Origin of the sequence: Rhodococcus daqingensis, from assembly GCF_042665615.1 — a bacterium.
Classification (GTDB): domain Bacteria; phylum Actinomycetota; class Actinomycetes; order Mycobacteriales; family Mycobacteriaceae; genus Rhodococcus_G; species Rhodococcus_G daqingensis.
In genome coordinates, this window is the sequence record NZ_JBHTCS010000022.1 from 57,672 (window position 1) to 173,014 (window position 115,343).

Consider the following 115,343-nt stretch of genomic DNA (forward strand, 5'->3'; position numbering starts at 1 on the left):
GCGCGCGGTTCGGGGGCAAGCTCACCTATGCCTCCGGACTATGGGAGGACATCGATTGGACCCCCTTCGACATCGTGAGTGTCGACGCCTACGTCGATCCGGCAGATCCGGCCTTCCGCCCGGGTGTGCAGTCATACTTCCGGCACGGGAAACCGGTGGTGGCAACCGAATTCGGCTGTTGCACCTACCGGGGTGCCGCAGCCCGTAGCGGAATGGGCTGGGCCATCCTCGATGACGACACCGATCCGCCCCGCCTCAACGGGCACTACACCCGCGACGAGGACGAGCAGGCCCGCTACCTGCGCGAGCTGTTCGAAGTCTTCGACTCCGAATCCGTCGACACCGCATTCTGGTTCACCTTCGCCGGCTACACCTACCCACACCACACCGATCCACGCCTCGACCTCGACATGGCCTCCTACGGCGTGTGCAAGGTGATGCCCGACGGCACTCTCGCACCGAAACGGTCCTTCCACGCGCTGGCACAGGTTCGCTGACGAAACGGCATGGACCTCCATATAGCCCAGGCCAACTTAACCGAGGGCCGCCACGACCTGGCCCGGCGGACCTTCCGCGATCACTCCGGATCTGGCCGAGCTCCGAGGCGAAACACGCACTCGGTGCGGGCGAACTGGCCGGGACCGGCAGCGCCACGCGGCGGGCGCCGGTCCCGGAATGTCCTGGCTAGGTGAACAAGCGAGCGTGCTCGGTGGCCCATTGTGCGAATGTGCGGGTCGATCGGCCGGTCACTGTCGCTACGGTGTTGAGGACCTTGTCCGCGGCGTCGGGCGGGTGGGCCGCCAAGCGGAGACCGAATTCGACGTAGTCGTCGCCGAACCCGTGGCCGGCCAGACGGTCACGTTCCTGGGCTTCGGTGAGTTGCCGGTGGGTGAGCGGAACTCCGATCGCGTCGGCGAGTATCCGGGTGCGTTGTGCAGGGGTCAGTGCCTCGGGGCCGGTGAGACGGTAGGTTTTGCCGCCGTGGCCCTCTCGGGTCAGCGCGCAGCGGGCGACCGACGCGATATCCGCTTCGTGGACCATGGCACTGGGCCATCGGGCGAAAGCCGAGACGGTGCGGTGTTCGCGGATTTCGTCGAGCCAGTCGAGGGTATTGAGCATGATCTCGATGGGTTCGAGGCGGGTCCAGGCGATGTCGCTGCCCGACAGCGCGTCTTCGACGCTTGTCCGGGACCAGCCGCCCAGGACGGTGGCGCGGCCGATTCCGCATCGCCGGGCGAGGTCGACGATATCGGGGCCGGTGGTGAGATCCGCGCCGTCGTCTCCGCCGAAGGTGATGAGGTGGACGGCGTCGACACCGGCGAACGCGTCGTGCAGGGTCGAGGCGTCGGTCAGGTCGCCCTGCAGACGCCGCGCGGCCGGTGGCAGGTCAGCGGAATGCGGGGTGCGAGTCAGTGCCCGGACCTGGTGGCCGTCGGTGAGGAGCTGGTCGACGAGGTGGCGACCGATATGTCCGGTGGCGCCGCACACGAGGATTTCCATGGTGGTCCTTTCCTGGTCAGCTGGTGCTCTTGGTCAGTGCGCGCAGGCCCACGGCGATACCGATGGCCGCGGTGAGGATCGCGGCCAGCCAGCCCCAGCCGACGTCGGCCGAGGTGAGGTGGCCGGCGAACAGATCGCGTTCGGCGTTCACGACGTGGGTCAGTGGGTTCACCACCGAGAGCGCGCGCATCCAGCCCGGAGCTTGTTCGAGGGGCAGCAGCATGCCGGACAGGATCATCGAGGGAAACAACAACGTCTGGTGCACGGTCCAGAAGACCCAGTCCTGTTCCCGGACGACGGTGGCCAGTGCGTAACTGAACGAGCCGATGCCCTGCGGTCCGAGTGCGGGCCGCAGGGCATCCCCGGCGGGTCAGCGGGTGCGCGGATCCTTCAGCGACGCCATCGCTTCCATGAGCGAGGAGTGAACGGCGGTCAACTCCGGTGTCGCGAACGACTCCCAGGACTGCTCACCCGCGCCGTCCTCGGTGGAATCCGCCTGCCCCCAACTGTCTTCGCCGGAGCCGTCCGTCGAGGTTTCGTCCCAGGACGCGTTACCCGGATTGTGCTTGTACACCCACCACAGGTGGCCGAACGGGTCGGCGAAGCGGGCGAGTACGTCGCCCCAGAAATCAGTCGGCTCGGTCACGATCCGCGCACCACGCGCGGCGGCTCGTTCCAGTGTGGCGGCCGGATCGTCGACGTAGACGCGGACGAAGGACGGCATATACGGCCAGTCCGGTTTGCGGTCGGCGATCGTGAGCGTCGAATCGCCTATCCGCAGTTCGGAATGCAGAATCAGGCCGTCGGTATCGGCGGTCCGAGCCTCGGGGACCTCGATCGCCCCGAACACCTCGACCAGGAAGCCGATCAGACCTGCCGCGTCATCGGTCCAGATGAAGGGGTCGACCGTCGCGGATCCGGCGGGCGCCGGAGGAACTGCGGGAGTGGTGGACATACTGTCTCCTTTCGGTTGGTGCCCTCAGATTCGCAGCAGTTGCGGACAGGATATGGCCACAAGTGCGCCTAGCCTCAGGGTGTGTCCACCAGCACTCGCACCCTCGCGCTTCTCGGTCTGCTGCAGAGCCGTCGCCACTGGTCCGGTGCCGACCTCGCCCGCCGACTCGATGTCAGTGAGCGGACCGTCCGGCGTGATGTGCTCGGTCTCCAGGAGATCGGCTATCCGATCGTCACGACGCGCGGAACCGGCGGCGGCTACCAGCTCAGTGCGGGTGCCTGCCTGCCGCCACTGGTCCTGGGTGAGGAGGAGGCCGCTGCGACGGTGCTGGGGCTGAAGGAGATCGCCACCGGCGTCCATCCCGCCTCGGCGGAAGCCGCGATGAGCGCTATGGCCAAGATCGTCCAGGTCCTTCCCATTCGTATCCGTCGCCGGATCGACAGTCTGCGGACCGTCGCGACCCCCGCCGGTGATGGATACCACCGAGCCGGGATCGACGATGTCACCGCGTTGACCACACTCGCGCTCGCCTGCCGGGACACCGATACCGTCTCCTTCTCCTACCGCGGTAGCGACGCGGCCACTTCGCATCGCACCGTCCAACCGCATCAGATCGTCAATGTCGAAAGCCGCCTCTACCTGGTGGCCTGGGATCTGGATCGCACCGACTGGCGCACTTTCCGAATCGACCGGATCGCGCAACCACGCCGCACCGGCGCACGATTCGCACCGCGCCGCCTGCCCGGCGGCGATCCGGTGGAATATGTCCGCGACCGGATCGGGTCGATGCCGTCGAGGTACCGGGTGCACGCCACCATCCAGGCTTCCGCCGAACGCGTCAGAGCCGAAATCGTCCACTACGGCACCGTCGCCGACATCGACCCCGGATCGTGCGAGGTCCATATCGCCGCCGAATCCCTGGACTGGGCGGCCTTCTGCCTCGTCTCGATCGGCGCACCGTTCATCGTGCACGGACCACCCGAAGCGACCGAACTCATGAAGGACTGGGGATCCAGGCTCCTAGCCGCCACGCGAGCGACCGGAAACGGACTCGTCTGCGACCGGACGCGGGACTCCGGATGATCTTCGGTACCGGCGGCTACCCGCCGTGCTCCTCGCCCGGGAGAGCGGGCGGGGGTGCGCACGCGGCGGTGATCGCCGGGGTGTCCCAGTAGAAGGGCCGCACCTCGGTGATGCGGCCGTCGGTCACGGTGATCGTCTGCAAGATGGGGGCTGCGACCGCCTATTCGACGACGAGCCACCCTTCTGGCCCGGCCGCTCATTGGGACCGATCAGCGACCGGAGCGCCGCCGGATCGCTGTCGGCCTGATATCGCCGCAGCCCGTCGACGGATCGACATCAGCGGACGCCACCGACGGGCGCGCGCCTTGCGGTCGGTGAGGAACAAGAAGCTCTACAACCGCGAGCCTGTCGGTAGCCCACTTTTCTGAGTCCGCTTCACCGACGGTTCGGCGCACGTTTCCGACCCGACCCGCCCCGCGGTCCGTAACTCACGATAAGTGGGGATTATGACGATCAAGAATCATCGTTACGTTACAGGACATGTTACGTAACAGGTAATGTAACGTAACTATAAGAGCGGATTCGCAACGAGCGGGGGAGTGCACGTGAACACCGAGGACGCGAAAGCCGCGGATGCCGCCGAGGAACCAAAGGTGCGTCCAGGCCGGCCCCGCCAATACGCCAGCGACGCAGACCGTGTCCGGGCCTTCCGCTCGCGCCGGAAGGCCCGAGAGCAGCAGGGCGAACTGGACGCGCTCGCAACCGCGACGCCGACCGAGGTGGTCGGGGTCCTCGAACGGACACTCGAGGACCTCCGAACCGTCACCGCCACGTCGATCGAGCAGTTCAACGTGTTCGCCCGGCAGATCACCGCCGCCGTGGACAAGCTCAGCGACCCGGACGCGCTCGACGCGGCACTGCACCGCGCCACCGTCGAACTCGCGCAGACGAAGGCGAAGTACGAGACGGACCTGGCCGAGCTGCGGACACGGTACGAGGCCGCGGTGGAGGATCGGGCGAACGCAGAGGCCACCGTCGACGCGGTCGACGCCGAGCTCTCCGCCGCGGTCTCGGATCACCGGCTCGAACTCGAACGACTGTCCGCGGACCATCAGGCCGAGTTCCGGAATCTGGAGCAGACGCATGCGGGGGCGCTGCGAGCCGCGACCGAGCGGGTGGCGGCCGCCCAGGCGGATCGCGACACCCGCCTGTCCGCCGCAGAATCCGACCTCGACGATCTGCGCAGTAGGTTGCGCGAGGCGCAGGCCCTGGCGGAGGCGGCCGAGCGAAGGGCTGCGGCCGCCGAGCAGTCCGCGGCCGCATCCGAGCAGCGTGCCGAGCAGGCCGGTGTGGCGGCCGAACAACGCCTCGCGCAGGTCGTCGCCTCGGCCGAGCAACGCATCGCCGACATGCGCGCCGCGGCCGAGCTCGCTGCGACCACCGCGGCGGCGACCGTCGCGCGGCTCGAGAAGTCCGTCGACCACGAGCGGGCGACGGCCACCGCCGCCCGTGAACGCGCCGACACCCTCAGGGACGACCTCGAGCGGGCCCGCCTCGAGACCGGTGAGGCGCGCACCGCAGAGGCCGCACTGCGCGAGAAGCTGGACGAGCTACGCCCGCGCAGTCGCGAGGGTGAGCGGGCGGAGTCCGCAACCACGTGATGCGAAGTCACAGGTGAAGTCCGGCAAGCGAATCGCCATGGCGACGAGGAACCGCAGACCTGCCACCGCCGATTCGTGGCGTTGATCGAGGAACTGCCCGACCCTGCGATTCCTTGACAGGTCCTCGCCGCGTGGAACCATGGTGAGAGGGTATTCGCGACACGCACCGTGACCACAGGAGCGCCGTCATGACTGTTTCCTCACCTACCAGGCAGGGTTTCGGATCGATCCGCGCCGGCGGACTGAACTGGGATTCGTTCCCCCTTCGACTGTTCGCGAAGGGGAACTCACTGTTCTGGGATCCGGCGAACATCGACTTCCGGCGCGACGCCCAGGACTGGCGCGAGCTCAACAGCGAACAGCAGCGCAGCGCGACCTATCTGTGCACCCAGTTCATCGCGGGCGAGGAGGCCGTCACCGAGGACATCCAGCCGTTCATGAAGGCGATGTCCGCAGAGGGGCGCCTCGGTGACGAGATGTACCTGACGCAGTTCTGCTTCGAGGAGGCCAAGCACACGCAGGTGTTCCGGCTGTGGATGGACGCGGTCGGCCTGACCGGCGATCTGCATCCCTTCGTCGCGGAGAACCCCTACTACCGCACCCTGTTCTACGAGGAGCTCCCCGGCGCGCTCGGCGTGCTCGAGACCGATCCGAGCCCGGCGAACCAGGTGCGGGCCAGCGTCACCTACAACCACGTGATCGAGGGCAGCCTCGCCCTGACGGGCTATTTCGCGTGGCAGAAGGTGTGCACCAAGGAGGGGATCCTGCCCGGGATGCAGGAGCTGATCCGCCGGATCGGCGTCGACGAGCGCAGGCACATGGCGTGGGGCACCTTCACCTGCCGGCGCCACGTCGCCGCCGACGACTCGAACTGGGGCGTGGTTCAGCAACGGATGGGCGAGCTGATGCCGCTCGCGCTCGGCATGATCGATTGGGTCAACAAGCAGTTCGAGGTCCAGCCGTTCGGGCTCGACGAACAGGAATTCGTCGACTATGCGGCCGACCGGGCGCAGCGCAGGCTCGTCGCCATCGAGTCGGCGCGCGGCCGCCCGCTCGAGGAGATCGATCTCGACTACTCGCCGGAGACTCTCGAGGACCAGTTCGGCAAGGAGGACGCCGCGGTGTTCGTCGAGGCGGCCGAGTGACCCCGTGGATCCGGTGCGCTACACGATGAACGTCCCGACCGTGGGATTGTTCTGACAGATCACCGCGGGGCCCAGGGTGATCGAGGCGAACGCGGTGGCGATCACCTCGCCGTGCCCGGTGAACACGGTCTTGGACTGGTACGGGTACGCGCCCTCGAGGTTCACGATGCCGTTCCGGCCGGTGGTGGTGTTCAGCCACGCGACGGTCACCTGCCCCGCCGCGGGAATCGGCGGCGCCGCGGGGAAGGACTGGAACCTGATCTCCCCGGGCCCGATTCCGGGTTCCGGCCCCGTCTGGCCGGTCGCGGCCGTCAGCGACAACGGGCTGGCCTGGTTGGGACACCCGATGGTCAGGGCGGGCAGCCCGAACGGGTGCGGCGGCAGCGCGGCGGCCGGACCCGCGATCAGGACTGCGGCGGCCGCGGGGGCGGCCAGGGTGAGGATCATCTGAGTCGTGCGTAGAGCGCGCATCGCTGCTCCCTGGGTCCGAAAGTCATTGCCGGACCGGTCGCGGCGGGGCACGGCCGAGTCCCCCGACGGGCAATGTATGACCTAGATCACACTAGCCGCCCCCAGGCAGGCGCGTCGAGCGGCCGATCAGCGGCCCAGCAGAGTACCCAGGCCCATCACGCGCTGCACCGCGATCTCGACGACCACCCGGGTCGGGTTCTCCCGCGGCTGGCGGTACCGGGCGGCGTAGCGGGCGACGGCGTCGGCGACCGCATCGGGGTCGGACCGGACCGTCGCCGGACCCTCCAGCGTCAGCCACCGGGGCCCCTCGATCTGGGTGAGCGCCGCGTAGCCGCGGCGCTCGGCGTTGATCGCCTTCTGCGATCCGCCATTCGTGATGACCCGGGCCAGCCGGCGCTCCTGGTCCCAGGTGAAGCCGACCGCCACCACGTGCGGGGTGCCGTCGCGGCGCAGCGTCGACAGGGTGGCCAGGTGCCGATCGGCGAGGAAGGCGAGCGCTTCGGCGGAGAGATCTGCTGGGTTGAAGGGGGTGCGGGCCATGCGCCGACCGTAGTCCAGCACACTTGACGGCATGAGTGTCGGATCAGTCGTCATCCTCGGCGGCCGCAGCGAGATCGGTCTCGAACTGGCCACCCGGCTGGCCCCGGGCCGGACCGTCATCCTGGCCGCGAGGCGCAGCGGGGACCTCGAAGACGAGCGACGGGCGGTGCTGTCCGCGGGGGCCACCGCGGTCGAGACCGTCGAGTTCGACGCCGACCACCTCGCCGACCACGGCCGCGTGCTGTCGGAGATCGTCGAACTGGGTCCCATCGATGTGGTGGTACTCGGCTTCGGGGTCCTCGGCGACCAGGCCCGCGCGGAGACGGACGCCCAGCACGCGGTGAACGTCATCCACACCGACTACGTCGCACAGGTCGGCGTGCTCACACACCTCGCACAGCTGCTGCGCGCACAGGGATCGGGCCGGATCGTGGTGTTCTCCTCGGTCGCGGGCGCCCGGGTGCGGCGCGCGAACTACGTGTACGGCTCGGCCAAAGCCGGGCTCGACGGCTTCGCCAGCGGCCTCGGTGACGCACTCGCGGGCAGCGGCGTGAGCCTGCTGCTGGTCCGCCCCGGCTTCGTCATCGGCCGGATGACCGAGGGGATGAGCCCGGCACCGATGTCGAGCACCCCCGGCCAGGTCGCGGACGCGGTCGTCAAGGCGCTGCGCCGGGGCCGCGAGCGGGTGTGGATCCCCGGCATGCTGCGGCCGGCCATCTTCGTGATGCGGCTGCTGCCGCAACGCATCTGGCGACGGCTACCACGATGACCGAGTTGCTGACCGTCGTCGGCATCGGCGCGGACGGCTGGTCCGGGCTGTCCCCGAACGCACAACGGGCGATCACCGGCGCCGAGGTGCTGATGGGTTCGCCGCGTCAGTTGGACCTGGTCCCGGACGGCGCGGACACCGTGCGGGTGCCCTGGCCGTCGCCGCTCGTGCCCGCGCTGCCCGGCCTGCTCGCCGAGCACGAGAGCAGGCGGGTGTGCGTGCTCGCCAGCGGCGACCCGATGTTCCACGGCATCGGGGTGACCCTGGTGAACCTCGTCGGTCCCGAGCGGGTGCGGGTGATCGCGCACCCCTCCTCGGCCTCGCTGGCGTGCGCCCGCCTCGGCTGGGCGCTGCACGAGACCCCCGTCGTGAGCGTGGTGAACAGGCCCGTCGAGGTGGTGGGCCCGGAGCTGGCCGACGACCGACGGATCCTGGTGCTCAGCCGCGACCGCGAGACCCCGGCGGCGCTGGCGGCTCTGCTGCGCGAGAACGGCTACGGCGCCAGCGAACTCACCGTCCTCGAACAACTCGGCGGCGAGCGCGAGCGCGTCGTGCGGGGTACGGCCGATGGCTGGGATCATCCACCCGCGGACCCGCTCAACATCGTCGCGATCCGGTGTGTGCAGGACCCGGCGGCACCGCGGCGGACCCGGGTTCCCGGACTTCCCGACGAGGCGTACGAGTCCGACGGCCAGCTGACCAAGCAGGAGGTCCGGGCGCTGACCCTCGCCGCGCTCGCGCCCGCGCCGGGGGAGCTGCTGTGGGATGTCGGTGGGGGTGCGGGCAGCATCGGAATCGAGTGGATGCGCGCCGACGCGACCTGCCGCGCAGTCAGCTTCGAGCGCGATCCCGATCGCGCGGCCCGCATCGCGACGAACGCCCGTCGGCTCGGCGTGCCGGGACTGGAGATCCGCGGCGCCGCACCGGACGCGCTCGCGGACGCACCGACCCCGGACGCGATCTTCCTCGGCGGCGGCGTGACCGCACCCGGGGTGTTCGAAACCTGTTGGGACCGACTGCCCCACGGCGGCCGGATCGTGGTGAATGCGGTGACCGCGGAATCCGAGGTCCTGCTGCTGCGGTGGCACGGCCTGCGCGGCGGCGCGCTGCGCAAGTTCCAGGTCTACCGGGGTGCGCCGCTCGGCGGCTTCACCGCATGGCGGCCCCAACTGCCCGTGGCCCAGTGGATCGCAACGAAGAAGGAATCATCCCTGTGACCGTCCATTTCATCGGAGCCGGACCCGGCGCCGCCGACCTCATCACCGTGCGCGGCCAGCGGATCATCGGGCAGAGCCCCGTGTGCCTCTACGCGGGCAGCCTGGTCCCCGCCGAGCTCCTCGCGATGTGCCCCGAGGGCGCGGAGATCGTCGACACCGCGCGCCTCAGCCTCGACGAGATCACCGACCGACTCATCGCGGCCGACCGGGCCGGGCTCGACGTGGCGCGGTTGCATTCGGGTGACCCGTCGATCTACAGCGCGGTCGCCGAACAGGCCCGCCGCCTCGACGCGGCCGGCGTTCGCTACGAGATCGTGCCCGGGGTACCGGCGTTCACCGCGGCCGCGGCGGCACTGGGGCGCGAACTGACGGTCCCCGGAGTGTCCCAGTCGATCGTCCTCACCCGGGTGTCCACGCTGTCCACCGCGATGCCCCCTGGCGAGGACCTGGCGACCCTCGGGGCGAGCGGGGCCACACTGGTGATCCACCTGGCCGCGCACCGCATCGATCAGGTCGCCGAGGAGCTGCGCGGCCCCTACGGCGACGACTGCCCGGTCGCGGTGGTCGCGTTCGCCAGCAGGCCGGACGAGATCATCCTGCGCGGCACGGTCGGATCGATCGCCGCCCAGGTCCACACCGCCGGCGTGACCAAGACCGCGGTCATCATCGTCGGCCGGGTGCTGAGCGCCGAGGGATTCCCGGACAGCTACCTCTACTCGGCATCCCGGCGTCGAACCGACCACTGATGACATCGGGCATGAGGGTGTTGATCCTCGGCGGGACCTCCGAGGCGCGGTCGCTGGCGACCCGGTTGTCCCGGCTCCCGAGCATCGAGGTCGTCTCCTCGCTGGCCGGCCGGGTCCGTGACCCTCGGCTCCCCGACGGCGCGGTGCGCGTCGGCGGGTTCGGGGGAGTGACGGGCCTTCGGGACTGGCTGCGCGACAACACCATCCGTGCCGTGGTCGACGCCACCCACCCTTTCGCTGCCCGTATCACCAGCAACGCCGCCGCGGCCACCGCCCAGGCGGGGCTCCCGTTCGCCGTCGTGCAACGGCCGCCGTGGTCGCCGGTGCCGGACGACCGGTGGGTGATAGTGGACACGCTCGAGGACGCCGCGGCCGCGCTATCCGGCCTCGGCCGCCGGGTCTTCCTCACCATCGGTAGGCAGGGAGTGGAGCACTTCGCCTCCGTCGACTCCGAGTTCCTGGTCAGGGCCATCGACCCGCCGGAGGGAGCGACGCCGCCGCTGATGACGCTCCTGCTGGACCGGGGTCCATTCGAGGTCGAGCGTGAGGCCGCACTGATGCGCGAACACCACATCGACGTGCTGGTCACCAAGAACAGCGGGGGCGAGCTGACCGTCGCGAAGCTCACCGCGGCGCGCGAGCTCGGCATCCCGGTCGTGATGATCCGCAGGCCGCCGAATCCGCTCGGGGTCACGGTGTTCGACACCGTCGACAAGGCCGAGCGCTGGCTACTCGCGGTACCGGTGTAATCGCCGAGAATCCAACGAAGTTCGGGATGCGCCCTGCTAGAGGATGATTCGGGTGTTCCGGAGGCGGGATTCGTAGCAACGCGGATGCTCGCGGACGAGGAGTTGGCGCTTCTTCGGGAGTTCGTGGGTCGGGGCGGTTGTGCATCTGCTGGGCTACCGCTCATCGAGGAGGAGCCGGGACCTGTCCTCGATGAGCGGCGTCCCTAGCTGACAGCTCCTATCGTGTGCTGCCAGCCTGACGGTCCGGCCCGCCTCACTTCAGGTGCCGGGCGAAGAACCGGTTCCCCTCGTCCCCCGCGAACTGCGGGACGCCGGTGTGCCCGCCCATATTGGCGTGCAGCGTCTTCTCCTTGGAGCCGAAGGCGTCGAACAGGTCCAGCGCCATTTGCCGGTCGTTTCCTTCGTCGTCCCATTGCAGCAGGACATGCAGCGGAATGGTGACGTGGCGGGCCTCCTCGAACATGATCCGGGGCACGAAACTGCCCGCGAACAGAACGGCGGCCGAAATGCGCGGCTCGACCACCGCCAGCCGGACGCCGATGGAGATCACCCCTCCCGAATACCCGACCGGGCCGCCGATCTCGGGCAGCGCAAGAAGGGCGTCCAGGGCGGCCCGCGTTTCCGGGACCGCCTGGTCGACCAGCGGGAGGACGAGCCGGTCGACGATCTCGTCGTTGACCGGCCCGCCGGCCTCCAGCGCCTGGCGGAGGTCGGCGAGGGCCTGATCGGCGGCGGCCGAACGGGGCCGGTCACCGCTCCAGGGGAGCTCGATGGTGGCTGCGGCGTACCCCTCCGCCACGGCGTGCCGGGCCCGGGCCAGCAGGCGAGGGTACATCTGCCGCAGGCCAAGCGGAGGATGGCCGAGCAGGATCAGCGGCACCGGCGCAGATGCGGATGCGGGCGTCCACACGATGCCGGGGATCTCGCCGAGAGCGAATTCGCGCTCGAGGACGTCGTCGAGGCGTTGTTCAGAAGTGAATTGCATGGTCGTGTCCTTCGGGAGTGCTGTTGAACGGCGCTCCCGGACGACCTATCGCCCGACCGTGACCCCGGAGAGGAGCACCCATGTCGATACTGCGTTCACGGGTACCACCTCCTCGTTCTCTCGCACGGCCTCCGGAAATGTAGCAGTGGCCGCCGAGGTCCGGCAACGGGTTTTGCGGAGGCTCCGTGGCCGAATGCCCGGATCTACTCCTCGCCCCCCCAGTTCTCGGAGATCAGCCGCGAGGAGCTGTTTCGGGCACTTCTCTCGCAGCCAAGCGGATCTGCCGGGGATCAGGCCGGAGCGTAGGCGCGCAGGAAAGTATCGGTCGCGGCTTCGGCGATGGTGCGCAGTTCGGCAGGAGAAATCTTGCGTGCACCCAAGCGTGATCGGGTTTCCAGGGGGGCGGTGAGCAGCGCCAGGTACTGCTCGGCCGCCAATTCCGGATCGGACGGCCGCAACTGTCCGGCCAGCGTCAGTCGTGCCAGCCGATCGGCGAGCGCCTCGCGCAGGCGAATCGAGGTGCGCTGCTGGACTTCCACTGCCAGGTCGGCGAAGTCGTTGGCCTGCGCGTAGGCGAGCCGGTGCAGGGACCGGCCGCGTGCACTCGAACACGCCTGGAGCAGTCGGTACGCCGAGTCGACAAACGCCGGCCGCGGATCGTCGCCGATGTCCCGCAGAGTGTGCACGGCGGCAAGGGTTTCGGAGCCCACCGCATCGGCGGCCGCTAGCAGCGCCTCCCGGAACAGCGTGCCCTTGTCGTTGAGGTGGTTGTACACCGTCGGTTTCGCGACGCCCGCCGCATCGGCGATCTCCTGCACGCAGGTCTGGGCATACCCGCGCCGCGCGAAGACCTCGAACGCGGCCGCCAGAATCTGCTGCCGCTTGTCGATGCGACCCCGTGCCGGTGCTGCCACCTAGGCAGCTTAGCCCGCCGACTGCGGTTTGTGGACTGCTGCGTTCAACCTTGTGGACGGTCTGGTCAGTTCGATAGATTGAACCAGTCAGTTCAATTTAGGAGGATTTATGCTGGTTCACGTGTTGCGTTTCCGATTTCGGGACGAGACCACCGAGGAGCAACGCGCCGAGGTGCTGGCCACCATGCGCCGCACCGCCGCCGTCGAGTCGGTGCGATTCGCGACGATCGGCCAGAACCTGGGCGACCCATCCGAAGGCTTCACACACGCCTACTGTGTCGGAATTGAGGACCTCGATGCGCTCGAGCGCTACATGCACGATCCGGTGCACCTCGCGGGCGATCCGCTCATCGCCCCGCACTTCGCGAAGCTCGCCATCGGCCCGGACCTCTCCGACGATATGGATCCCGACCTGGGCACCAAGATCATGGCGATGCACCAGCGCAAGTCCGACATGTACCCGGAGTGGGCCGAACTGATGGCCACCATCCCCGAGGTGCGCATCGCCTGAACCCGCACTGCCGGGACCCCTACTCGCCGCCGCCGGCTGAACCGACCGCGACGGGCCCGTCGACCGCCTTGTCCGCGACAAACCGCGCCAGCACATCCAGATGCTGTCTCATCGCGTCCGTGTCACGATCGACCAGCCATCGGAGCACCAAGCCGTCCAGGGTCGCGAGTCCGAGGCGCGCGATCATGGAAACGGGCTCGGTCCACGTGGTTTCGGTTCGCAGCGCACATTCGTCGAGGAAGGCCACGACCTCGTCGGTCATCTTCTCTCGTTGCGCCACGGCGATCGCACCCGCCTGAGGGAAGCCCGCCTCGCGGTGACGCAGCGCGTGCGTGGTGATCTCGTACGTCAACAGGCGGCGTTCAGGATTGGCCTCGATGACCGGCCATCCCCATTCCAGTCCGGTTCGGATCAGGGCGTAAACCCCCTGCCTGCCACGCAGTTCGGGTTCGTCGGTGAGGGTGCCGAACGTGTGCCGGGCCGAGCCGCTGAGCTCCTGGACGAGCTGGTTGGCCATGGCGACCACGAGTTCTTCCTTGTTCTCGAAGCAGTACTGCACCATGCCAATCGAGACGCCGGCCTGCGCGGCGACGGCGCGGATCGTCACTGCGTCCATGCCACCGCGTTTGGCCAGATCGAGCGCGCCCATCACCAGGGTCGCGCGCCGCTCATCCCCAGTGAGCCTGATTCCCATATCCATGATCCTAGATGGTCGCCGGACCCGAAGCTGGACAATCGTCCAGATCGTGAGAGCGGCGAGGCGAAAGGCCGTGCGCGCCATCGCCTACACCGGATCCGACGCCCGGCCGGATCGCCTAGGCCGGGTAGCGGCGCGGGGTGAACACCAGCGTGCCGTCGGCGCCGTCGACCACGGTGGTCAGCGAGGACCCGATGATCAGCAGGCAACGCATGTCGATCTCGGACGGATCCAGGTCGCCGAGCGTGACCACCCGCACGCTCTCCTGCGGACCGGCGACATCACGGCCGATGATCACCGGTGTCGCGGGATCCCGGTGCTCGAGCAACAGATCTCGCATCGCGCCGACCTGCCAGGTACGCGAGCGCGACGCCGGGTTGTAGACGGCGATCGCCATGTCCGCGGCAGCCACCGCGGAGATCCGCTTGGCGACGATGTCCCACGGCTTGAGCCGATCCGACAGCGAGATCACCGCGTAGTCGTGTCCGAGCGGGGCGCCGACCCGACTCGCGACGGCGTTGGCCGCGGTCATGCCGGGCAGCACCCGCACCGGCACGCCGGACCACTGGTCGTCGGCCGCCATCTCGATCACTGCGGCGGCCATCGCGAACACGCCGGGATCGCCCGAGGACACCACGACCACCCGGGCGCCGCGCTTGGCCAGGTCCAATGCCATTGCCGCACGCTCGGATTCGACCTTGTTGTCGCTCGCGTGCCGGTCCTGGCCCTCGATCACGGGCACCCGGTCGACGTAGGTGGTGTACCCGACGACGTCGGTGGCCCGCGCGAGCTCCTGACGCACCTCCGGGGTGGTCCAGTCGTCGTCGCCGGGGCCGAGCCCGACGACCGTCACATACCCGGCCGTCCCCGTGACCGGCTCCCGCACGGCAGCAGGACCGGTCGAGGCGCCGGTGTTCGACGGGCTGGGCACCAGCGCGATCGAGAAGTACGGCACCTGCGACTCGTCCACATCGGCGGCCGCGATCACCCGCTGGTTCGGGGTACTGGCCCGCTCGACGTAGCTTGCCTCGGCGAGCCGGCCGGAATCGGAGAGCGCCTGCCGCACAGCGGGAAAGGTGCGGCCGAGCTTGAGGATGGCGGCCGAATCGGTCTCCCGCAGTCGCCTGGTCAGTTCCTCGACGGGGAGGGTGCCCGGCAGCACGGTGAGGATCTCGTCGCGCTCGACGAGGGGAGTGCCGAGCGCCGCCGAGGCCGCGCTGATCGAGGTGACGCCCGGGATCACCTCCGCCTCGAAGCGATCCTGCAACCGCTTGTGCATGTGCATGTAGGAGCTGTAGAAGAGCGGGTCGCCCGCGGCCAGCAGCGCCACCGACCGGCCCGCCTCGAGATGCCGCGCCAGCCGCTCGGCGGCGGCGGTGTAGAACTCGTCGATCGCGCCCTGGTAGCCACCCGGGTGATCCACCGTCTCGGTGGTCACCGGGTACACCAGATGCTCCTCGATCTGACCCTCGCGCATGTAGGGCTGCGCAACGGCGCGCGAGATACTGCGGCCGTGCCTGGCGCTGTGGAATGCGATGACGTCGGCCTCGGCGATGATCCGGGCCGCCTTGACCGTCACCAGCTCCGGATCGCCCGGTCCGAGCCCGATGCCCCAGAGCGTGCCGTGGGTCACGTGATCCACCATCACTCCACCTCGCTGGCGATGGCGTTGAGCGCGGCGGCGGTGATCGCGCTGCCGCCGCGGCGGCCGCGGACGACCAGGTACTCGGACCCGCCACGGGCGATCAGCTCGTCCTTGGACTCGGCCGCGCCGATGAAGCCCACCGGGCCGCCCACGATCGCGGCCGGTCGCGGCGCACCCTGGTCGATCATGTCGAGGAGGTGGAACAGCGCCGTCGGCGCGTTGCCGATCGCGACCACCGCGCCGTCCAGCTTCTCGCCCCACAGTTCGAGGGCGGCGGCCGAGCGGGTGTTGCCGAGCTGCTCCGCGATCACCGGGACCCGGGGGTCAGCCAACGCGCACAGCACCTCGTTGTTCGCGGGCAGCCGCTTGCGGGTCACACCGGCCGCGACCATCGTCGCGTCACACAGGATGGGGGCTCCCGCCCGCAGCGCGGCGCGGGCCGACTCGACGACACCCGGGGTGAACGCGATGTCCTCGACCAGATCCACCTGACCCGACGCGTGGATCATCCGCACCACCACCTGCGACACGTCCGCCGGGAACCTGGCCAGGTCCGCCTCGGCCCTGATGGTGGCGAAGGACTGACGGTAGATCTCGGCGCCGTCGCGGATGTAGTCGGTCATGCGCCACACGATATGGGGTCAGCGCGGCGGTCGGTCCACCCGGTAGCCGTCGCCGGTGGCCACCACGTCGGCGACCTCGCCGCGGGGCCTGCCGCACTTGCGATCACAGCCCACCCAGTGCTGCCTGCCCTCCACCCGAAGGTCCCCGGACTCCAGCGCCGCAGCGAGGTCGCCACGGACGTCGGCCAGCGACTTGGCGCAACCCGGGCTTCCCGTGCAGGCACTGACCTGCAGCCACGGCGAGCCTGCGTCGAAGATCAGGCCCATCGGCGCGAGCACCCGCACGACCTGCTCCGCGGTCCATTCGTCGAGGTCGCACAGCAGCACCGACCGCCACGGCGTCACGACGAGCGGCTTGTCGACGGCGGCCAGGAACTCGGCGGTGCGCGCGGGGATCGTCCCCAGCGCGAGACCGGCGGCCAGGGTGATGCCGCCGTCGCCGTGGTCGAGCCAGCCGATCGGTCCAGCACCACCGTCGGCGAGGTCGAGGGGAGACGCCGTCGCCCCCAGCCCCAGACCGGCGAGGATCTGCTCGGCGCCGCCGTCGATCTCGTGCAGCCGCCACCGGTCGCCCCGGATCGAGAGCAGGTGCCGGGCGGCCTCGAGGAGCACCGGCACCCCGTCCGAGGCGGCGACCCGGGCGCCCGAATCCCGGCCCGCCAGGACGAGGGCCACCTCGTCGGCGCCGACGGCATGCAGGCCGAGGTCCGCGGACAACCCGGAGACATCGCCGCGGCCGTCGTCGAGCGAGAACATCACCCGGCCCGGCAACTGCGCCAGGCTCGGGTCGGCGCAGAGGCCGTGGTCGAGTTCGCGCACCCAGCCGCGGACGTCGACGAGTCCGCCGATCCGCCCGGACAGGGGACTGGCGAGGATGTTGCGGACCCGTTCGTGGGTGGTCGAGGGGAGCAGGCCCACGTCGGTCAGCCGTTCGGCGAATAGGTCCGGATCGCGGACCGCGCGCAGTTGCACGTTGCCGCGCGAGGTGAGCTCCAGCTCGCCGGCCGCGAGCTCCCGGGCCGCCTCGGCCAGCGCCTGCAGCTGGGCGGGTTCGAGAAACCCGCCGGGCAGGCGCACGCGGGCGAGCGCGCCGTCCGCCGCCTGGTGCACCTGAAGGGCTCCGGGGCAGGCGTCGGGGCGGGAACGGTCGGGTGTGGTCGGTTCGGCGGACATCGTCTCCAGGCTACGTCCCGGCACCGGTAGCATCAGCGGCGCTTGCGGCAGCTCGAGAGGAAACCGGTGGGAATCCGGTGCGGTCGCGCCACTGTCACCCGAGCGCCCGCTGCCCGCGGGCCCCGGGGAGCCAGACCCTCCGCCGCTGCCGTTCCGTACCGATGGGGCGCGAAACCCCGAGGAGGCCTCACCGTGATCCTGCTGCTGTCGACGTCCGATACCGACCTGCTCAGCGCCCGTGCCAGCGGCGCGGAGTACCGCTGGGCGAACCCGTCCCGGCTGCTGGTGGACGACCTGCCCGGCCTGCTCGAGGGCGTCGAGCTGGTGGTGGTCCGCATCCTTGGCGGTCGTCGCGCCTGGGAGGACGGGCTCGACGCCGTCCTCGCCGCCGGCCTGCCGACGGTGGTGCTCGGCGGAGAGCTCGCGCCTGACGCCGAGCTGATGGAGCACTCGACCGTCCCCGGCGGCGTGTCCGCCGAGGCGCATTCGTACCTGGCCGAGGGCGGGCCGCAGAACCTGCTCCAGCTGCACCACTTCCTCACCGACACCGTCCTGCTCACCGGGTTCGGATTCGAGCCGCCGGTGCACACCCCCACCTGGGGTCACCTCGAACGAACGAGTGCGGTCGTCGACGGTCCCACGGTCGCGGTGCTCTACTACCGCGCCCAGCACCTGGCAGGCAACACCGAGTACGTCGAGACGCTGTGCCGGGCGATCGAGGCCGCGGGGGCCAACGCCCTACCCCTCTTCTGCGCCTCGCTGCGCACGGCCGAGCCCGAGCTGCTGGCCACCCTCGGCACGGTCGACGCGATGGTCGTCACCGTGCTCGCGGCGGGCGGCACCAAGCCCGCCGGGGCATCGGCGGGCGAGGACGACGAGGCCTGGGACGTCACCGAACTGGCCGCGCTCGACGTGCCGATCCTGCAGGGTCTGTGCCTGACCAGCAGCCGCGAGGCCTGGGAGTCCAACGACGACGGACTCTCGCCGATGGACGTCGCGACGCAGGTCGCGGTGCCGGAGTTCGACGGCCGACTGATCACGGTTCCGTTCTCGTTCAAGGAGATCGACGCCGACGGCCTCACCGCGTACGTGCCCGACCCCGAGCGGGCGGCCCGGGTCGCCGGCATCGCGGTACGGCACGCACGCCTGCGGCACATCCCGCTCGCGGAGAAGCGGATCGCGCTGTTGCTCTCCGCCTATCCCACCAAGCACGCCCGCATCGGAAACGCCGTCGGCCTGGACACCCCCGCCAGCGCGATCGCGCTGCTCACCGAGATGCGCGCGGCCGGATACGACCTCGGGCCGCTCGACGGGGACGACGCGCTGCCCGGTCTGGCCGCCGGGGACGGCGACGCCCTGATCCACGCGCTCATCGCGGCGGGCGGACAGGACCCGGACTGGCTGACGGCGGAGCAGCTCGAGGGCAACCCGATCCGGATCTCCGCCGCGCGGTACCGGCAGTGGTTCGCCACACTGCCGCAGGACCTACGCGAGGGCGTCGAGGAGCACTGGGGCGCCGCGCCCGGCGAGCTGTACGTGGACCGGTGCTCGGATCCCGACGGTGAGATCGTCATCGCCGCGATGCAGGTCGGCAACGTGGTCCTGATGGTGCAGCCGCCCCGCGGGTTCGGCGAGAACCCCGTGGCCATCTACCACGATCCGGACCTGCCGCCGAGCCACCACTACCTGGCCGCCTACCGCTGGCTGGCCGCCCGTCAGGACGAGGGCGGCTTCGGCGCGGACGCGGTGGTGCACCTCGGCAAGCACGGGAACCTGGAGTGGCTGCCCGGCAAGACGCTCGGCATGTCCGCGTCCTGCGGCACCGACGCCGCGCTGGGTGAGCTGCCGCTGATCTACCCGTTCCTGGTGAACGATCCGGGCGAGGGCACCCAGGCGAAGCGCCGCGCGCACGCCACCCTGGTGGATCACCTGATCCCGCCGATGGCCCGCGCCGAGAGCTACGGCGACATCTCGCGACTCGAACAGCTGCTCGACGAGCACTCCAACATCTCGGCGCTCGACCCGGCGAAACTGCCCGCGATCCGCCAGCAGATCTGGACCCTGATGCGCGCGGCGAAGATGGACCACGACCTGGGCCTGGCGGAACGTCCCGACGAGGACGTCTTCGACGACATGCTCCTGCACGTCGACGGCTGGCTGTGCGAGATCAAGGACGTCCAGATCCGCGACGGCCTGCACATCCTGGGCCAGGCCCCCGAGGGTGACGCGGAAGTCGAGCTGGTGCTCGCGATCCTGCGGGCCCGGCAGATGTGGGGCGGCGAGCGCACCGTGCCCGGCCTGCGCGAGGCGCTCGGGCTCAGCGAGGACGGCGACGAGGCCAGGACCCGCGTGGACGCGATCGAGGAGATCGCCCACGGGCTGGTCGCGGCCCTGCAGGCCGCGGACTGGGATCCCGCCGCCGCGGCACGGATCGGCGCGGCCCACGGCGAGCAGGTCGTCGCAGTGCTGGAGTTCGCCGCCGCCGAGGTGGTCCCGCGACTGCGTCAGACTGCCGGCGAGATCACCCAGGTGCTGCGCGCCCTCGACGGCCGGTTCATCGCCGCCGGGCCGAGCGGGTCGCCGCTGCGCGGCCTGGTCAACGTGCTGCCCACCGGCCGCAACTTCTACTCGGTGGACCCGAAGGCGGTGCCGTCCCGGCTCGCCTGGGAGACCGGCCAGGCGATGGCGGAATCGCTGCTCGCCCGATACCTGGCCGATCACGGCGAGTACCCGCGGTCGGTCGGGCTGTCGGTGTGGGGCACCTCGGCGATGCGCACCTCCGGCGACGACATCGCGGAGGTCTTCGCCCTGCTGGGTGTCCGGCCGGTGTGGGACGAGGCGTCGCGCCGGGTCACCAGCCTGGAGGTCATCTCGCTCGAGGAGCTGGGACGGCCCCGCGTGGATGTGACCGTCCGGATCAGCGGCTTCTTCCGCGATGCCTTCCCGCACGTGCTGGCGCTGCTCGACGATGCGGTCCGAATGGTCGCGGCGCTGGACGAGCCCGCTGCGAGCAACTACATCCGGGCGCACGCGCAGGCCGACCTGGCCGAGCACGGCGACGACCGCCGGGCCACCACCCGCATCTTCGGGTCCAAGCCCGGCACCTACGGTGCGGGCCTGCTGCAGCTGATCGACTCGAAGAGCTGGCGCAACGACGCCGACCTCGCCGAGGTGTACACCACCTGGGGCGGCTACGCGTACGGCCGCGGGCTCGACGGGGCGCCCGCCTCCGATGACATGCGCACCGCATACCGTCGAATCGCGGTGGCGGCCAAGAACACCGACACCCGCGAGCACGACATCGCCGACTCCGACGACTACTTCCAGTACCACGGAGGCATGGTCGCGACCGTCCGCGCGCTGACCGGGAAGTCCCCGGAGGCCTACATCGGCGACAGCACCCGGCCCGACGCCGTCCGCACCCGCACGCTGTCGGAGGAGACCGCTCGGGTGTTCCGCGCGCGGGTCGTCAACCCGCGCTGGCTCGAGGCGATGCGCAGGCACGGCTACAAGGGCGCCTTCGAGATGGCCGCCACCGTCGACTATCTGTTCGGCTACGACGCCACGACCAACGTCGTCGCGGACTGGATGTACGAGAAGCTCGCCGAGACGTACGTGCTGGACGAGCAGAACCGCAAGTTCATGACCGAGTCCAATCCCTGGGCCCTGCACGGGATCGCGGAGCGGCTGCTCGAGGCCGCCGAGCGCGACATGTGGGAAAAGCCCGAGCAGCAGACGCTCGACGGGCTGCGACAGGTCTACCTCGAGACCGAGGGTGAGCTCGAGGGAGAGTAGGTCTCTAGGCTGGTGCGCATGAGCCCCACGCTGCGCGAGATCGGTGCCGCCAAATACGTCCTGCTGACCACCTTCCGCAAGGACGGCACCGGGGTCCCGACCCCGCTGTGGGCGGCGCTCGACGGTGACCGTCTGCTGATGTGGACGGTCACCGACTCGTACAAGGTCAAGCGGGTCCGGCGCAATTCTCGGGTGACGATCGCGGCCTGTGATGTGCGCGGAAACCAGAAGGGTGAGGCGATCGAGGCCAGCGCGGCGATCCTCGACGACGCCGGTACGGACCACGCCCGCGCCGTCATCGCCCGCAAGTACGGAGTCCTCGGCTGGATCACCATGAAGGGCAGCCTGATCCGTCGTGGCAAGACCGGCACCATCGGACTGGCCGTCGTCGCCTGAACGGACCGTCGAGCCCCTCCCGTCGGGACGGTCCGTTCACGCCTGTCCTCGGTCCGCTACGAGCCCGTGCTGCCCGATCCGCCGGCGCTGCCCGAGCTGCCGTTGGAGCTGCCGTCGGAGCTGCCCGCGCTGCCCGAGTTGCTGCCGTTCCCGTCGGCGCTACCGATACCCGGGATCTCGCGCGTCTGGAACGTGATGATCACCGTCGGCAGCGCTCCGGCCTCCGCAAGTTCCTGGGTGCCGCCCGCGGGGACGAGGAACGATCCGCCACCGCCACCGGTGGTGCCACCGCCGCCACCGTAGAGGCCGCCGCCACCGCCGTCGCCGACCGCTCCACCGAATCCGCCGGACCCCAGGGTGCCCGGGCTCCCCCCGAGGCCCGCCGCGCCACCGGCGAATTGCGTGCCCGCCTGGCCACCTGCGGCGCCCGGCGCCGATACCGCCGCGTCGCCGCCGGCTCCGGCGACACCGCCCGCGCCACCACCGGGCGCCACGACCAGTCGTGACGCCAGCGCCGCCTCCCTGCCGCTGCCCACCGACTTCGTCGCCACGGAGGAGAAGCCGCCACCCCGGTTGAGGCCGGCCCCGCCGTCGACGCCCGACCGGATGTACAGGGTCTGACCGGGTGTCACGGCAAGATCGGTCACGACCATGCCGCCGCGGCCGCCCTGCGCGCCACCGCCCCTGCCGCCGATCGCCGTCACCTGCACCGACCGCACGTCGCCAGGGACCGGAAGCACGTACTCGTCGGCGAGTCCGCTGTCGTACGTGCACGTGGTGAGCGCCGGCGTGGTCGAGCACCCGACGGTGATCGCCGATGCGGTGCCCATACCGAACGCGAGGGCTGCCCCCGACGCCGTCAGCCCCGCGACGGCGGTGAGCCCCAGCGCCCGGCGAGCCCAACCCGAACCCCGACGTATACCCCGATCGATCATCAAAAATACCTCGCTGAATCGCGTTGATCCGGAGGCGGACGCCACCGGCGGGGGAAGCATGGCACGCCGACAGCGATCAGACATGGGGAATGAGTGAGCTGATTCCCCTCGATTGCGGAGCTAGTCTTCGTTGAACCCGCGAAGCCGATTCAGTTCGCGCCGTTCACGTTTGGTAGGTCGCCCGGATCCACGGTCACGCTCGGGCAGCGCGAGAAGCACCTCGCGCGGCGGCGGTGGCGGTGTGCGATCGATCAGGCAGAGCGCGGCCTCGGCGGCCCCCACCCGCTTCCTGATCACCCGCGCCACCACGACGATCCGCTCGACGCCGCCCGCACGCATCCGGATCTCGTCGTCGACGCGAACCGGCTGCGCGGGCTTGGCGGAGATCCCGTTGACCCGGACATGGCCCGATCGGCACGCGGCCGCCGCGGCCGAGCGGGTCTTGAACAGGCGGACCGACCAGGTCCAACTGTCCAACCGGGCGCTGGTGGATTCTTCGGCCGACACGGGAACCAGGGTACGTCGAGACTCCCGTGCACTCATCAACGCCGACTGACCCAGGCGAGCCGGACGGGTGGCAGGAACTCGCCGACCTCCGCGCGAACCCACCAGGCGCCCGTCGCCCGGTGCTCCCGGCGGGTGGTGAAGCGGTATCGGTAGAGGGTCGCCCGGACGAACGCCGGCGGTGCCGCGCGGAAGGGGTTGTGCCGAAGCAGTTTCAGTGTCGCGGGGTCGTTCTCCAGCAGTTTTGCGGCGAACGCGGCGAACCACGCGCGCGCATAGCTCGGCGAGATGGCGGCGAACCACATGAGCCAGTCGAGCCGCAGGTGATACGGCGCGAACTGGCGGGGGCGGCGGTTGACGTCACCGGGCTTGCCCTTGAACTCGTACTCCTCCCAGACGCTGCTCGCGGTGACCTCCTCGGCGGCGGTGCCCTCGATGACCACCTCGTGCCGGAGCCTGGTCATGTGCCCGAAGGCGCCATAGGTGTTCACCAGGTGCCACGGGTTGAACGAGGCGTTCATGAGCTGGCGGCGCGAGAACAGGTTCCGCAGCGGCCAGTAGCTCAGCACGAGGACGAGCGCGGTCACCGCGATCACCGCCCCCACGTAGGCGGGCGGTGCCGAACCGGACTCGGCCGGAACGGGCAGCACACCCGCGAAGAACCGGTCCGGGAGCACCGAGACGGCCAGCACGATCGCCATCCAGTTCAACCACGAGAAGTTGCCGCTCGCGACCAGCCACAGCTGCGTGACGATCATGATCGCTGCCGCGATGCCCGCGATGGGCTGCGGCGCGAACAGGCCGAACGGCACCACCAGTTGGGTGACGTGGTTCCCCGCGGCCTCCACCCTGTGCAGCACGCGGGGGAGCCGGTGGAAGTACCAGCTCAGCGGGCCGGGCATCGGCTGCGTCTCGTGGTGGTAGTAGAGGCAGGTCAGATCACGCCAGCAGCTGTCGCCACGCATCTTGATCAGACCGGCACCGAACTCCAGCCGGAACAGGAGCCACCGGAGCAGGAGCAGGATCGCCAACGGCGACGCGGTGTCGGCGTTGCCCAGGAAGACGGCCAGGAAGCCGGCTTCGAGGAGCAGCGATTCCCAGCCGAATCCGTACCAGGTCTGCCCCACGTTGACGATGGACAGGTAGAGCACCCACAACGTGAACCACACCAGCATGCATGCGGGCAGTGGTAGGCGGTCGGTCAGGCCCACCACGGTGAGCGCGGCGAGCGCGACACCGGTCCAGGCGAGCACGGCGAAGAACCGGTCCGAATAGTGCAGATGGAACAGGCTCGGATACCGGCGGAAGGACGCGGTCCGGAGGAACTGGGGGATCGGGAGGAGTCCGTCGCTTCCCATCAGCGGCCGGAACTGGTTCACCGCGGACAGGAAGGCAACGAGGTAGATGACGGCGAGCCCCTCCTTGAAGAGCAGCCGTCCCAGCGAATAGCCCTCCGCAACGAACCATTCCATGTCCGTCACCCCACGATGACGAGACGTTCACCGGTTGCCTGTTGAACCCGCCTGATGGAACCCGCCTACTGAAACGGACGTTACTCCTAGATCCGGCCGTCGGAGATGGTGAAACGTCACGACCGGGCGTGTGAACGCCGGTCGCGGACCCGGTGCACCCAGGACCTCGACCGGCGTTCACCTGTCAGATCGTCCGCGCTGTCAGGATCCGCTGCTGCCGAAGGAGTCGCAAAACGAGCCGCAGCCGTCACCGAGTCCGGGAATCAGACCGGAGCCGAGGGTGAAGGTGAAACCGACGAGCGGCGAGGCGCCTGCCTTCGCGAGACCCTTCTGGCCGCCCGCGGGCACCAGGAACGATCCGCCACCGCCGCTGCCGCCCGCGGCACCGCCACCGCCGCCGTAGTGGCCGCCACCGCCGCCACCGCCGGAGCCGTATGCGGCGCCGCCGATGCCGAGCGCACCCGCCTGGCCTGGGTTCGAATCGACGCCGCCCGCGCCGCCCGCACTGTCGGTACCCGCCTTGCCACCCTTCGCGCCGGTCGCCGATTCGCCCGCGTTGGCGCCTGCGCCTGCGGAGCTCGCCGCTCCGCCGCCGGGCGCGACCAGGATCCGCGAGTTCATCGCGCCGATCGGGTCGGACTTCACGGACTTGGTCGACACGCTGGAGAAGCCGCCACCCTTGGTGGTGCCGTTGCCTCCGTCGACACCGATCCGGATGTAGAGGGTCTGGCCGGGGGTCACCGGCACGTCGGCGGTGACCAGGCCACCCAGGCCGCCGGCCCCGCTGAACTGGGAGCTGCCGCCTGCGCCGCCGATCGCGGTGACACGCATCGTGCTCACCCCGGCGGGGACGACCAGGGACTGCTCATCGGGAGTGACGGTGTAGCCACAAGTCACGAAGGGTCCCGACTGGGCGCAGCCCGCGGCAGCGTTCTCGGCGGAGGCCGCCCCCGCGCCGGCGGCAGCAGCGGCGGCCACGGTCAGCCCGAGCGTGGCGGTGATCCCCACGGCACGCCGAGCCCGCGCCGAACCTGTGCGCCCAACCCGCATCGACTGCCTCGCACGTATTCCCATCAACCAACCTCACAGTGTTGCCTCGATCCGGGGACGGATGCCACCGGCGGATGGAAGCATGACACGCTCGCCGGGATCACAGGACGGTATCGACTCGATTTCAGCCGATCAGTCGATCGCGTCGAGATACAGCCAGCGGCCGTCCTCCCGCACGAACCGGCTGTGCTCGCGAAGCGAGTCGCGCTGCCCCGCGTGCACGTAGTGCGCGACGAACTCGACGGTTCCCTCCGCCTCGAAGAGCCCGCCGCCCATACACCCGAGAATGTCCAGCCCCGTCCAACGCTGATCGGGGTCGAGGTCCAAGCGGTCCGGCCGGGTGCTCGGATGCCAGGTACGCCTCAGGTAGTCCGTGGCACCGACCGCGAACGCGCTGTACCGCGAGCGCATCAGTCGCTCGGCGGTCGGGGCCTCGGTCTCGCCGGAGTGGAACCGGCCGCAGCAGGAGCCGTAGGTGTCACCGCTCAGGCAGGGGCAGGGGGAGGTCGATGCGATCACGGGTCCAGTATGGATGCGCGGCTATCGCCGCCCGCCGTTCCAGTACTCGAAGTGCAGGTGAGGACCCGACGTTTGACCGTTGCTCCCTGCTCCCGTGGGCCCGCCTGCCTTGACCACGGACCCCTGACGGGCGCTTGGCGGCATGTGCCCGTAGACCGTGGACGGTGGTTGCTGCGGTGTCGAGTCGACGACGACCCACTGTCCGGGCTGCGGGGCCGGGGCTGCCGTCGCGGCCGCGGCACCCCCGCAGAGGAGCAGGGCCCCAGCGCAGAGCGACAACATCAGACGGGGGAACGTGCACCGCATGGCGAATCCTCGATCGGTGGGACAGGTGCCGGATGCCCGGCGCGCCATCAACTCTCGCGGAGGTGGCGGCCGGATTCCATCACCACTCGGGATGAACCGACCCACCCACCCGTGCTACTGCGCCTGGCTCACCGACGACATGTGGAAGTCCGGGATCCGCAGCGGCGGCATCGCGGTGCGGGTGAACCAGTCCTTCCACTCGCGAGGCAGAGTCGGCTCGGTGGCCCCCACCTCCGAGACCCGTCGCAGCAGGTCGAGCGGGCTCTCGTTGAATCGAAAGTTGTTGACGGCGCCGGTGACCTCCCCGTCCTCGACCAGATACACCCCGTCCCTGGTCAACCCGGTCAGCAGCAGGGTCGCCGGATCGACCTCGCGGATGTACCAGAGCGTGGTCAGCAACAGGCCGCGCTCGGTCCGCGCGACCATGTCGTCGATGGTCGCCGCGCCGGCGCCGGTCAGCAGCAGGTTGTCGCCGGGCACCGCGACCGCGGCGCCGAACTCCTGCGCCGCGTGACGGGGGTAGGCGAGCGCGGTGATGGTGCCGTCGCGGACCCAGTCGACCGGATCGACGTCCATGCCGTTGTCGAAGAGGGAGAGCGAGTCACTCGAGGCCACCGTCGCGACGAAGGGCGAGTACTCGAGGCCGCGGGCCGCGGGATCCGAGCGCAGCGTCAGCGGGAAGTCGGTGAGCCGTTCGCCGATTCGGGTGCCTCCGGCCTTCGACAGCGCGGTGTGCCCCTCCTCGGCGCCACGGCCCTCCATCGTCCACATCAGATAGATCATCAGGTCGGCGACCGCGGACGGTGGCAGCAACGTCTCGTACCGGCCCGCGGGGAGGTCGACGGTGCGCTTCGCCCAATCCAGCCGGGTGGTCAACTGGGCCAGCAGGTTCGGTACCGACACGTCGGAGAAGTCCACGGTGCCCGCGCCGACCCACGCGCTGGCGTCACCGCGCTTGCCGTTGATCTCCACCGAGCCGGTGGGCTGGGTGAAACGCCTGCGGATGCCGGTGGAGGTGCCCAGCCAGGTGCTGTGGAGTTGATGGTGCGCGAACCCGTACAGCCGATCGGCCCCGTCGAATCCATCGGCCAGGTCACCCGCCAGGCCGCCGAACACATCGATGCCCGTCGAGGCCGCCGCGGCGGACCAATCGGGGTCGGCATCGCCCGAACCCGCGATCAGGTCCATCGCGTCCTCCGCCGGCCGAGCGGTCCGCGCCGCCTCCTCGCTCGCTCGCACCACCGCCGGGATCTGCTGCGGATCAACGGTGCTCGAACTCACCGTGCCCACCTTCGCGCCCTCGCCGTCGCGGACGATGGAGACGACGGTCCAGGTCCGGGAGGTGGACACCCCATTGGTGGTCATCGAGTTGCCCGCCCACCGGAGCGAGGCCTCGCTGGCGTCGGTGACCACCACCATCGACTCGTCCACAGTCCGCAGTGCGAGAACCCGCTCGATCAGCTCCTGCGCCGAGATCATCGCCCGCCCCCCATCAGGGTTCACTGTCCACCCTCCACCCGCGTGTTGAGCACGTTCACCGCGCGGAACAGCGCGGAGGGACACCCGTGACTGACCGCCGCCACCTGACCCGGCTGGGCCTTGCCGCAGTTGAACGCGCCGCCCAACTGCCAGGTGGAGGCGCCCCCGACCGCCTCCATCGAACCCCAGAAGTCGGTCGTGGTGGCCTGGTACGCCACATCCCGGAGCTGCCCGTCGAGGGCGCCGTTCCGGATCCGGAAGAACCGCTGGCCGGTGAACTGGAAGTTGTACCGCTGCATGTCGATCGACCAACTCTTGTCGCCGACCACATAGATCCCGTCCTCGACGCGCGCGATCAGCTCCGCCGTGGACGTGTCCCGCTCGGGATCCGGCTGCAACGACACGTTCGCCATCCGCTGGATCGGAACGTGGTGGGGGGAGTCCGCGTAGGAACAGCCGTTGGAACGCCCCAGGCCGAGCCGCGGGGCGAACACCCGGTCGAGCTGATAGCCCACGAGGGTTCCGCCGCGCACCAGGTCCCAGCGTTGCGAACCGACACCGTCGTCGTCGTATCCGACGCTGGCCAGTCCGTGCTCCTCGGTCCGGTCGGCGGTCACATGCATGATCTCGGTGCCGTATCGCAGCGAGCCGAGCTTGTCCGGGGTCGCGAACGAGGTGCCCGCGTAGGCCGCCTCGTAGCCGATTGCCCGGTCGTATTCGGTTGCATGACCGATGGATTCGTGAATGGTCAGCCACAGGTTGGTCGGATCGATGACCAGGTCCGTCGGACCCGCCGTCACCGACGGCGCCTTGGACTTCTCCGCCAGCCATTCCGGGATCCGCGCCAACTCCGTCGCCCAGTCCCAGGAACCCGGGCCGGCACCCTCGGCCAGGTATTCCCACCCGCGCCCGACCGGGGGAGCGAGGGTGCGCATGGTCTCGAAGCTGCCCGCCGACTGGTCGACGGCGGTCGCCTCCAGCTGTGGGTGCAGGCGAACCCGCTGTTGGGTGATGCTCGATCCGGCCAGGTCCGCGTAGAAGGTCTGCTCCTTGACCTGCATCACGCCGGCCGTGACGTGGTCGACCCCGTCGGCGGCCGACAGCCGGCCCGAATAGTCGGTGAGCAGTTCGATCTTCTCGGCCGTCCGGACCTCGAACGGATCGACCTCGTAGCCGGACACCCAGACCGCGTCGCGGTGAACGGGTTCCGGTGCCAACTCCACCCGATCCCTGTTGAGCGCGCGCAACGCCCGGGCCACCTCGACCGCCTGTGCCGCGGTGCGGGCGGCGGCATCGGGGGCCAACTCCGCATGCGAGGCGAACCCCCACGTCCCGTCCACCACCACCCGCACGGCCATGCCGAGTTCGGAACCGTCGACCGCCGACTGCACGGCCCCGTCCCGGAGCCGAATCGACTGGGTGAGCAGCCGATGCACCCGCAGATCGGCGTGGGTGGCGCCCGCGGACGTGGCCGCGGAGAGCGCAGCGTCCGCGAGGGCGCGTAGCGGCAGGGCGAGAAAGTCGGGGTCGACATCGCGGGTGGCGGTCACGGGTCACACGCTACCGCTCAGGCGAACTGCTGCCAGCCCAGCCGGATGACCATCACCACGACCACCACCAGGAGCACGATCCGGATGAAGCCCGCGCCCTTCGCGAGTGCCATCCGCGCGCCGACGACGGCACCGAGCACGTTGCACGCCGCCATCGCCAGGCCGAGGGTCCACCACACGTTTCCGGTCGCGGCGAAGTAGACGAGCGCACCGAAATTGGAGCCGAGGTTGATCACCTTGGCCATCGCGGCGCTGCGGACGAACTCCGTGCCCAGCATCACGGCGAAGGTGATGATCAGGAAGGTGCCCGTCCCCGGGCCGAACAGTCCGTCGTAGAACCCGATGGCACCGCCCGCGACCAGCACCGTCGTCCACACCCGCAGCTGACTCGGCCGGTGATGGATCAGGGTGGTACCCAATGTCGGTCGCATCGTGACGAACACCGCGACCGCGATGAGCAGCACCATGATGATCGGGATGAACAGGGCCCTGTCGATCAGCGACACGGCGGCCGCCCCGAGCCCGGCGAACACCGCGGCCAGCACGCCTGCGGGGACCATCAGCCGCCACTGCAGGGCGACCTTCCGGCTGAAGGTGAACACGGCTGCGGCGGTGCCGTTGATGGCCGTGAGCTTGTTCGTCGCCAACGCCATCTGCGGGCTCAGCTGGGGCATGGTGATCAGGATCGCCGGGAGCAGAATCAGCCCACCCCCGCCGACCACGGCATCCACCCATCCGGCCGCGGTCGCCGCGGCCATCAGTACTCCCCAGTCGAGCCATGCCATGGGTCAGACTCAATCACAGAACCGGTCCCGGGCCGTTACTCCTAGGCTGTGGTCATGCGGAGGTTCAGCCTGTGGCTACGGGGGAAGCCGTTCGTCGCCGACTCCATGCTGGCGGCGATCCTCTTCGTGCTCGAATGCCTGTCGGCACCGAACAGCCGGGCCCCGTGGTTGTTCGTGCTGCTCGGCCTCGCGCTGTGTGTACCGATCGCGTTCCGGCGCCGGCATCCCGTCCTGGCCGCGGGCGCCATCCTCGGACTCTCGATCCTGACCACGCTGATCAGTAGTTGGCTCGGCGACGAGACCGTCACCCATCCGGGCCAGCTCGGCCTGGCCGTGATGCTGTACACCCTCGTCGCCTACGTCGGCAGGAAGCCTGCCGCGCTCTACCTGGTCGGGCTCGCGGCCGACTCGGCCCTGGCGATCTGGCTACTGCACCAGGAGCTCGGGACCACCGCGGCGTTCATCTCGTTGTTCTATGCGCTGTCCTGGATCACGGCCGAGTTCCTCGGCGCCCGACGGCTGTACGACGAGGAGGTCGCGGCGCGGCTCGCGGTCGCCGAGTACGACCGGGACCGTCGCGCGGAGGAGGCAGTTGCAGCGGAGCGAACCCGCATCGCCCGCGAGCTGCACGATGTCGTCGCACACGCGGTGAGCGTCATGGTGGTGCAGGCGGACGGCGCGTCCTATGCGGTGCGACGCAATCCCGACGCCGCGGAGCGCGCGGTCGGCAACATCGCGAGCACCGGCAGGCAGGCGCTCACCGAGCTGCGGCGCACGGTCGCGCTGCTGCGCACCGAACAGACGCCCGCGGAGCTGCCACAGCACGGGACGGCGGGCGTGGCAAAGGTCGTCGACATGATGCGCGACGCGGGCTTGCACGTGGAGCTCGAGATGACGGGCGAGCTCGACGACATCAGGCCCGCGCTGAGTCTCGGTATCCACCGCGTCGTGCAGGAGTCGCTGACGAACGTTCTCCGGCATGCCGGCGCCTCGCCCCGTGCTCAGGTCCGGGTGCGCAGGCGTGACGACGACGTGCTCGTGGAGATCACCGACAACGGGCGCGGATCGAGTCAGTTCACCCAGGGCTCGGGGAACGGGCTGGTCGGGATGCGGGAGCGGGTGGCGGTGCTGCAGGGCAACCTCGAGACCGGGCGGGAACCGGACGGGAGTTGGCGCGTCCGAGCAGAGTTGCCGCTGCATCCCGACGACTAGGTGGCGCCCGTCCCGACCGACGGATTCGGGAGATCGGGGGATTGTCATGAACTGAACATGCGTCTATGTTTCCCCATGGCAGAAAGAGACCCGGATCACGTCGGACGTCTCTTTGGGGGTGGGTAACCGAGGGAGAATCCGCGTGGCCGTGACAATCGGGGGTAGGCGTTTGATTCTGGCGGCGAGCGCGCTCGCGGCCGCGCTGGGATTGGTCTCGCCCGCGGCAGCGGCGCCGGCGCAGCCCGTCGAGTACGTGAACCTTGGTGACAGCTTCAGCGCGGGTTCCGGCGTGTATCCCGTTGTGCCCATGGCGGTCTCGCAGTGCATGCAGTCTGAGCGGAACTTCTCCCACATCGTTGCGCAGGAGCTCGGCTATCACCTGACCGATGTGAGTTGCGGCGGCGCGAAGACAGAGGACTTCTATGCGCCGCAGCACCCGGGCACGCGTGCGCAGCTCGATGCGTTGACGCCGACGACCGAGTTGGTCACCCTGATGATCGGGGGCAACAACAACAACACCTTTGGCGGCGCGATGGCGTCCTGCATCGGCGCGATGATCACCCGTCCGGGTGCGCTGGACCCCTGCAGGGCGCAGTACGGTGCCAGCCTCTCCGAGCCGATCGAGACCCAGACGTATCCGGCGCTGGTCAAGGCGCTCGGCGACATTCGCGCCAAGTCTCCGCGGGCCCAGATCGTCATCGCGGGCTACCCGTGGCTGCTGCCCGCGAGCGGCAGCTGTGCGCCGCAGATGCCCATCGCCCCCGGCGATGTCCCGTACCTCCGCGACCTCCAGGCCACTCTCAACGACACCGTTCGGCGAGCGGCACAGGAGACGGGCGCGACGTTTGTGGACATGTCGCAGGTGTCGGAGGGTCGCGACGGCTGCAAGCCCGTCGGCGAGCGCTGGATCGAGCCGATGCTCTTCGCGACCCAGCCTGTCCCGGTTCACCCGAACGCGGACGGTGAGCGGGCGCTGGCAGTCGAGGTGCTGAAGGCGATCGGCGCAGGGAACGCGCAGACCGGCTAGAGGCGACCGGCAACGAACTGTGCGGCCCCGATGGTCGTCCCGTTCACGGGATACAACGCATGAAGGACGTTGGGGCGACCGAGCGGGGAACCATCGCAGATGTTGTCGCCGGGAGCGCAGATGTCGATGGTCCTGGGACCGAGAAGCGGCCCGATGACGATCGGCGGATTCCCCGCGTCGCGCATGAACCGATCCGAAGGCTTTCCGAAAAGAACGACCGCGGCAACGTGGCCGGCCACATCCGGCGACAATGGCCCGGGTAGGGCCAGCTCAGGAGGTAATCCGGCGGGACTTCCGGCCTCGGTGACAAAACCGGCAACGGCCGCACCCTGGGAGTAGCCTCCGACCACAATCCTCGTGCTGGGGCAGCTTGCCGCAATGAACTGAACCCGAGAATTCATGTCCCGCATCCCCTCGACGAAGGTGTGGGCGAACCCTCGTCGGTCGTCAAAATTGCTGCCGGCACGGTAATTGACGGCGTGCACCCCGATCGACCGCGCGCCCGCGAACAAGCGCAGCGATTCGATGAATGAGAGTCCTGTGGCGCCAACACCCATCTCTTCGCCGGTACCCCGGGCGAACACCACCTCGACGTCGGGGCATGGCTGGGCGGATGCGGGCGGGGGCTCGAAGGATACGCAGGTCAGCGCACCAAACATCACCGTCGCGGCGCCGATGAATCGAGCGGACGTGCGTGTCCCCATGGGCCAACATTACCTTCAGGGACGTCGCGTCCACATGCTTCCTTGCCGCACTCGGCCAGCGGGACACCGAGACCAGGTGTCGGACCCCGGCGGTAGACTTCGAACATGAGTTCGATTGACGGTGGTGGTGTGGCCGGTCAGGTGGAAGCTCGCCTGACCGCGATCGCCGACGCCGTCGCCGGGCTCTGTGACGCCGATCTGACCGGGCTCGCTGATGCGGAGTTGACCGACACCATGGCGCGGTTGGAGAAGTCGCTGCGTCAGGCTGCGGCGGTCGGGCACAAACTGATCGTCGAGGCGGTCGAACGATCCTTGCCGGGCAAGCTGGGCCACAGGTCCGTCAACAAGCTGCTGGTCGGGGTGTTGCGGATCTCGGCGGCCGACGCCTCCGCGCGGGTCACCGCCGCGAAGTCGTTGGGGACCTGGCATGCCATATCGGGCGAAAGTTTGCCCGCTGATCTGCCCGAAACTGCCGCGGCGCAGCGCGACGGCGACATCGGCGCCGATCATTGCCGGGCGGTGCGCGAGGTCATCCGCAAGATCCCGTATGCGGTGCCCGCCTCCGACGTCGAGGCAGCGGAACAGATCCTGGCGGAGCTGGCGCGGGCCGGGACCCCGGAGGATGTCGAGAACGCCGGACACGAGCTGCTCGCCCATCTGAACCCGGACGGCAACTTGGCCGACGACAGGGATCGCAAACGACTGCGCGGGATCCGATTCGGCCGCCAAGACAAGGACCTCATGACGCCGATCTCCGGTCACCTCGACCCCGAGACCAGGGCACTGCTCGAACCGATCCTTGCGAAGTGGGCGCGGCCCGGGATGAACAACCCCGACGACCCCGAATCTCCGACCGGCGATGCCGAGCACCCGAACGTCGACCGCGACAGGCTCGCCGCCGCGGCGGGCCGGGACACCCGCACCGCTGCGCAACGCAATCACGATGCCGTGAAGGAAGCACTGCGAACACTCCTCGGTTCCGGAGTCGTGGGTTCACATCGCGGGCTGCCGGCCACCGCGATCATCACCATGACCCTCGACCAACTCGAACGCGCCACGGGCGTCGCCACGACCGCATCCGGTGGAATCCTTCCGATACGGGATGCCTTGAAGCTCGCCGAACAAGCGCACCCGGTGCTGGTCCTCTTCGACCACAACGGCAGGCCCCTGCACCTCGGACGCACGAAACGGCTCGCCACCGCCGACCAGCGGCTCGCCCTCATCGCCGCCGAGGGCGGCTGCACCGGACCCGGCTGCGCGGCGCCCGCCACCCTGACCGCGACCCATCACAAACGGGACTACGCCAAGGGCGGCAGGACCGACATCGGGGACCTGACGTTGGCCTGCGACTGCTGTCACGCGCTGGTTCACGACGGCCCGGGCGGCTGGAAAACCCGCACCGCCCCCGAGGGCACCGAGTACGCGGGACGCACTGAGTGGATCCCGCCGCCGCACATCGACCCCGAGCAGAAACCCCGCATCAACCACCGCCACCACCCGAAAGAGCTACTCGACCGAGCCCGACGAAAAGCGCAGGCGCGCAGGGAAGCCGACGCACGCAGGCGACACAAACAGCCCAAGCCACCCGGCGGGGGACCGACGGGAAGCGACGGAAGCGACGCCGTGCCGTAAGCGCCGATCCCGCATGGATGATCTGCGGACCGAGTGGCACCGGGCAGGTGCCGCCGTGGCCGCACCGGGAGTTCCTGCGCAACCTGTAGCGGGCAGCACGGCGATAGGGTGGCCCCATGCCCATCACCGTGCTGCTCGTCGACGACCAAGAGCTGATGCGCATGGGGCTCAAGATGGTCCTCGAGGCACACGAGGACATCGTGGTGCTGGGGGAGGCCGGGGACGGCGCCGCCGCGGTGAACGCGGTGAAGGCCCTCGAGCCCGATGTGGTGCTCATGGACGTGCGGATGCCGATCGTCGACGGGGTTACTGCCACCACGCAGATTGTCGAATCCGGCTGTTCCAGCAAGGTTTTGGTGATGACGACCTTCGACCTCGACGAGCATGCACTGGGTGCGCTGCGGGCGGGGGCCAGCGGATTCCTGCTCAAGGACACCCCGCCCGAGGATCTGGTCTCGGCGATCAGGAGCGTCGCTGCCGGGGACGCGGTGGTCTCACCCAAGGTGACGCGACGGCTGCTGTCCCGGTTCATCAGCGAGGACCCGGTTCCGGCGCAGGCCCCCGAGATCCTCGACGATCTGACGGAACGCGAGCTCGAGGTACTCCAGCACCTGGCCACCGGGCTGTCCAACGCAGAGATCGCGCAACAGCTCTACCTCTCGGAGGCCACGATCAAGACTCATGTCGGCAAGATCCTGACCAAGCTCGGCCTGCGAGACCGGGTGCAGGCCGTGGTGCTGGCCTACGAGACCGGGCTGGTCACGCCCGGCTCGTAGGCCTGTCGGATCACGCCGTGAAGGTCCCCACCGTCGGCAACGCGAAGCAGGTCTTCCCCGACTGGTAGGTGACATCCCCGTAGAGTGCCGCGAGCACCGTCCCAGCGCCGGTCGCCACGGTCTTCGACATCGTCGGCATCCCGAGCAGGGCGTCGTTCAACGGCTCCATTCCACCCTTGAAGGTGGTCGTGTTGAACCAGATCACGTTGAGGCCGGACTGCTTCGGAAGGTCCACATGGGCCGGAATCGCCTGGAATCGCAGCTGACCGCGCTCGATGAACGGCGGAATGGGGAAGTTGGGCCCGGACTGTGCGGAGGCAACGGTGACGGTGACCGGACTCTCGCCGATCCCACAGCCGAGAGTCGGCGCCGGATACATGAAGTCCTGCGGTGTCGTCACCCCCAACTCCGGGAGGCCCAGGGGCCCGAAGGCCGCCGCCCCGAGAATGCCCTGGAGCACCGCGAGCGCCTCTGGCGACTGCATGCCCGGCTCCGCCAGCAGGGCGGCGGGGGCCGAGCCGGGCGGGTCTGCCGCGGCAGGGGAGGCACCGGCCTGGCCGGCAAGCGGAAGGGCAAGTGCCGCGAGCGACACCACGGCGACGGACAACCTGCGGACGATCTGGGGGAGTCTCATGTTGCTCCTCGGCTGATGCGCGAAATCGACGATCATGAACCCGACCGATGTGAACTGCATCATGCCAAATGTCTAAATGTCAACTAGAGGGTTGGGGTCTACCTCCACCAGAGGTTGGCGTGTACATCAACTGGAGGGTTCGGCTTTACACCGGAAACCCGGGAGAAAAACCGCGGCCCCGCACGTTGTTCCGGCAGAGGGACGACCCCGAGGGACAAGACCCCGGAGGAACCCAAGCGAAAGGCAGGCCGATGATTCCGGCGTTGTTCGTGCTCTACGTCGTCGTCGAGATCGCCGCGGTGATCTGGGTGGGCAGCACCATCGGTGTGCTGTGGACGATCGCGCTGTTCCTGTTCGGCTGGGCCGTCGGCCTCGTCCTGGTGCGCTCGCAGGGCCGCAAGGTGATCGAGGGATTCCGGCGCGCAGGTCGCGGCGCAGGTTCCGCAGGCGGCGCCGTCGCGGACGGGGCGGTGGTCGCGGCCGGAACGGTGCTGCTGGTGATCCCGGGTCTGGTCACGTCCGCCCTCGGCCTGCTGCTGTTGCTCCCGCCGACCCGCCGGATTCTCCGTCCGCTCGTCCTGATCCTGGGTGGTCGGCGACTCGGGATGGTGACCGCGGCCGGCGGGGTCGGTGCCGAGGTGTACTCCCGGACCCGCCGACGCACGGTCGTCGACGGCGTCATCGTCGAGGACACCGTCGTAGAGGACATCACCTATGGGCCCGAGGCCCCGGGGTCGCCCACGGGCGCCGACCCGCTCGCCATCGAGGGCGAGATCATCCTTCCCGATCCCGGTGGCACGGCGCCCGGTCCCAGGCGGGCAGACTGAACCCCCGTGGGTACCCAATTGTTGGTCGGCGGTCGCATCTACAGCCCCGCCGCACCGGATGCGACGTCGATGGCCGTGACCGATGGCACCGTGGTGTGGGTCGGCGAGGACCGACCCGGCCGCGCGCTGCATCCCGACGCCGAGATCATCGAACTGGACGGCGCCTTCGTGACACCGGCCTTCGTGGACACCCATGTCCACGTCACCGCGCTCGGACTGATGCTCACCGGCCTCGACCTGACCGGCGCCCGATCGCGCCGCGAATGCCTCGACCTGGTTCGGCGCTACGCCGAGGAACACGACGACGCCGTCATCTGGGGGCACGGCTGGGACGAGACCCTCTGGACCGACGAGCCGGGCGCCCCGACCACCACGGAACTCGATGCCGTGGCACCCGGGCGAATGGTGTACCTGGCGCGAATCGACGTCCACTCCGCCGCCGCTTCGTCGTTGCTGCGCCGCGCGGGCGGTGTCGACGAGGCCGAGGCCCCGGTCACCGCGGACGAGCACCATCGGGTCCGCGCGGCGGCCAGGGAACTGCTCACCGCGACGCAGCGGGCGCGGGCCCGGACCGCCGCCCTCGACAGCGCGGCCGCCAACGGGATCGTCGCGGTCCACGAGTGCGCGGGCCCCGACATCTCCGGCCGCGAAGACCTGAGCGAACTGCTCGCACACCCGCACGGGGTCGAGGTTCGGGCCTACTGGGGAGAGCCGGTCCGGACCGCGGCCGAGGCGACCGCACTGCTCGCCGAGACGGGGGCGGCCGGTCTCGGTGGCGACCTCTTCGTCGACGGCGCGATCGGGTCCCGCACGGCCTGGCTGCACGAGCCGTACGCCGATCGCCCGCACACCGGCAACGCCTACCTCGACGTCGACGCGATCACCGCGCACCTGCGGGCCTGCACCGAGGCCGGTGTCCAAGCCGGCTTCCACGTGATCGGTGACGCCTCCGTCGCCACGGTGATCGAGGCGTTCGAGCGGGTGGCCTCCGAACTCGGTGGGCCCGCGGTCGCCGCGTGCGGACACCGGCTCGAGCACGTCGAGATGATCACCGCCGAACAGGCGACCGCGCTCGGTTCGCTCGGGGTGGTCGCCAGCGTCCAGCCGGTGTTCGACGCGCTCTGGGGCGGCGACCACGGGCTCTACGCCCAGGCCCTCGGGCAGACCCGGGCCGCGGGTCTCAACCCGTTCGCCGCGATGGCTGCGGCCGGGGTGTCGCTGGCATTCGGATCCGACGCCCCGGTGACTCCCGTCGACCCGTGGGCGATGCTCAGGGCCGCGGTCAACCACCGGACCGAAGGCAGCGGTGTCTCGCCGCGTGCGGCCTTCTCCGCCGCGACCCGCGGGGCGTGGCGGGCAGGCGGCGTCCGCGACGGCCTCGCGGGCACGCTGGTCCCCGGCGCACCCGCCTCGTACGCCATCTGGGAGGCGGGCGAGCTGGTGGTCACCGCCGCCAAGGACTCCGTCCAGCGGTGGTCGACCGATCCACGGTCCCGGGTGCCCGCGCTGCCCCACCTCGAGCCCGAGTCCCCGAACCCGGTGTGCCTGAAAACCGTTCACCGCGGGGAGACCATCTATGAGCGTTGAGGTGGCCGCCTCGACCCAGACCCGATCCCGCAAGCCCCGATGGTCGACGCTGCGCGATTGTGTCCTGGCGTTCGGATCGGGCGGGCTGCTGTTCGCCAGCTTCCCGCCGCGACCGCTGTGGTTCCTCGCTCCCTTCGGCATCGCCCTGCTCGTCCTGGTCCTGACGCGGTTCGGCGCGCGTGATCGCGCGCCGGAGGCGGGAAGTCGGCCACCGTTGCGCCTGCGGGGTGCCTTCGGATACGCGTTCCTCGCCGGTCTCGGGTTCCTGCTGCCGCTGCTGCCCTGGGTGGGGGAGTACGTCGGGCCGGGACCCTGGCTCGCACTGTCCACCGCGGAGGCCGTGTTCTTCGGGCTGTTCGGCGTCCTCGCCGTCATCCTCGCCCGGCTGCCGCTGGCGCCGCTGTGGATCGCGTGCGCGTGGACGCTGACCGAATGGCTGCGGTCGAGCGTGCCCTTCGGCGGGTTTCCGTGGGGCAGGCTCGCGTTCGGGCAGGCCGACGGCCTGCTGCTGTCGCTCGCCGGGGTCGGCGGTGCCCCGCTGCTGGGATTCGCGGTCGCGCTGACCGGTACCGGAATCGCGGCGCTGACGGTGGCGCTCATCCGCCGGCTCCCCGCCAGGGACTGGCTCGCCGCAGGCGCGTGCACCCTCGCCATGCCCGTTCTCGCCGCGGCGCTGTGGCCCACTGTTCCCGGCATGGAGTCGGTGGACGACGCGGCGGGCGACCGCACGATCGTCGTGGCCGCGATCCAGGGCAGCGTCCCGCGCCTTGGACTCGAGTTCAACGCCCAGCGTCGAGCGGTGCTCGACAATCACGTCCGGGAGACCTTCGCCCTCGCCGAGGACGTCCGGGCGGGCACCTCGCCGCAACCCGACCTGGTGATCTGGCCGGAGAACGCCTCGGACATCGATCCGCTACGCAACGCCGACGCGGCCGACGCCATCGACGCGGCGTCGCGGGCGGTCGGCGCGCCGATCCTCGTCGGCGCCGTGCTGGTGAACGGCGACCGGACCACCACGAACTCGGTGATCGTCTGGGACGGCGCCGATGGGCCCCAGGACCGCCACGACAAGAAGATCATCCAACCGTTCGGCGAGTACCTGCCCTACCGTGGGTTCTTCCGCCACTTCTCCTCGTATGCGGACCAGGCGGGCAACTTCGTGCCGGGCGACGGCGACGGGGTGGTGACCGCCGGCGGGATCCCGGTCGGCGTGGCGACCTGCTACGAGGTGGCGTTCGACCGGGCGCTCACCGAGGCGGTCCGGGCCGGCGCCCAGTTGATCGCCGTCCCCACCAACAACGCGACCTTCGGGGACACCGAGATGACATACCAGCAGCTGGCGATGTCGCGGGTGCGGGCGGTCGAACACGGGCGCGTCGTTGTGGTGGCGGCCACTTCCGGCGTCAGCGCGATCGTCGCCCCCGACGGGTCGATACAGGAATCTTCGTCACTTTTCGTGCCAACGGCGCTTGTCGCGGAGGTCCCACTTCGCGCCTCCACTACGCTGGCTACTCGACTCGGCCCGATTCCGGAGATCGTTCTCTGTGTCGGTGCCGCATTGGCCCTCGCCGTCGCGCTCGTGCGACGGCGGCGGTCGGCCGCGCCGATCAATTGACGGCGGCGGACGCATCACGAAGGAACCAGCCTCGGCTGGCAGGGAGGATCAAGATGGCAGCGGGTACGCCCAACGGGGACACGCCGAGCGCGCACACCTTGGTGATCATTCCGACGTACAACGAGCGGGAGAACATCGGCCTGATCATCGGCCGCCTGCACGCCGCGCTGCCGAACACGCATGTGCTCGTCGCCGACGACGGCAGCCCGGACGGTACCGGGGAGCTGGCGGACAAGCTGGCCGACGCCGACGCCGACGCCGAGGGCCGGATCCACGTCATGCACAGGACCGAGAAGAACGGCCTCGGCGCAGCCTACATCGCCGGCTTCAAGTGGGGCCTGGAGCGTGACTACCGCGTCATCGTCGAGATGGACGCGGACGGCAGCCATGCCCCCGAGCAGCTACACCGGCTGCTCGACAAGATCGACGCGGGCGCCGATGTGGTCGCAGGCTCGCGGTACGTGCCCGGCGGCTCCGTGGTCAACTGGCCCAAGCGACGCGAGTTCCTCTCCCGCGGCGGCAACATCTACTCCCGGCTGGCGCTGGGCGTGAAGATCAAGGACATCACCGGCGGCTTCCGCGCCTACCGGCGCGAGGTGCTCGAGGCGCTCGACCTCGACGCCGTCGAGTCGCACGGCTACTGCTTCCAGGTCGACCTCGCGTGGCGCGCGATCCAGCACGGGTTCACCATGGTGGAGGTGCCGATCACGTTCACCGAACGCGAATTCGGCGAGTCCAAGATGGACGGCAACATCGTGCAGGAGGCGTTGCTCAAGGTCACCGTCTGGGGCATGCGCAACCGCTGGAACAAGGTGAAGGCGCTGATCGGGAAGTAAGCACGGCATCGGATACGACAACGCCGCCCCCGGGGAAATCCCCGGGGGCGGCGTTGATGCATTCTGGCGCGGCGTCTCAGGCGCCGGCTCCGCTACGCTCCGCGTCGCTTGGTCTTCAGCAGGTCCAGACGCTCCTTGAGCAGCTCCTCGAGCTCCTCGACGGAACGGCGCTCGAGCAGCATGTCCCAGTGGGTACGCGGGGGCTTGACCTTCTTGGCCTCCGGCGCGGTCCCCTCGAGCAGCGTGCCCTCCAGCCCGTTCTTGCAGAGCCAGGTGCCGGGGATCTCGGCATCATCGGAGAAGGGGACGTCGAACTCTTCGCCGTTGTCGCAGCGGTACCGGGCCATGCGGCGAGGCGCCAGGTCGTGGTCGCGATCGGTCTCGTAGCTCACCGCTCCGAGTCGACTACCTCGAAGTACGCGATCTGCCATGGTGGTGTCCTCTCCCTAGGTCGGCACGCGAGCGCGCTGGATCGGCAGGAACTCACCGATCAGCAGGCATTCACTCATCTTCAACGCCACGGACGCTGGAATGGTTCCCGGGCGTCGCACAGACGCAACCGCCCCATCTTACCGGCTGGCGAACGACGAACGGCACAGCAGCGCCCGTCCGGCACGGCGCCACCCGGGGGAGCAGTAAGGTAACCGACCGTGGCAGGCCCCTCTCGCAGACCCGATTCGTGCGTGTGGTGCGGACGCGAGGTCGCCGACGTCGGCATCGGACGCCGCCGCCGCTATTGCCGCCAGTCCTGCCGGCAGCGGGCGTACGAACAGCGCAGCGCGGTCAAGGGCACCTCTATTCCCGCCGACGCCGTGGTCCTGACCGCCGATGAGGCTGCCGCGCTCGTGGACCGCATGTTCGAGGTCCGTTGTGCCGCGGAGGACGTCGAGACCGCGGCAGCAGAGGGCGCCGAGCGGTCGGAACTGTTGTCGCTGTGCGAGCGGCTCGTACAGCTCGCGCGCGAGGCCGAGCGCTTCCGCTGACACGGGGCGGCGCCGATGCGCAGCCACACACGGGTGCGCGTAACCGAAGCCTGAAACGGACGACAATAGCAGTCCGCGGCCGATAGTCTGTGTAACGCGGCCGACACAAATACGGACATACAAAATAGTGCGCAACAGCGCCGAATACATCCTTCGAGTTTTGTCTACTCGCTTGGGGAGTGCGATGACGACTACACATTCGCAAGGGCCAGCCCAAGACCCTGACAGGCAGAGAACAGCCTTTCCGCTGTCGGCAGTCCAGCGGAGCATGTGGTTCGCACAACAGCTCAGTCCGTCCGTCCCCGAGTTCATCGCGCATTACATAGAACTGCACGGCGACCTGGATCTCGACCTGCTCCGCCGATCGGTCGATGCCGCCGCCGTCGAGTTCGAGTCGCCGATGTTGAGGATGGTGGATGTCGATGGCGAACCGCACCAGGTGTTCGACGAGGACTACGACACCTCCACGGGTTTCATCGATTTCCGGGGGGAACCCGACCCGACCGCGGCGGCACACGAGTGGATCGAGGGGGAGTACACGACACCGGTCGATCTGAACCGTGACCGCCTCATCGACACATCCGTCCTGCAGGTCGGCGACCGAGATTACCTGTGGTACGCGCGGATTCACCACGTCGTTCTCGACGGCTACGGCGGTGCCACCCTGATCAACAGGATCGCCGCGCACTACACGGCGTCCGTCAACGGCACCGAGCCGGAACCGAATCGCGCGCTGCCTGCGCGCGATCTCTACGACCTGGACCAGAAATACCGGAACTCCGAGCGATTCACCGCGGACCGACAGTATTGGGCCGAACACATCGTCGGCATCGAGTCCGGTTCCTCCCTCGCAACGCGGGAGGCGCCCGCCACCGCGCGCAGTTCCCTTGTGAGTGCACGCCTGTCGGATGAGGGACTCGCCGCGCTGGAGGACTCCGACCACCGTGTCGGCGCGACCTCGGCCGCGGTGATCATCGCCGCCTTCGGTTGCTATCTCGCGCGGATGACGGGCGAGCGCGACCTGCTGGTGAACCTGCCGGTGTCCGGACGGACGACAGCGCAGTTGCAGCGGTCCGGCGGCATGCTCGCCACCGTCGCACCCCTGCACATCACGATGGACGAAGCCGACACCGTGGCCGAACTCGTCGGGCAGGTCCAACTCGAACTCATGGGGGCGCTGCGGCATCAGAGGTGCAGCGTCGAGGACATCCGCCGCGACGCAGGGCTCACCGGCGCCACGCGCGGGCTCGCGGGCCCGATGGTCAACGTCATGCTGTTCAACCAGGTGGTCACACTCGGATCGATCGTCGGCGGCTATCACATCGTGACCTCGGGACCGGTCGACGACCTGCTCGTCAACATCTACAAGAGCGGTACCGACGAGCAGACCCTGGTCGATTTCCGTGGCAACCCGAATCGATACGACGACGACGAACTGCGCGCACACCACGATCGATTCGTCGAGTTGCTCGAGGAGTTCCTGGTCTCCGCCCCGAGCACCAGGATCGGCGACATCCACTCGGCCAGCGCCGAGATCGGCGTTCGGCAGCGCCGGACGAGGGAAGATCACGAGTTCTGGACCCGATCGCTCGCCCACCTCCCCGCGGCCGCCTCGGTTCCCCTCGACAGACCTCGGCCCGCGCAATCCTCCGGCCGCGCCGGGCACGTCGACATCGAGATCGATCGACGCGTGCACCGGCGGATGACCGACCTGGCGTGGCAGGCGGACTCGAGTGTCTTCACGGTGATGCACACCGCGCTCGCAGTGTTGCTCGGTCGGCTCGCGGACACCGACGATGTCGCCATCGGCACCGTGGCGAACCGCAGGCGAACGGCCGAGCCCGGCGACATCGCGGACCCGGGCAACCCGGTGGTCCTGCGGAGCACGGTGTCGGGAGCCTCCGGGTTCTCCGATCAGCTCGTCCGCATCCGCGATTCGGACCGGGCCGCGCTGCGCCACGCCGACTTCCCGTATGAGCGGGTCGTCGCCGCACTGCATTCGGAGGCGGGAGACCATGGGGCTCCGCCGTGCAGGGTCGTGTTCGAGTTCGGGGCCACCAGCGATACCGAGTCCGGACCGAACAGCCTCCGGCTCGGCACGGCGAGCGACTCCGGAGCCGCGCTGGAGGTCGACCTGCGCCTGGTCTTCACCGAACTGACCACGCACAACGGAGAACCCGCTGGAATCGCCGGCCGGATACATTTCCGGTCCGACCTGTACGACCGTGCCACCGTCGCCGAGTTCGCCGATCGGATCGACCGGATCCTGCAGAGCGCGACGGCCGACCCCCAGCTGCCGGTCGGCGACATCAGGCTCCTCGGTCCCGCGGAATTCGACTCGCTCACACCGGTCCTCGGGGCACCCGGACTGTCGCCGCGGCCACTGCCCGATCTCCTGTCGGCCGCCGCGGCGATCGCGCCGGACAACGATGCCCTGACCTTCGAGGGCACGAGTCTGACCTATCGAGAACTCGACGATCGGTCCACCCAGTTCGCCCGTCTCCTGATCGGTCGGGGGATCGGCCCGGAATCGGTTGTCGCACTGTCGATCAGCCGGTCGATCGACTCGGTCCTCGCCCTGTGGTCGGTCGCCAAGACCGGCGCGGCCTTCGTACCCGTCGACCCGAACTATCCGCCGGATCGCGTCGCTCACATGCTCTCCGATTCGGGAGCCGTGCTCGGACTGGCCGCAGGCGCAGGCGATCGCCCGGACAGCACGCCATGGCTGGACCTGCAGGACCCGGATCTCAACCGGCTCCGGTCCGCACAGTCGACCGCTCCGATCACCGACGCCGATCGCACCTGTCCGCTTCGGGTCGAGCACGCGGCATACCTGATCTACACCTCCGGGTCGACCGGGGTGCCGAAGGGCGTCGTCGTCACGCACCGTGCGCTGGCCGACCTGGTGTCCGACGTCCGCGAGCGGTTCGGCCTCACTCCCGATGCGAGGACCCTGCACTTCAGCTCGCCCAGCTTCGATGCGTCGATCATGGAACTGCTGATGGCCGTCGGTGCAGGCGCGACGATGGTGATCGCCCCGTCCACCCTGTACGGCGGAGCCGAGCTGGCCGAACTGCTCGGCCGCGAACGCGTGACGCACGCGTTCGTCATCCCGGCCGTTCTCGCCTCGGTCGACCCGGCCGGACTCGACCACATCGAGTGCATCCTCACCGGCGGCGACGTCTGTCCGCCTGCACTCGTCGAACAGTGGGGGCCGGGCCGCGCCCTGCTGAACGGGTACGGCCCGACCGAGACCACCGTCATCGCCAGCGCCAGCGCGCCGATGTCGCCCGGGGAGAGGGTCGGCATCGGCCGCCCCTTCGTCGGCTACGGGCTGATGGTGCTCGACTCCCGCTTGACCCCGGTCCCCGTCGGCGTTCCCGGCGAGCTGTACATCGCCGGCCCCGGGGTCGCCCGTGGATACCATCGGCGCCCCGCGACGACCGCCGAACGCTTCGTCGCGAACCCGCATTCACGTTCCGGGGCGCCGATGTACCGCACGGGCGACCTGGTCCGGTGGGCCCGGAACGACGGGGAGATCTCCCTCGAGTACCTGGGCCGCACCGACTTCCAGATCAAGATCCGTGGCTTCCGGATCGAGCTGGGCGAGATCGATGAGGTCCTGCGCTCACATCCGAGCGTCGGCCACGCGGTGACAACCGGCCACCCGGGTCCCTCGGGCGACACCGTGCTGGTGAGCTACCTCGTGCCCGAACAGGGCTGTGAGGTGGACGAATCCGAGGTCCTCACGCAGGCCGAGGCCGCGCTGCCCGCCCACATGGTGCCCTCGGCCGTCCTCGTCCTCGACGAGGTGCCGCTGACACCGGCGGGCAAGGTGGACCGAAAGGCGCTGCCGGCGCCCAGCTTCGACGGGAGCGGTCTCGGATACCGGGAGCCGCGTGGCGAGACCGAGGAGGCGATCGCGGGCGTCCTCACCGAGGTGCTGCAACTCGAGCGGGTCGGCGTCGACGACAGCTTCTTCGACCTCGGCGGCAACTCGCTCGTCGCGACCAGGGTGGTGGCGCGCGTCAACGCGGCCCTGGGTACGTCGATCGGGGTGCTCGACCTGTTCGAGGCCCCGACCGTCGCGACCCTCGCGGCGCGGATGGCGACCAGCGGTGCGCGTACCGCGCCCGGACCGGTCCTGCGCGCGCAACCGCGGCTGGGTCCGGTGCCGGTTTCGCAGGCACAGCAACGGATGTGGATCGTCAACCAACTCGACACCTCCTCGGCCGCCTACAACATCCCGATCGCGGTGTCCCTGTCGGGTGAACTCGACGTCGATGCGCTGCGGACGGGCCTCACCGATGTCCTCACCCGCCACGAATCCCTGCGCACCGTCTTCCCGAACAGCGCCGACGGTCCGGTCCAGGTGGTGCTACCCGCCGCGGAGGCCATCGCCGATCTCGAGGTGATCGACACCACCGAGACCGGGCTCGACCAGCACCTGAAGCGGATCGCGACCGAGGGTTTCGACGTCGCAGACGAACTGCCGGTCCGGATCAGGCTGCTCCGGACAGCACCCACCGAGCACGTCCTGGTGATCGTCGCGCACCACATCGCGGCGGACGGGCTCTCCATGCCGCCGCTCGCGCGTGACGTCATGACCGCCTATGGCGCCCGCCTCGCCGGCCGGGCACCCGAGTGGACCCCGCTCCGGGTCCAGTACTCGGACTTCGCCGTGTGGCAGCGCGAAGTCCTCGGCTCCGAACACGATCCGGACAGCCGCCTCTCGGAGCAACTCGACTTCTGGACGCGCACGCTGGACGGGGCACCCGAATTGCTCGAGCTGCCGACCGATCGGCCGCGACCGGCCCGGCCGTCCGTTCGCGGTGCCGTCGTCGACTTCACCATTCCGGCGCGCCTGCACCGTGGACTGCTCGAGATCGCGGGCGCCCGGAACGCCAGTCTCTTCATGGTCTTGCATACGGCGCTCGCGGTGCTGCTGGCGAGATCGAGCGATTCGAGCGACATCTCGATCGGGACGCCCGTCAGCGGTCGCGGCGAGGAGGCGCTCGACGATGTGGTCGGCATGTTCGTCAACACCCTGGTGCTGCGCACCCAGGTCGACGTCGGCGGCACCTTCTCGGAACTGCTGACCCGGACCCGCGTCACCGATCTCGAGGCCTTCGGGCACTCGGACCTCCCGTATGAGCTGCTCGTGGAGGCACTCAACCCGTCGCGCTCCGCTGCCCATTCGCCGCTGTTCCAGGTGATGCTCGTGCTGCAGGGCCTCGAGGGCACCGAGCTCGAACTGCCCGGCCTGGACGTTCGGGTCGGCGACGTGGACACCCAGACAGCCAAGTTCGACCTCCAGGTGATCCTCACCGAGAGCTGGGAGGAGACGGACCCGGATTCCGGCGACGGGCAGCGCGAACCCGGACCGATCACCGCCCAGTTCTCCTATGCCCGTGACCTGTTCGACCCGGCCTCGATGTCGGGACTCGCGGATCGTTTCGTCCGGATCCTGGACGCGGTGACCGCCGACGCCGACGCGACGATCGGCGACATCGGCCTGCTCGGAGCGGACGAGCAGGAGCGGGTGCTCGAAGGATGGAACAACACCGCCACTCAGGTCCCCGACACCACGCTCGTCGGGCTCTTCGACGAGCAGGTGCGCCGCACTCCGGACGCGGTCGCGCTGGTGGTCGACACCGAACGACTCACCTATGCCGAGTTCGACGGTCGGGTCAATCAATTGGCCCGGGAGCTGATCTCGAGGGGGGTCGGTCCCGAATCACGCGTGGCGGTGGCCATCCGGCGCTCCGCCGACCTCCTCGTCGGCATCTACGCGATCGTGAAGGCGGGCGGCGCGTACGTGCCGCTGGACCCCGATCACCCCGCGGCCAGGACCGAGTACGTGCTGGACAGTTCCGCGCCCGTGTGCGTGCTCAGCACGGCGGCCGATCACGCGGTGGTGCACGGCGCCGCCCCGGTGCTGCAGATCGATTCGATGGACCTGTCCCGGCACCCGCGGTCACCGATCACCGACGCCGACCGGACCGCCCCGGTGCGTCCCGGCAACACCGCCTACGTGATCTACACCTCCGGATCCACCGGCCGGCCCAAGGGTGTCGCGGTCACCCACCGGGCCATCGTCAACCGCCTGCTCTGGATGCAGGACACCTACCGGCTCGATCCGTCCGACGTGGTGCTGCAGAAGACCCCCGCCACGTTCGACGTGTCGGTGTGGGAGTTCTTCTGGCCGGTGCAGACCGGAGCCACCCTGGTCGTCGCGGCACCGGACGGGCACCGGGACCCGGGATATCTCTCTCGCATCATCGACGCGGAGCGGGTCACCACCCTGCATTTCGTGCCGTCCATGCTGGCCGCGTTCACCTCGGAGGCCGACCCCGAGCGGTGCACCTCGCTGCGCCGGGTGTTCTGCAGCGGCGAGGCACTCCCACCCGCGACTGCCGAGGCCTTCCGCCGATTCAACGGCGCGGCCCTGCACAACCTCTACGGACCGACCGAGGCAGCGGTCGATGTGACCTCCTGGGAATGCAGCGAGTTCGACCGTGTCACCGTGCCGATCGGCGCGCCCGTGTGGAACACCGGTGTGTACGTTCTGGATTCGCGCCTGCACCCCGTGCCGCTGGGAATCCCAGGCGAGCTCTACCTCGTCGGTACCCAACTGGCACGCGGATACGTGGGCCGCAGCGGCCTGACCGCGGACCGGTTCGTGGCCAGCCCGTTCGGCGCTCCCGGAGAGCGGATGTACCGGACCGGCGACATCGTCCGCTGGCGGCGCAACTGGGAGGCCGTCGGTTCGCTCGAGTACATCGGCCGGTCGGACTTCCAGGTCAAGCTCCGAGGCCTGCGGATCGAACTCGGCGAAGTCGAGTCGGCCATGTTCGTCGACCCCGCGGTGGCCCAGGCAGTCGTGGTCGTACACGACAGCGCGATCACCGGGGAGAGCCTGATCGGCTATGTGATCGAAGAATCCGGCGCCGAGGTGGACACCGCCGAACTGCGCGAGTCCCTGGCGAAGATACTGCCCGGCTACATGGTGCCCGCGCAGATCATCGTCCTCGACGCGTTCCCGCTCGGCGCCACCGGCAAGCTCGATCGCAAGGCCCTGCCCGCACCCGACTTCCTGGTCTCCGGTGCCGAATACCTGGCGCCGCGCAACCCGATCGAGGAGATCCTCGCGACGATCACCGCCGATCTCCTCGGGAGCCCGCGCATCGGCGTGCTGGACAACTTCTTCGATCTGGGCGGGAACTCGCTCATCGCCACCCGGCTCGTCGCGCGCGCCAATGCGGCACTGGGATCTCAGCTCGGTGTGCGGGAGATATTCGACGCCCCGACCGTCGCCGGGATGGCGGCGATGATCGAAACCGAGGCCTCCCACGAGAGCGGCAGGCCCGCGCTGATCGCGGGGGAGCGCCCCACCCCGCTGCCGGTCTCGCTGGCGCAGAAGCGAATGTGGTTCATCAACCAGTTCGACGTCGACTCGCCCGCGTACAACGTGGCCATGGCGGTGCGCCTCACCGGAGTACTCGACGAGGTCGCGTTGCGGACAGCCGTCACGGACGTCCTCGATCGGCACGAGTCGCTACGAACCGTCTTCCCGTCGGTGGACGGCGAGCCGACCCAGTTCATCGTGCCCGCCGCCGAGGCATTGCCGGATCTGCAGGCCGAACAGGTCACCGAGGCCGACCTCGACGGACGGATCGCCGAGCTGGCGGGCTCCGGTTTCGACGTGACGGCCGCGGTCCCCTTGCGGGCGGGTCTGTTCCGCACCGGCCCCGACGAGCACGTGCTCGCCCTCGTCGTGCACCACATCTGCGCCGACGGATTCTCGATGCCCCCGCTCGCGCGGGATCTGATGGTCGCCTATACCGCCCGCTCCGACGGGCACGGGCCGCAGTGGGCGCCGCTCCCGGTCCAGTACGCCGATTTCACGCTGTGGCAGCACCGGGTGCTCGGTGAGACGACGGACCACTCCAGCGTGCTCGCCCGTCAACTCGACCACTGGCGGCGGGAACTCGACGGCATGCCGGAGCTGCTGCCGCTGCCCACCGACCGTCCGCGGCCGCAGGAACGTTCGATGCGCGGCAAGGTGCACGAATTCTCCGTCGACCGGCAGATCCACCAGCAATTGGTACGCCTGGCCCGCGAACACAACTCGAGCGTGTTCATGGCCGTGCATGCCGCGTTCGCGGTGTTGCTCTCGCGCTCGTGTGACACCGACGACGTCCCCATCGGCAGCCCCATCGCGGGCCGGGGCGAGGCAGCCCTCGACGACATGGTCGGCATGTTCGTCAACACGCTGGTGCTGCGCAGCCGGGTCGTGGGCGGCATCGGCTTCGCCGACCTGCTGGCCGGGATACGCGAAACAGACCTGCGCGCGTTCCATCACGCGGACCTGCCGTTCGAGCGGTTGGTCGACGCCCTCGCGCTGGAGCGTTCGACCTCCTATACGCCGCTGTTCCAGGTGGTGTTCGAGTTCCGCAACAACGATCGGGCGCGCCTGGAGCTGCCGGGGCTGACCGTCGCAGGCATCGACCTCGCGACCGAGATCTCCAACTTCGATCTCCAGCTCACCTGCACCGAGGAGTTCGACGAGGAAGGGACACCCTCGGGTATCTCCGCCGGCTTCACCTACGCCACCGACCTGTTCGACTCCGACACCATCGCCGGGTTCGGTCGCCGACTGGTGGCCATTCTCACCGCTGTCACGGCCGATCCCGCCGTCCCTGTCGGGGACATCGATCTCCTCGACGCCGCCGAACTCACCGCCCTCGCACCGGCGCGGGGTGGGGCGTCCGTGCCCGCGGGTACCCTTCCTGAGCTCCTCGCCGACGCGGTGGCCCCGAGACCCGATTCGCTCGCACTGGTCTACGAGGACCGGAGCCTGACCTACCGAGAGCTCGACGAACGGTCGAACCGACTGGCGCGCCTCCTGATCGATGAGGGAGTCGGTCCGAATTCGGTGGTGGCGATCGCCATGGCCCGGTCGGTCGAGTCGGTGCTGTCGGTATGGGCCGTGGCGAAGACGGGCGCCGCGTTCGTCCCCGTCGACCCGGCCTACCCGGCGGAACGAATCGAGCACATGCTCACCGATTCCGGCGCCACCGTGGGTCTCACGGTCACCGAATTCGCCGGAACACTGCCCCCGGTCACGCGATTTCTGGTGCTCGACGCACCGGGATTCGACGCGGCGCCGACCGCCGAGTCGGCCACGACGGTGACCGATGCCGACCGGATCGTCCCGCTGACCCTCGATCACCCGGCGTACGTGATCTACACGTCGGGGTCCACGGGGACACCGAAGGGCGTCGTCGTCCCGCACCGCGGGCTGGCGAACCTCGCCGCCTCGGTTCGTGACCGGTTCACGATCACCCCGTCATCCCGGTTGCTGCATTTCTCGTCGCCGAGCTTCGACGCCTCGGTCCTCGAACTCCTGATGACGTTCGGCGCGGGCGCGACCATGGTCGTGGCGCGGCCGGGAATCTACGGCGGTGACGACCTGGCCGACCTGCTCCGTCGCGACCGCGTCACACACGCCTTCATCACCCCCGCCGCGCTGGAATCGGTCGACCCCCACCAACTGGACGACCTGACCTGCGTCGTCACCGGCGCCGACAGCTGCCCACCCGAACTCGTCGGCCGGTGGGTCACCGCCTCGCCCGAGCCTGCGACGGGTTTCGCTCCCGGCACCACGCGGCGGATGTTCAACGGCTACGGCCCGACCGAGGCAACGGTCGCGGTCGCACTGAGCGCGCCGATGCACCCCGGCGAACCCGTCGTCATCGGGCGTCCGACCCGCGGCTGCGGCCTGATGGTCCTGGACTCGAGGCTGCGAGCGGTGCCGCCCGGGATCCCGGGCGAGCTGTACATCAGCGGACCGGGCCTCGCGCACGGCTACCGAAATCGGTCCGGCACCACCGCTGACCGATTCGTCGCCGACCCGTACGGCGGGCCGGGGGAGCGGATGTACCGGACCGGTGACCTGGTCCGGTGGAACCGCGCAGGCGACCTGGAGTACCTCGGCCGCACCGACTTCCAGGTCAAGATCCGCGGCTTCCGGATCGAACTCGGCGAGATCGAGTCGGCGCTGGCCCGCTACGAAGGGGTCTCCAGCGCGGTCGCCACCGCCCACTCGAACGGTTCCGGCCCCAGCCGGCTGGTCGGCTACGTGGTCCCCGAGCCCGGCGTGGTCCTGGACGAGAACTCGATCCTCGCCTTCGTCAGCGGCGTCCTGGCCCCCCACATGGTCCCCGCCGCGCTGGTCGTGCTCGACGGGCTACCGCTCACCGCGGCGGGCAAGCTCGACCGGAAGGCGTTGCCGAAGCCCGACTTCGGCACGCGGACCACTGCGGGCCGGGCACCGAACTCCGAGCTCGAGACCGTGCTGGCGACGCTGTTCGCCGAGGTTCTGGGCCTGGACTCGGTGGGTGTGGACGATTCGTTCTTCGCGCTGGGCGGCGACAGCATCATGTCGATCCAGCTCGTGTCGCGGGCCAAGGCCGCCGGCGTGATGCTGACGCCACGAGAGGTCTTCGAGCACAAGACCGTCTCGAGGCTGGCCACCGTCGCCGTGCTCGGCGACGCCTCGGAGGTCGTCACTCTCGAGGAACTGGCCGGTGGCGGCGTCGGCCCGATGCCGCTGACCCCGGTCGTGGCCTGGCTGGTCGAACGCGGCGGCAATCTCGATCGGCTCACCCAGTCCGCCCTGCTCGTCGCGCCCGAGGACCTCACCGGCACAGAGGAACTCGAACGGGTGATCCAGACCGTGATCGACCGGCACGACATGCTGCGGGCCAGGTTGCACGCGAACCCGGCGGCCGAAGTAACCATGGAGGTGACCGCACCGGGGTCGGTCGACGCGGCCGACATCGTCCGCCGGATCGAGGTGTCCGCTCCGCCCGAGGATCCGGAGTTCGATGCCGAGGTGATCACCCAGTTCGAGGCGGCCGAGCGGCGACTGGACCCTGCCACGGGCGTCACGATGCAGGTGGTGTGGCTCGATTCCGGTGCCGGCATCGGCCGGGTCCTGATCGTGGTGCATCACGCCGTGATCGATGGCGTCTCGTGGCGGATCCTGGTGCCGGACATGGCGTCGGCCTGGGCGCAGATCCGCGCGGGTCAGGATCCGATCCTGGACCCGGTGGGGACGTCGATGCGGCGCTGGGCACACGCCCTCGTCCAGGAGAGCGAGAACCGGACCGGCGAGCTGGTCCGGTGGCGCGAGATGCTCGCCGGGCCCGATCCGGTGATCGGTTCGCGCGCATTGGATCCGGCCGTCGACACGAACGAGACCGTGCGGAAGCTGACGGTCGAGCTCTCGAGCGAGGTCACCGAGGCGGTTCTGACGAGGATCCCGGAGGCGTTCCACGGCAGTGTCAACGACGGATTGCTCACCGCGCTGGCGATGGCCGTGTCGCAGTGGCGTCGCGTTCGTGGGGTGCACGCGAGCGCGACGGTGGTGAACCTCGAAGGCCACGGACGCGAGGACCAGGTGATCGCGGGCGCGGACCTGTCCCGGACCGTCGGCTGGTTCACCACCGTCTTCCCGATGCGGCTCGATCTGTCGGATGTCGATCTCGATGATGCGTTCGCCGGCGGGCGCGATGCCGGTGCGGCCGTGAAGTCGGTGAAGGAGCGGTTGCTCTCGATTCCCGACCACGGCATCGGTTTCGGGATGCTGCGGTATCTCAGCGAGCACGCAGGGGAGCTACGCGAACTGCCGACACCCCAGATCAGCTTCAACTACCTCGGCCGCCTGACCGCGGGCGGCACCGACGACGGGCCTGCGGTCGGGTGGAGCCCGGTCGCCGACTCCGATCTGGATCTGGTGGGCACCGTTGACATCCCGCTCGCGTCGGTGCTGGACGTCAACGCGGTCACCACCGAATCCGCCGACGGCCCGCGCCTGCGCTCCACCTGGGCCTTCCCCGGTGGCATCCTGACCTCCGCCGAGGTGAGCGAGCTGGCGGACCTGTGGACCGAGGCGTTGACCGCGCTGGCCCGGCACGCCGCCGCCCCCACCGCGGGCGGGCTCACCCCCTCGGACCTGGACCTGATCGACCTCGAGCAGGGAACGATCGAACGACTCGAGGATCGCTACCCCGAGCTCACCGACATCTGGTCGCTGTCCCCGCTGCAGTCCGGACTGCTCTTCCACGCGCTGCTGGCCGACAAGTCTGTCGATCAGTACACGGTGCAACTCGCCCTCGATGTGCGGGGCGCCGACCCCGAGCGCATCCGGCGGGCGGGCCAGGCCCTGCTCGACCGGCACTCGAACCTGCGCACGTCCTTCATCGCCGACATCGACGGCGTCACCGTCCAGGTCGAGCACCGCCAGGTCGACCTGCCGTGGGCCGAGTTCGATGTGTCCGCGCTCGACGCGGGTACTCGTGAGGCCGAGATCGCACGCATCCTGAACGGGGACCGGCATCACGGATTCGACATGGAATCGCCTCCGCTGCTGCGCTTCCTGCTCATCCGGACCGGCCCGGACACCCACCGGCTGGTGATGACGAACCACCACATCCTGCTCGACGGCTGGTCTGCGCCGCTGCTCCTGAGGGAACTGCTGGCCCTGTACGCGACCGACGGCGACGCGACCGTGCTGCCCAGGACCGATGCGTACCGGGACTACCTGAAGTGGTTGTCCCAGCGCGATTCCGAGAGGTCGATGGATGCGTGGATGCAGGCTCTGGCCGGCGTCGACGAGCCCACGCTGATAGCGCCGCTGGACCGGGCCAGGCTGCAGTGGGACACGTCCCTCGACGTCATCGTGGAGATGGGGGTCGAACGGACCGAACGGCTGCGGGCCGTGGCGCGCGAGCGCGGGATCACGCTGAACACGCTGATCCGCGCCGCCTGGGGCATCATCCTCGCCGAACTCACCGGCCGCGATGACGTCGTCTTCGGCAGCACCGTCTCCGGGCGCCCGCCCCAGATCCCCGGCATCGAGTCGATGATCGGGTTGTTCATCAACACCCTGCCCGTTCGGATCACCCTCGATCCCCGCGAGAGCCTCGGCGACCTGCTGAGCCGAATCCAGGAAGAGCAGACCGCCCTGCTCGATCACCACTACCTGGGGCTCAGCGACATCCAGGACGCGGCGGGGCCCGCCGCGACCTTCGACACCCTCACCGTCTTCGAGTCGTACCCGTTCGACCGGGCCGCGCTGACCTCGGACGTCGACGTCGCCGGGCTGCGCGTGCTCGGCATCCCCGAGATCAACGACGCGGCGCACTACCCGCTGGCGCTGGTCGCCTCCGCGGAGGAGCAGCTGCGCCTCAAGGTCGAGTACTTCCCCGAGCTGTTCGACAGCGCCGAGGTGCGGACCATCGCCGCTCGTACCGCACGGGTGCTCGACGCCTTCACCGAGAGCCCCGACCTGCCACTGGCCCGGCTGCGGTTGCTCTCGCCCGACGAGGAGGCCGAACTGCTCCCGGTCGACGGCGGGCACGCCGAGAGCACGCGGACGCTACCCGAGCTGTTCGCGGACGGCGCGGCACTCGACCCCGACGCGGTGGCGCTGTCGCTGGCCGGCCGCGAGATGACCTACCGGGACCTCGACGGACGGTCGAATCAGATCGCCAGGGGCCTACTCGATCGCGGTGTCGGGCCGGGTTCGGTCGTCGCCCTCGCGATCAGGCGTTCGATCGAGTCGGTCATGTCGATCTGGGCGATCACCAAGACCGGCGCGACGTTCGTCCCGGTGGACCCGAACTATCCGCAGGACCGGATCGAGTACATGCTCGCCGACTCCGGTGCGACCGACGGCGTGACGATCGCCGAGTACCGCGACCGGCTCCCGGCGACGGCATCGTGGTCGGTCATCGACGATCCGGCGACCTCGGCCGAGTTCGACGGCAAGTCCACGAGCACGATCACCGACGCGGACCGCCCGCGTCCGCTGCGGGTCGACGACATCGCGTACGTGATCTACACGTCCGGATCGACGGGGCTCCCGAAGGGTGTGGTGGTCACGCACCGCTCGTTCGAGAAGCTCGTCGCCGTGCAGCGCGACCTGTTCGCGACGACGCCGGCATCGAGGGCCCTGCATTTCGCCAGCCCCAGCTTCGACGCGTCGGTCTTCGAGTACCTGCTCGCCGCGGGCGCGGGAGCCACCCTGGTGATCGTGCCGCCCACCGTGTACGGCGGGCACGAGCTCGCGCGGCTGCTCAAGCAGGAGCGCGTCACCCACGGCTTCATCATCAGCTCGGCACTGTCGGGGATGGATCCCGCCGGTCTCGACGATTTCCAGGACGTGCTGTTCGGCGGCGAGGCCGCCCCGCCGGAGCTGGTGCCGCGCTGGGCTCCCGGGCGGCGGCTGTGGAACGCGTACGGCCCGACCGAGGGCACGATCGTGACGAACTTCAGCGATCCGGTGTCGGTGGACGGGCCGGTCACCATCGGCGGCCCGCTGCGCGGGATCCAGGAGATCCTGCTCGACGGCTTCCTGCGGCCCGTCCCGATCGGCGTGCCCGGCGAGCTGTACATCGCGGGGCACAACGTGACGCTCGGATACCACCGCCGGAGCGGGCTGACCGCCGGCCGGTTCGTGGCGAACCCGTTCGGTGGGCCGGGGGAGCGGATGTACCGCACCGGCGACGTCGTGCGCTGGCTCCGGTCCCCGGCAACCGGCCGGCTCGTGATCGAGTACATCGGGCGCAGCGACTTCCAGGTCAAGGTGCGCGGGTTCCGCATCGAACTCGGCGACATCGACAGCGCCCTCGGCGAGCACGACGGCATCGACTTCTCCGTGACGATCGGGCACGGGTCCTCGAGCAACGCGGTCCTGGCGTCGTATGTGCTGCCCGCCGCCGGCCACCAGATCGAACCGGCCGAGGTCCGTGAGTTCCTGTCGACGCGCCTGCCCTCGCACATGGTCCCGTCGAGCGTGACGATCCTCGACGAGATACCGCTCACCCCGGTCGGCAAGCTGGACCGCGCGGCACTGCCCGCACCGGAGTTCGCCACCGCCGCCGAGTTCCGGGCACCGACGACGGCACTCGAACGCACCATCGCCGACATCTTCACCGCGGTCATCGGCGTCGACCGCGTCGGCCTCGACGACAGCTTCTTCGACCTCGGCGGAAACTCGCTCAGCGCAACCCGGGTCATGGCCAGGCTGTCCGCCGCACTCGAGACCGATCTGAGCGTCCGAGCCCTGTTCGAGGCGCCAACAGTCGGGACTCTCGCGCAGTTGGTCGCGCAGTCCGACGGCGAGCACCGCCGCGCGCCCCTCGAGCCCGCCGATCGACCCGAACGCCTCCCGCTGTCGTTGGCGCAGCAGCGAATGTGGTTCCTCAACCAGTTCGACACCGACTCGGCCGTCTACAACATCCCACTCGCGGTACGGCTGACCGGAGACCTCGACCTCGCGGCGCTGCGCGGCGCCGTCGCCGACGTCATCGACCGGCACGAGTCGCTGCGCACCATGTTCCCGATGGTCGATGATCAGCCCACCCAGGTCATCCTGCCCACCGCGCTCGCGATGCCGGACCTCGACACGATCGACACCACCGAGTCCGAACTGCCGCAACGGATCTCCGATCTGATCTCCGCCGGCTTCGACGTGACCCGTGCGGTGCCGGTTCGGGCGAACCTGCTGCGGACCCGCCCCGACGAGCACGTGCTCGTGCTCGTCGTCCACCACATCAGCGCCGATGGATTCTCGATGTCCCCACTGGCACGGGACGTGATGGCCGCGTACACCGCGAGGGTGACCGGCGTGCACACGCCCTGGGCCCCGTTGCCGGTCCAGTACGCCGACTACGCGCTCTGGCAGCACCGCGTCCTCGGCGCCGAGGACGACCCCGACTCCCTGCTCGCGCGCCAGCTCGAGCACTGGACCCAGGTCCTGTCGGGGCTGCCGGAGGTGATCGCGCTGCCGACCGATCGGCCGCGGCCGATGTACCCGAGCTTCCACGGAGCTCGAATCGAGTTCGCCGTCCCCCCGCAGGTGCACCGCGACCTTCTGGACGTGGCGCGGCGGCACAGCGCCACCATGTTCATGGCCACCCACGCCGCGCTGTCCCTGCTGCTCGCGAAGCTCGCGGGCACCACCGATGTCGCCGTCGGTACCCCGATCGCCGGGCGCGGCGAGGCGGCACTCGACGACCTGGTCGGCATGTTCGTCAACACCCTCGTCCTGCGCAGCGAGATCGATCCGCGGGCGTCGTTCGGGGAGCTGCTCGACACCGTCCGCGAGGTCGACCTGGCCGCCTTCGCACACGCGGACCTGCCCTTCGAGCGGCTCGTCGAGGCGGTCGACCCCGAGCGGTCGACCGCGCATTCGCCGCTGTTCCAGGTGATGCTCGAGTTCCAGAACAACGAGCCACCACACCTGGAACTGCCCGGGCTCACCGTGGACGGCATCGAGTCCGACCTGGCCGTGGCGAAGTTCGACCTGCAGCTGACGCTCGCCGAGCGGTATGAGGAGGACGGGAGCCCAGCCGGGATCGCGGCGGTGTTCACCTACGCGGACGAACTGTTCGACCCCGCCACCGTCCACGGGTTCGCCCGGCGACTGTGCGCGCTCCTCGAATCGGTCACCACCGATCCGCACCGCGCGGTCGGCGACGTCGAGATCACGGCGCCGGCCGAGCGGGACGCGATGGCCACGCTCTGGAACGTCGCGGGCGCACCCGCCCCGACGGACACACTGGTGGACCGGTTCGCGGGAGTGGTCGCCCGGATGCCGGGAGCGGTCGCCCTGTCCTGCGACGGCGACACCCTGACGTACGCCGAACTCGACGATCGGGCGAACCGGCTGGCCCGGGTGCTCGTCGCCCGGGGCGCCGGACCCGAGTCCCTCGTCGCGGTCGCGCTACCGCGCACCAACGAGCTGATCGTGGCCCTGTTGGCGGTCGTCAAGTCCGGCGCCGGGTATCTGCCCGTCGATGTCACCTATCCCGCGGACCGGCTCACCTTCATGCTCGAGGACGCGAACCCGGTCTGCGTGATCTCCACCGAGGCCGACCTCGAACACCTGCCCGGCACGGATCTGCCCGTCGTCGTCCTGGATTCGGCCGAGTTGGCCACCAGGCTCGCCGCGGAATCCGGCGCTCCGGTCACCGACGTCGATCGACTGGCCCCGCTCGATCCGGCGGCCACCGCCTACGTGATCTACACCTCCGGGTCGACCGGCCGGCCCAAGGGCGTCGTCGTCTCGCACCGCAACGTGCTCACGCTCTTCGCGAACACCGAGCAGAAGTTCGGGTTCGACGCGTCCGACGTGTGGACGATGTTCCACTCGTACGCCTTCGACTTCTCCGTGTGGGAGCTGTGGGGCCCGCTGCTGTACGGCGGGACGCTCGTGGTGGTCGACTACTTCACCGCCCGATCGCCCGAGATGTTCTTGGACCTCCTCCGTCGCGAGCGGGTGACGGTGCTCAACCAGACCCCGACGGCGTTCTACCAGCTCGCCGAGGCCGACCGGCTCGCGCCGGAGGACGCGGAGCCCTTGGCGTTGCGGTACGTGATCTTCGGCGGTGAGGCACTCGATCTCGGTCAGCTCGGCCGCTGGTACGCACGCCACGACAGCGCGACCGGGGACGCAGGGCCCGCTCTGGTCAACATGTACGGCATCACCGAGACCACGGTGCACGTCAGCCATCTCCCGCTCGACCGCGCCTACGCGGCCGAGGCGTCCGCGAGCGTCATCGGCCGGGCGATCCCCGGCCTGCGCGTGTCGGTGCTCGACCAGCGGCTGCACCCGGTGCCCCCAGGGGTGACGGGCGAGATGTACGTCGCGGGGGAGCAGGTCTCCCGCGGCTACCTCGGCCGTGGTGCACTGACCTCCACCCGGTTCGTGGCCGATCCGGCCGGCGCCCCGGGCTCGCGGATGTACCGCACCGGCGACCTGGCCCGCTGGAACGGGGACGGACAACTGGAGTACCTCGGTCGCAGCGACTTCCAGGTCAAGATCCGCGGATTCCGGATCGAGCTCGGCGAGATCGAGGCCGTACTGCTGCGATTCCCTGGCGTCGCGCAGGCCGTGTCCCTGGTGCGCGACGACCCGCGCGGCGCCAGGTTGATCGCCTACGTGGTCCCCGAGCCGGGGGTGCGCCCGGAGGAGACGGAGGTCCTCGAGTTCGCGGGTACCCAACTCGCCTCCCACATGGTGCCCGCCGCGGTGGTGGTGATCGATGAGCTGCCGCTGACCGCGAACGGGAAGCTGGACCGAAAGGCCCTGCCGGAGCCGGACTTCGCGACACGAGTCCATTCCGGCCGAACGCCGAGCACCGAATCCGAGACCGTGCTGGCGACACTGTTCGCCGAGGTTCTGGGCCTGGACTCGGTGGGGGTGGACGATTCGTTCTTCGCGCTGGGCGGCGACAGCATCATGTCGATCCAGCTCGTGTCGCGGGCCAAGGCCGCAGGCGTCGTGATCTCGCCGCGGGAGGTCTTCGAACACAAGACGGTGGCCGCACTCGCCACGGTCGCCGAGTCCGCCGACGCGGGCACGGCTGTCGTGCTGGACGAGCTCGCGGGTGGGGGAGTCGGCACCATGCCGTTGACCCCGATCATGCACTGGCTGACCGAACGGGGCGGAGCAGACGGGGCTGCCGACCTGTCCGGCATCCGCCGGTACACCCAGACAGCCCTGCTGACCCTGCCGGCCGGAGCGGACGTGGACACGGTGGAGCGGACGCTGCAGGCCGTTCTCGACCACCACGACATGTTGCGGGCCAGGCTGATCCAGCGCGAGTCCGGCCGGGATCCGATGATGTCGGTCGCCGCACCGGGTTCGGTGCCCGCCGAGTCGGTGCTGACCAGGGTCGAGGTCGCGGGCGTCGAGGGGCCGGAGTTCGCCGCGATAGCCGCGGCCGAACTCGACGCCGCGTCGGACCGGCTGGACCCGACGTCCGGGACGATGCTGCAGGTGGTGTGGTTCGACCCGTCGGACTGTGGCGAACCCGATGCAGCGGGCAGACTGCTGATGGTCGTCCATCACGCCGTGATCGACGGGGTGTCGTGGCGGATCCTGGTGCCGGACATGGCGTCGGCCTGGGCGCAGATCCGCGCGGGTCGGGATCCGGAACTGGCTCCGGTGGGGACGTCGATGCGGCGCTGGACGCACGCGCTGGTCGATGCCAGTGCCGACCGGTCCGGTGAGATGGACCTGTGGCGCGAGATGCTCGCCGGGCCCGATCCGGTGATCGGTTCGCGCGCACTGGATCCGGCCGTCGACACGAACGAGACCGCGCAGAAGATCACCGTCGAACTGCCGACGGTGGTCACCGAGGCGCTGCTGACGAGGATTCCGGAGGCGTTCCACGGCAGTGTCAACGACGGATTGCTCACCGCACTGGCGATGGCCGTGTCCCGCTGGCGGGCGGCGCGTGGAGAAGCGGTGTCGGCGACGGTCGTCAACCTGGAGGGCCACGGACGCGAGGACCACGTGGTCGCGGGTGCGGACCTGTCGCGGACGCTGGGCTGGTTCACCACGATCTTCCCGGTCCGGCTCGATCTGTCGGACATCGATCTCGATGACGCGTTCGCCGGCGGGCGTGGTGCCGGTGCGGCGGTCAAGTCCGTGAAGGAGCGGTTGCTCGCGATTCCCGACCACGGCATCGGTTTCGGGATGCTGCGCTACCTCGGTGAGCAGGCGGAGGAGTTGCGGGCATTGCCGTCGCCACAGATCAGCTTCAACTACCTCGGCCGGATGACGGACGGAGCGGGAACCCTCGACCCCGGTACAGGCTGGACCCCGGTCACCGACACCGACCTCGACGACGCCCCGAGCAAGCAGATGCCTGTTGCCTCGGTGCTGGACATCAACGCGATGACGCTCGGGTCCGCGGACGGGCCACGGTTGCGTGCGACCTTGTCGTTCCCGACCGGCGTCCTACGGACGCTCGAAGTCCGTGAGCTGGCGGACCTGTGGGCCGAGGCGTTGACCGCGCTGGCTCGGCACGCCGCCGCGTCCACCGCGGGCGGGTACACCCCCTCGGACCTGGACCTGGTCGACCTCGAGCAGGGAACGATCGAACGACTCGAGGGTCGCTACCCCGAGCTCACCGACATCTGGTCGCTGTCCCCGCTGCAGTCCGGACTGCTCTTCCACGCACAGATGTCGGACGCGTCGGTCGACCCCTATCTCGTTCAGCTGACGATGACCCTGCGCGGCACGGTCGACCCCGAGCGCATCCGGCGGGCGGGCCGGGCCCTGCTCGACCGGCACCCGAACCTGAGGGCCGCGTTCGTCAGCGAGCCCGGCGGCGCGGCGGTCCAGATCATCTCGGATCGCGTCGAGTTGCCGTGGCGTGAGATCGATCTCGCCACCACGGCGCCCGAGGATCGCGAGCAGGCTCATGCGACGATCGTCGCGGACGACCGGGCCACGAGGTTCGAGATGTCGTCCGCACCGCTGCTGCGCCTGCTGCTCGTCAAGTTCGACGACGACGAGTACCGGTTGACGCTGACCAACCACCACATCCTGCTCGACGGCTGGTCGACACCGCTCATCATCCGGGACCTGCTCACCCTGTACGCGACCGACGGGGACGCCTCGGTCCTGCCGCACGTCCAGCCCTATCGGGACTACCTGGTCTGGATGTCCCGACGCGACGTCCACCAGTCGATCGATGCGTGGCGCCAGGTCCTCTCGGACGTCGAGGAGCCGACGCTGTTGGCACCCCCGAACGACGGTCGCCCGCATTCGGGCAGCCGGGAGATCGGGCTGACGCTGTCCGGAGCGGAGACGAGTCTGCTCCGGCTGGTCGCGGGCGAACGCGGGCTGACCCTCAACACGATGCTCCAGGCCGCGTGGGGCGTCGTCCTCGGGGCGCTGACCGGTCGCGACGACGTCGTGTTCGGTAGCACCGTGTCCGGGCGCCCGCCCCAGATCCCCGGCATCGAGTCGATGGTCGGGCTGTTCATCAACACGCTGCCGGTGCGGGTCACGCTCGATCCGCGTGAGAGCCTCGGCGACCTGCTGGACCGAGTCCAGCGCGAGCAGGTGGTCATGCTCGACCACCACCACCTCGGACTCGCCGACATCCAGACGGTGGCCGCACCCGCCGCCGCCTTCGACACCCTCACCGTGTTCGAGTCCTATCCGATCGACCGGGCCGGCCTGACCGAGCAGACCGATATCGCGGGCATGCGCATCGCAGGTTTCGACGGACGGGATTCCGCGCACTACCCGCTGGCGATCGTGGCCTCCGGCGAGGAGAACCTGCACCTGAAGCTCGAGTACCTCGCCACCGCCTTCGATGTCGCCACGGTGGAGTCCATCGCCTCCCGTGTTCGCCGGGTCCTCATCGCGATGGCCACCGACCCCGCTCTGCCGCTCGCCCGAATGGACCTGCTCTCCGCGGACGAGCGGACGGCACTGGTCCCGGTCGACGGCAAGGCGGGAGCCTCGGTCCGGACCCTGCCCGAGTTGTTCGAGGACGCGGCCGCCGCGAGCCCCGAGGCCACCGCGCTGTCCTACGAGGGCCACCACGTCAGCTATCTCGAACTCGACACCCGATCGACGCAGTTGGCGCGCCTCCTGATCGCCAGGGGAGCAGGCCCGGAAACCTATGTCGCTCTCGGCATCCCGCGATCGGTCGAATCGGTGCTCGCGGTCTGGGCTGTGGCCAAGACCGGCGCGGCATTCGTGCCCGTCGATCCCAACTATCCACCGGACCGCATCGAGCACATGCTCACCGATTCCGGTGCGACCCTCGGACTCACCATGAGCGTGGACCGCGACCGGCTGCCCGACTCCGTGCCGTGGCTGATCCTCGACGGGCCCGACGCCGCCGCGGAACTGGCCGCGCAGTCCACCCGACGGGTCGTCGACGCCGACCGGGTCTCGCCGATCAACATGAGCAATGCCGCCTACGTCGTCTACACCTCGGGGTCGACCGGAACACCCAAGGGCGTGGTGGTCACGCACATCGGTCTGGAGAACTTCGCCACCGATCAGCGGGAACGGTTCTCCACCACGCCGATGTCGCGGACCCTGCACTTCTCCACCCCGAGCTTCGACGGCGCCGTCTTCGAGTACCTGCAGGCATTCGGGCTCGGTTCGACGATGGTGATCGCGCCGCCGTCGGTGTACGGCGGCGCGGAACTCGCGCACCTGATCAAGGTCGAGGGGGTCACGCACGCGTTCGTGACGACGGCCGCGCTCGCAACGGTCGATCCGGCCGGCCTGGTCGAGTTCCAGCGCGTGGCCTTCGGCGGCGAGGCATGCCCGCCGGAGCTGGTCACGCGGTGGGCGCCGGGACGCAAGCTGACCAATGCGTACGGCCCGACCGAGACGACCATCATGGCCAACATCAGCGATCCGATGACGGTGGGCGAGCCCATCACCCTCGGCGGACCGATCCGCGGGGTGTCCGAGGTCGTGTTGGACGATTTCCTCCGGCCGGTGCCCGCCGGTGTGCCGGGCGAGTTGTACATCGCCGGTGCCGGGCTGGCCCGCGGGTACCACCGGCGCGGCGGCATGACCGCGGGTCGGTTCGTGGCGAACCCGTACGGACGGCCCGGCGATCGGATGTACCGCACCGGGGACGTCGTGCGCTGGCGCGTGGAGCCCCAGTCCGGCGAACCGACGCTCGACTACATCGGGCGCAGCGACTTCCAGGTGAAGGTGCGCGGATTCCGGATCGAGCTCGACGAGATCGACACGGCGATCATGTCCTTCCCCGGCGTGAGCTTCGCGGTGACCCTCGGGGTGACGGGGCCGTCCGGCGACACGGTGCTGGCCAGCTACGTGGTCCCCACGGAGGACATCCCGGTCCGGGTGCCCGCGCTGAGCGAGCACCTGTCGACCCGGCTACCCGCGCACATGGTGCCGGCGAGCATCGTCCTCATCGACGAGATCCCGCTCACCCATGTCGGCAAGCTGGATCGGTCGGCGCTGCCGGAGCCCCAGTTCCTCGGCGCCGCCACCGAGTACCGCGCACCGAGCACCCCGCTCGAACGCACCATCGCCGAGGTGTTCGCCGCGGTGCTGGGAGTCGATCGGATCGGCGTCGACGACAGCTTCTTCGACCTCGGCGGAAACTCGCTGATCGCCACCCGCGTCACCGCCCGGCTCGGGGCGGAGCTCGGGGCGAAGGTCGGCGTTCGGGCGCTGTTCGAATCGCCCACCGTCGCCGCCCTCGCCGGCCTGCTCGCGCCCGATCGGGCAGGCGACGACGCACGGCCACCGCTCACCGCGATCGAACGGCCGTCGGTGATCCCCGTGTCGCTGGCCCAGAAGCGGATGTGGTTCCTCAACCAGTTCGACACGACCTCACCGGCATACAACATCCCGATGGCGGTGAGGCTGTCCGGCCGACTCGACACCGAGGCACTCGGGGCCGCCATCCTGGACGTCCTCGATCGGCACGAGTCGCTGCGCACCGTGTTCCCCGTCCACGACGGCGAACCCACCCAGCAGATCGTTCCCGCCGAACAGGTCCTGCCCGCACTGACCACGATCGCCGTCGGGGCCGACGAATTGGATTCGCGCATCATCGAACTCGCGGGTGCAGGCTTCGACGTCACCGCCGCGGTACCGGTACGTGCCGCGCTGCTCCGGCTCGGCGAGCTCGAGCACGTCCTGACCATCGTGGTGCACCACATCTGCGCGGACGGGTCCTCGCTGGGGCCACTGGCCAGGGACGTGATGGTCGCGTACACGGCCCGGGTCCACGGCTCCGCGCCGAGCTGGGAGCCGCTGCCCGTCCAGTACGCGGACTACACCCTCTGGCAGCACCGCCTGCTCGGCGCCGAGAACGATCCGGACTCGCTGATCACCGCGCAACTCGACTACTGGAGCCAGAACCTCGCCGGCCTACCGGACGTGATCGCGCTCCCGACCGACCGACCGCGTCCGCTGCAGCAGACCTTCCACGGTGACCGCATCGAGTTCACGATCGCCGCCGAACTGCACGCCCGCATCGCCGACCTGGCACGGGAGAACAACTCGACCGTGTTCATGGTGATGCACGCGGCGCTCGCGGTCCTGCTGGCCCGGCTCGGCGACACCGACGACGTCGCCATCGGAACCCCGATCGCCGGCAGGGGCGAGGCCGAGCTCGACGAGATGATCGGCATGTTCGTCAACACCCTGGTCCTGCGCACTCACGTCGACCCCGATGTCGGCTTCGTGGAGCTGCTCGAATCGGCCCGGGAGACGGACCTCGCCGCGTTCGCGCACGCCGACCTCCCCTTCGAGCGGATCGTGGAGGCACTCAACCCCGCCCGGTCCACGTCGTACCAGCCCCTCTTCCAGGTCGCGCTGGAGTTTCAGAACACCGAACGGCCCCACCTGGCGCTCCCGGGGCTGGACGTCGACGGCGTCGACCTCGAGATCCGGGTGGCGAAGGAGGATCTGGAGCTGATCCTCGCCGAGGACGTCGCGGCGGACGGCACGCCTGCGGGGGTCCGCGGCGGTATCGACTACGCGACCGACCTGTTCGACCCCGAGACCGTGCGCGCGTTCGCGGACCGCTTCATCCGGGTTCTCGACTCGGTGACCGCCGACCCCCACCGTGCGATCGGCAACATCGGCATCCTGCGCGATACGGAGATCTCCGACTTGGCGCCGGCACTCGGGCCCGAAGGCGGTGCACCGCAACTGTGGCCGGAGATCCTGTCCGCCGCGGCCGCCGTCGCGCCCGACTCGCTCGCGTTGTCGTTCGAGGACCAGCGCCTGACCTATCGAGAACTCGATGAGCGCTCGAACCGCCTGGCCCGGGTGCTCCGCGAGGCCGGGGTCGGCCCGGAGTCCTTCGTCGCGCTCGGCCTGCCCCGTTCGATCGAAGAAGTCGTGTCGATCTGGGCGGTGGCGAAGGCAGGCGCCGCCTTCGTACCCGTCGACCCGACCTATCCGCCAGAGCGAATCGAGTACATGCTCATCGACTCCCGGGCCGTCGTCGGGCTGACCGTCGCGGCGCGGCGCGGCCAGCTGCCCGACACGATGCCGTGGCTCGTGCTGGACGATCCCGGCTTCCTCGCGACCGAGTCCGCAGTCCCGTCGACCCCGGTCACCGACGCGGACCGGACCGTCCCGCTGCACCTGGCCCATCCGGCGTACCTGATCTACACCTCCGGATCGACCGGCCTTCCCAAGGGCGTGATCGTCACGCACCAGGGGATCGCGAATCTCACCGCAGAGGAACACAGTCGGTTCGGTGTCACGCGGACGTCGCGGGTCTCGCACCTCGCGTCCCCGAGCTTCGACGCCTCCGTGTTCGAGCTGATGATGGCGTTCGGCGCGTCCGCCGGCGTGGTGATCGTGCCGCCCGCCGTGTACGGCGGCCCCGAACTCGAGGACCTGCTCCGCCGCGAGCACGTCACCCACGCCTTCATCACGCCGACCGCGCTGGCCTCGATGGAGGACCGGGACCTGGAGGAGCTTCTGGTCCTCGCCGTCGCGGGCGAGGCGTGCCCGCCCGACCTGGTGAACGTCTGGGCGCGTGGGCGCCGGATGTTCAACGGCTACGGGCCGACCGAGACCACCATCCAGGCGAGCGTCAGCGACCCGATGGAGCAGGGGACCGCGGTGAACATCGGCAACCCGGCGATCGGCTTCGGCGAGGTGGTCCTCGACGCGCACTTGCAGCCCGTCCCGGTCGGGGTTCCCGGCGAGATGTACATCATCGGCCTCGGTCTCGCCCGCGGCTACCACAACCGGATCGGGCTGACCTCCGAGCGCTTCGTCGCCAGCCCGTTCGGCAACCCGGGCGAACGGATGTACCGCACGGGCGACATCGTCCGCTGGCACCGCGACGCCCGCACCGGAGATCTCACGATCGAATACATCGGCCGCAGCGACTTCCAGGTGAAGGTCCACGGCTTCCGCATCGAACTCGGCGAGATCGACACCGTGCTGACCGACCATCCCGACATCGCGTTCGCGGCGACCATCGGCCAGACCGGTCCGTCCGGAGACACCCTGCTGGCGTCCTACGTGCATCCGGTGGACGGCCGCACCGTGGTGCCTGCCCAGGTCCGGTCCTTCGCCTCGAGCCGCCTGCCCGCCCACATGGTGCCCGCGGCCGTCGTGGTCCTCGACGCGATCCCGATGACACCGGTCGGCAAGCTCGACCGAAAGGCCCTGCCCACACCCGAGTTCGGGCCCCGCGAAGACGAATACCGGGCACCGTCCACCCCGACGGAGCTGGCCGTCACCCGGGCCTACGCCGAGGTCCTCGGCCTCGAACGCGTCGGGGTCGACGACAGCTTCTTCGACCTCGGTGGCACGTCCATCGTGGCGACCCGGGTCGTCACCGAACTGCGCGAGCGGTTCGGTGACCGGATCCAACTGCAGTCGATCTTCCTCGATCCGACACCGGCCGGGCTCGCGCACCGCCTCGACGAGGAGTCGACGACGTCGGCGGCCGACGAGGCTCTGCAGGTGGTGATCCCGTTGCGGCCCGCCGGGACCAAGCCCGCCCTGTTCTGCGTGCACCCCGGGATCGGACTGAGTTGGGGGTACGCGGGCCTGGTCCAGCACCTCGCCCAGGACCGCCCTGCGTACGGCCTCCAGCTTCCGCTCATCAGCGGTGGGCCGCGTTTCGAGTCGATCGAACAGCTCGCCCACCGGTATGTGCAGGAGATGCGCGCGGTCCAGGGGCATGGCCCGTACCACCTTCTCGGCTGGTCCCTCGGCGGCGTGATCGCACACGCCATGGCCGTCGAACTTCGCCGCGACGGCGACGACGTCGCGACCCTCGCGATCATGGACAGCTATGTGACCGCCGACGGGATCCCGGAAACGCTGACCGTCGAGGAGCTGATCCAGGGGCTCGGACTCGACCTCCGTCCCTCGGCAGGGGAGGAACTGACCTACGCGCGCGCGGTCGAACTGCTCGACGAGTCGCTCGGCCAGCACACCGGCCTGACGGCCGCGCACCTGGAGCGGATCAGCGCGGGGTTCACCAACTCCGCGGAGATCATGCACCGGTTCCACCCGGCCGTCTTCGATGGCGACCTGCTCTTCTTCAGCGCGGCACGCGCGGCCGGCGCAGGCGAGCACTCCCCACAGGAGTGGAGCTCCGCGGTCACGGGCGGAATCCGCGAGGTGCCGGTGGACTGCGGCCACAACCAGATGATCGAACCCGAGGCGTTGGCCGTGGTCGGTCCGGCACTCGAGGAGTACCTGTCCTCGCATTGATCGGGCTGCGGGCAAGCCCAGCCAGGCGACGGAGTCCTTACGCTCACAACCCCGATCGGCGACCTCAAGACCAGCTACCTACGGGGTTGCTGCCTCATGCCTCGAAGCGTCGCCGCCGAGCAGCATGGCGCGAGTAACAGCCGCGCGTCGGATGGCCTCATTGGCCAGTCGAACACGCCGCTCTCCTTCGGCGGGAATGGCGAACTTGTCGTACAGGTTTTGCAGATGTTGCTTGATGGCTGCCTGTGTAACGAAGAGCTCGCAAGCCATCCGATTAACCGATGCAGGCGCAGGAAATGGGTTGTCGGAAACCAGTGGGCGGCACAGAATGACGAGAACCTCGAGTTCGCGCGGGGTCAGGCGCGGCGGGAACTGGCCGATGGCGACCGTTTCCGTCTCATCATCGTCGGTTGTCCCGTCAGCCCGCTCCATATCCCAGAAGATCAACCGTGAATTGCCGATGCGCAACTCGTATCCTGACCGCAGAACCCGTTCGGCAAAGATCCTCTCCCCGTTGACAAAGGTGCCATTGCGGCTACCCAGATCCCGTACAGACCAGTCTCTTCCGAAGTTCTCCAATACAGCGTGCAAGCGCGAAACGGTTTTGTCGTCGCTGAGCTGCACGACATTGGTTGAGGCCTTGCCGACGGTCACTCGATGCCCGGTCAGCGCGATGAGCGCCCGACCTGACGGTTTCCAGACTTCCAGGTGGCACGACATAGAGCTCCTTTCAAGCGAACAACAACACCGGTGGCGACTCCGTTCGCGGCGGGTCATCGATTTGCTGACACCAATATCCCTTGGAAGGGCGCGCGAAAATAGGAGCCCTGGGGGGAAGGATCTCCCACCCTCGTGGGTAGTCGAGGAGGGCCTCGGGGTGCGTCGAATCGAAAGTCGATGACCGGCGCCAGCGCCGCATCGACGTAACGGAACGTGTAATCCGAAGTCGCAGCGGATGTCTCGGCTAGCGGTGATCGCCGAACGCAAGGCCCGTTGTGAGGCAGCCGCAGCGCATCGACCGAGCCCGGTGCTTACCCCGCGGGTAGCAGAACCTTTCCCATCGACGGGTGGAATCTGGTATCGCCAGCGATTACGCGAGCACGGCTTGATCATGACCATTTAAGTCATGACCACGTACACACACAACACGGGCTTGACCCCGGAACTTCGGGCGAAGGTGGCCGCGGCGGCCGGCGATCGCGCGAGCAAGCCACGGTTCCGCGACGTGGCAGGAATCCGTCTCGTCGACAATCTTGACTCGCTTTCCCGCGACGAGATCGAAGCCACACAACATCACAATCTGCGAGCCACCCTGACAGCCGCGCGCCAGTCCGCCAACGTGTGGCGGCGTTTCCCTGCGCTCGAGGCCGTTGACACAGTCGCCGATCTTGCAGCGCTGCCCCTTCTCTCAGCCGCGGATCTGGCCGCGGGTTGCCCACCGCATTCGGCTGACCTCCTCTTCGACCCGCGGAGCCCCGGGCTCGTGCTGCGATCGAGCGGGACGGCCAGCCGGCCGAAGGTCGTCTATCACTCATGGGATTTCAACGACCGGGTCCGACATCTGGGCGTGCGCGGGGTCCGAGCGGCATTGGAGACACCGCCGAACCGTGTGGCCAATTGCCTGTTCACTGGGGACTTGAACGGAGCGTTCCTGTTCGTCCAGGACATCACGCGGTCCCTGCCGGCGCTTTCCTTCCCATTGGGCGAGTACACCTCGCCTGCCGATGCCGCAGCGATCATCGAAGCGCACGGGATCGATACGTTGGCGGCGTCACCGGCTTATGGAGCGGAGGTGTTGGCGGGAGCCCGAGACGGGCACCCGCTGCCGCTGCGGAACTTCCTCTTCATTGGCGAGTCGATGGGAGCAGAGCGGGAGCGCAGGGCGCGCTCGGCAACACCGGGGCTCGCCGTGCGGTCGCTGGCCTATTCGACGTCCGAGACCGGTCCTCTGGCGTACCAGTGCCGCCACCAGGCGGGCGCGGTGCACCACCTCCACGAGGACGCCAGCGTGGTGGAGGTCATCGACGAGGCCGGACGGCCGGTGCCTCCCGGCACGCCCGGCGAGCTCGTCGTCACGCCCTTGACGACGTCGGGGATGGCGCTCTTCCGCTATCGGCTCGGCGATCGGGGCCAGCTGCTGACCGACGCGTGCGGCTGCGGCAGCTCCGCCCGATCGGTCGTGCTCCTCGGCCGCATGCCGAACTCGATGACGGTCGACACGATCACGTTCTCCAGTGACCACCTCATGGCCGCGCTGGGGAGCCTGGGCGTGTCCAGGCCGATTGACTGCCAATTTCAGGTCCTGTGGAAGGGCCACCACTACCGGGTGCGCCTGCTCCTGTCGCCGGCCACACCGGAAGGGATCACGACTGACGCGGTCCGAACGGCCCTGCGCGGTGCCCATGAGGTCCACGAGGTGATCACGAGTCCACGGTGCCGGGATTTCGAGGTGCAACGGACGGTCACCGATCAGTTCGCGCGCACGCAGCGGGGCAAGGTGCCGGTCCTCTACCAGCACGAAATTTGTGGCTGACGGAAGCAATAGACGGTCGGGACATCTGGCGCGCTTCAAAGGACATCGTTTTGAGAAGGAGAGATCGAATCATGAGAGAACTTGCGGACCGAGCAGCAGCTCGGGAGAAAGCGGACCCAGACACTCTCGAGACGCTGCGCGCCGACCTGGATCGGATCGACGCGGAGTTCCTCGGAGCACTGGGTGCACGCGTTGATGTGTGCCGGAGCATTGCCTACTACAAGCGCGAGCACGGGGTGCCGATGATGCAACCTCACCGGATCGGTGTCGTGCAGCAGAGGGCGTCCCGGTATGCCGAGGCCAACGGTCTGGATCTGACCTTTATGAAGCGGCTGTACGACCTGATCATCGGGGAGACGTGCCGGATCGAGGATCTGATCATCGACGCCGACACCTCCGACGGGAGCGCAGCCTGATGCGCGTGATCCTCGTCGACAACTACGACTCGTTCACCTACAACCTGTACCAATTGATCGGCGAGGTGTGCGGGCAGCCGCCGACCGTTGTCCGGAACGACACACCTTGGGCCGACCTCCGATTCGACGAGTTCGATGCCGCCGTCATCTCGCCCGGCCCGGGTCGGCCCGACCGAGACCGCGACTTCGGTGTGAGCGCCCGCGTGATCCTCGACAGTGGTCTGCCGGTGCTAGGCGTCTGCCTCGGCCACCAGGGCCTCTGCCATCTCTTCGGCGGTGAGGTCGGCAGCGCGCCCGAGCCCGTGCACGGGCGCATCTCGCCCGTCCGACACAAAGGCGTCGACCTCTTCGCGGGCATTCCCTCGCCGTTCGACGTCGTGCGCTACCACTCGCTGGCCGCCACGTCGCTTCCGGACGACCTCGAGGCGCTGGCGTGGACCGACGACGGGGTCGTGATGGGCGTGCGCCACCGCCACCTGCCGTTGTGGGGCGTGCAGTTCCATCCCGAGTCGATCAGCAGCACCTACGGCCAGGAGTTGCTGGCCAACTTCTTCGCCCTCGCCGCGGGCCGGTCGACGGCCCTCGCCCCGGCGCGCACCGCCGAGCCGGAGCATCCCCGCTACGACCTGCACGTGCAGCACCTCGACGTCGAGCCCGACGCGCTGACGGCCTACACCTCCCTGTTCGCCGGCGGCGACCACGGCTTCTGGCTCGACAGCAGCTCGGTGGTCGACGGGTTGTCGCGCTTCTCGGTCATGGGGAACGGAGACGGTCCGCTCGCCGAGCATGTCACCTACAGCGTCGCCGAGTGCGAGGTCGTCGTCCGGCGGGCCGACGGGACCACCGAGCGGGTTCGGCAACAGTTCTTCGACTACCTGGACGACCAGCTGCGCGCCCGGGCGGTGGCGGCGCCGGCGGGCCTGCCCATCGACTTCAACCTCGGCTATGTCGGCTATCTGGGCTACGAGCTGAAGGCGGAGACCGGGGGCACCGACGCCCACCGGGCCGACACGCCCGACGCCGCCCTGCTCTTCGCCGACCGGGCGCTCGTCCTAGACCACGAGACACGGACCAGCTATCTCCTCGCCCTCTCCATCGCCGGCGACGCGGCCGGGACCGCCGCGGCCGACGCCTGGCTGGCGACGACCGCGGAGGCCCTGAGCACTCTTCCTTCCGCTCCCACCGATCCGGCCCCGGCCCCCACGCTGTCAGGCCCGGCCATGACCGATCCAGACATCGGCATGAACGTCGAGCTCAGGCACGACCGGGACGCCTATCTCAAGCGGATCGACGAGTGCCTGGACGAGATCAACGCCGGTGAGTCCTACGAGATCTGCCTGACCAACATGGTTACCGTCCACACGGCGACGAACGTGTTGCCCACCTTCACCCACCTTCGCCGGGTGAGCCCGGTCCCGTTCGGAGCCCTCCTCGACTTCGGCGACGTGGCCGTTCTCAGCGCATCCCCCGAGCGGTTCCTCTCGATCGACCGGCAAGGAACCGTCGAGGCGAAGCCGATCAAGGGCACTCGGCCCCGGGGTGGCGATGCCGCCGAGGATCGTGCCCTGCGGGAGGAGCTGCGCGACAACCCGAAGGACCGCGCCGAGAACCTCATGATCGTGGACCTGCTCCGCAACGACCTCAACACGGTCTGCTCGGTGGGATCGGTCCACGTGCCGAAGCTGTTCGACGTCGAGACCTACGCGGCGGTGCACCAGCTCGTCTCCACGATCCGTGGCACGCTCGCCCCCGGCCGGTCGGCGGTCGACTGCGTCCGCGCCGCGTTCCCCGGCGGGTCGATGACCGGTGCCCCCAAGGTCCGCACGATGGAGATCATCGACCGGCTCGAGCAGGGACCCCGCGGGGTGTATTCCGGCGCGCTCGGATGGTTCTCGCTGTCGGGCGCCAGCGACCTCAGCATCGTGATCCGAACCCTTGTGGTCGACGCCGGGCGTGTGACGTTCGGTGTCGGCGGCGCCGTCATCGCCCTCTCCGATCCGGACGGCGAGTTCGACGAGACGGTGGTCAAGTCAAGGGCGATGATGACCGCCCTGGCGGCGACCGGCCGGCAGGAGGGCCCGAAGTGAGCTGCGCACCGACCATCGGGCGCGTCGTCGTCGCCGGCGGCGCGGGAGCGGTGGGGGCACTGTTCGCCGAGCGGCTGCAGGAATCGGGCAACGACGTCGTCATCGTTGACCTCGCCGCCCCCGTGCCTGCCCACCGTGGCACCCGCTTCATGCGGGGCGACGTCGGCGATCCCGGCGCGGAGGTGACCGACCTTGTACGAGCGGCCGACGCGGTCCTGCTGGCCGTGCCGGAGCGGGTGGCACTGGTCGCCATCGGCCGGCTGGCCGGCGCGCTGCGGCCCGACGCCCTCATCGCCGACACGCTGTCGGTCAAGGCCACGGTGGTCCCCGCCCTGCGCGCCGCCGCCCTCGTCGCCGGGAAGGAGGCGGAGGCGCTGAGCCTCAACCCGATGTTCGCCCCCTCCCTGGGCTTCGCCGGCCACCCGGTGGCTTCTGTGGTCGTGCGCGACGGCCGGCGCGGGCGCGCGCTGTGCAACCTGATCGAGCAGTGGGGTGCCCGAGTGGTGACCGTAACCGCCGACCAGCACGACCGGGTGGCGGCCGCTGCCCAGGCCCTCACCCATGCCGCCGTGATCGCCTTCGGCGCCGCCCTGGCCGAGTTGGACGTCGACATCGCCGATCTGGACCGGATGGGTCCGCCGCCGCACACCGCGCTGCTGTCACTGCTGGCGCGCATCGCGTCAGGCGCACCGGAGGTCTACTGGGACGTCCAGGCGGCCAACCCCCACGCCCCCGCGGCTCGCCGCGCGCTGGCACGCGGGATGTCGCGGCTGACGGGTGTCGTCGAGGACGGCGACCGCGCGGCGTTCGGCGACCTGCTCAACCGCCTCTGCGGGGTGCTCGGCCCCCTGCGGGGCGCCTACCGCGAACGCAGCGCGCAAGGGCTGCGGGCCATGACCACCAATCTCACAAAGGAGACGCTCGAATGACTGATTTGAAGGAAATGCACACGCCGGTCGACGCGCCCGCGGACAGCCGGCCCAACTGGGTCGCGTCCCGCGTCAGCAAGACCTCGGACTCGCTCGATCGGGCCTTCGAGGAGGGCCTGACCGGGCATGTCATCACCGCGCGGGACGGCAAGCGGGTCCAGCTGGACGACGGCAGCGAGGCCGTGGAGTTCGTCTCGTGCTCCTACCTCGGCCTGGAGACGCACCCCGACCTGATCGCGGCGGCGACAGAGGCGCTGCGCGTCTTCGGGCTCCACTTCTCCACGTCCCGCAACCGGGGACGGCCGCCCTACCTCGGCGAGCTGGAGGACCTCCTCTCCCACATGTACGGCGGCGCGCAGGTGGCCGCCTTCACCTCGGTCAGCAACGTCCACCTGGGCTTGCTGCCGCTGCTCGGCGCCGGCGCCCTGCCCAGCTATCCCGTGGCCGACGCCGGCGTCGCGTTCCTCGTCGAACGGACGGCGCACGCCTCCATCCAGGTGATCCGCGGGGTGCTCGAGCAGATCGGGCCGACGCGGCGCTTCGACATGACAGATCCCGCAGCGCTGCCCGCAGCGGTCCACGAGGTCGCCGCCACCGGTAGGACGCCGATCGTGCTGGTCGACGGCGTCGGCTCGATGGGCGGCCTGATCGACGTGGCCTCGATGCTGGCCACCATCGAGCCGTTCGGTGGCCACCTGTACGTGGACGACGCCCACGGTGTCTCGATCGACGGCCCACTCGGCGCCGGGTACGCGTTCGAAGCCCTCGGGGGGACGCTCCCGCCCCATGTCGTCCTCGCCGGCTCGCTGTCGAAGGCCTTCGGCGGCGCCGGCGGTTTCGCGGTCGTGCCGAGCGACGCAGACATGCGGGTCCTGCGCAAGTTCGCCAACCCCCTGGTGTTCGGGCACTCGATCATGCTTCCCATGCTGGCGGCGAACGTCGCCGCCGGCCGGTTGCACGTCGACGGCCAGGTGGCCGAGCTGCAGCAGCGGCTCTGGCGCAACGCCGCCGAGTTCGACCGGCTGACGGCAGGAACGCTCGTCAACGCCGGGCTGCGCTCGCCGGTCCGGGGCGCGCTGTTCGACACCGAGGCCGAGGCGTTCGCCGCTGCCCGTCGGTTGCGGGAGGCCGGTGTGCTGATCCTCCCCGCCTTCTACCCCACGGTCGCCAGGGGCACCGGCCTGATCCGCTTTGCCGTGTCCGCCCTGCACCAGCAGCGCGACCTCGAGACGGCCGCCCGTGCGCTCGGGCTCGCCGCCCCGATCCCTTCTACCCACCCAATTGCCCTCACCGATCAAGGAGTCTGAACGATGTCTCTGTCCAACCGGCCATTGCTGACCCCCGACCAACGCTCCCGACTGGCGGCGATGGCCGACCTCGGCGGGGGCAACCTGCTGGCGACGGCGATGGCCGTGCACCTCGACCCGCACATCCCGTTCATCCGCACGGGTCGGCCGGTGATCAACACCGCGGGGGAGGAGCAGACGGAGTTCACGCTCGCCCAGATCGATGCGCTGGCCCAGAGCTGGTCGGTCTGGTATCACAACCAGGGCGTCGGCCCGCGCGACCGGGTGGCGCTCTACATCGCTGACTCGTTCGCCTACTCGATCCACCTCTACGCCCTCGCCCAGTTGGGCGCCATCCCGGTGCTCATCAACAGCAAGGCGTCGCCGGCTCTGGCGCTCGGCCTGTGTGAGCGCACGACACCGGTGGGGATCTACATCGATCGGTCCCGCCTCGCGGCCATCGGCGAGGGGATCGGATCGCTGGACGGCCTGCGCTGGGTCCAGCTGGCCGAGGACCTGCCCGCCCCGCCCCCGGCCGCGCTGCCCGACTCCTGGCGCTTCCGCCACGCACCGGAGGACCCGGTGTCGATCATGCACTCGTCGGGGACGACGGGACGGCCGAAGGCGGTGACCCAGACCCACGCGTCCAGCGTCGCCGGACCGCGCTACCGCCTGGAGAACTACACGGAGCCCGTCAACGAGCTGCTCATGACCGCCCAACCGCAGTCGCATCTCGGGTGCATCGTGTACACCGCCTACGCCATCCTCGCGGGCTCGCCGCTCGTGGCGCTCTACGACCCGAGCGGTGAGGAACTGGCGGCCGCCCTGCGCCGGCACCGGCCGAAGTCGGTCATGGCATTCGCCCACGCCTACGCCGAGTTGGCCGCGCTCGACACGCCGGAAGGCACCGTCGATTCGGTCGACTACTGGGTCACCATGGGGGACGCCATCCACGAGGCCCACATCCGGGCCATCCTGGCCAAGCGCAGCCCGGACCAGCCGCCCGCCACCTTCTACGACCGCTTCGGCACGACCGAGCTCGGCTGGGGTCTGGTGGTGCAGCCCCGGACGCTGTCGTCGGAGCGCACGGACCGGCGGGTCGGCAAGCCCGATCCCGTTGCCGAGGTCGCGGCGCTGCGCGCGGACGGCAGCCGGGCGCCGGTGGGCGAGGTGGGTTTCTTCGGGGCCCGGGGCCTGTCCATCACCGCCGGGTACTGGAGCGACTCCGACACCACCTGTCGCTCGAAGCTGGGCGGTTACTGGCTGACCGGCGACCTGGTGTACCAGGACGAGGACGGCAACTACTACGTGGTGGACCGGACGAAGGACGCCATCGAGACCGCCGAGGGCACCGGCTACTCGGTGCTCATGGAGGAGGTGCTGCTCAGTGAGATCAGTGCCATCAGCGACTGCGCCGTCGTCGCAGGCCGCCACGGCGACGAGATCGTTCCGGTCGCCGTCGTCATCACCGGCGATTCGCCGGCCGAGGCCGAAGCGCTGCTGGCCGAGGCCAACGAGGTGCTGGAGAAGGCGGGCCATCCCCGTATCGCGGTGCTGGACGTCGCCCGGACCCCGGACGACTTCCCCGTCGGCGTGACCGGCAAGGTGCTCAAGCGCGAACTGCGGGAGAGGTACAGCGACCTTGCGGAGAGCCTGCTCCAGGAGAACCGAGCCGTCGCCGCGTTCATGACCAGCCGGCCCGACAGCGCGGTCGCGTGATGATCGGGAACTGGCTCTCGACCCTGGTGCCCGAGCCCGGCGCACGTCGCCGCCTGGGCTTGGCCACCGGGATCTACAACATCGGCACCGGCATGTTCATCACGTCGTCGGTCCTGTACTTCACAGAGGGACTGGGACTGTCGATCACCGAGGTCGGCCTATGGCTGGCCGTGGCCGGACTGATCGGCCTCTTCGGCGGTGTTCCGATGGGGCACCTGGCCGACCGCCGCGGCCCCCGGGGGGTCGCGGTCCTGAGCCTGGTCGTGCTGGCGTTGACGATGGCGGCCTACGTCTTCGTGACCAGCATCTGGATGTTCGTCGTGGTGACCGTGGTGGAGATGCTGGCGACCTCGGCATCGAGAGCCTCGCGCGGCGGGCTCATACGCCGCGTCGGAGGCGAGGGCGCGGCCGCCTACCGCTCCCAGCTCCGGGCCATCGAGAACGCAGGCGTCGGCGTCGGCGCCGTCCTCGGCGGGTTGGCGCTGCAGCTGGACACCCTGGCCGCCTATCAGGCGCTGTTCCTCGTGAACGCCGCGACCTTCCTGATCGGCGCATGGGTGTGCGCGAGGCTCCCACTCTTCGCGCCGATGCCGGCTCCGCCCGGTTCCCGACGCTGGGTGGCCCTCCGGGATAGACCGTTCATCGCATACACGGCCCTCAACGGGGTGATGAGTCTGCAGTACGCGGTCATCACATTCGCCCTCCCGCTCTGGATCGCGACGGAGACGAGCGCCCCCCGCTGGATGGTCGGCGCCGTGTTGCTCGTCAACACGTTCGGGGTCGTGGCGCTCCAGGTCTGGGTCGGTCGGAAGGTCAGGACCATCCACCAGGGCGCCGCCGCCATGCGCGTCGCCGGGTTCGTCTTCCTGGTCGCCTGCGCGGGTGTCGCGGTGGCGGCCGACCTGCCGGCGTGGGCCGCGGCCGCGGTCCTGCTGGCCGCGGTGGCCGTCCACTCGGTCGGCGAGATGTGCCACGCGGCGGCGGTGTTCGCGCTGAGTTTCGAGCTGCCGCCGGCCCACGCGCAGAGCGAGTACGTGGGCCTGCAGGACATGGGCCTCGGCACCGCTTTCGCGGTGGCACCCGCGGTGCTCGGTGCCCTGTGCCTGGGGCTAGGCCAGGTCGGCTGGCTGCTGCTCGGCGGGCTGTTCGTCGCGGCAGGAATGGCGACCGTGCCCGTCGCCCGGTGGGCGCTCCGCAGCCGGCCCTTCCCCCTCACGTCGGACGGGGTCCCGGTCCCGGGCGCCGATATATCCACCGGTCCCGTCGTGGCCTCCTCAGGAAGGGACGCAGCATGAGCGAGCGTCAGCGAGCGGGGGCCGGGCGGCGCCTCGACCGCACGGCCGGGCCCCGCGCTTTCATCCTGACCGGCGCCCTGTCCATAATCTGCCGGGATCCCATCTACATCGACGACCTGCGGAAACGGGACCTGAAGGTCCTGGTGATCACCGCGGCCGACGGGCGTGGGTATGCGAAGGCGCATCGTGACGACCCCGCCCACCCGGCCTCCGCGATCGAGGAGGTCGCCTTCGTAGACGGGTCGGTCGAGAGCGAGGGCTCCTTCCTTCCCGGAGTCATCGAGCACGCCGGACGCTGGCGCGAGCAGTATGACGTGGTCGGCATCTACGCCGTGGGGGAAACGCTGGTCGAGCCGACGGGCCTGGTCGCCGACTACTTCGACCTCCCGTTCCCGGGGTTGCGGGCAGCGCGCGCCTGCCGGAGCAAGTACCTCCAGCGCTGGTACCTGCCCGATCTCAGTCCGGCATCCGTGCTGATCCCACCCGGGGCGCGCGAGTCCGTGGACCACGGGCCCATCCGGTTCCCCGCGGTGATCAAACCGGCCACGAGGCACTCGAGCCTGGGTGTCCGCATGGTGTACGACCGCGCCGAGTTGGCCGCGCAGCTGCACGACTATCCGGCGCAGGAGACCATCTTGGTGGAGCAGAAGATCACCGGTCAGGAGTACTCGGTCGAGAGCCTGATCCAGGACGGCAAGTCCCTGTACGCCTCGGTCACGCGCAAGGAGACCACGGACGTCGACTCCCAGTATTTCGTCGAGATGGCCCACACCGTGCCCGCCCCACGGAACGGGGAGTGGGACGCGGTGCAGCGGGCCAACGACGCGATGCTCGACCGGCTGGGTGTCGAGAACGGCATCACGCACGCCGAGTGGAGGGTCGACGAGCGGGGGGAGGCGCACCTCATGGAGGTCGCCGCCCGGACCCCCGGAGACGGGATCATGGTGCTGTACCGACTCGCGACGGGCCGGCGGATGGAGCCCGAGATCCTGCGGATCGCGCTCGGAGAGCCCGCCGACTATCCCGCGGCCCGGCGCTACGCACGCCAGGTGTACGTCGGGCACCGGCCCGGAATCCTCGGCGACGTGGAGGTCGACTGGCCCGGGGTCGAGGCCCGATGGGTCAACGACGGCACTCCCTGGCCCGACATCCCCGCCCTACCCGCCGAAGACCCGCCGGCGCTGCGCGCCGTCCTCGTCTATGAGGCCCGCGGCGCGGCGCTGGGCCCCATCCGCAGCTCCGACGACCGGGCCGTGTCCTTCTTCATCGACGCGCCCACGATCGCCGAGCTGGACGAGATCGAGGAGCGCGCCCGCCGGGCCGTGACGATCCACACGGCCCCATCCTGAGACCCAAGGTGGCCAGATCGTGCCGCCACCTCTGTTCGTAGAGGTCGCACAGCGGCAGGCACGTGACGTCGGCGGCGATGACGGCCAGCGCGACCTCGGCGCGGTCATACCGATCGTGAATTCGCGTGTGCTGGAGTCCAATTCGGCTCCAGATCTTCGCATGTCGCTGAGGCAGCCGCAGCACATCGATTGAGCTCGGTGCTTACTCCGCGGACAGGAAGACCTTTCCCATCGACACGTGGAATCTGGCATCCCAGCGATTACGCAAGCACGTCTTGATGACGACCATTTCAGGTATGACCACAAGCGCTACCTGCGCGAGAAGTACGAGGACCTCGTCGTCGATCTCGCTGACCCCTCGACCACATCACTCGCCACGAGCGCCGCACTCGGCCAATTCGATCGAGGGAAACCATCATGACTAATCCAGACACTCTGCTCGTGTTCGACGAGGCCGTTACCCGCGCCGGCGTCGAAGGGTGGATACAGCACCTGGAATCCGCCGGCGCACCAACCGAGATCTACCGGCTGGGCTCAACTCTCGTCCTCCCGGTGTCCGATGTGGACCTCATCCATAGGGCTGGCCCGGAGCTTCCTGCGCCGACGTACCAAGTGCTGCGGAACAGCCAGATCTGGTTGGGGCGCAGGGACCTTCGCCCCGCCGGGACCGAGGTCTCCTTCGGACCGACCACGATCGGCGACGGTTCCGTCGCGGTGATCGCCGGACCGTGCGCGGTCGAATCGCCGGAACAAACGATGGCCACCGCGGCCGTCGTCACCGAACACGGCGCCGTCGGTCTGCGGGGCGGCGTTTTCAAACCGCGGACCTCGCCACATTCGTTCCAGGGCCTCCGGTGGGACGGCCTCGACCTGCTGGCCGAGGCCAGGGAGCGGACAGGCCTCCCCGTCGTCACCGAGGTGGTCGACCCGGAGCACGTCAAGCGGCTGGCCGGGGTGGTCGACGGGTTGCAGATCGGAGCCCGAAACATGCAGAACTTCGCGCTGCTGACCGCGGTGGGCCAGAGCGGCCTTCCGGTCGTGCTCAAGCGCGGCTTCGGCTGCACCGTGGAGGAAACCCTCGCCGCCGCCGAGTACCTGCTGCTCGAGGGCAATGACCAGGTGGTGCTGTGCGAGCGGGGTATCCGCACGTTCGAGCCGTCGGCGCGCTTCACGCTGGACCTCACCGCGGTCGCGCTGTGGAAGCAGCGCACCCACCTGCCGGTCATGGTGGATCCCAGCCATTCCGGTGGCCGGCCAGAACTGGTGGGACCACTGTCGCTGGCAGCGGTCGCGGCCGGCGCCGACGCGCTGATCATCGATGTTCACCTCCAGCCGGAGCAGGCGTTGTGCGACGGGGCCCAGGCGATCCGCCCACAACAGTTCGCCGACTTGATGGCCCGGCTGGCTCCGCTGGCGGCCGGACTCGGTCGTCGCATGAGCCGCGTCGCATAGATCGGGGCCCCGGGTGTTCACTGAGAAGCTGAAGCTGGCGATCGTTGGGCTCGGCCCACGCGGCTTGTCGGTCGCGGAACGTCTTTGCGCCAATGCTGAGTCGCTTCTGCCGCACGGGCGGGAACTTGTCATCTACCTCGTCGATCCGCATGTGCTCGAGGGCGGCCAGGTATGGCGAAGCACGCAGGACCGGGTGCTGTTGATGAACACGGTGGCCTGCCAGGTGACCATGTTCGTCGACAACACCGTCGACTGTGACGGGCCGGTGAAAACAGGGCCGAGCCTCCACGAGTGGGCCCGCTCGATCGCCTTGATCGGCAGCCCGAAGGTACCGGAGGCCGTTCGAGCCGAAGCCGTCATGCTCGGGCCGGACGACTATCCGTCCCGGGCGTTCTACGGGAGCTATCTGCAGTGGACGCGCCGCCGCATCATCCGGACGGCACCTCCGGGTGTCAGTTTCACGCTGCTCGAGGCGACCGCGGTCGACGTTCGTGACACGCCGGCTGGCTTGCAGGAAGTCGTACTGAACACCGGGGAGACCATCGGCGACCTACAGGCCGTCGTGCTCGCACTCGGTCACATGCCGCATCATCTCGGCGAGGCCGAGGCGGCCCTGAGTCGGTTCGCGGACCGGCACGGCCTGCGGTACATCGCACCGAGCAACCCGGCCGACGTGCCGCTTGACGCCATACCCGCGGGCGCATCGGTGATTCTGCGCGGCATGGGCCTCAACTTCTTCGACTACATGGCGCTGTTGACCATCGGCCGTGGCGGCACCTTCGCGCGCGAGTTCGACGGCACTCTGACCTACCGTCCATCGGGGCGGGAGCCCCGCCTGGTTGCGGGATCTCGGCGCGGAGTGCCGCATCACGCCCGCGGCAAGAACGAAAAGGGGTCGTTCGGTCGGCACGAGCCGCGGTACGTGACCGCCGAGGTGATCGAGCGGCTGCGGGCCCGCGCCGACGCGGGGACACCCGCGGGCTTCCGTCGGGACATCTGGCCGATGATCGACCAGGAAGTCCGCACGGTGTACTACGCGACCCTGGTGCGGGAGCGTCAATGCGCCTGCGATGCAGAGGAATTCACCGCCATGTTCGCCGCGGCGGAGCCCGCGACGGTACCGATCTCCGGTGACCCTCTGGCCATCGATGAGAGCGACGCCCAACGCGTTGTGCTCGCCAAGTTCGATATCCATCCCGACCAGGGCTGGGAATGGCAGAAGATCGCGACGCCGTTCACCGACAACGACCTATCCTCGACCAAACGGTTCCGCAGCTGGCTGCGGTCGTATCTGGACGCTGAAGTCCAGGAGGCCAGTAAGGGGAACGTGACCGGTCCACGCAAGGCCGCCCTGGATGTCCTGCGCGACCTGCGCAACGAGATCCGATTGCTCGTGGACCACGGTGGCCTGTCCGGCGACTCCTATCGCGACGAATTGCAGCGCTGGTACATGCCGTTGAACGCCCATCTGTCGATCGGGCCGCCAGCCGAACGCATCGAGCAGTTCGGCGCCCTCATGGATGCCGGTGTGCTCGAGGTGCTCGGCCCGGACCTGCGCGTCGACTGCTCGGACGGACGCTTCATCGCGTCCTCCGGAGCCTGTCCGGACCTCTCCGTGCGGGCCGACACGCTGATCGAAGCGCGCCTGCCGGAAACCGACCTGCACCGGACAACCGACCCGCTGCTGCGGACGCTGCTTGACCGAGGCGAGTGCCGACCCTATCGCATCCCGATCCGCGGGGGTGGTCACTACGTCTCAGGCGGTGTGGCGGTCACCCGGCGTCCGTACCGGCTTCTCGACGCTGCCGATCGCCCGCACCCGCGGCGGTTCGCGTTCGGCGTGCCGACCGAGACGGTGCACTGGGTGACCGCGTCGGGCATCCGTCCCGGTGTCAACTCCGTGATCCTCGGTGATGCGGACGCCATCGCGCGGTCCTGCCTCTCCGCCGCCGCGAAGCAGCGGCGCCCGCTGCTGCTCGCTGCCGATCGCGGCGACCACCTGACCAGGAGGTCAGCGTGAGCACCTTGGACTACGGAATTCTGGCGCCCGCGTGGGCGGCGACGGGAGCGGCTGAACTCGTCGACGACAACGCGTTGCTGAAAGCCATGCTCGCCACGGAAGTCGCCCTCGCCGAAGCGCAGGCCGAGTTGGGCGTGATTCCCGCGGGCGCGGCGGCGGCCATCAGGGTGGCCGCCGTCCCCGCTCGCATCGACCTCGCGGCGATCGCTGCGGGAGTGCGGGAGACGGCCAACCCCGTCGTGGCGTTCGTCGAGCAGCTCACCGCCGCCGTTCGGTCCGTCGACCCATCCGCCGCCGAGTACGTGCACCGCGGCAGCACCAGCCAGGACATCCTGGACACGGCGCTGATGCTGCTGTGCGCGGCGACGCTGGACCGCATTGCAAACGACCTGCTGGCGTGCGCCGACGGCCTTGCCGCACTCGCCGAGCGGCACCGGGACACACCGTTGGCCGGGCGCACCCTGACGCAGCACGCCGTGCCGGTCACCTTCGGGCTGAAGACGGCCACCTGGCTGCATCTGGTGCTCGACGTCGTGGACCGGGTGCGCCGGGCCCGAGCGGCACTGCCGGTCTCGCTGGGCGGCGCGGCGGGCACGCTCGCGGCGTACCACCAGTACGCGCTGGACACGACCGATCCGGCCGGCGTGACGCTGCGCCTGCCGGCGTTGGTGGCCCGTCGCCTCGGGCTTGCCGAGCCGGTCTTCCCCTGGCACGGAGTCCGCACGCCCCTGGCCGACGTCGCCGCGAGCCTGATGGTCACCACCGGTGCGCTCGGCAAGCTGGCCGCCGACGTCCTCGTGCTGACCCGGACCGAGATCGGGGAGGTCGCCGAGGAGCAGGCGCCGGGCAGGGGGACGTCCTCGGCCATGCCGCAGAAGCACAATCCCGTGTTCTCGACGCTCATCGCGACCGCGGCCCGGCAGCTGCCCCCGATCGCCCTCGTGCTGTTCGGTTCCATGGCCGTGGAGGACGAGCGGTCCTCGGGCGGTTGGCATGCCGAGTGGCAACCGCTACGGGAGTGCCTGCGCATCGGTGCCGGCGCCGCCGCCAACGCCGCTTCCCTCGCGGCGGCACTTCGGGTCTCACCCGAGGCGATGGCGGCCAACCTACGGTTGACCCGCGGTGCCATCGTCTCCGAGCGGGCCAACGTGGTTCTGGCGCCGTTGCTCGGCAAGGCCAACGCCAAACGTTTACTCGCCGAGGTGACTTCAGCGGCCGAGCGGGACGGTGCCGACCTGGCCGACCTGCTCACCGTCGCGCTGGAGCAGACCGGGGTGGCCGTCCCCAACGTATCCGGGCTGTTCGATCCGTCCGGCTACACAGGGATGTCCGGTCCGCTGGTCGACCGGGCGCTCCAGCGTTTCGAATCGGTTCAGAAGGAGATCACATGAATGATGTTGCCGCGCTGGAGTTCACCAGGTAACTTGCGCAGCCGCTCCCAGCCGAGAGGCGGGCGGAAGTGCTCGCGCTGAATCCAGCAACTCGCACCGACAACGCGAAAGGGCAATCCGGGCCCCTGGAACCCGGCAGCACCCGCTGACCTGGCACCACCTGCACACGAGCGACGAAGCTCGTGGTTGTTCCATCGACGAAGTTGCCCATGAAGTTTCGTGCGTGATGGACGGACCCGAACCGCTCCGGGAACTTGTGGGCCCGTACTTGAGGGTCTTTGAACAGCAACCCCGAGTAGGGGTTGCGATGCCGTCCTGGTCGACGGCCCGCCACAGGTACTGCCGACGGCCGTTGATCGTCGAGAACACCTCGTCGAGATGCCACTTGTCGCCGGGGCGCGCACGTCGGTGGCGACGCCACGGTGTCCACCGACGCACGGTGCACAAGGCGTTGGAATCTCCGATCCCGCCCCACGCAAACCCAGGGAGGTGGCGGTGCGCGTTCCACCGCTGGATTGCTGCCGGACGCGACCTCGTCGAGGAGTTCCGGGGGTCGACTCCTTCCGGCCACAGCTCATGTCCGCCCGAATTCCGGCGGATCCTACGGCGACCCCAAGTAGGCGGCGATCTCGGCGCTCCCGCGACTTGTCCCGGTCGGGAAATACCCGATGGAGTCGACGATCCAGAAGGTGCGCCCTCCCCGGATCCACAGGTTCTGACTATTACTCCCGCTGAGTGGGATTCGCTGGCTGTGGCCCCGCGGTTACGTCCGGGTACATCCTCTCGCCCCAAACAGGGGGAGTCCGATCAACCGACGCCACCAGCACCCGCACATCCGACCGACATGACGACGAGCACCATATCCAGTTCGCCGATCGCCACCGGCCCAGGTCGGCTCATGATCTCGAGCGGAACGCCGATCTCATGCGCGGCAGTTTTATCCCGTATCCCGTATCCCGGTCGGCCCCTTGTCGAGCGAGGTCACCGGACGGTGATTGTCTGCAGGTCGTTGCCGATGATCACGTCGCCGCTGTAGCCCTGCTTCGCCCAATTGGTCCATTGGGTCATGTCGAGGTTCGGAGTGGTCGGGCCGAAGTCCGCGACGTGTGAGACAACGAGTTTCGGCACGTCGGCACGCTCGGCGACGCTGCCCACCTCCTGCACCTGGGTGTGCGATTGGATCATGTGATCCTTCGCCGCCGTGGAGAGCTGGCTGCCCTCGATGTTGACCGACTCGTGCACGAGCACGTCGGATCCCCGGGCCAGCTCGATGAGGTTGTCCGAGATCGCGGTGTCGCCCGAGAAGGTCACCGAACCGTACTCGGTGTCGAAGCGAAAGCCGAACGAGGGAAACACCGGTCCGTGCGGAACCAGCGTCGCGGTGACCCGCACGCGATCGTCGCTCATCACCGGAAACGGGGCCGTCGGCGGATGGGTGTTCTCGAACGTGGCACCGATCGGCGGCAGGGCGATCTCGTTGACCACGGCGATGGCGGCCGTGTCCTGTAGCCCGGTGTCGCGCATCAGCACGTTGTTGCTGTAGGCGAATGCCTCGTTGCACCGCCGCGTGAGCTCGGCCAGACCCGGCGTCGGATTCTCCGGCACCGCGGTGGGAACAGGTGCTCCGCCGAAAGCCGGCTGCAGTCCACCGGCGGGCCCCGGCCCGTAGACCTGGACGGGCCCCGACACGGCGTCATCGATCTTCGGGTCGCTTCCGCCGCCCAGCATGAAGAAGTTGTAGTAGTCCGCGACATGATCGGCGTGCAGGTGAGTGATGAAGATGTTCTTCAACGCGGCGAACTTCAGTCCCGAGCGCCGGTACTGCGTCACCGACGCTCGGCCGCAGTCGACGAGATAGGGCGTCCCGTCGACCACCAAGGCCGTCGAGATCCCGGTGCGATCCGGCACCACCGGGGGCCCCGCCTGGGTCCCGAGTAGGACGAGTGCGAGCTTGGAGTCGGAGCCGGGCGGTCCAGCCGCTGCCGTTGTCGTGGCCGCCGCCTGCTGCCCTGAATCGGATGACGCGCACGCACTCAGGCCGAGTACGGCGGCGAATCCACCGATCCCGGCCAACATCGATCGTCGAGAAACGGCCGACGACGTCGCGACCTCGACATCCCCGGCGCAACACGAAATGCACATGTCGGTACCTCTCTCTCGAGAATGCACAATCCTCACCACTCGTCGCGGATGTCCTGCGCGACGCCCAGGTGCTCGCACAGCCGCCGGATGGCGCTGCAGTCCTGGACCAGCGGCTTCTGGTCGCCGTCGGCGGTGACGTCCGCGATGATCGTGCCGGCGCCGGTGACCTGTTCGAGCTCGAGGATGGCCCGCCAGGTGGTCATGTCGTTGCCGGTGAACGCGTCCACCCCCTCACGGAGGCCCTCCAACAGCGTGTCGCGTTCGTCGGCATCGAGCGTGTCGTACACCAGCGTCACCAGATCGCCCGCGATCGAGGAGTGGCAGAGTTCGTCGCGACGGTGCAGCGCCACCGTGGCGCGATTGACGGGCTGCACCGCCTCGTCCTCGGTCATCAGGCCCAGGTACGCGCTGATGGACGTCTCGGCGACGGTGGTGAACGCGAGGGTCGTCAACGCCGCGGCCCGGGGATCGGTGTGCCGGGACACCGCCGAGTGGTGTCGTCGAACCGTTTGGGCCACGGGCAGAGCGTCCTCGCGCAGCGACCAACCGCGGCTTCTTCGCGTCAACGCGCTGGCATTGAGGTGCATCAACGTGTGGTACTCCTCGTCGACCATCGACTGCAGCGCGGCCGCGCGGTGACGGTCGCCGAGCCCGGCGCCGAACGCGTCGCGGGAGAGCAACTGGAAGCCCGGGTTGACGACGAACTGCTCGATGTCCATCACGTTCTTGTTGTAGGCGATCCACCCCCAGGCACGCAGCCGGGCCTTCTTCGTCTCGGGCAGGCACCGGTACAGGTCGTGCTCGCGGAAGGGGAGCAGTTCCTCGGAGAAGTCGGCCTTCGATGCGTCGAACAGCTCATCAAGGTCCGGCTCCGCCCTCCGTACCGTCGCGCGCCGCGGCCAGCTCCGGACCAGTCCCCGGATCACCGCGCTCTCGACCGGGTTCGACTCGTCACACTCGGGAAGCGCGGGCCGCAAGAGCGGAGTCTCGAACCCGACCGTCCCGCCGAACAGTTCGAACGGTCCCGTCATCGCTCGACCACCTCCGCCCGCATCGACACCGGCACGGGCGTCAGGCCCCGGAAGACCTCCGCACACAACTCGCCGTACTCATCGGCGCGGTGACCGAGCGGCACGCGCGCGGTGGCCATCAGCGCCTCGAAATCTGCCTCGGTGCCGTGCTCGACGACCGACGACAACCGGGTCACCGCCGCTGCCAGGGCGTCGCGCGCCTTGCCCGCCAACGGATTCCCAGCCTGGACATCGCGATACACCGCCGGGTTGCCGAGCCCGATCCGGGCCAGCAGCGCCAACGCCACCGTGTGCGGCGGGGTCGCGGTCGCGGCCAGTTCCTCGCTGGTCACGTCGAGTTCGGCCAATGCGAGGCCAAAGGACAGCACCGCGGCGTGCGTGAGCGCCTGAGTCGCCGCCACGATTCGGTCGTGCTGATCGGGTGCGAGCCTGACGATCTCGGCCCCCCAGCCGGAGACCGATCCGAGGAACCGGTCCACCGCAGGCCCACCCCGATAGACGACCGCCGCGACCGGACGACCCGCCATCCCCAGGTCCGGTGCGAACATCGGGTTGATCCCGACCGCCGCGGTGTCCGGCGCGCATTCCGCGAGCGCGTGTGCGAACCGCGTCTTCACCGACAACGTGTCGACGAGCAGGGCCCCGGGGCCGAGGAGCCCCGGCAGGCCGGGCGCCGCGGCCAGCGCGACGGATTCCGGCACGGCCAGCACCACCAGGTCTGCGGCACGGAGGATCGCGACGAGTTCTCCGGTGGGTGCCGTCAGGTCCGCCGCCACGGCTCCCGCGCCGTCCTGCACCCGTTGCGCACAGCGGGGATCGGCCACCACCACCCGGACGCCGTCGCCGCGCAGCGAGGCCACCAGCATCGCGCCGACCGACCCCGCACCGCCGACGACGACGGCGGTGCGGAACTGCGACGGCGTGCGCGCAGATCCGGTACGGGTCACGGTCCGGCCTGGTCCTGATCGTCGGCGTCCATCGACAGGCAACGCTTCATGGTGACGGCCTTGACCATCGTCTCCTCGTACTCCTCGTCCGGGTCCGACATCGCCATGATCGCGCCGCCCGCGCCGAACGTCACCTCGTCGGCCGTGGCGACGATGGTCCGGATCACGATGGAGAAATCGGCGGTGCCGGAGAGGGAGAAGTACCCGATCGCACCCGAGTACACGCCGCGCGGGCCATCCTCGAGCTTGTCGAGGATCTCGAGGGTCCGTACCTTCGGCGCGCCGGTCATCGATCCACCGGGGAACGTCGCCCGGATGCAGTCGACCACCGACACACCGGGACGAAGGGTCCCGCGGATGGTCGAGACCAGTTGGTGCACAGGCGCGTACGTTTCGACATCGAACAGCTTCGGGACGTGCACCGAACCCGGCACGCAGACACGGGACAGGTCGTTGCGGACGAGGTCGACGATCATCAGGTTCTCGGCACGATCCTTCTCGCTCCCGCCCAGGTCTCGCCGCAGGGTCTCGTCCACCTCGGTCGAGGACGAGCGCCGCCGGGTGCCCTTGATCGGCTTGGACTCGATCACCCGATCCGACCCGATCCGCAGGAAACGTTCCGGCGAGGCACTCAGGACCGAGATGCCCGTGAACTGCAGGAGCGCGTTGTACGGGGTGGGACTGATCTCGCGCAGGCAGGCATAGCGGTCCAGCGGATCGATCGGCCCGTCCACGGTCGCGGCGTTGGTCAGGCACACCTCGTACGACTCGCCGGATCTGATCTCGCTGAGGCACTGCTCGATCAACGCCAGATAGGTGTCCCTGTCGTGCCGGAAGCGCGGCTCGGTGTCGGCGTCGAGATGGACCAGCGGGGGTGGCGACGGTTGCTCGTGGGGGACGATGTCGAACTCCGACAGCAGGGCCGCCGTGTCCGCCATCCACCGGGCACCCACCCGATCGCCGGAACCGTCGTCGAGCGAGAGCAGATAGCAGCAGTTGGCCTCGTGGTCGAGCACCAGCGCTCGGTCCGCGAACACGACCGCGGCGTCCGGGTTCGGGGAGGTGTGGACGAGCTGCCCGCAGGTATCCGCCTTCAGCTCGTAGCCGAGGTACCCGACGTAGCCGAGGCAGAATCCGAACGGAAGATCGGGGCGCGGTGCCACCGCGCGGGCGCGCAGCTCACTGTCCATGTAATCGAAGAAGGTCGAGTGGACCTCCCGCGCGAGCTGTCCGTCCCGGTGTACCCGCACCGTGGTCTCGGTGACGTTGTACGTGACGTACTCGGCCAGGGGGCCGGAGCAGTCGCCCATGACGGAGAACCGTGAGTCCGGCTCGAGCGCCGCGCTGCCGTCCAACCAGAAGCTGTTCGGGCCGGGCGCGAACAGAGCCTCGTAGACCGCCTTCGGATCGAGCGCTCGGTCGATGCGCACGCTGTTCACGTGGTAGCGGGGTTCAGCCGGCGGCGGGGGGGTCGGGCGCACCGCAGCGCGGTGTGAACGCCGCCGCGGGGTCAGGTCCCGGAAATTGGTGATCAGCGAGCGGCCGTGATCGGTGCAGATGGACTCCGGATGGAACTGAACGCCCCACAGCGGGCGCTCTCGATGGCGCACCGCCATCAGGAGGCCCTCGCGTGTGCGGGCAAGTGCCTCGAGCTGATCGTCGAGGTCCTCGACGATCAGGGAGTGATAGCGCACCGCGCGGAAGGGGGAGGGAATGCCGTCGAACAGTCCTTCTCCGGTGTGCAGCACCTCGGAGATGCGCCCGTGCATCGGCACCGGTGCCGGCAAGACGGGACTGCCGAACAGGTGACACAGTCCCTGGTGCCCCAGGCACACGCCGAGGACGGGCAGGTCGCTGTCGGTGATCGCCGCCGCGCTGATGCCGAAATCCCTGTCCCGGTCCGGTCTTCCGGGCCCGGGCGAGATGACGATGTTGTCGTGGTCGGCCAGGTTCACCGACGCCCACTCGACGTCGTTCGACACCACTGTGGGAGGGATGCCGTTCACCTCGGTCAGCAGGCTGTACAGGTTGTAGGTGAAGGAATCGTAGTTGTCGATCAGGAGCGTTCGCGTCGGCGTCATGGGCGTCAGCCCCCACGTCCAGACGGCCCGGTGGCACGCTCGGGCTCCGATCCGTCCGCGTCGATGATCAGGTCCTCGACGCGGCAGGTCTCACGGATCAACAGATCGTAGAGCGAGCGAAAGAAGTCCGGGGACAGCGCGTGCTCGACCGCATAGGTCTGGGCGCGGTTCTGGACGAATCCGACGCGCTGCGGCTGCATCATGGGTATCGAATGACGCCGCTTGACCTGAGCGATCCGAGTGCACACCTCGATCCGCGCGCGAACGTCCTCGAGCAGATGCCGGTCGACGTCGTCCAGCTCGGTGCGCAACTGCTCGAGCTCGCGCTGCGCCGCTGAGATTCCGCTTCCGGTCCCGTGGGAACCATTCGACGTGTCCATCCGCCGCCGCCTTAGCAATCTGGGCTGACCGGCATCGACTCCGATCGACGCCGGCCCGCCGAGGTTCGTCAGCCTCGAGCAGAACTCCGGGTAGAGAATCTTCCAATCTTCTCACGCTGAGTTGCGCCCGAACCACTCTTTTCATCGATTCCTCGATGTCCGACGTTACCGACGGCGGCAGGCCGCCGCGGTCGATGCGGTCTCGCTTGGATTGCGTTTGGCGCCCCTCAGATCGCCTCGCCGGGCCGCAGCTCCCGCGCGTCGAGGCCCGCCTCCGTCATCCGTCGGACGAACTCGGCGCCGGGCCCGAAAAACCGATCGGGGCGTACCGAATCGAGCCCCATCGGCCATAGCGTCCCGAAGTGCACCGGGATCGCGGTGCGGGCGCCGACGGCGGTGGCCGCCAGGACGGCCGCCGCGGGATCGAGGTGCCCCGGTCCGAGACTCGGACCCCACCCTCCGACGGGGATGAGTGCCAGATCGCACTCGGGAATCCAGTCCGACATCGAGCCGTACAGCGCCGTGTCCCCGGCAAAGTAGGTACGCCCCGCGCCCTCGATCACGTAGCCGAGCGCCCGAACTCGGTGTGGCCCGCGTGGCCAGCGTCGACCGTCGTGTTCGGCCGGGACGCCGCGGACGAGCACACCGCCGATACGGACCTCGTCGCCGGGACTCACCTCGATCAACCGATCGCCGAGCGCCCGGAGCCCTGAGACCTGGCCGACCGCGCCGGTGGGGACGAGGATCGGCACGTCGCCGCCGATCAGCCGCAGTGAGGGCAGATGGGTGTGGTCCGCGTGTAGATGGGACAACACCACCGCGTCCGGGCGCAGCGGGTTCGTCACGTCGCCCGCGGCTCCGACCGAGGTGTCGAGCGGGTTCGGTCCGCGCCTTCGCCGCAGGTGGGCGACCCGGTCGGTGAGGATCGGGTCGGTCAGGATGGTGGTATCGCGGTCCGTGATCGAGACGGTGGCGTGCCCGTGCCATCGGGCCCGCGGTGTTCGATCAGACATGGCACCCACGATCCCAGACCGGCCGATCCACCGCCCGGCGAGCGATCAGCCCGCGACGTCCGCGCGGCGGGCGCCCGCCGGATCGGTCCGGACGAACTCCATCGCGTCCTCGACGGGTCCGAACTTCAGCATGGCGATGTCGAGGGCATAGTTCTGGTAGAGCCGCCACGGCTTTCTCGAGCCCTGCTTCGGGAACTCGTGGATCGAGCGCTGCACGTACCCGGAGGAGAAATCGATGATCGGCATCGTGGTGATGGACGGGTCGACGTTGCGGGGCGTGCACTGCGGGTAGCCGTTGGCTGCCATGTGATCGAGCAGCCTGCACACGTACTCGCATGTCAGGTCACACTTGAGCGTCCACGACGCATTAGTGTACCCGATACAGCTGGCGAAGTTGGGGACGTCGCTCAGCATCATCCCCTTGTAGCTCAGTGCCTTTGAGGCATCGACGGGCACGCCGTCCACGCTCAACTCGACGCCGCCGCCCACGATGAGCTTCAGCCCGGTGGCCGTCACGATGATGTCGGCCGCCAGTTCCGACCCGGACGCGAGCCTGATTCCCCGCTCGGTGAACGTCTCGATCCGATCGGTGACGATGTCCGCCTGACCCTGCCGGATCGCCCGGAACAGATCGCCGTGCGGCACGAAGCACATGCGCTGGTCCCACGGGTCGTAGCGAGGCGTGAAGTGGGCGTCGACGTCGAAACCGGCGGGCAGTTGTGCCTGCACTTGCCTGCGGACCAGCCGCTTGACGACTCCCGGTGCGCGCCGGCTCATGGTGAAGAAGAGCATGAATCGCAGCACGTTCTTCCAGCGGACGATGCCGTAGGCGAGCTTAGGCGGCAGCAGCGCGCGCAACCGGTTCGCCATCACGTCCTCATCCGGCACGGACAAGACGTAGCTGGGCGATCGCTGCAGCATCGTGACGTGGGCGGCGGACCCCGCGATCGCCGGGACCAGCGTCACCGCGGTGGCGCCACTGCCGATCACGACCACGCGTTTGCCTGCCCAGTCGATGTCGTCGGTCCAGTGCTGTGGGTGCACCACCCGGCCGGCGAACCGATCGACCCCCGCGAACTCCGGGGTGTAGCCCTCCCTGTAGTCGTAATAGCCGCTGCACATGAACAAGAAGTTGCACGTCAGGCGCACGATCTCGGCTGCGGGGCCGCGCTGGGCCTCGACGGTCCACCTGGCGTCCTCGCTGGACCATTCCGCGCGGGTCACCCGATGGTCGAACCGGATCTTCCGGTCGATTCCCTCCTCCTGCGCTGTGGCGCGGACGTAGCTCAGGATCGACGGTCCGTCGGCGATGGCCTTCGCGTCCGTCCAGGGCCGGAAGGAGTACCCGAGGGTGTACATGTCGGAGTCCGAGCGAACACCGGGATAGCGGAACAGGTCCCAGGTTCCGCCGATCGCGCCGCGCGCCTCGAGGATCGCGTACGTCTTGTCCGGGCATCTCGTCTTCAGGTGGTACCCGGCACCGATCCCAGACAGGCCGGCACCCACGATCAGGACGTCGAAATGGTCGATCGCCATGGCTGCCACCGCCGTCGTGGGGAGTGTTTCCACCCCGAACCTAGCACCGCGTCACAATGCATTCCGGGCGGATGGCCACCTACGATCCAGGTGGATGGAGGTGTGCATGCGCACTCTGGGATCGGCGGCCCGTACCGTCACCGAGTTCCTCGTGCTGTGGCTGATATCGGCCGTGGCGCTGATGGTGATCGACGCGGTGCTGCCCGGCGTCGAGCTGGCCAGTACCGGCGCCCCCGGTCCACTCGGTTCGGCTCCGAGCGCGCTCGCACTTGCCCTGGTGTTCGGTCTGCTCAGCACGGTGCTCTGGCCTCTGCTGCTGAGCGCCATGCTGTGGGTCGGACCGGCGCTGCTGTTCCTGTTCGCGTTCGTCGGTAGCGGTCTGATCATGCTGCTCTCGGTGCGCATCCTGCCGATTGCCACGGCGGAGAGCGCGACCGACATCGTCATTCTCGCGGCGCTGTTGTCCCTGGTGAGCTCGGCGGTGTCCGGTGCGATAGCGTCGCGGCGCGACGACACCTATCGCATGATGCTGGTGCGCCGACAGCGTTTTCGCTTGCGCCGCAAGAGGTTGCCCGACGGTTTCTCGGATCGTCCGGGACTGTTGTGCATTCAGATCGACGGGCTGGGCTACAAGGTGTTGCGGCGCGCGATGGGATCGGGGGTGGTCCCCAATCTCGCCACGATGGTCCGTGACGAGTCCCACCACCTGATGCCCTGGCACACCGACTGGAGCAGTCAGACCGGCGCCAGCCAGTTGGGGATCCTGCACGGCAGCAACCACAACGTGCCGGCATTCCGGTGGTACGACAAGGACACGAAGAGGGTTGCGGTGTTCAGCAATCCGAGCGACAACGCCGAACGCGAACGCGAACGCGCGGCGATACCGGGGCTGCTCGCCGACGGGGGAGCGAGCCGCGGCAACCTGTTCTCCGGTGGGGCCGAGGACAACGTTCTGGTGGTCAGCAGGATGAAGGGCGCCCGGATGGGCGGCGGCGGTACGGGTTACGCCGACTATTTCATCGATCCGGCGAGCGCCGTCCGTACCTCCATCAGAATGGTTGCCGAGGTGTTGCGCGAGATCCGTCAGGCCTGGCGCCAGCGCAGGCAGGACATCCGACCGCGGGTGCGCCGCGGCGGAATCTATCCGCTGGTGCGGGCCTTCACCACCGTCGTCGAGACCGATGTCGTCGTGGCCGCGGTCATCGGCGACATCATCAAGGGCCGCAACGTGATCTACGTCGACCTGGTCGGGTACGACGAGGTCTCGCACCATTCCGGGGTCGAGCGACCGGAGACGCTCGCGGTACTGCGCAAGCTCGATGCGGAGATCGGCATGATCGCCGCCGTCGCGGCGCAGGCCGACCGCCCGTACAACATCGTCGTCCTCTCCGATCACGGTCAGAGCCAGGGCGAGACGTTCACCGGCCGCTTCGGCGAGACCCTCGAGGCCCTGGTCCTGCGCGAATGCGAGGCGGGTCGGCCGCAACCGCAGCACGGCCGGTGGCTGCACCACGACAAGGACGTCCCGGATGTCGGCGCACAAGGACGAGGCGCGGAGGGCCTCGGGTACGCCGCCGCGAGCCTGCGTGCCACGCCGCCGCCGGACCGGGTCACCGCGCCGCCCGAGCGGCCGGTCGTGCTGGCGTCCGGCAACGTCGGGCTGGTGAGTTTCCCGCTCGCGGCCGGCCGCGCGACGATGCGCTGGATCACCGAGCACCATCCCTCCCTGTTGCCCGCCCTCACCACCCATCCCGGGGTGGGGTTCGTCCTCGTGGCCCGCGAGGGCAAGGGCTCGATCGTGCTGGGCCCGCACGGCAGCGTCGAGGTGGACACCGGGTTCGTCGCGGGCCGGGACCCGTTGGCGGACTTCGGCCCCGGCACCCTCGAACGGATCCGCCGGACCGACGGCTTCGACAACGTCGCCGACATCATGATCAACGGCCGGTACTGGCCGGACACCGGCGAGATCGCCGCGTTCGAGGAGCAGGTCGGCTCGCACGGGGGACTCGGCGGCCCGCAGACGCGGCCGTTCCTGCTCTACCCGGCGCACCTGCCCGCGCCGCCCGCCGAGTTGCACGGTGCGGAGCAGGTGCACCGGGTGCTGACCGGCTGGCGCGACCTCGCCGCGGCCGAGGCACGGGCCGGCCTCGGCTAGTCCACACCCCGGCTAGTCCTCGCCCGGACCCGTCGGGCCGCCGTCCATCGACTGGCGGAGCGCGTGCATGACGCTGGCGAGCGCGGGTGAGTCGGCGCCTCCGGTGCGCACCACCCCGCACACCGGGATGCGCAGCCGGTTGCGGGCCTCGCGCATGAAGCAGAGCCCGGTCCGCGGCGTCTCGGCGGCCGTGCTCGCGTACAGCACCGTCCATGCCCGCGGGTTGGTGATGACCTCGAGCGTCGCGGCGTGATCGCTGGCGATCGACGGGCCGAACGAGACGCGGCGCCCGATCTCCCGGAAGGCGTCCTCGACCACCGTGTGCAGCAGCACCTGGCTGCTGCGGGGCGGCAGCAACAGCTGATAGGGCGCCAGCTCACCCAGCTCCACCGTCGAGAACGCGGACAGCGGGTGCCTGCGCGAGGTCACGATCATCAGGTCGTCGACGCCGAGCTGGACCGTCTCCAGGCCCGGCCGGTCGGCCCGCCCCCGGATCAACGCGATGTCGGCGTCGCCCGAGGCGACCGCATCGATACGCTCGGTGAAGCTCTTGATCACGAACTCGATGTCCACGTCCGGATGCGACTCCCGGACGCGGGCGATCGCGTCGAGGCTCTGCGCCGCGAAGCTCATGTTCGCGGTGATCCGGATCCGGTTTCTGGGCTCGCGCACGACGGAGTACGCCTTGGTCTCCAGGCTCAGCACCTGCTGGGCGATCGGGATCAGGCGGGAGCCGGCCGGGGTCAGCCGCACCACCCGCGTCGACCGCTCGAACAGCGGCGCGCCGAGCTCCTGCTCGAGCCGGGTGACCTGGTGACTGACGGCCGATTGCGAGATGAAGCAGCGTTTTGCGGCCCGGCTGAAGCTCAGCTCCTCGCTGACGGCCAGGAAGTAGCGCAGTTGCCGGAAGTCCATGTCCCCAGTCTATTCATTAGCAATCCAGATAAGAGAATTCTGGATACCCGGAGCTAGCTGGCGAAACTCCGGAATGCATCCCTACGGTGTAACTCATACATCGGATCGAGCGGGAGGTTGTCGTGGTCGACGCAGGGATGGACCGGACCGAGGTCGTCATCGTGGGGTCGGGCTTCGGCGCGCTCGCGGCGGCGAAGAAGCTGGCCAAGGCCGGCACGCCGTTCGTGCTCATCTCCGAGACCACCGAGCACCTGTTCCAGCCGCTGCTCTACCAGGTGGCCACCGGCGTCCTCTCGGCGGGCGAGATCGCGCCGTCCATCCGGGCGATCCTCGCGAAGTACCCGAACGCCGACGTCCGGCTCGGCCGGGTCGTGGATGTCCACGCCGACGCGAAGGAACTCGTCTACGAGGCCGCGGGCGAGCGCCACACCCTCGGCTACAACTTCCTGATCGCCGCCACCGGCGCGCGGCAGTCGTACTTCGGCCGCGACGAGTTCGCCAAGGTCACCTACGCGCTCAAGACCGTCAACGACGCGAAGCGGCTGCGCGACCAGATCGTGCGCTGCTTCGAGGAGGCGCACACGACCACCGACCCGGAGCGGGCCAAGAACCTGCTCAGCTTCATCGTCATCGGCGCGGGCGCGACAGGCGTCGAGCTCGCCGGACAGATCAAGGAGCTCGCCGGCCGCTACTTCGAGCAGTCGATCCGCGGCATCACCGCCGACGACGTCACCGTCACCCTCGTCGAGGGCGCGGGCGTCGCGATGCCCGCATACGGGGGCAAGCTCAGCGAGTACACGAAGGCCTCGCTGGAGAAGTCGGGCGTCGAGGTGGTGCTGAACACCCTGGTCACCGACATCGACGAGCACGGCGCCACCCTCAAGGCGCACGGCAGCGAGGCCGGGGAGCGACGCACCGCCGAGACCATCGTCTGGTCGGCCGGCGTGCAGGCCAACGACTTCGCGGGAGTGCTCGCCGAGCGCACCGGCTGCGAGACCGACCGTGCCGGCCGCCTGCTGGTGAACCCGGATCTGACCGTCGGCGGCCGCGCGGACATCTTCGCCGTCGGCGACATGACCTCCTTGAACAACCTGCCGGGCCAGTCCCCGGTGGCGATGCAGGGTGGACGCCACGTGGCCAGGACCGTGCTCGGCAAGACCCCGCGCGGCACCGCCTTCAAGTTCCGCGACAAGGGCTCGATGGCGATCATCAACCGGTTCCGGGCCGTGACGAAGGTGAAGAGCATCGAGCTCACCGGGTTCATCGCCTGGGTGCTGTGGCTGGCCGTGCACATGGTGTACCTCGTCGGCTTCCGCAACCGCTACATCGCGGTGATGTCCTGGTTCGGCTCGTTCCTCGGACACCGCCGCCCGCACTTCCACTACGCCCAGGAGCCGTCGCCGGTGGGGGCGGTCGACGCGGACAACGACGAGGACGACGAGGTGTCGGTCGCCGCATAGTCGGGGCGCGACCGTCGGGGCGGGCGCGGGGCGCAATAGTCTGGACGCGGCCCGCGACCCCACCGACGAAAGACACTGATGGACACCCGATCTGCCGCCATCCCCGACGACCTCCGGGCGCACACCCAGCGGCGGACCCTGATCGTCGTGGTGATATCGCAGGTCCTCGGCGGCGCCGGGCTGGCCGCCGGTGTCACCGTCGGCGCCCTGCTCGCGAAGGAGATGCTCGGTTCGAGCCGGTTCGCGGGCCTGTCCTCGGCCCTGTTCACCCTGGGGTCCGCGGCCGCGGCGCTGATCGTCGGGCGGGTCTCGCACCGTCTCGGGCGACGGACCGGGCTGAGCATCGGATATCTCGCGGGCGCGGCCGGCGGCGCGGGGGTGGTGCTGGCGGCGGTCATCGACAGCCTGCCGCTGCTGGTCGTGTCCCTGTTCGTCTACGGCTCCGGCACCGCGACCAATCTCCAGGCCCGGTACGCGGGCACCGACCTCGCCGAGGCCTCGCACCGGGGCCGGGCGGTCAGCACCATCATGGTCGCGACGACCTTCGGTGCGGTGGCGGGGCCGAACCTGGTGGAGGTGATGGGCGACCTCGCGGACGGGTGGGGCATCCCCGTGCTGGCGGGCCCGTTCATCCTGTCCTCGGCCGCGTTCGCGGCCGCCGGGGTGTTCCTCTGGGTGTTCCTGCGCCCCGATCCGCTGCGGGTCGCGCGACAACTGCAGTCCGGGCCGGCCGCCAGCGGCGAGCCCGAGCCGGGTGCACAGGCCCAGCGGCGGGGAGTCCTGGTCGGCGCCACCGTCATGGTGGTGACACAGATCGTGATGGTCGCGATCATGACGATGACCCCCATCCACATGATCGATCACGGACACGGCCTGGGACAGACGGGACTGGTGATCGCGATCCATGTCGCGGCAATGTTCCTGCCGTCGCCGCTCACCGGCCTGCTCGCCGACCGGTTCGGCCGCATCCCGGTCGTGATCGCGGCCGGTGTCACCCTGCTCGCGGCGGGCATCCTCGCGGCACTCGCGCCGGCTGATTCGGTGGCTCTGCTGGCCGTCGCGCTGGCGTTGCTCGGGCTTGGCTGGAACCTCGGACTGATCAGTGGCACAGCCATTCTCACCGATGCGACCCCGCTCGCGACGCGGGCGCGCACGCAGGGTTCGGTCGACCTGTGCATCGCCCTCGCGGGTGCGGGCGGCGGCATCGTCAGCGGAATGGTGGTCGCGTCGAGCAGCTTCGCCGTCCTCTCACTGGGGGGCGGACTGATCGCGTTGGCACTGATCCCCGTCCTCGCGCTGAACCGCGGGCAGAATCACGCGGCACCCGAACGCGAGCGGGCACACACCGCGTCGTGATCGTCCGCCGAACCCGGCCCGCGCCCTCAGGGCATCCGTAGCCGGGGGACCGGCGGGACCCAGTCCGGATCGCGGACGGCGAGTTCGTCGATCAGGTGCGTGGACCAGGCCAGGAGCCCGGCGATGTCGAGGGCGTGTGGCGGCCGGTCCTCGTACGACCCGACCAGGTCCCGCCCCCGGCGCAGCGACCGGACCGAAGCGACGGGCTCGCCCCGAATCGCGAGGTCCAGGCCCTCGGCGAGCTGCCAGAGGCCCTGCCAGAGCTCCAGCTCCTCCGGCGGCGCGATCGCCGATTCGGCTTCCAGCAGGTCCCGCGCCCGCGCGGGATCGCCGTGATCCATCAGCCGCTGCGATTCGGTGATCGCGGCGCCGAGGTCGAGCCGTGGCCCCCAGGAAACGTCGGCCATGTACCGAATCTAATCCCTCACACGGGTTGCGGCCAGGGTTCGGATCGCCCCGAAAGCAACCCGACAGGCGGGAGTCTGCGTGTGATCTCCATCACATTAATGTAACGAACTGGACACGTTTCGAGATGTTTAGATCTCGGTTCCGACCTGCACGGAAGCCGAGCCCGGCGCGGCGATCTGGACACGCGTCCGTCCGGATGGTCCGGAATCCGGGGGGTGCGGGGTTCCGCGGACGGGGGCTACCGTCGCTTCCGGTTCACAAACGAGAACCACCACCGGCTCGCACCACTTCGCGAACTGCCCAGCGGGATCCGGTCCGACGCAACACATCAGGGCAGTGACGAGGCGCACACCGCCGCGGGGCGAGACCCCGCCGCCGCCCTCGGATGCAGGAGAGGACCCACCACATGTCGATCAACCATGCACGCCGCACTGCCACCAAGACCCTCGGCTGGATCGCCGCGACCGGCGCCCTCGTCGCCATCCCGATGGGACTGGCCGGCGGTACCGCCAACGCCACAGGTCACAATTGGGACGCGGTCGCCGAGTGCGAGAGCAGCGGCAACTGGGCCATCGATTCGGGCAACGGGTTCTCCGGCGGCCTGCAGTTCACCCCGAGCACCTGGGCCGCCTACGGCGGTCAGGGCCACGCCGCGAGCGCCTCCCGCGAGGAGCAGATCCGCGTCGCGGAGAACGTCCTCGCCGGCCAGGGCCCCGGCGCCTGGCCCGTGTGCGGTCAGTACCTCTGACCGCGGTTCCCGATCGAGTCCCGCCCTCGGTGGTCATCACCCCGCGCGACGAGAAGTCGACGGACTGAACCCGGTCAGCGCGGGCCCGGATCCGAATCGGTTTCGGCAACCGCCTGGATGGGAATACCCGGGCCATGAGCAGCAAGCGGCATCGACGGGCGCACGACAGTGCGGACTTCGACGTGAGCAACGAACCCGGGTTCCGGCGCTACATCGAGGCGGTATCCGCCGCGGTCGGGGCCGACCCGGAGCACGTGCACTTCACGTTCTGCACAGACGGACCGGCGTCAGAGGCGTACATCGCCGTGCGCGGACAGCGTGACGCCTTCCCTGGGCGCGAGGTCGCGCTGCTCTGGGTGCCATCGGGCGGATGGCAGCTCGCCGTCGAGACCTCCTCGACCGAGGACATGATCATCCTCGGGAGCACGACCGGAAGCCCGGTTCCTCAGCCGAGTGCGGTGCGGGCGCTGTGCGAGGACTATCTGCCCCCGCGCCCGCGATGACCGACGAGGAGTCGCTCACAGTCGACTGGAGAGACCATGAGCAAGGACAAACGAGAGTTCGTCGCGAACCGGCTCGACGAGATCATTCACGAGTACGAGGCGGACGCGCCGGCAGGTCCCGGTACCGGAGCCGGGGCACCCGGTGCGAGGACGGAAGGCCCACTGGTGATCGCGCAGCGCCGTCGGGCGGAACTCGATACCGCAACCGACGAGCGCGTCGACGAGATCGCCGCGGAGTATCCGACCATCGCGGAGGCCTGGTCGGCGACCTGACCCGGTGTCACCCGACGGTGAGCAGATCACCGGCGCGCGTGACCGCGTAGCCGGCGAGAGCTTCCCGGGCCGGCCTCCGGACCACCGAACCGTCGGCGATCGAGAAGCGACTGCCGTGGCAGGAACAGTTGATGGTGCCGTCACTGACCTCGGAGACGAGGCAGCCCTGGTGGGTGCACACCGCCGAAAACGCTTTGAAGACACCCGGTTCCGGCTGGGTGAGGACCAGCTGATGCTGGGTCAGGACGATCCCACCGCCGACCGGGACCTCCCCGGCGGTGATCCGCGCGGGTTCGGTGCTCCGGTCCTCGCCGGTGGCCGCCGCCCCGGTGCTGCAGCCCACGACGGCCAGGCAGCCCGTGGCGCAGGTGGCCGCGAGAAAGGCTCGACGGGGCAGCGCACCCGCCTGATCGACGTCGGTCATGCGGGAACCACCAATCCGGTCAGGTACATCAGGAGGATGCCGGCGACGATACCGGCGAGGACCACCGGCTCCACCGTCGCCCGGTCGCGACCACGCAGGGACGGTGCGATCTGAACGATCACCTGGATGATCGCGCCGACACCGACACCGAGGAGCAACGCGGAGACCTCGCCGTTGCTGACGCCCGCGCCGAGGACGGCCCCGAGGATGGCGGGCGCCCCGGCGAGGAACCCGAGTCCCAGCAGAATCAGCAGGGGAGTGCGCCGCCCGGTCAGCGGGGCGACGATGGCCAGGCCCTCGGTGGTGTTGTGCAGGGTGAACCCGATCACCAGAAACGCGCCGAGGGCGAGCTCTCCCACCGCGTACGCAGATCCGATGGCCAGGCCCTCGCCGAGGTTGTGCAGCCCGATGCCGGCCGCGATCATGGCCGACAGTCGCAGCCCGGACGCTCCGGCGCCCGCCTGCCGGGCTCGCAGGTACCGGTCGATTCCCATCAGCGCGAGGAAGGCGACCGCGGCCCCGAGGACGACGAGGGTGACACCGCCGAAGGCCCCACCGGACGCCGCTGCCAGCTCGAATCCCTCGCCGGCGCCGTCGAAGGCGAGGAAGGCGAGCAGGCCGACCGTGAGGGCGAGCACGAACCGGACCGCGCGGGCGCCGGCCCGACGCAGCACGGGCAGCAGCAGCATGCCCAGCAGAACCGGGATGACCCCCACATAGGTGCCCAGCAGCGCCATCGTGCCGAAGAACGCCAGCCCGGGTTCCGGGGTGGGCACCGCGGCGGCGATCTCGTGCTCGATGACGAGCCCGGTGTTCGTCAGCATCGAGACCAGGTAGGGCTGGCCGGAGATCCACGGGTAGTCGAAGGTGACCGTCTCGGTCCCTAGCCGTCCGATCGGCTCCTCGGCCCCCTCGAGGTTGACGTAGGCGTCGTTGACGAACGCCTGCGCGATGGTGACCGGGTCGGGCCCGACGTTGCGCAGCGTCAAGACGATCTGTCCCGGTTCGAGGACGGTCCGTTCGACCGCGATGTCCTCGATCGGGGGACCGGTGCGCTCCGGCAGGCTCTGGCCGGCCAGCAGGGCCAGCACCGCCAGGGCCACCGCGATGATCGCGGCGACGCCCGCGCCACGGATCCACGCGCCCGCCCGGGTCACCTCGGCGCCCCCGGTCCCGTCGACCCCTGGCGCGTCCGGCGCGGGACGCGGTGGTGTGTTCGTCACTCGGTCACCTCGAAGAATCCCATCCAGCCCAGGTCGGCGAACTCGGTCTTGTGGGCGTGGAACATGTACTTGCCCGGATACGGGAAGCGCATCTCGCAGATCCCGCGCTGGCCCTGCGCCTGGACGATCGTGTCGGTGAACTCGGCGGGCTCGAGCCGCGTCCCGGTGGGGAAGTAGTCGAAGAAGTTGCCGTGCACGTGGAAGCTGTTGATCGGGTCGTACTCGAGGATGTTGACCAGGTAGATGCGCACCAGTTCACCGCGTTTCACCTGCACCGGCTCGTGCATGTAGTGGAACGGGATGCCGTTGACGGCGTAGAGCTGGTTGCCCTCCCCGTCGAAGGTGGTGTTGTACCCGTGCATGACCATCACCATCTCGTCGGCGGGCGGGCGGCCGTGCGCGGGGTCGACGATGAAGGTGCCGTACATGCCGCGGGCGATGTGCTCGGCCAACGGGCTGACGTGGCAGTGATAGAGGTGCACCCCGAACGGGGTCGCGTCGAACTCGTACGTGAAGGACGCACCGGGTTCGATGATGCCGCGACCCACCCCGGGGATCCCGTCCATCTCGGCCGGGTGGATGCCGTGGAAATGCATCGTGTGCGGGTGCTCGGACCCGTTGGTGAAGCGCACCCGCAGCCGTTCTCCCTCCCGGCATCGCAGTGCGGGGCCCGGCACCCGCGAGTTGAAGGTCCAGGCCGGGAAGTACACCCCGGGTGCGATCTCGATGTCCTCGTCGCTGGCGAAGATCTCCCACTCGCGCAGCGTGCGTCCGTCCGGCAACACCGAGGTCGTGCCGTAGTCGAAATCGCGCAACAGGGCGGTCGGGTGGAACCCGTTCGCCTCGTGGTCCACCTGCTGGCCGAGACGGAACGTGGCGCCGTTCTCCCCACCGCCGTGGCCTGTGGCCGTCGCGGCGGTGCCGTGCGCCCCCGCCCCGGATCCGTGGCCGCCGGCATGCGGCGACGCCGACGCCTCCGAATGCTTGCCCGCGCCCAGCAGCAGCCCCGCCGAACCCGCCAGCGCCCCTCCGATCAGCAGCTGCCGCCGCGACGGCGCACTCACCGGGTCACCCTCGGCCATCGGACAGCGGCGGTCGGCCGCGGCGTATTTCGCTTCATCACAACTGAAAGTTTGTCACACCGAACTTATGTGTTCACAGTACCTCGCCGAGATCGGCGTCGCCCGGCGCTACAAGCGGTGCATCGAACCGGAACTCGTGCTCCCTCTGGGCGGGACATCGACGTGTCGCGGGTCACTCTGCGCACTATCGTCGCAGGACCCGAAACATTGCGAGAGGCGGACGAGAATGGTCCAGTGGAACGAGACGTGCGACGTGCTTGTGGTCGGATCCGGAGGAGGTGGCGTCACCGGCGCCTACACCGCGGCCCGCGAGGGACTGTCGGTGATCCTGGTGGAGGCCACCGACAAGTTCGGCGGCACCACGGCTTATTCCGGCGGCGGGGGAGTCTGGTTCCCGTGCAACCCGGTCCTCACCCGGGCGGGCACGGACGACACCATCGAGGACGCGCTCGAGTACTACCACGCGGTGGTCGGTGATCGCACCCCGCGGGAGCTGCAGGACGCCTACGTCCGCGGCGGCGCACCGCTGATCGAGTACCTCGAGCAGGACGAGAACCTGAAGTTCGAGATGCTGCCGTGGCCCGACTACTTCGGCAAGGCGCCCAAGGCCCGCCTGGACGGCCAGCGCCACACCATGCCGTCGGTGCTGCCGGTGTCGGATGCGCCCGAGCTCCGCGAGGTCGTGCGCGGACCGCTCGACAACGACCGGCTCGGCACCCCCCAGCCCGATGACTACTTCATCGGCGGCCGCGCGCTGATCGCCCGGTTCCTCCAGGCGATCGGCAAGTACCCGAACGCCACCCTGCAGCTGAACACCGCGCTGGTCGAGCTGGTGGTCGAGGACGGCGCCGTGGTCGGCGGCATCGTCGAACGCGACGGCGAGCGCGTCGCGATCCGCGCCGAGAAGGGCGTGCTGTTGGCCGCCGGCGGGTTCGAGGGCAACGACGAGCTCCGCCAGAAGTTCGGGGTGCCCGGCGTCGCCCGCGACACCATGGGCCCCTGGGCCAACCTCGGCAAGGCGCACCAGGCGGGCATCGCGGTCGGCGCCGACACCGACCTGATGGGCGAGGCCTGGTGGTCGCCGGGCATGACCCACCCGGACGGCCGCTCCGCCTTCGCGCTGTGGTTCACCGGCGGCATCTTCGTCAACCAGGACGGCAACCGGTTCGTCAACGAGTCCGCGCCGTACGACCGGCTCGGCCGCGACATCATCGCGCAGCTGGAGGACGGTTCCGCGACCCTGCCGTACTGGATGATCTACGACAACAAGGAGGGCGAGGTTCCGCCGGTCAAGGCCACCAACGTCTCCATGGTCGAGACCGAGAAGTACCGGGAGGCCGGCCTCTGGCACACCGCCGACACCCTCGAGGAGCTCGCGGAGAAGATCGGCGTGCCGGCCGAGAACCTGGTCGCCACCGTCGCCCGGTTCAACGAGTTCGTGCCCAAGGGCGTCGACGAGGACTTCGGCCGCGGCGACGAGGCCTACGACCGGGCGTTCTCGGGCGGCGAGCCGCCGCTGGTGACCATCGACCAGGGTCCGTTCCACGCCGCCGCCTTCGGCATCTCGGACCTCGGCACCAAGGGCGGTCTGCGCACGGACACCGCGGCGCGGGTGCTCGACAAGTCCGGCAACGCGATCCCCGGCCTGTACGCGGCCGGCAACACGATGGCCGCGCCGAGCGGCACCGTCTACCCCGGTGGCGGCAACCCGATCGGCACCAGCATGCTGTTCAGCCACCTCGCCGCGCAGGACATGGCGGCTCGGGGCTAGCAAGCGCACGACGGCGCACCCCCACGGTCTCGGGACCGTGGCGGGTGCGCCGTTGTGCTTTGCTGGGCGGTTCGCTCCGGCGATCGGCGGGGCTTCCCGTCATGCGGGACGGCCGCTGCGCCGTTCTCGATCGATGCGGTGTAGTAAGTGGGTTAATGAGATGCAGACCACACCGACGAGCGTGTGGTCGACCGACGACAGATGGGGTGCATGGTGGGACTGAGTTCCGATCGGGTGGTGGTGGTCACGGGGGCCAGCCGAGGTGCGGGTAAGGGCATCGCCCTGGCGCTGGGCGCCACCGGCGCCAAGGTGTACGTCACGGGCCGCACGCAGACCGAGGGTGATTCGCCGTTGCCCGGCACCGTGTTCGCGACCGCCGAGGAGATCACCCGCCGCGGCGGTGTCGGTGTCCCGGTGGTGGTCGACCACGGCGACGACGAGCAGGTGCGCGCCCTGTTCGAGCAGGTGCGCGAGGAGAACGGCCGTCTCGACATCCTGGTCAACAACGCGCTCGCGGTGCCGGACGCGCTCGCCACCCGTGGCCCGTTCTGGGAGAAGCCGCTGTCGCTGCTCGACCTGTTCGACGTCGGCATGCGGTCGAGCTACGTCTCCAGCTACTACGCCGCGCCGCTGCTTGCCGCGAACGGCGAGGGTCTCGTCGTGAACACCTCGTCCTTCGGCGGCATGTGCTACATGCACGGACCCGCCTACGGCGCGGGCAAGGCGGCGGTCGACAAGATGGCCCACGACATGGCCGTCGATTTCCGCCCGTTCGATGTCGCGGTCGTCTCGATCTGGATGGGGCTGCTCAAGACGGAACGGACGCTCGCCGCGTTCGCCGCGAACCCCGGAGCGTACGAGGGACTGGCCGCGACGGCCGAGTCCCCGGAGTTCACCGGCCGCGTGATCGACGCGCTCGCCCGCGATCCGCAGCTGATGAAGCGCAGCGGTCAGGTCCTGATCGGCGCAGAGATCGCCGAGGAGCTCGGGGTCCGGGACACCGAGGGCCAGCAGCCGCCGTCGCACCGCCCCTTCCTGGGCAATCCGCCGGTGTACAGCGACGCCGTCATCGACTGACGCTCCGATGCGCGCCGGGGGACCGGCGCGCATCGGATCCGCGCGCTGTTCGGGCGAGGCTATGACCCCGATGGCGGGTCGAACCGGGCGCCGCCCGTGGTCGGGTGGGTGTGCCAGTCGCGAATCGCGGCCGCGAACCGTTCGGGCGCGTCGGATTGCACGAAGTGGCCGGCGCCTTCGACAACGACGGTCCGGTGGTCGGTGAAGATCTGCTCCCATCGCCGCAGCTCGCTGCTCCCGAACGCGATGTCGGCGTTGCCCCAGACGATGAGCGTCGGGAGCGACGCGAGGTCGGGCAGCCCGGCTTCCACGTCGGCGAGGAAGGAGCGGCTGGCCGTGATGCGACGTGCGAAGGTGGCCGACGCGTCGCGCCGCGCGGGGCTGTCGAGGGCCCTCTGGTAGTGGGCCATTTCTTCGTCGGTCGGCTTCCTCAGCCGATGCCCGGCAGGGATCATCGCGTTGACGAACAGATTGAACTGTCCGATCAGCAGGCGTCCGAGCGGTCCGCCCATCAGATGCGAGAGGACCTGGACATGGGGGGCGCCGATCGGCCAGGCCCAGGTGTTGGCGAGCACCAGCCCATCGAAGGCGGCGGGGTGTTCTTCCACGACCGCCAGGCCGATGGGACCGCCCCAATCGTGGGCCACCAGGGTGACCCCGCTCAAGGCGAGGGCGTCGACAAAGGCTGCGATCACTCGCGCGTGTTCCTCGGGCAGAAACCGGTAGCCAGGTGCAGGTGACGACAGCCCGAATCCGGGGTAATCGACCGCGATGCAACGAAATTCATCCCGCAGCGACCGGATGGCGTCGCGATACACGAAAGACCACGTCGGGTTGCCGTGCAGAAAGAGCAGCGTGGGCCCTGACCCCTCGTCGACGTAGTGAAAAGTGTGCCCGTCGATGTCGGCAAAGCGGCTCTCGAACGGAAACAACTCGTCGTCGATCCAGGCGGGCCTCCCCGTGACAGCCATGACCATCCCCTTCCGCCGGTGTACTTGATATGATCAATATCACTTTAATTTATCAAGTAGGTGGGAATGAGTCGAGACTACGGCCAGTACTGCGGACTCGCGAGGGCACTCGATGTCGTGGGCAACAGGTGGAACCTGCTGATCGTCCGCCAACTCCTCATGGCTCCCGCGCGCTATCGCGAGCTCCGCGAGGGACTCCCTGGCGTGGCCACCAATCTGCTCGCGGATCGGCTGCGCGATCTCGAGGCAGCCGGGGTGATCGAACGACGGCTGGCCAAAGAAGGCAGCGCGGTCATGTACGCCCTCACGCCCTGGGGTGCCGAGCTTCGCGAGCCGATCGAGGGCCTCATCCGCTGGTCCACGCCGTTGATGATGCGCGGACCCGAAGGCGATACCTTCCGCGCCGATTGGCTCCTGGTGGCGCTGCCTGCACTGCTGACCGGCGGGGCGCCCACAGATCGGACGTCGACGATCGGGTTTGCCGTCGACGACCGATTGATCCAAGCGCGGGCGACTAACTCAGGCATAGAAGTGGGCTTGCCTGACGGCCGCGAGCTCGATGCCGTCGTGCGCGCCGACGCGCCGATCGTTCTCGGGCTGGCGGCGGGCGCGCTCGCCCTAGACAACGTTTTGGCGATCGTCGACATCGAAGGCGATGAGGCTGCTGTGCGAGCGTTCTTCGGCGCCGACCGTGATCCCGATCCCGGGACACCGCCGGAGCCGATTGTCGCGCCTATTACGTCACAGTGACGTAATAGGCGCGACAATCGGCTCGAGTCGGGGGGCCGACGGGAGCGGGGGTCGATGCCCTGTCTGCCACCAACCCCGAACACCCCTGCGGCAGTGCACAGTTCAGGGAATCGATCCCGGCGCCGTCTCGTCCGTCGGGTTCCGGCGTAACGAATGCCGAGCGCATCGAGTAGGCGTCACCCGAAAGAGCATGCCATTACGTCAAGTGACGTAATGGCATGCTCGCCGCAGGACGTGGGGAGCACGGCGCGGGAACCGCCGAGGCGGATCCATCACGAAGTTCGGCTACAGGAGGCAAGGCACCCGTCGCGGACGCGGTGACACCGTCGGGCCGGCTCGCGTTCCGACGACGCCGGCCGTCGATCCCGAACTTCTGCGTCGCCGTCGTGAGTTGAGAGCCAGGGCGTCGCCGGAGGGCCGCCGCGCGAACGAACCACTCGAACATCCTGATAACCACAGACATTCGCACATTTCCGATAATCGACATTATGTCATTTTGAGTGCATCCACCGACCCCCCGGGAGTGAACCCTCAAGCCTCGCAACGGCAAGGGCGCCCGCGCCACCACTCGGATCGCGGACGACTCCGCCGACTCCGAGCGCGGCTGCCGCACCCCGACCCCGGTCGGCACACCGCCACAGGGTTGGCACGCGCGGCCGCGCGGACCGCCGGACGGCGGCGCCCACGAATGCGTCCCATGCATCGGCGGCACCATCGAACAAGCCGTCCAACCGAGTGTCGTCCGAATCCCTGCACGCGGACCCCCGTCGGCCACACGGCCCACCGCGCAACTCATGACCGATTCCGAGTTTCGTGGATAATCACTGTTATCCACGAAAAATACTGGAGTACAACAGAATACAGAATCACGGACGCCGCCGAGGCAAGAATCGGAACGCAAGGTCCACCTACTCGGCCCCACCGGGCACTCGGTCATGGATCGGATGAGCGAGGAAGGCGGTGCCGGGCCGCCGCGATGGCACCACTCCCCTCCGCGGGGCCCACGCCGCACCCGGGGTGATGGACCCGGCTCCCCGCTCGGACGTGATCTCCGACGACTCGCCGGCCCCAGCGAGCCGTTGCTCCCCCGGGCGGCGGAGCAACGGCGGCGGCCGAAGCGACTGATCGATACCGTGATCCGGGCCGCGACGGCAGGGCGTTCTCCCGCTGGGCGGCACCTCCTGAATCGGTTCCGCTCCCCCGTGCAACCGGTTTCGGTGTGCCGGTTCCCGGCCATTGACAACACAGTTCGACGAACTGCAGAATCCCTCGCGGCCAAGCGATTCCGCTGGCCAGACATCGGGGATTGGACACAACTTGAGACGAAGGATCGGCTTCGGCGCGGGCCTGCTCGCGAGCGTCGTGATGTTCGCATCGGGTGCGCCCGCCAACGCACACGGCTACATCGACAGCGGCACGATCGTCGCGCGGCAGGCCGCCACCCAGAACGCCAACCGTGGACCCGTGCAGTACGAGCCGCAGAGCCTCGAGGCGCCCAAGGGCTTTCCGGCCGCCGGGCCGGCCGACGGCAAGCTGGCGTCGGCCGGTGGACTGTTCGGCGGCAACCTCGACGAGCAATCGCCGACCCGCTGGTACAAGAACGCGGTCAAGGCCGGGCCGAACCGCTTCACGTGGAAGTACACCGCGCCGCACAACACTTCTCAGTGGCGCTACTACCTCACCAAGAGCGGTTGGGACCAGAACGCACCGTTGCGCCGCAGCACCTTCGAGCTGATCGCGACCGTCGAGCACGACGGGTCGGCGGCCTCGACCAACCCGACGCACACCGTCACCATCCCGGCGGACCGCAAGGGCTATCACGTGATGTACGCGGTCTGGGACGTCGCGGACACGGCGAACGCCTTCTACAACACCATCGACCTCGACGTCCAGGGCGGTGGCACCGCGCCCACCACCACGGTCCCGAAGCCGACCACGACGGTCCCGACACCCACAACCACAGTCCCGAAGCCCACCACCACGGTCCCGACACCCGGCACGGACTCGCAGGCGCCGACCGCGCCCGGGGGTGTGCACTCGATGAGTGAAACCGACTCGAGCATCTCGCTGATGTGGAACGCGTCCACCGACAACGTCGGGGTCCACCACTACGACGTGCTGCGTGCGCCCGCCGGATCCGGCAACGCCTTCGTCAAGGTCGGGACGACCACGAAGACTACGCACAAGGACACCGGGCTCGCTGCCTCGACCGCCTACCGCTACAAGGTCGTCGCGTTCGACGCGGCCGGAAACTCCAGCTCCAGCGAACAGTTCACCAAGAGCACGAAGGCCGGCCCCACGCAACCGACGACCGCCCCGACCGACCCGGGGCCCTCGAGCTGGAATGCGAACGCCGCCTACAAGAAGGGCGACAAGGTCACCCATCAGGGCAGCGTGTACACGTGCGTGCAGTCCTACCAGGGCAACGGCGACCCGAACTGGATCAACGCCCCGTCGCTCTGGTCGCGGCTCTGATCGATCGGCGCGGACCGCTGGTCAGCTGAGTTTGCCTCGGGGCGCCCTCCCCTCCTGAGCAGAGGGCGCCCCGAATGACCGACCTCCCCCGGTCGGAGCGCCCTACTTCTTGGGGGCCGGCGGCGCGTTCAGCAGCGTGATGAACGGCTGCGCGTTGGCAGCCACGGCGCCCAGTCCCCCGATCGCGGTCCCGGCCAGCGAGGCGCCTGCGCCCACCAACAGCGCCCCGCCAACGCATCCCGCCAGCGGTCCCGCACCGAACAGCATCGCCGCGGGCGCCGAGATGACGCCCCCGGCGACCGCGCCGAGGATGCAGCCTCCGACCAGGCCGGTCGCGGCGCCCAGGAACCCGCCGACGGCCCCCGTCATGGTGATGTTGTCCTTGACCCCCGCGACCGCCGCAGGCAGGTCGATGTCCTTCACGGGCAGGGCCACCGGGGTCGCCGCGGCCGGGCTGGTGTCCGCGGTCAGCGTCGCGGTGCGGCCGTCGATCGTCGCGTCGACCGGGTGCGCGATCCCGTCGACCGCGAGGGACAACGGCACCGATTCGACAATGGTGCCGCCCGAGTCGCGGACCACCAGGCGGCTGTCCTCCCTGCTCAGTGAACCGGCGGTGGTATCCAGGATCACCTGATTGCCGCTGCGGGTGACAGTCCACCCGACACCGGCCGGCGCGTCGGCCGCGGAATCCGCATGGGCGGTACCCGCAATGATCCCCATCGACGCGATCGTCATGGCCGAAACGGCCGCCAGCGTGGTCATCTTCATGGTCCGTGAGTTTCCTTTTCGCTCAGCCACAGGCACCGTCGGCCCCTGCGCAGCCGGACGTATCCGGCCGATGGGTGACGCGTCGATCGACGCAAACGGGCACGCTGAACTGCTGCGACGGTGAAGACAGTCGGCGTGTTGGAGATGCCGATGACCCTAGAGTCGAAATGTGTCGTCTCCGTCGCACGCGGTGTCCTCGACCTTACGATTCACGCACGTAGGCGAATGCTCGCGAGTCAGAAGCGTGCAACGACCGCGTGACTCGCGGGAAACGCCGTGTGCACCTGGAGTTCGGCCGACTCCCCCGTCCCCGTCTCAGGCCTACGGATGGTGACTGTGATGGGACGTCAGGATGCGGCGTGAGGTTCCCCCCGGTTGGAGTCTTGAGCCGATAGCCCAGACGTTATGTCATTATCGTGCCGACGGGGCACCCGGACCCCGGCCCGGACCCGAACCGCCACCATTCCCCTCCCCCGCCCAGTGTCCGCCGCGGCGGACACTGGGCGGCAATCCCCCCTCGCTCGGCAGCCACGCCCGATCCGCCGAGCGGTCCACGCAGGCGCTGGCCTCCACCGAGGACGGCGCCCCAACGGCCGTGACCTACAGGACGATTCACACCAGCACCTCTCCCCTATGGCCGATGCCGCACCCCCCTGCCCTCGAGGCTCTCGAAACGTGCGCGGGCACCAGCCGGCGCCCACCGGGTCGGGTGACCACTGCCACGGCCCGAAAGCCGATATCCCTCGCGTTATGACATTATCGATGGTCTCCGGCTCACGCCCGCCCGCGTGGCCGACACACCCGGCGGCGTTCCCTACCCGCACGGATGAGCCGACCGGTGACCCTCTCCCCCGAGTGTCGGTGCCGCCCGCTAGCGTGCCCGCTCATGGTGACGGTGCGAGAACCCGACGACGAACTCCTCCCGAGAGGAGGCCGGGAACAGGGTCGACTGGCCCCCTGGTTCGGGGAGTTCCTCGTCCACCGCAGCACCGCCAAACCCTCCCCGAACACGCTCAAGGCGTACCGCCAGGACTACGCGCTGATCGCCGATGCCCTCGCCCGCGCCGCCGGGGTGAGCGTCGCGGACCTCACCCTCGACGTCCTCGACAAGACAACCGTGCGGGCGGCGTTCGCCGACTACGCGCTGACGCACCAAGCCGCGTCGATGAGACGGTGCTGGTCGACCTGGAACATGCTGTGCGACTTCCTGTTCTCCGTCGACGCCATCGTCGCCAACCCGATGTCTGCGGTGCTGCGCCCCAAGGCCCCCAAGACACTGCCGAAGGCGTTTCGCGCCGACTCCGTCGAACGGCTCATCGCGACTCTGCAGTCGTCGGACGACAACGGTGCGCGCGCCTGGCCCGAGCGTGACCTCGCGCTCATCCTCACCGGGCTGTTGACCGGGATGCGATCGGCCGAGCTGATCGCGGTGGATCTCGGGGACCTGCGCGACGCCGTCGACGACGGGGACGGTCGCGCCAAGCTGATCCATGTGCACGGCAAGGGCAACAAGGAGCGGGTGGTCACCGTCGAGCCTGCCGTGGTCGACGTGCTCGGCGACTACCTCGTCAGCCGCTCCGACCGGTTCCCCGACACGGCGCGACGACGGCCGCGGCCCGACGTCTCACCATGGGACCGATTCGCGGCCACCGATCCCATGTTCGTCGGCGGCGACGGCAGGCGCATCACGCGCGGGACGCTGCAGTACCGCGTCGAACGCGCCTATCGTCGCGCCGGCATCAACGGCGACCGCGCGAAAGGCGCCCTCGTGCACCAGCTCCGGCACACGTTTGCGACGGCGATGGCCGACCAGAACGTCAGCATCTACACCCTGATGCGGATGCTCGGGCACGAGTCCATGAACACGACGCAGCGCTACACCGCGGGCGCAGGCGCATCGGTCCGCGATGCCGCGGCGCTGAACCCGGCCTACGAACTCGTCTCGAGAGGCGCACCACTCCCCTCTCCGGAGCACCGCTGACGGAGGATCACTCGACGACGAGGATTGCCTGCATGTCGGGATGACGGGTGCAGTGGAACGGGTACGAGCCCGGTGCCATCGGCGCGTTGAAGGTGGTGGTGTCATTGCCGTCGACAACTTCATCGAAGACTCCTCCGACGTCCGAGGTCATCGTGTGCTCGACAGCGTCGCCGTTGACCACAGAGATCTCCGCGCCCGGCCGAACGGTGGTCGGCACGTCGAACTTGAAGTCCGTGATCATGATCGTCATCGCGTCGGCGACCGAGCCGGGCGTGGTCGCGGTGCCGGTGTTCGTGCCGTACGGCGCCGTCCAGGGCGCCTCGGGAGTCGTCGACACGTCGTCCGACGAGTCGCACGCGGGTAGCACCG

At 69.3% G+C, this 115,343-nt stretch carries 84 protein-coding genes and 1 pseudogene (2 of these 85 cut by a window edge); 44 read left to right on the top strand and 41 right to left on the bottom strand.

All coding sequences use genetic code 11. From position 1 onward, the window contains the following. On the top strand, positions 1-497 hold the 3' portion of the coding sequence (locus ACFQS9_RS18075; protein ID WP_378407162.1) for a hypothetical protein. The gene continues 469 nt to the left of window position 1, outside the view; the window shows 497 of its 966 coding nt (coding positions 470-966); its start codon lies off the left edge, out of view; the stop codon is at positions 495-497. Positions 498-684: 187 nt separating this feature from the next. On the opposite strand, the gene ACFQS9_RS18080 is transcribed toward ACFQS9_RS18075, so the two are convergent. Genes ACFQS9_RS18080 through ACFQS9_RS18090 form a run of 3 tightly spaced genes read right to left on the bottom strand, consistent with a single transcriptional unit; the run spans position 685 to position 2,455 of the window. Then, positions 685-1,500, bottom strand: coding sequence for an NAD(P)H-binding protein (locus ACFQS9_RS18080; RefSeq protein WP_378407164.1), 816 nt, complete (start codon positions 1,498-1,500; stop codon positions 685-687). A 16-nt stretch (positions 1,501-1,516) separates the two neighbouring features. Further along, positions 1,517-1,855 carry an ABC transporter permease gene (locus ACFQS9_RS18085; RefSeq protein WP_378407504.1) on the bottom strand — a complete coding sequence of 113 codons (339 nt, stop codon included), beginning with the start codon at positions 1,853-1,855 and terminating at the stop codon, positions 1,517-1,519. Between the two features lie 15 nt (positions 1,856-1,870). Next, a complete protein-coding gene (locus tag ACFQS9_RS18090; RefSeq protein WP_378407166.1) occupies positions 1,871-2,455 on the bottom strand; it encodes a VOC family protein in 585 nt (194 codons plus the stop codon). An 81-nt stretch (positions 2,456-2,536) separates the two neighbouring features. Here ACFQS9_RS18090 and ACFQS9_RS18095 point away from each other — a divergent pair, with 81 nt between their 5' ends. Beyond that, positions 2,537-3,538: a helix-turn-helix transcriptional regulator gene (locus tag ACFQS9_RS18095; RefSeq protein WP_378407168.1), complete on the top strand. Its 1,002-nt coding sequence runs from the start codon at positions 2,537-2,539 to the stop codon at positions 3,536-3,538. 16 nt (positions 3,539-3,554) lie between these two features. On the opposite strand, the gene ACFQS9_RS18100 is transcribed toward ACFQS9_RS18095, so the two are convergent. Continuing rightward, on the bottom strand, positions 3,555-3,680 hold the full coding sequence (locus tag ACFQS9_RS18100) for a hypothetical protein (RefSeq protein ID WP_378407170.1): 126 nt from the start codon (positions 3,678-3,680) through the stop codon (positions 3,555-3,557). Positions 3,681-4,083: 403 nt separating this feature from the next. Here ACFQS9_RS18100 and ACFQS9_RS18105 point away from each other — a divergent pair, with 403 nt between their 5' ends. Continuing rightward, complete coding sequence (locus tag ACFQS9_RS18105; RefSeq protein WP_378407172.1) at positions 4,084-5,139, top strand: coiled-coil domain-containing protein; 1,056 nt, start codon at positions 4,084-4,086, stop codon at positions 5,137-5,139. Positions 5,140-5,327: 188 nt separating this feature from the next. Further along, positions 5,328-6,284 carry a R2-like ligand-binding oxidase gene (locus ACFQS9_RS18110; RefSeq protein ID WP_378407174.1) on the top strand — a complete coding sequence of 319 codons (957 nt, stop codon included), beginning with the start codon at positions 5,328-5,330 and terminating at the stop codon, positions 6,282-6,284. Positions 6,285-6,302: 18 nt separating this feature from the next. Here ACFQS9_RS18110 and ACFQS9_RS18115 read toward each other — a convergent pair whose 3' ends face one another. After that, positions 6,303-6,755 carry a hypothetical protein gene (locus ACFQS9_RS18115; RefSeq protein WP_378407176.1) on the bottom strand — a complete coding sequence of 151 codons (453 nt, stop codon included), beginning with the start codon at positions 6,753-6,755 and terminating at the stop codon, positions 6,303-6,305. A gap of 126 nt (positions 6,756-6,881) precedes the next feature. Then, complete coding sequence (locus ACFQS9_RS18120) at positions 6,882-7,295, bottom strand: PPOX class F420-dependent oxidoreductase (RefSeq protein WP_378407178.1); 414 nt, start codon at positions 7,293-7,295, stop codon at positions 6,882-6,884. A gap of 31 nt (positions 7,296-7,326) precedes the next feature. Between ACFQS9_RS18120 and ACFQS9_RS18125 the strand changes: the two genes are divergently transcribed. The 4 genes from ACFQS9_RS18125 to ACFQS9_RS18140 are packed head-to-tail and all read left to right on the top strand — an operon-like array spanning position 7,327 to position 10,776. Then, positions 7,327-8,064 (top strand): SDR family NAD(P)-dependent oxidoreductase, encoded by a 738-nt coding sequence (locus tag ACFQS9_RS18125; RefSeq protein WP_378407180.1) that lies wholly within the window; start codon positions 7,327-7,329, stop codon positions 8,062-8,064. Further along, a complete protein-coding gene (cbiE, locus tag ACFQS9_RS18130) occupies positions 8,061-9,281 on the top strand; it encodes a precorrin-6y C5,15-methyltransferase (decarboxylating) subunit CbiE (RefSeq protein WP_378407182.1) in 1,221 nt (406 codons plus the stop codon). Before ACFQS9_RS18125 ends, cbiE begins: the two co-directional genes overlap by 4 nt. Next, positions 9,278-10,027 carry a precorrin-4 C(11)-methyltransferase gene (gene cobM / locus ACFQS9_RS18135; protein WP_378407184.1) on the top strand — a complete coding sequence of 250 codons (750 nt, stop codon included), beginning with the start codon at positions 9,278-9,280 and terminating at the stop codon, positions 10,025-10,027. Before cbiE ends, cobM begins: the two co-directional genes overlap by 4 nt. Before the next feature lie 11 nt (positions 10,028-10,038). Next, positions 10,039-10,776 carry a cobalt-precorrin-6A reductase gene (locus tag ACFQS9_RS18140; protein WP_378407186.1) on the top strand — a complete coding sequence of 246 codons (738 nt, stop codon included), beginning with the start codon at positions 10,039-10,041 and terminating at the stop codon, positions 10,774-10,776. 253 nt (positions 10,777-11,029) lie between these two features. On the opposite strand, the gene ACFQS9_RS18145 is transcribed toward ACFQS9_RS18140, so the two are convergent. Then, complete coding sequence (locus ACFQS9_RS18145) at positions 11,030-11,761, bottom strand: dienelactone hydrolase family protein (RefSeq protein ID WP_378407188.1); 732 nt, start codon at positions 11,759-11,761, stop codon at positions 11,030-11,032. A gap of 290 nt (positions 11,762-12,051) precedes the next feature. Then, the gene (locus tag ACFQS9_RS18150) at positions 12,052-12,675 is read right to left on the bottom strand and encodes a TetR/AcrR family transcriptional regulator (protein ID WP_378407190.1); all 624 of its coding nucleotides are present in this window, start codon (positions 12,673-12,675) and stop codon (positions 12,052-12,054) included. A 109-nt stretch (positions 12,676-12,784) separates the two neighbouring features. Between ACFQS9_RS18150 and ACFQS9_RS18155 the strand changes: the two genes are divergently transcribed. Continuing rightward, complete coding sequence (locus ACFQS9_RS18155; protein WP_378407191.1) at positions 12,785-13,186, top strand: Dabb family protein; 402 nt, start codon at positions 12,785-12,787, stop codon at positions 13,184-13,186. Positions 13,187-13,205: 19 nt separating this feature from the next. Here ACFQS9_RS18155 and ACFQS9_RS18160 read toward each other — a convergent pair whose 3' ends face one another. Genes ACFQS9_RS18160 through cobG form a run of 4 tightly spaced genes read right to left on the bottom strand, consistent with a single transcriptional unit; the run spans position 13,206 to position 17,324 of the window. Continuing rightward, entirely contained in the window at positions 13,206-13,967 is a 762-nt protein-coding gene (locus ACFQS9_RS18160; protein WP_378407192.1) for a TetR/AcrR family transcriptional regulator, read from the bottom strand. A gap of 34 nt (positions 13,968-14,001) precedes the next feature. Continuing rightward, entirely contained in the window at positions 14,002-15,528 is a 1,527-nt protein-coding gene (gene cobJ / locus ACFQS9_RS18165; protein WP_378407193.1) for a precorrin-3B C(17)-methyltransferase, read from the bottom strand. After that, a complete protein-coding gene (locus ACFQS9_RS18170; protein ID WP_378407195.1) occupies positions 15,528-16,151 on the bottom strand; it encodes a precorrin-8X methylmutase in 624 nt (207 codons plus the stop codon). The genes cobJ and ACFQS9_RS18170 overlap by 1 nt, the downstream gene beginning before the upstream one ends. An 18-nt stretch (positions 16,152-16,169) precedes the next feature. Next, positions 16,170-17,324 carry a precorrin-3B synthase gene (gene cobG / locus ACFQS9_RS18175; protein ID WP_378407197.1) on the bottom strand — a complete coding sequence of 385 codons (1,155 nt, stop codon included), beginning with the start codon at positions 17,322-17,324 and terminating at the stop codon, positions 16,170-16,172. Between the two features lie 192 nt (positions 17,325-17,516). Here cobG and cobN point away from each other — a divergent pair, with 192 nt between their 5' ends. Both cobN and ACFQS9_RS18185 read left to right on the top strand, forming a co-directional pair. Further along, positions 17,517-21,119, top strand: a complete 3,603-nt coding sequence (gene cobN, locus ACFQS9_RS18180; RefSeq protein WP_378407199.1) for a cobaltochelatase subunit CobN — start codon at positions 17,517-17,519, stop codon at positions 21,117-21,119. An 18-nt stretch (positions 21,120-21,137) separates the two neighbouring features. After that, the gene (locus tag ACFQS9_RS18185; RefSeq protein WP_378407201.1) at positions 21,138-21,515 is read left to right on the top strand and encodes a PPOX class F420-dependent oxidoreductase; all 378 of its coding nucleotides are present in this window, start codon (positions 21,138-21,140) and stop codon (positions 21,513-21,515) included. A 56-nt stretch (positions 21,516-21,571) separates the two neighbouring features. Here the strand turns inward: ACFQS9_RS18185 and ACFQS9_RS18190 are convergent, their stop codons facing one another. From ACFQS9_RS18190 to ACFQS9_RS18230, 9 genes are all read right to left on the bottom strand, one after another. Next, positions 21,572-22,450 carry a hypothetical protein gene (locus tag ACFQS9_RS18190; RefSeq protein ID WP_378407203.1) on the bottom strand — a complete coding sequence of 293 codons (879 nt, stop codon included), beginning with the start codon at positions 22,448-22,450 and terminating at the stop codon, positions 21,572-21,574. A 120-nt stretch (positions 22,451-22,570) separates the two neighbouring features. Then, a complete protein-coding gene (locus tag ACFQS9_RS18195; protein WP_378407205.1) occupies positions 22,571-22,993 on the bottom strand; it encodes an RNA-binding S4 domain-containing protein in 423 nt (140 codons plus the stop codon). Beyond that, a complete protein-coding gene (locus ACFQS9_RS18200; RefSeq protein WP_378407207.1) occupies positions 22,993-24,426 on the bottom strand; it encodes a lipase maturation factor family protein in 1,434 nt (477 codons plus the stop codon). Before ACFQS9_RS18200 ends, ACFQS9_RS18195 begins: the two co-directional genes overlap by 1 nt. Positions 24,427-24,627: 201 nt before the next feature. Further along, a complete protein-coding gene (locus ACFQS9_RS18205; protein WP_378407209.1) occupies positions 24,628-25,500 on the bottom strand; it encodes a hypothetical protein in 873 nt (290 codons plus the stop codon). Positions 25,501-25,608: 108 nt separating this feature from the next. Beyond that, positions 25,609-25,995 (bottom strand): YchJ family protein, encoded by a 387-nt coding sequence (locus ACFQS9_RS18210; protein WP_378407211.1) that lies wholly within the window; start codon positions 25,993-25,995, stop codon positions 25,609-25,611. Between the two features lie 21 nt (positions 25,996-26,016). Then, positions 26,017-26,349, bottom strand: coding sequence for a M23 family metallopeptidase (locus ACFQS9_RS18215; RefSeq protein WP_378407213.1), 333 nt, complete (start codon positions 26,347-26,349; stop codon positions 26,017-26,019). A gap of 66 nt (positions 26,350-26,415) precedes the next feature. After that, positions 26,416-27,780 carry a metallopeptidase TldD-related protein gene (locus ACFQS9_RS18220; protein ID WP_378407505.1) on the bottom strand — a complete coding sequence of 455 codons (1,365 nt, stop codon included), beginning with the start codon at positions 27,778-27,780 and terminating at the stop codon, positions 26,416-26,418. Positions 27,781-27,800: 20 nt separating this feature from the next. Beyond that, entirely contained in the window at positions 27,801-29,330 is a 1,530-nt protein-coding gene (locus ACFQS9_RS18225) for a TldD/PmbA family protein (protein ID WP_378407215.1), read from the bottom strand. A 17-nt stretch (positions 29,331-29,347) separates the two neighbouring features. Continuing rightward, complete coding sequence (locus tag ACFQS9_RS18230; protein ID WP_378407218.1) at positions 29,348-30,115, bottom strand: TSUP family transporter; 768 nt, start codon at positions 30,113-30,115, stop codon at positions 29,348-29,350. A 54-nt stretch (positions 30,116-30,169) separates the two neighbouring features. Between ACFQS9_RS18230 and ACFQS9_RS18235 the strand changes: the two genes are divergently transcribed. Together ACFQS9_RS18235 and ACFQS9_RS18240 are read left to right on the top strand one after the other, a co-directional pair. Further along, complete coding sequence (locus ACFQS9_RS18235; RefSeq protein WP_378407220.1) at positions 30,170-31,327, top strand: sensor histidine kinase; 1,158 nt, start codon at positions 30,170-30,172, stop codon at positions 31,325-31,327. Between the two features lie 142 nt (positions 31,328-31,469). After that, the gene (locus ACFQS9_RS18240) at positions 31,470-32,354 is read left to right on the top strand and encodes an SGNH/GDSL hydrolase family protein (protein WP_378407222.1); all 885 of its coding nucleotides are present in this window, start codon (positions 31,470-31,472) and stop codon (positions 32,352-32,354) included. Here ACFQS9_RS18240 and ACFQS9_RS18245 read toward each other — a convergent pair. Then, entirely contained in the window at positions 32,351-33,058 is a 708-nt protein-coding gene (locus ACFQS9_RS18245) for a cutinase family protein (RefSeq protein WP_378407224.1), read from the bottom strand. The two genes, ACFQS9_RS18240 and ACFQS9_RS18245, sit on opposite strands and share 4 nt — an antisense overlap. Before the next feature lie 105 nt (positions 33,059-33,163). Here ACFQS9_RS18245 and ACFQS9_RS18250 point away from each other — a divergent pair, with 105 nt between their 5' ends. Both ACFQS9_RS18250 and ACFQS9_RS18255 read left to right on the top strand, forming a co-directional pair. After that, positions 33,164-34,690, top strand: coding sequence for an HNH endonuclease signature motif containing protein (locus tag ACFQS9_RS18250; RefSeq protein ID WP_378407226.1), 1,527 nt, complete (start codon positions 33,164-33,166; stop codon positions 34,688-34,690). 116 nt (positions 34,691-34,806) lie between these two features. Continuing rightward, entirely contained in the window at positions 34,807-35,466 is a 660-nt protein-coding gene (locus ACFQS9_RS18255) for a response regulator (RefSeq protein ID WP_378407228.1), read from the top strand. A 10-nt stretch (positions 35,467-35,476) separates the two neighbouring features. Here ACFQS9_RS18255 and ACFQS9_RS18260 read toward each other — a convergent pair whose 3' ends face one another. Next, positions 35,477-36,163, bottom strand: a complete 687-nt coding sequence (locus ACFQS9_RS18260) for a hypothetical protein (RefSeq protein ID WP_378407230.1) — start codon at positions 36,161-36,163, stop codon at positions 35,477-35,479. 188 nt (positions 36,164-36,351) lie between these two features. Here ACFQS9_RS18260 and ACFQS9_RS18265 point away from each other — a divergent pair, with 188 nt between their 5' ends. The 4 genes from ACFQS9_RS18265 to ACFQS9_RS18280 are packed head-to-tail and all read left to right on the top strand — an operon-like array spanning position 36,352 to position 40,965. After that, positions 36,352-36,927, top strand: a complete 576-nt coding sequence (locus ACFQS9_RS18265) for an FxsA family protein (RefSeq protein ID WP_378407232.1) — start codon at positions 36,352-36,354, stop codon at positions 36,925-36,927. Positions 36,928-36,933: 6 nt separating this feature from the next. Continuing rightward, the gene (locus tag ACFQS9_RS18270; RefSeq protein ID WP_378407234.1) at positions 36,934-38,514 is read left to right on the top strand and encodes an amidohydrolase; all 1,581 of its coding nucleotides are present in this window, start codon (positions 36,934-36,936) and stop codon (positions 38,512-38,514) included. Beyond that, the gene (lnt, locus tag ACFQS9_RS18275; RefSeq protein ID WP_378407236.1) at positions 38,504-40,129 is read left to right on the top strand and encodes an apolipoprotein N-acyltransferase; all 1,626 of its coding nucleotides are present in this window, start codon (positions 38,504-38,506) and stop codon (positions 40,127-40,129) included. The genes ACFQS9_RS18270 and lnt overlap by 11 nt, the downstream gene beginning before the upstream one ends. A 53-nt stretch (positions 40,130-40,182) precedes the next feature. Beyond that, on the top strand, positions 40,183-40,965 hold the full coding sequence (locus tag ACFQS9_RS18280) for a polyprenol monophosphomannose synthase (RefSeq protein WP_378407238.1): 783 nt from the start codon (positions 40,183-40,185) through the stop codon (positions 40,963-40,965). Positions 40,966-41,057: 92 nt separating this feature from the next. Here ACFQS9_RS18280 and ACFQS9_RS18285 read toward each other — a convergent pair whose 3' ends face one another. Then, on the bottom strand, positions 41,058-41,396 hold the full coding sequence (locus tag ACFQS9_RS18285) for an RNA polymerase-binding protein RbpA (RefSeq protein WP_378407240.1): 339 nt from the start codon (positions 41,394-41,396) through the stop codon (positions 41,058-41,060). A 219-nt stretch (positions 41,397-41,615) separates the two neighbouring features. On the opposite strand from ACFQS9_RS18285, the gene ACFQS9_RS18290 reads away from it, so the two are divergent. Further along, complete coding sequence (locus ACFQS9_RS18290; protein WP_378407242.1) at positions 41,616-41,948, top strand: hypothetical protein; 333 nt, start codon at positions 41,616-41,618, stop codon at positions 41,946-41,948. Positions 41,949-42,132: 184 nt separating this feature from the next. Continuing rightward, the gene (locus ACFQS9_RS18295; RefSeq protein ID WP_378407244.1) at positions 42,133-69,027 is read left to right on the top strand and encodes a non-ribosomal peptide synthase/polyketide synthase; all 26,895 of its coding nucleotides are present in this window, start codon (positions 42,133-42,135) and stop codon (positions 69,025-69,027) included. Between the two features lie 78 nt (positions 69,028-69,105). Here ACFQS9_RS18295 and ACFQS9_RS18300 read toward each other — a convergent pair whose 3' ends face one another. Continuing rightward, on the bottom strand, positions 69,106-69,747 hold the full coding sequence (locus ACFQS9_RS18300; RefSeq protein ID WP_378407246.1) for an FHA domain-containing protein: 642 nt from the start codon (positions 69,745-69,747) through the stop codon (positions 69,106-69,108). A gap of 406 nt (positions 69,748-70,153) precedes the next feature. On the opposite strand from ACFQS9_RS18300, the gene ACFQS9_RS18305 reads away from it, so the two are divergent. The 12 genes from ACFQS9_RS18305 to ACFQS9_RS18360 all read left to right on the top strand — a co-directional run bounded on the left by ACFQS9_RS18305 (position 70,154) and on the right by ACFQS9_RS18360 (position 85,504). After that, positions 70,154-71,560 carry a phenylacetate--CoA ligase family protein gene (locus tag ACFQS9_RS18305; protein WP_378407248.1) on the top strand — a complete coding sequence of 469 codons (1,407 nt, stop codon included), beginning with the start codon at positions 70,154-70,156 and terminating at the stop codon, positions 71,558-71,560. A gap of 71 nt (positions 71,561-71,631) precedes the next feature. Continuing rightward, the gene (locus ACFQS9_RS18310; protein ID WP_378407250.1) at positions 71,632-71,976 is read left to right on the top strand and encodes a chorismate mutase family protein; all 345 of its coding nucleotides are present in this window, start codon (positions 71,632-71,634) and stop codon (positions 71,974-71,976) included. Continuing rightward, complete coding sequence (pabB, locus tag ACFQS9_RS18315; RefSeq protein ID WP_378407252.1) at positions 71,976-74,063, top strand: aminodeoxychorismate synthase component I; 2,088 nt, start codon at positions 71,976-71,978, stop codon at positions 74,061-74,063. The genes ACFQS9_RS18310 and pabB (ACFQS9_RS18315) overlap by 1 nt, the downstream gene beginning before the upstream one ends. After that, a complete protein-coding gene (locus ACFQS9_RS18320; RefSeq protein ID WP_378407254.1) occupies positions 74,060-74,992 on the top strand; it encodes a prephenate dehydrogenase/arogenate dehydrogenase family protein in 933 nt (310 codons plus the stop codon). Before pabB (ACFQS9_RS18315) ends, ACFQS9_RS18320 begins: the two co-directional genes overlap by 4 nt. Beyond that, positions 74,989-76,299 carry an aminotransferase class I/II-fold pyridoxal phosphate-dependent enzyme gene (locus ACFQS9_RS18325; RefSeq protein WP_378407256.1) on the top strand — a complete coding sequence of 437 codons (1,311 nt, stop codon included), beginning with the start codon at positions 74,989-74,991 and terminating at the stop codon, positions 76,297-76,299. Before ACFQS9_RS18320 ends, ACFQS9_RS18325 begins: the two co-directional genes overlap by 4 nt. Positions 76,300-76,302: 3 nt before the next feature. Beyond that, positions 76,303-77,997: a class I adenylate-forming enzyme family protein gene (locus tag ACFQS9_RS18330; protein ID WP_378407259.1), complete on the top strand. Its 1,695-nt coding sequence runs from the start codon at positions 76,303-76,305 to the stop codon at positions 77,995-77,997. After that, a complete protein-coding gene (locus ACFQS9_RS18335; protein ID WP_378407507.1) occupies positions 77,997-79,292 on the top strand; it encodes an MFS transporter in 1,296 nt (431 codons plus the stop codon). Before ACFQS9_RS18330 ends, ACFQS9_RS18335 begins: the two co-directional genes overlap by 1 nt. Next, a complete protein-coding gene (locus tag ACFQS9_RS18340; RefSeq protein WP_378407261.1) occupies positions 79,289-80,641 on the top strand; it encodes an ATP-grasp domain-containing protein in 1,353 nt (450 codons plus the stop codon). The genes ACFQS9_RS18335 and ACFQS9_RS18340 overlap by 4 nt, the downstream gene beginning before the upstream one ends. A gap of 238 nt (positions 80,642-80,879) precedes the next feature. Next, on the top strand, positions 80,880-81,062 hold the full coding sequence (locus ACFQS9_RS18345) for a hypothetical protein (RefSeq protein WP_378407263.1): 183 nt from the start codon (positions 80,880-80,882) through the stop codon (positions 81,060-81,062). Then, positions 81,059-82,093, top strand: a complete 1,035-nt coding sequence (aroF, locus tag ACFQS9_RS18350) for a 3-deoxy-7-phosphoheptulonate synthase (RefSeq protein ID WP_378407265.1) — start codon at positions 81,059-81,061, stop codon at positions 82,091-82,093. The genes ACFQS9_RS18345 and aroF overlap by 4 nt, the downstream gene beginning before the upstream one ends. Positions 82,094-82,106: 13 nt before the next feature. Beyond that, a complete protein-coding gene (locus ACFQS9_RS18355; protein ID WP_378407267.1) occupies positions 82,107-84,113 on the top strand; it encodes an FAD/NAD(P)-binding protein in 2,007 nt (668 codons plus the stop codon). Further along, a complete protein-coding gene (locus tag ACFQS9_RS18360; RefSeq protein WP_378407269.1) occupies positions 84,110-85,504 on the top strand; it encodes a lyase family protein in 1,395 nt (464 codons plus the stop codon). Before ACFQS9_RS18355 ends, ACFQS9_RS18360 begins: the two co-directional genes overlap by 4 nt. Before the next feature lie 309 nt (positions 85,505-85,813). Here ACFQS9_RS18360 and ACFQS9_RS18365 read toward each other — a convergent pair. From ACFQS9_RS18365 to ACFQS9_RS18400, 8 genes and pseudogenes are all read right to left on the bottom strand, one after another. After that, positions 85,814-85,945: pseudogene (locus ACFQS9_RS18365) on the bottom strand (DDE-type integrase/transposase/recombinase); the annotation flags it as partial. A 540-nt stretch (positions 85,946-86,485) separates the two neighbouring features. Continuing rightward, complete coding sequence (locus tag ACFQS9_RS18370) at positions 86,486-87,580, bottom strand: MBL fold metallo-hydrolase (RefSeq protein WP_378407271.1); 1,095 nt, start codon at positions 87,578-87,580, stop codon at positions 86,486-86,488. Positions 87,581-87,678: 98 nt separating this feature from the next. Then, entirely contained in the window at positions 87,679-88,677 is a 999-nt protein-coding gene (locus ACFQS9_RS18375; RefSeq protein WP_378407273.1) for an AurF N-oxygenase family protein, read from the bottom strand. Continuing rightward, the gene (locus tag ACFQS9_RS18380) at positions 88,674-89,543 is read right to left on the bottom strand and encodes a prephenate dehydrogenase/arogenate dehydrogenase family protein (RefSeq protein ID WP_378407509.1); all 870 of its coding nucleotides are present in this window, start codon (positions 89,541-89,543) and stop codon (positions 88,674-88,676) included. Before ACFQS9_RS18380 ends, ACFQS9_RS18375 begins: the two co-directional genes overlap by 4 nt. A gap of 77 nt (positions 89,544-89,620) precedes the next feature. Further along, positions 89,621-91,705 carry an aminodeoxychorismate synthase component I gene (gene pabB / locus ACFQS9_RS18385; RefSeq protein ID WP_378407275.1) on the bottom strand — a complete coding sequence of 695 codons (2,085 nt, stop codon included), beginning with the start codon at positions 91,703-91,705 and terminating at the stop codon, positions 89,621-89,623. Between the two features lie 5 nt (positions 91,706-91,710). Continuing rightward, on the bottom strand, positions 91,711-92,085 hold the full coding sequence (locus tag ACFQS9_RS18390; protein ID WP_378407277.1) for a chorismate mutase family protein: 375 nt from the start codon (positions 92,083-92,085) through the stop codon (positions 91,711-91,713). A gap of 227 nt (positions 92,086-92,312) precedes the next feature. Beyond that, a complete protein-coding gene (locus ACFQS9_RS18395; RefSeq protein WP_378407279.1) occupies positions 92,313-93,098 on the bottom strand; it encodes an MBL fold metallo-hydrolase in 786 nt (261 codons plus the stop codon). Positions 93,099-93,143: 45 nt separating this feature from the next. Then, positions 93,144-94,634 (bottom strand): flavin-containing monooxygenase, encoded by a 1,491-nt coding sequence (locus ACFQS9_RS18400; protein WP_378407281.1) that lies wholly within the window; start codon positions 94,632-94,634, stop codon positions 93,144-93,146. 106 nt (positions 94,635-94,740) lie between these two features. On the opposite strand from ACFQS9_RS18400, the gene ACFQS9_RS18405 reads away from it, so the two are divergent. Continuing rightward, positions 94,741-96,789: an alkaline phosphatase family protein gene (locus ACFQS9_RS18405; protein WP_378407283.1), complete on the top strand. Its 2,049-nt coding sequence runs from the start codon at positions 94,741-94,743 to the stop codon at positions 96,787-96,789. A gap of 12 nt (positions 96,790-96,801) precedes the next feature. On the opposite strand, the gene ACFQS9_RS18410 is transcribed toward ACFQS9_RS18405, so the two are convergent. Beyond that, a complete protein-coding gene (locus ACFQS9_RS18410; protein ID WP_378407285.1) occupies positions 96,802-97,704 on the bottom strand; it encodes a LysR family transcriptional regulator in 903 nt (300 codons plus the stop codon). Between the two features lie 137 nt (positions 97,705-97,841). Between ACFQS9_RS18410 and ACFQS9_RS18415 the strand changes: the two genes are divergently transcribed. Both ACFQS9_RS18415 and ACFQS9_RS18420 read left to right on the top strand, forming a co-directional pair. After that, positions 97,842-99,164, top strand: a complete 1,323-nt coding sequence (locus tag ACFQS9_RS18415) for an NAD(P)/FAD-dependent oxidoreductase (protein WP_378407511.1) — start codon at positions 97,842-97,844, stop codon at positions 99,162-99,164. 78 nt (positions 99,165-99,242) lie between these two features. Next, positions 99,243-100,520, top strand: coding sequence for an MFS transporter (locus ACFQS9_RS18420; RefSeq protein ID WP_378407286.1), 1,278 nt, complete (start codon positions 99,243-99,245; stop codon positions 100,518-100,520). Positions 100,521-100,546: 26 nt separating this feature from the next. Here the strand turns inward: ACFQS9_RS18420 and ACFQS9_RS18425 are convergent, their stop codons facing one another. Then, positions 100,547-100,927, bottom strand: a complete 381-nt coding sequence (locus ACFQS9_RS18425; RefSeq protein ID WP_378407288.1) for a DUF309 domain-containing protein — start codon at positions 100,925-100,927, stop codon at positions 100,547-100,549. 407 nt (positions 100,928-101,334) lie between these two features. Between ACFQS9_RS18425 and ACFQS9_RS18430 the strand changes: the two genes are divergently transcribed. The 3 genes from ACFQS9_RS18430 (at position 101,335) to ACFQS9_RS18440 (ending at position 102,452) form a co-directional block, all read left to right on the top strand. Continuing rightward, positions 101,335-101,676 (top strand): transglycosylase family protein, encoded by a 342-nt coding sequence (locus ACFQS9_RS18430; RefSeq protein ID WP_378407290.1) that lies wholly within the window; start codon positions 101,335-101,337, stop codon positions 101,674-101,676. Between the two features lie 134 nt (positions 101,677-101,810). Continuing rightward, the gene (locus ACFQS9_RS18435; protein WP_378407292.1) at positions 101,811-102,179 is read left to right on the top strand and encodes a DUF6292 family protein; all 369 of its coding nucleotides are present in this window, start codon (positions 101,811-101,813) and stop codon (positions 102,177-102,179) included. Between the two features lie 36 nt (positions 102,180-102,215). Then, positions 102,216-102,452 carry a hypothetical protein gene (locus ACFQS9_RS18440; protein WP_378407294.1) on the top strand — a complete coding sequence of 79 codons (237 nt, stop codon included), beginning with the start codon at positions 102,216-102,218 and terminating at the stop codon, positions 102,450-102,452. A 7-nt stretch (positions 102,453-102,459) separates the two neighbouring features. Here the strand turns inward: ACFQS9_RS18440 and ACFQS9_RS18445 are convergent, their stop codons facing one another. The 3 genes from ACFQS9_RS18445 to ACFQS9_RS18455 are packed head-to-tail and all read right to left on the bottom strand — an operon-like array spanning position 102,460 to position 105,163. Beyond that, the gene (locus ACFQS9_RS18445) at positions 102,460-102,876 is read right to left on the bottom strand and encodes a Rieske (2Fe-2S) protein (protein ID WP_378407296.1); all 417 of its coding nucleotides are present in this window, start codon (positions 102,874-102,876) and stop codon (positions 102,460-102,462) included. After that, a complete protein-coding gene (locus ACFQS9_RS18450; protein ID WP_378407298.1) occupies positions 102,873-104,099 on the bottom strand; it encodes a ZIP family metal transporter in 1,227 nt (408 codons plus the stop codon). Before ACFQS9_RS18450 ends, ACFQS9_RS18445 begins: the two co-directional genes overlap by 4 nt. Then, positions 104,096-105,163, bottom strand: a complete 1,068-nt coding sequence (locus ACFQS9_RS18455; protein ID WP_378407300.1) for a multicopper oxidase domain-containing protein — start codon at positions 105,161-105,163, stop codon at positions 104,096-104,098. The genes ACFQS9_RS18450 and ACFQS9_RS18455 overlap by 4 nt, the downstream gene beginning before the upstream one ends. 244 nt (positions 105,164-105,407) lie before the next feature. On the opposite strand from ACFQS9_RS18455, the gene ACFQS9_RS18460 reads away from it, so the two are divergent. Further along, positions 105,408-106,952, top strand: coding sequence for an FAD-binding protein (locus ACFQS9_RS18460; RefSeq protein ID WP_378407302.1), 1,545 nt, complete (start codon positions 105,408-105,410; stop codon positions 106,950-106,952). Positions 106,953-107,153: 201 nt separating this feature from the next. After that, on the top strand, positions 107,154-108,029 hold the full coding sequence (locus ACFQS9_RS18465) for an SDR family NAD(P)-dependent oxidoreductase (protein WP_378407513.1): 876 nt from the start codon (positions 107,154-107,156) through the stop codon (positions 108,027-108,029). A gap of 59 nt (positions 108,030-108,088) precedes the next feature. Here the strand turns inward: ACFQS9_RS18465 and ACFQS9_RS18470 are convergent, their stop codons facing one another. Continuing rightward, complete coding sequence (locus ACFQS9_RS18470) at positions 108,089-109,000, bottom strand: alpha/beta fold hydrolase (protein WP_378407304.1); 912 nt, start codon at positions 108,998-109,000, stop codon at positions 108,089-108,091. A gap of 66 nt (positions 109,001-109,066) precedes the next feature. On the opposite strand from ACFQS9_RS18470, the gene ACFQS9_RS18475 reads away from it, so the two are divergent. Together ACFQS9_RS18475 and ACFQS9_RS18480 are read left to right on the top strand one after the other, a co-directional pair. Next, a complete protein-coding gene (locus ACFQS9_RS18475) occupies positions 109,067-109,750 on the top strand; it encodes a winged helix-turn-helix transcriptional regulator (protein WP_378407306.1) in 684 nt (227 codons plus the stop codon). A gap of 1,317 nt (positions 109,751-111,067) precedes the next feature. Beyond that, entirely contained in the window at positions 111,068-112,225 is a 1,158-nt protein-coding gene (locus ACFQS9_RS18480; RefSeq protein ID WP_378407308.1) for a lytic polysaccharide monooxygenase, read from the top strand. A gap of 102 nt (positions 112,226-112,327) precedes the next feature. Here ACFQS9_RS18480 and ACFQS9_RS18485 read toward each other — a convergent pair whose 3' ends face one another. Continuing rightward, positions 112,328-112,993: a DUF8020 domain-containing protein gene (locus ACFQS9_RS18485; protein WP_378407310.1), complete on the bottom strand. Its 666-nt coding sequence runs from the start codon at positions 112,991-112,993 to the stop codon at positions 112,328-112,330. 886 nt (positions 112,994-113,879) lie between these two features. Between ACFQS9_RS18485 and ACFQS9_RS18490 the strand changes: the two genes are divergently transcribed. Next, on the top strand, positions 113,880-114,974 hold the full coding sequence (locus ACFQS9_RS18490; RefSeq protein WP_378407312.1) for a tyrosine-type recombinase/integrase: 1,095 nt from the start codon (positions 113,880-113,882) through the stop codon (positions 114,972-114,974). Between the two features lie 7 nt (positions 114,975-114,981). Here the strand turns inward: ACFQS9_RS18490 and ACFQS9_RS18495 are convergent, their stop codons facing one another. Further along, positions 114,982-115,343, bottom strand: the 3' portion of a protein-coding gene (locus tag ACFQS9_RS18495) for a cupredoxin domain-containing protein (protein ID WP_378407314.1). 73 nt of this gene lie beyond the right edge of the window; 362 of the gene's 435 nt are visible here — the last part of the coding sequence; the start codon falls outside the window, past its right edge; its stop codon occupies positions 114,982-114,984.

Coding starts and splice junctions, on each gene's coding strand:
- ACFQS9_RS18080 (WP_378407164.1), bottom strand. CDS start 1,500: ATGGAAATCCTCGTGTGCGGCGCCACCGGACATATCGGTCGCCACCTC.
- ACFQS9_RS18090 (WP_378407166.1), bottom strand. CDS start 2,455: ATGTCCACCACTCCCGCAGTTCCTCCGGCGCCCGCCGGATCCGCGACG.
- ACFQS9_RS18110 (WP_378407174.1), top strand. CDS start 5,328: ATGACTGTTTCCTCACCTACCAGGCAGGGTTTCGGATCGATCCGCGCC.
- ACFQS9_RS18115 (WP_378407176.1), bottom strand. CDS start 6,755: ATGCGCGCTCTACGCACGACTCAGATGATCCTCACCCTGGCCGCCCCC.
- ACFQS9_RS18120 (WP_378407178.1), bottom strand. CDS start 7,295: ATGGCCCGCACCCCCTTCAACCCAGCAGATCTCTCCGCCGAAGCGCTC.
- ACFQS9_RS18125 (WP_378407180.1), top strand. CDS start 7,327: ATGAGTGTCGGATCAGTCGTCATCCTCGGCGGCCGCAGCGAGATCGGT.
- cbiE (WP_378407182.1), top strand. CDS start 8,061: ATGACCGAGTTGCTGACCGTCGTCGGCATCGGCGCGGACGGCTGGTCC.
- ACFQS9_RS18140 (WP_378407186.1), top strand. CDS start 10,039: ATGAGGGTGTTGATCCTCGGCGGGACCTCCGAGGCGCGGTCGCTGGCG.
- ACFQS9_RS18145 (WP_378407188.1), bottom strand. CDS start 11,761: ATGCAATTCACTTCTGAACAACGCCTCGACGACGTCCTCGAGCGCGAA.
- ACFQS9_RS18155 (WP_378407191.1), top strand. CDS start 12,785: ATGCTGGTTCACGTGTTGCGTTTCCGATTTCGGGACGAGACCACCGAG.
- ACFQS9_RS18160 (WP_378407192.1), bottom strand. CDS start 13,967: ATGGCGCGCACGGCCTTTCGCCTCGCCGCTCTCACGATCTGGACGATT.
- cobJ (WP_378407193.1), bottom strand. CDS start 15,528: ATGGTGGATCACGTGACCCACGGCACGCTCTGGGGCATCGGGCTCGGA.
- ACFQS9_RS18170 (WP_378407195.1), bottom strand. CDS start 16,151: ATGACCGACTACATCCGCGACGGCGCCGAGATCTACCGTCAGTCCTTC.
- cobG (WP_378407197.1), bottom strand. CDS start 17,324: ATGTCCGCCGAACCGACCACACCCGACCGTTCCCGCCCCGACGCCTGC.
- ACFQS9_RS18185 (WP_378407201.1), top strand. CDS start 21,138: ATGAGCCCCACGCTGCGCGAGATCGGTGCCGCCAAATACGTCCTGCTG.
- ACFQS9_RS18190 (WP_378407203.1), bottom strand. CDS start 22,450: ATGATCGATCGGGGTATACGTCGGGGTTCGGGTTGGGCTCGCCGGGCG.
- ACFQS9_RS18195 (WP_378407205.1), bottom strand. CDS start 22,993: ATGAGTGCACGGGAGTCTCGACGTACCCTGGTTCCCGTGTCGGCCGAA.
- ACFQS9_RS18200 (WP_378407207.1), bottom strand. CDS start 24,426: ATGGAATGGTTCGTTGCGGAGGGCTATTCGCTGGGACGGCTGCTCTTC.
- ACFQS9_RS18205 (WP_378407209.1), bottom strand. CDS start 25,500: ATGGGAATACGTGCGAGGCAGTCGATGCGGGTTGGGCGCACAGGTTCG.
- ACFQS9_RS18215 (WP_378407213.1), bottom strand. CDS start 26,349: ATGGCGCGCCGGGCATCCGGCACCTGTCCCACCGATCGAGGATTCGCC.
- ACFQS9_RS18220 (WP_378407505.1), bottom strand. CDS start 27,780: ATGATCTCGGCGCAGGAGCTGATCGAGCGGGTTCTCGCACTGCGGACT.
- ACFQS9_RS18230 (WP_378407218.1), bottom strand. CDS start 30,115: ATGGCATGGCTCGACTGGGGAGTACTGATGGCCGCGGCGACCGCGGCC.
- ACFQS9_RS18235 (WP_378407220.1), top strand. CDS start 30,170: ATGCGGAGGTTCAGCCTGTGGCTACGGGGGAAGCCGTTCGTCGCCGAC.
- ACFQS9_RS18245 (WP_378407224.1), bottom strand. CDS start 33,058: ATGGGGACACGCACGTCCGCTCGATTCATCGGCGCCGCGACGGTGATG.
- ACFQS9_RS18250 (WP_378407226.1), top strand. CDS start 33,164: ATGAGTTCGATTGACGGTGGTGGTGTGGCCGGTCAGGTGGAAGCTCGC.
- ACFQS9_RS18255 (WP_378407228.1), top strand. CDS start 34,807: ATGCCCATCACCGTGCTGCTCGTCGACGACCAAGAGCTGATGCGCATG.
- ACFQS9_RS18260 (WP_378407230.1), bottom strand. CDS start 36,163: ATGATGCAGTTCACATCGGTCGGGTTCATGATCGTCGATTTCGCGCAT.
- ACFQS9_RS18265 (WP_378407232.1), top strand. CDS start 36,352: ATGATTCCGGCGTTGTTCGTGCTCTACGTCGTCGTCGAGATCGCCGCG.
- lnt (WP_378407236.1), top strand. CDS start 38,504: ATGAGCGTTGAGGTGGCCGCCTCGACCCAGACCCGATCCCGCAAGCCC.
- ACFQS9_RS18280 (WP_378407238.1), top strand. CDS start 40,183: ATGGCAGCGGGTACGCCCAACGGGGACACGCCGAGCGCGCACACCTTG.
- ACFQS9_RS18285 (WP_378407240.1), bottom strand. CDS start 41,396: ATGGCAGATCGCGTACTTCGAGGTAGTCGACTCGGAGCGGTGAGCTAC.
- ACFQS9_RS18295 (WP_378407244.1), top strand. CDS start 42,133: ATGACGACTACACATTCGCAAGGGCCAGCCCAAGACCCTGACAGGCAG.
- ACFQS9_RS18300 (WP_378407246.1), bottom strand. CDS start 69,747: ATGTCGTGCCACCTGGAAGTCTGGAAACCGTCAGGTCGGGCGCTCATC.
- ACFQS9_RS18305 (WP_378407248.1), top strand. CDS start 70,154: ATGACCACGTACACACACAACACGGGCTTGACCCCGGAACTTCGGGCG.
- ACFQS9_RS18310 (WP_378407250.1), top strand. CDS start 71,632: ATGAGAGAACTTGCGGACCGAGCAGCAGCTCGGGAGAAAGCGGACCCA.
- pabB (WP_378407252.1), top strand. CDS start 71,976: ATGCGCGTGATCCTCGTCGACAACTACGACTCGTTCACCTACAACCTG.
- ACFQS9_RS18325 (WP_378407256.1), top strand. CDS start 74,989: ATGACTGATTTGAAGGAAATGCACACGCCGGTCGACGCGCCCGCGGAC.
- ACFQS9_RS18330 (WP_378407259.1), top strand. CDS start 76,303: ATGTCTCTGTCCAACCGGCCATTGCTGACCCCCGACCAACGCTCCCGA.
- ACFQS9_RS18335 (WP_378407507.1), top strand. CDS start 77,997: ATGATCGGGAACTGGCTCTCGACCCTGGTGCCCGAGCCCGGCGCACGT.
- ACFQS9_RS18340 (WP_378407261.1), top strand. CDS start 79,289: ATGAGCGAGCGTCAGCGAGCGGGGGCCGGGCGGCGCCTCGACCGCACG.
- aroF (WP_378407265.1), top strand. CDS start 81,059: ATGACTAATCCAGACACTCTGCTCGTGTTCGACGAGGCCGTTACCCGC.
- ACFQS9_RS18370 (WP_378407271.1), bottom strand. CDS start 87,580: ATGTTGGCCGGGATCGGTGGATTCGCCGCCGTACTCGGCCTGAGTGCG.
- ACFQS9_RS18375 (WP_378407273.1), bottom strand. CDS start 88,677: ATGACGGGACCGTTCGAACTGTTCGGCGGGACGGTCGGGTTCGAGACT.
- ACFQS9_RS18380 (WP_378407509.1), bottom strand. CDS start 89,543: ATGCTGGTGGCCTCGCTGCGCGGCGACGGCGTCCGGGTGGTGGTGGCC.
- pabB (WP_378407275.1), bottom strand. CDS start 91,705: ATGACGCCGACGCGAACGCTCCTGATCGACAACTACGATTCCTTCACC.
- ACFQS9_RS18390 (WP_378407277.1), bottom strand. CDS start 92,085: ATGGACACGTCGAATGGTTCCCACGGGACCGGAAGCGGAATCTCAGCG.
- ACFQS9_RS18395 (WP_378407279.1), bottom strand. CDS start 93,098: ATGTCTGATCGAACACCGCGGGCCCGATGGCACGGGCACGCCACCGTC.
- ACFQS9_RS18400 (WP_378407281.1), bottom strand. CDS start 94,634: ATGGCGATCGACCATTTCGACGTCCTGATCGTGGGTGCCGGCCTGTCT.
- ACFQS9_RS18405 (WP_378407283.1), top strand. CDS start 94,741: ATGCGCACTCTGGGATCGGCGGCCCGTACCGTCACCGAGTTCCTCGTG.
- ACFQS9_RS18410 (WP_378407285.1), bottom strand. CDS start 97,704: ATGGACTTCCGGCAACTGCGCTACTTCCTGGCCGTCAGCGAGGAGCTG.
- ACFQS9_RS18415 (WP_378407511.1), top strand. CDS start 97,842: ATGGACCGGACCGAGGTCGTCATCGTGGGGTCGGGCTTCGGCGCGCTC.
- ACFQS9_RS18420 (WP_378407286.1), top strand. CDS start 99,243: ATGGACACCCGATCTGCCGCCATCCCCGACGACCTCCGGGCGCACACC.
- ACFQS9_RS18425 (WP_378407288.1), bottom strand. CDS start 100,927: ATGGCCGACGTTTCCTGGGGGCCACGGCTCGACCTCGGCGCCGCGATC.
- ACFQS9_RS18430 (WP_378407290.1), top strand. CDS start 101,335: ATGTCGATCAACCATGCACGCCGCACTGCCACCAAGACCCTCGGCTGG.
- ACFQS9_RS18435 (WP_378407292.1), top strand. CDS start 101,811: ATGAGCAGCAAGCGGCATCGACGGGCGCACGACAGTGCGGACTTCGAC.
- ACFQS9_RS18440 (WP_378407294.1), top strand. CDS start 102,216: ATGAGCAAGGACAAACGAGAGTTCGTCGCGAACCGGCTCGACGAGATC.
- ACFQS9_RS18445 (WP_378407296.1), bottom strand. CDS start 102,876: ATGACCGACGTCGATCAGGCGGGTGCGCTGCCCCGTCGAGCCTTTCTC.
- ACFQS9_RS18460 (WP_378407302.1), top strand. CDS start 105,408: ATGGTCCAGTGGAACGAGACGTGCGACGTGCTTGTGGTCGGATCCGGA.
- ACFQS9_RS18465 (WP_378407513.1), top strand. CDS start 107,154: ATGGGGTGCATGGTGGGACTGAGTTCCGATCGGGTGGTGGTGGTCACG.
- ACFQS9_RS18470 (WP_378407304.1), bottom strand. CDS start 109,000: ATGGCTGTCACGGGGAGGCCCGCCTGGATCGACGACGAGTTGTTTCCG.
- ACFQS9_RS18475 (WP_378407306.1), top strand. CDS start 109,067: ATGAGTCGAGACTACGGCCAGTACTGCGGACTCGCGAGGGCACTCGAT.
- ACFQS9_RS18485 (WP_378407310.1), bottom strand. CDS start 112,993: ATGAAGATGACCACGCTGGCGGCCGTTTCGGCCATGACGATCGCGTCG.
- ACFQS9_RS18490 (WP_378407312.1), top strand. CDS start 113,880: ATGGTGACGGTGCGAGAACCCGACGACGAACTCCTCCCGAGAGGAGGC.